Here is a 115343-nt window from a genome sequence, read left to right as displayed (position 1 = left end):
CTCGTCGAGGAACAGGGTGCCACCCTGGGCCAACTCGAAGCGGCCCCGGCGGGCGGCGATGGCGCCGGTGAAGGCGCCCTTCTCGTGGCCAAACAGCTCGCTTTCCAGCAATTCGGCCGGGATGGCACCGCAGTTGATGGGCACGAAGGGACCCCCGCTGCGGGGAGAGAGCTCGTGAATGGCGCGGGCCACCACCTCCTTGCCGGTCCCGGATTCCCCCAGGATCAGCACGTTGGCCTCTGTCTCCGCCACCTGGCTGATGAGACGGCGCACCTCCTGGATACCCCGCCCCTTGCCCACCAGCAGACGCAGCAGCGCCTGGCCCTTGTCGTGAGTCTGTTGACGGGGATGCAGGGAGACAAACGCCTGACAAAAGTGCAGATGGCGAGTGAGGGATTCGTAGGTGAAGGGAGCTTCGGCGACGCCGATGAAGTTGCTGTTGGGGAAATCCGCCTCTACCAGAGACAGGAAGGGTACCCGGGGAAAGCTGGTCAGCAGCTCATCCAGCGAGCGGCCGGTCAAGGTTCCCGCCAGCACCCCTTGCAGCGGGCCGGACGACTCGATGGCCACATCCAGCTCGTTCTCGACTATCTCCTGCCACGGGATCCCCATGAACGAGAGCACAGTGCCCAACTGTTGGCGCCGCTGCGCATCGGCATCAACAATCAATACTCCCATCGCCATCATATACATCCCTCTTATAATCGACGTAACTTATTGTTTTATTGTGCTTATGTGGTCTAGCCACGCACTTTATGCAGGAGGCACAAAGTGCCAAAATTCCGACGCATTGTCAAAAATTGTCGCATTTAACCTAAGTTTATCGACGCAACTGCGGAATAAGATAAATTTTGTCGCCTCTTTTTTTGATGAGAGGCGCAAACAAGCGCAAGAGACGGGACGAGCAGCCACCCGTTCCCGGCACCATGACGAGGCCGGGAACGGCGACAGGGGGTCAGTGACGGGCGTTCGTGTGAGGCGCGGCGTAGCGGCACTCGGGGAAGCGGCTGCAGGCCATGAACAGGCGGCCGGCATGAGGCCCTTTTTTGGCCTCCCGCTCGACCAGCGGGGCATCGCAGCGAGGGCAATGAGGCGCCTGGTGCGGGTGATCGTCCTCTTCGTCGTCCACCTCGGCAAACAGGTTGTCCACCAGTTCGCTGTCTGTGGCAGAGACCAGGGCACTCCTGACCGGGGTCGTGACGGTCGACATGGTCGAGGAACTGGAAGGCGAGCGGCCGCCATGACGGGTCTCTTCCGTGTCGACGCCATCCAGCAACAGGGGACTGAAGGTCGGCTCGCGACGCTCGCCCGGCATAAGATCGTCGGCCAGCGGCGCGGTCGTCTTGATCAACAGCGGCAGGATCAGATCCCGCAACTCTTCCACCTGATAGTGGCTGCTTGCCGGGATCTGCAGCAGCGGCAAACCGGCGCTGTCGAAGGCAGCCTTGAGGAAGCTGTCCCTGGCTCTGCGCTTCTGCTGGCGGTGGGAGCTGTCATCGAGTTCGATGGCGCAGATGAAGGAGAGATCGGCCGGGTGGCAGAGCAGGTAATCCAGGTGCTTGGCGCTGATCTTGTTGAACGCCTGCTGCCACTTGCTCTTGCCCATACCCGCCTCAGGGGTGAGCACATCGGCCACCCGCACCTTGGCAAACACCCGGGCCTTGTCACCGACCGCGAGATCCAGCACGCCGAGGAAGGAGCGCTCGGCCGGACTGAACAGGGTCTCCTGCACATCATAGGGCAACGGCTTGCCTTTCTTGCCTCGGGTCCAGAAGACCGCCAGCAGGAGCAGCACCAACAACACCAATCCCGATACGACAAGGGTATTCATGAGCGCACTATCCAGTTCACAAAACAAAAGAGGGGCATCACTCTACCACAGGGGCCCAGTGGCAGGCAGCGCTGAAACATGGCCCTTCCCCTCCCTTCTGCGCTTTTTCACCCTATTTACGCCGGGCGGGGCTTCATATGGCCTGTCACAGCAGGCACAATGCTACAGAAACCCAATTCCAAGGAGAGCAGGATGCAAAAGCAATTGGTCGTGACAGTGATAGGCACAGACAAACCCGGCATAGTCGAGAGTCTGGCGGATGTCATCACTCAGCAGCAGGGCAACTGGCTGGGCAGCTCCATGAGCGAGCTGGCGGGGCAATTTGCCGGCATCCTGCACGTGACAGTACCCGACGAGCACTACCGCAGCCTGTGCGAGGCGCTGGTGATGCTGCCCGGCCTCACCGTCAGCTTTGCCGAAGGCCAGCCCGGCCAGGAGCCGGAGCGTCAGGTGATGCTCAGCGTCACCGGCAACGACAGGGCCGGCATAGTCCACGAAGTGGCCAGCATATTGCGCCAGCTCAACATCAACGTGTCCGACCTCACCACGGGTTGCGAGCCGGCCCCCCACTCCGGCGCCCCGCTCTTCTACGCCCATGCCCTGGTGGCCCTGCCGCCCCAGCTCGAACTCGACGATCTGATCACTGCGCTGGAGTCTCTCTCCGACGATCTGGTGGTCGACATAGACCAGGCGTTCGCCGACTGAGCGGCTGGTCATCACACTGTCATATTTTCACGCCATTACTGCCGCGCAGACGCGACCCGACCACAGAGGCATCACATGAGCACCGACAAGCAGTATGAAGAGAAAGAGCTGAGCTGGCTCTCATTCAATGAACGGGTGTTGCAAGAGGCAATGGACAAGACGGTGCCCCTCATAGAGCGGGTCCGTTTCCTGGGGATCTTCTCCTCCAACCAGGATGAGTTCTTCAAGGTGCGGGTGTCGGACGTCAAGCGCCGCATCCTGATCAACGAGGTGCACGGCGGCGACGACGAGGCCAAGGTGCTGCTGCGCGCCATCCAGCAGAAGGTAATGGCGCTCGGCGAAGCGTTCGACAACACCTACAAGGAGCTGTTGATAGCGCTCGCCCGCCACAACATCTTCCTGGTCAACGAGAGCCAGATCTCCGAGTCGATCCAGCAGTGGCTGCGGGTCTTTTTCAGGGAGAAGGTGCTGCGCCACATCATCCCTATCCTGCTCAACAAGGAGGTCAACCCGGTCAAGTTCCTCAAGGACGAGTACACCTATCTGGCCATAGAGATGAAGAAAAATGGCCAGGTGATCCAGTACGCCCTGGTGGAAGTGCCGACCGACGATCTGCCCCGCTTCTTCCAGCTGCCGCCGGAGGGCACTCGCCGCAAGAAGCAGATCATCATTCTGGACAACGTCATCCGCTTCTGTCTCGACGAGATCTTCAAGGGCTTCTTCGACTATGACGAGATAGCCGCCTACGCGGTCAAGCTGACCCGGGATGCCGAATATGATCTCTCCGACCAGCTGGATCTCAGCCTGGTGGACAAGATGAGTGACGGCTTGAAGCAGCGCCTCACCGCCATGCCGGTGCGCTTCGTCTACGAGCGGGAGATGCCCGCCGCCATGATAAGCTTCCTGAAGCTCAAGCTGCAGATCAGCTCCTACGACGCCATCATGCCGGGTGGGCGCTATCACAACTTCAAGGATTTCATCGGCTTTCCCAACGTGGGCCGGGATTATCTGGAAAACCCCAAGCTGCCGGCCCTCGATTGCCGCGACTTTGACGGCTTCGTCAACGCCTTCGATGCCATCGCCAAGCAGGACATACTGCTCTACTACCCGTACCACAAGTTCCACCACTTCACCGAGCTGGTGCGCCAGGCGGCGTTCGATCCGGCGGTCAGCGCCATTCGCATCAACATCTACCGGGTCGCCAAGAAGTCGCGCATCATCCACTCCCTCATCGATGCCGCCAACAACGGCAAGAAGGTGACTGTAGTGGTGGAGTTGCGCGCCCGTTTCGACGAGGCGGCCAACATCGACTGGGCCAACATTCTCACCGACGCCGGGGTCAAGGTGGTGTTCGGGGTGCCGAGCCTCAAGATCCACTCCAAGCTCTGCCTCATCACTCGCCACGAACATGGCGAGGCGGTGCGCTACGCCCATATCGGCACCGGCAACTTCAACGAGAAGACGGCGAAGATCTACACCGACTTCTCCCTGCTGACCCGACACCCGGACATCACAGCCGAGGTGGAGGGGGTATTCGAATACATCGAGTACCCCTATAAACGTTACAAGTTCAACCACCTGCTGGTCTCCCCCATCAACAGCCGCCGTCAGCTCTATCGACTCATCGACAACGAGCTCTCCAACGCCAAGGCGGGCCAGCCCAGCGGCATCACCCTCAAGATCAACAACCTGGTGGACAGGGACCTCATCAACCGGCTCTATGCCGCCGGCCAGGCCGGGGTGCCGATCCAGATGATCATCCGCGGCATGTGTGCCCTGCGCCCCGGAGTGCCGGGTCTGAGCGACAACATCCAGGTGATCAGCATCATAGACCGCTTCCTCGAGCACCCGCGGGTCATGGTGTTCCACAACAAGGGCAACCTCCAGCTCTATATCTCCAGTGCCGACTGGATGAGCCGCAACATAGATGGCCGGATCGAGGTGGGGACCCCCATCTACGACGAGCGCCTCAAGCAGCGCATCCTGGATATCTTGCAGCTGCAGCTCAGCGACACCTGCAAGGCAAGGGTCATAGATGCAGACCAGCAAAACGCGTATGTGAAACGGGGCAACCGCCGCAAGATCCGTTCTCAGGTCGCGATTTACGACTACCTCAAACGCATAGAGTCAAACAATGGACAATAGCCTGTACGCCGCCGTGGATCTTGGCTCGAACAGTTTTCACATGGTGATCGCCCGCCTCAACGAGGGACGTCTGCAGATCGTCGATCGCATCAAGGAGCGGGTCCGGCTGGCGGAAGGAATGGATGCACAGCGCCGCATGTCGGTGGAAGCCATGGGCCGGGGGCTCGAGTGCCTCGCCCTGTTTGCCGAACGACTGACCAACATCAAGCCGGATCAGATCCGCATTGCCGGCACCTATACCCTGCGCCGCGCCAGCAACGCCCGCGAATTCGTGAGCGAGGCGACCAAGGTGCTGAACCATCCCATCGAGATCATCAGTGGTCAGGAAGAGGCGCGCCTCATCTATCAGGGGGTTGCCCATACCCAGCATATCGAAGGCCAGGTACTGGTGGTGGACATAGGCGGTGGCAGCACAGAGCTCATCATAGGTGAGGGGTTCGATCACAAGGCACTCACCAGCCGCAAGATGGGCTGTGTCAGTTTCACCCAGAGCTTCTTTGCCAACGGCAAGCTGAGCGAGAAGGCCTTCAACAATGCCGTACTGGAGGCCCAGCATCAGCTCGCCCCCATCATCAACCAGTATCGCAAGCTGGGTTGGCAGAGTTGCCTCGGCAGCTCCGGCTCGATCCGCACCGTGCGCGACGTGCTGCAAGGGGAAGGCTGGACCGATGGCGCCATCACGCTGGCGGGGCTGGAGCGGCTCAAGCGGGAGATGCTCGACCACAAGCGGGTCGATCAGTTGAAGCTTGCCGGCCTGACCGAGGAACGCCAGGAGGTGTTTGCCGCCGCAGTGGCCATACTGCTCGGGCTCTTTACCTCCCTGCCGATCGATCGGATGGAGTATTCGGACGGCGCCCTGCGCGAAGGGCTGCTGTACGAATTCGAGGAGCGCTTGCAGCACCACGACATTCGCGAGCGTACCGCACTGGCGCTGTCCACCCACTATCGCATCGACAAGCGTCAGGCCAACCGGGTCGAGCAGAGCGTGTTGACCCTGTTCGATGCGCTGAGCGGTCCCTGGGAGATGCCGGAGGAGCCCTACCGCGCCATCCTCGGCTGGGCGGCGCGACTGCACGAGATTGGTCTGGCCATCAACTACAGCGGCATCCATCGCCACTCCGCTTACATCTTGCAGAACACGGATCTGCCCGGCTTCAACCAGGACGATCAGGCCCTGCTGGCGGCTCTGGTGCGGTTTCAGCGCAAGGGGCTCAAGCTCTCCGAGCTCCCTCCCCTGCCCAACCACGACGAGCAGACTGTGCTGCGTTGCATTCGCATCCTGCGCCTCGCCGTGGCGGCGCACCACAGGCGCCAGGACAACCTGTTGCCGGAATGGAAGGTACAGGCCGCCGAAGATCAGCTGGTGGTCACCCTGCCGATCGATTGGTGCGACGAGAACCGCCTGCTGATCCAGAACCTGGAAAAAGAGCACCGTTATTGTCAGGAGCAGGGCTGGCCACTGCTGTTTCAGCTCAGCTGATCCCGCCTGTTCGGCAGGCAGACAAGCAAAAAGGCAGCCCAGGCTGCCTTTTTGCTGTTTGACTCATCCGCGTCAGGTGCGGGTTACTGCAACTCGGGCAGCAACAACTTGGCCATCTCGAAGTAGATGATGAGGCCGGTACCGTCCACCAGGGTGGCGATGAAGGGGGCAGACACCACGGCCGGGTCAATCCGGAAGCGACGCAGCACCATGGGAATAATGGATGCCACAGTGGCGCTCCACAGCACGATGGCGATGATGGTAAAGGTCACAACCATGCCGATCTCGGGACCGACGCCCAGGCTCCAGGCCCGGATCCAGGCTGCCACTGCAATCGCCGCAGAGATGAGCAGACCGGTGGAGAGCTCCTTCTTCAAGACAGTCCCCAGGTTGCGCATGCTCACTTCGCCAACCGCCATGGCGCGCACTATGGTGGTGGTGATCTGGGTACCACTGTTACCGCCGGTACCTATGAGCAACGGGATGAAGAAGGCCAGCGCGATGGCGGCTTCCAACTGCTCCTCGAACGCCCGCAGCACAGTACCCGTATAGGCTTCGGCCACGAACAGGATCAACAGCCAGCCGATCCGCTTGCGCCACAACTGCCAGGGGGTCGCCTGCAGATAGGGAGTATCGAGCGGCGAGGAACCACCCTGCATCTCGGCATCCTCGGTGGATTCGAGTTCCAGGATGTCGGCGGCATCATCCACATGGAAGATACCCACCAGCTTGCCCTGCTCCTCCACCGGCAAGGTCGAGATGTCGCGGTCGATCAGCAGGCGTGCCGCCAGCTCCTGATCCGCCCGGGCATTGATGCGTACCGCATCCCTGTCCATCAGCTCGCTGACCGGCAGCAGAGGATCCGCTATCAGCAAGGATTTGAGCGCTATGCTGCCGAGCAGGCGATTCTCGGTGTTGACCACATAGAGGTGCTGGAACAACTGGGCGTTGTCCCAGGCATCGTGGATCAGCTGCTTGGCACTGCCCACCGTCTCCTGATCGCCGATGGCCAAAAATTCATGGCGCATGTTGGCACCGACCGATTCGGTCGGCCAGTCGAGCAGGGAGTAGAAGGTGGACTGCACCGGCTCCGGGAAGCGGGAGAGCAGCATGGTGCGATCACTGCTACCGAGCCGGCGCAGTATGGCCAGCATGTCGCGACGGGGCATGGCCCCTTGCAACAGGCCGACTATGCTGGCGTGCAGCCGCATCAGCAGACGTCCGGCACAATCGGCCGACAACGAGCTGAGCAGCGCCGCACCTTCGGCAATGGGCAGGGTATCGAAGATGCAGTTGAGCTCTTCCGGACGCAGGGTCAGCAGTTGATCGGCACGCTGAACCGGATCCAGATTATTCTCCAGCCAGCCCTGCAGGGCGGCCAGATCGAGCAGTTGATGACGATTGAGTAGAGTCTGTGTTTTCTTCATCACAAATGACCTCATGTGATTTCAGGCTAAGCCTGAGCGCGATCGGATATCCGGTCGCTGTCTGAAAGAAAACAGCAATTTGATTGACGAGTAATAGGCAGGAAATGACGCCGTCCGGCGTGTCATCATCCCCACGTACCAGCTTTAGCACTGTATAACGTATCCGGCATGCCGGAAGCCACTTGGGTTTACACCTTAATCCGATGAAAACTGTCCTGAGCTTGGGCGTCTCTCGACGTCGTGAGATCAGTGGCCTTTGTTTATACAGGAGCCTCGCCTAACGAGATGCTGCAACAAAAAATCAGCACAACCCTCTGTTGTGCGGGCTGAATGATTATCGAATGCGCTGTGTGAGTCAACCCGACAGGGAGGGCTAAATGGCCCACTGCAACAGCTTGTTACAATTGGAGAAAAAGAGGATTTAAACGAGGATATATCGGGGCGGGGCAAACCAGATACGGATGGCCCCCCTGTTCATTGCGTCCCGAAATGCGCTGAACAGGGGTGGAAAATATCAGCGAATATAGTCAAACAGGGTCAGTTTGCTTATTTTGCTGAAGGAGAGCTGGGAGGCGCTCAAGGCCGCATCCTCTTTGGACAAGGCGGCAATGACTTCATACAAGTCCGCCTCGGAAACCTTGGCCCTGGCCTGCTGATTGAGGGTACTCAGCCCCTCGTTCGAGCCCAGTACCTGCTCCAGGCTGTTCATTCTGCCGCCAATCTCACCCAGCCCCTGATCGACATTCAGCCGGGCATTTTTCATGTGGGAGGTGGCATCCGCCACCTTCACCTGAAAGGTGTCCGGGGTGATGTTGGGATCCTGCAGCGCCGTAATGAAGTCGGACATGCCATCCAGAATGTTGTTGTTCTGGGGCGGGTCCAGCACAAAGTTTTGCGCGGCGCCCCCTGCGGGCAGATCCAGGGTCAACTCCAGGCCATTGAAGGGGATCTTGTTGCCTGCCACATAGTCACCGCTTTGCAGCAGGGTGCCGCCGCCATCCCGTATCTCATAGGTATCCGGTGCGCCCGCCGCCGTGGTCACCGTATATTGGTTGCTGGCCAGGGCAGGGTCATAGTTGTTGCGATAAAAGCTGTCGAAGTTGCCCTGATCAGCCACTCCGACCTGAATATTGGCGCTGCCCGCACTGCTGGTCCTGCGGGTCGGCACGATTTCAAACAGATTGAAGCCGGAGTCATTGGCCGCGATTTGCACCGTCGGAGAGACCTGGATATTGCGTTGGCCCGTATCCCCCTGGAAGAGGTAATTGCCGCTGGCATCCTTGACGAAGGGCTGGGTCTTGCTCTGGTTGCCACCAAAAATGAATTCGCCCTGGGAGTTCTTGCTGTTCATCAGATCGAACATCTGCTTTTGCAAGCCTTCCAGCTCGCTGGCGATCGCCTTGCGATCATCGGACCCCACCGCCGAGTCGTTCGCCTTCTGGATCAGGGTCTGGGCGCTGGTCATGGCGGTATTGAGTGCAGTCAGCACCGTTTCTTCATGGCCCAGGCTGTTCTCAAGCAGGCTGCCATTGACGCCATACTGCTTGAACAGGTCTATCTCCTTGGTCAGCGCCATCTTCTGGCTCATGCCGGAGGGGTCTTCTCCCGACGTCTTGAATTTATCGCCACTCTGCAGCTGTTCATAAGCCGTGCTCAGTCTTTCATTGGCGTTGTTCAGGGAAGAGATATTCCGGTTATAGACCATGTTGGTGGTGATACGCATGAACTTACCTCACTGATGACAACAGGGTGTCGAAGATGGTCTTGGCCGTGCTGACCACCTGGGCCGATGCCGCATAAGACTGCTGGTAGCGGATCAGGTTGGCCGCCTCTTCCTCGAGACTCACCCCGGAGACGCTCTCGAAAATACTGGTGCTCTGGGTCAGCTTGGCCTCGTTGGCCTTGAGCAGCGTCTTGGCCTGGCTGGTGTTGTTGCCCACCCCTGTCACCAGGCCGGAATAGGCCTCGTTGAAGGTCATCTTGTCATTGCTGGTGCCCGTATTGGTGCTCTTGCGCACCAGATCCTTGTTCTGCAGCTCGGCCAGTGCCAAGCCATTGGCGTTATCGGCGAAACCATCCTGATTGTAGCTCAGGGTGAAGCTGTCTTTGGGCTCCACGGTCCCGGTGATACTGAACTCGTAGCCGGGTGTCTGCTGCGGATTGGCGTAGACATTCGCCCCGGCCGGGAAGGGATTCACGATGGCCGACATCAGGTTCTGGCCCTTGCTCGAGGCCGGTGCCACTCCTATCAGAGTGGTGCCATTCGCCGCATAGACTTCGTAGTTGCCGCTGTTGTCGACCTTCACCACCTGGGGAGCCGTCGGATCCAGGGTATTGGTACCAAACCCCGAGCCAGTGCTGGTGTTGAAGATGCCGTTGAGCTTGATCTCGGCAGAGCCGAAGTTGTTCTTGCTCTTGTCCGCCTTGAGGGGCGATGCCAGCGCCAGATCCTCGGGGCGGGTGGCAAGCTGCCCCAAGCCGGCGGCCGCCCGCTTGGTCGGCTGCAGCAGGATGCGATCCCCTGCCGCCGGCGTGCCGGACAGGTCAATCTCGATGCCATGGCCCGGGAGCTGGAACTTGGCCGGGGGCGTGGTGCCCGTCGCCAGCGAGGTACGATTGCCATCCTTGTCCAGCGAAAACACCTCGTAACCCGTGGCGCTGCTGAACTGCACCTCGTAATCGAAGGTGGTCACTTCACTGCCCTTGCCGGGCACGAAATTGACCTTGGCGGCGCCCGTACCTGTGTTCTGGTCATAAGGCAGGCCATCGCTGACGCCGAGGGAAAAGAGATCCCCCCCCAGCTCGTTATCCAGATCCATGCCCAGCCGGTTCTGCTGGTTCATGGCATCGGCCATGGCCGCGGCCAACTGACCCAGTTCGCGCTTTGCCGGCTCCAGATCGCGGCGGGCGGAGAACAAGCCCCCCACACCGCCACCCATGGTGCTTTCGTTAATACTGGTCTTGTTGGTTCCTGCAATCAGCTGCAGCTCGGACTCGCGGGAATCAGGATTACCCGGCACGACGCTGAACTGGGCCACCCCGCCATTGAGTACCAGGGAGTGACCCGTGCTCATGTTGACCAGCATGCTGCCATTGGCCTGGGGCACAGTGCGGATCTCCATCTTCTCGGAGAGCTGGCGGATGGCTTCATCCCGCTGATCGAACAGCATCAGGTTCTCTTCCGGCGAGCCCTGGGTTCGGATGATGGCCTGATTCAGATCATTGATGCTGTTGATGAGGCCGTTCACCCGCTTGGTCTCGTCACCTATGGTGGTGTTGATGGTGTCGGTCTGCTTGTCCAGCTGGGCCGACAGGGTATGAAAGCGGTTGACCATGCCGCTGAGCTCGCTCAGGGTGGTCTTGCGGCCGGCAATGTCGGCCGGCGCTTCGTTGGCGGTGTGAAACGCCTTGAAATAGGAGGTAATGGCGGCACCGACGCTGTTGCTGGTATCCCCCAGCAGGGTATCGGTATTGGAGAGCTGCTCGTAGTGGGTGGCCGAGGCAAAATAGGCGGAGGTATCGCGCCGCACTTCGCCCTGGGCATAGGCATTGATGACCCGCTCGGTCAGCATGTCGCCCGTGCCCAGACCGACGGAATTGGTATAGATCAGGGTACGTTCACGCACATAGCCCTGGCTATTGACGTTCACTATGTTGTTACTGGTGGTCTGCAGCAGTCGCTGCTGGGCCATCACACCCGAGGTACCAATTCCAAGCAGATCGCTTGCCATGACTTACAGCTCCATTTCGGTGTACTGGGCAATGGCATCACTGCGCAATACTTGTTTCAGTTTCCTGGCGTACTGGGGATCCGTGGCGTATCCGGCCTGTTGCAGGGCTTCGAAGTAACGATCCGGGTTGTCCACCTTGGCCAGGGCGCCCTTGTAACGGGAGCCCGAGGTCAGGAAATCGACATAGTCGTTGAAGCTCTCCTCGAACGACTCGTAAGAGCGAAACGATGCCTTCTGACGCGAGGCCATCCCTTGCTCATATTCCAGGGTGCTGACCACCGCCTTGGGACCTTCCCAACGCGGATCGGCCTTGATGCCGAACAGGTTGTGAGTCACCTGCCCTTCCCCGTCCTTGATCACCCGCTTGCCCCAGCCGCTTTCCAGCGCCGCCTGGGCCACCAGCACCGCCGGGCTCAACCCCAGCTTGTCCGCCGCCTTCTTGGCAAGCGGCATCAACCGATTGACGAACTCTTCCGGGGTTTCAAACACTTGCGCCGTCTTGTCCAGCGCCTTGGTTCCCTGTGCAGCCTGCCCCCCCTGCGCGGACCCCATGGGGGGAACCGTGCGACGGGGGCGATGCGGCACGGCCAGTGGCTGGGCATCGGCACTCATCTCTTTGTCAGCAAAATCTTTGCCAACTTTTGAGGCGGAGATGAGATCGTTAGGGGCAGAGGTGGGCGGCTGGTAGGGTTTATAGACCCGTTCGGTGCGTTGCGGCATCTTGAGCACACGTCCATCATGACGGGTAAAGGTCTCGGGTGAGAGCTGCTTGGCCACCATCTCGGCCAGCCCCATGCCTCCCTTGCTGGTCATGTCGGCGACCCGCTGTTCATCCAGCATGCCCTCGTAGAACTGGGTGTAGCTGCTGTTCATGGGGTTGTCCTGGGTCAGTGCCTGGTTGGCCTGACGCATGCCCTGAAACAGGGTCTGGGTGAAGATGGACTCGAACTGGCGAGAGGCGGCCATGAGCGCATCGGCCTTGCCCTCTTTGCTCTGGCTCAGCTGGCGCAGGCGATCCAGATTCTGGATATCCTGCACCATGCCCATATTCACGCCGCTGTTGGTGTCAAACTCTGCCATTTTGCTTACCTCATTGCCGCCCGTGGCAACCCCTTGCCGCTTGTTACAATATGACCAGCTGACCTTCGATGGCGCCCGCCTGTTGCAACGCCTCCAGGATCGCCATCAGATCGCCGGGTGCCACCCCGACCTGATTCACCGCCCGCACCAAATCATCCAGGGTCGCGCCGGTATCGAGTTTGAACATGCGCCCCTGCTCCTGCTGCACGTTGATGGTGGAGTTGTTGGTGACCGCCGTCTGGCCGCCCGAGAGCGGATTGGGCTGGGACACCTGCTGATTTTCCGCGATGGTGACCGTCAGCCCGCCGTGGCTGATGGCCGCCGGCTTGAGCCGCACCTGGCTGCCGATGACTATGGTGCCGGTACGGGAGTTGACTATGATCTTGGCGGCCTCGCTGGCCGGGTCGACTTCCAGATTTTCGATGGTGGCGAGGTAGGAGACCCGCTGCCCCGGATCCCGTGGCGCATAGACCTTGACCGAGGTCGCATCAAGCGCCTGCGCCGTGTTGGGGCCCACCAGATCGTTGACCACGTCCGCCAGCCGGCGGGCCGTGGTGAAATCGGGTCGATTGAGGTTGAAGGTGATGGTATCGCCCTGGCTGAAGGAGTTCGGCACTTCCCGTTCCACGGTCGCGCCGTTGGCAATGCGGCCCACGGTCGGCGTATTCACCACCACCTTGGAACCATCGGCCCCTTCGGCGCCCAGACCGCCTACCACCAGGCTGCCCTGCGCCACCGCATAAACACGCCCGTCCAGCCCTTTCAGGAAGCTTTGCAGCAGAGTGCCGCCGCGCAGGCTCTTGGACTCGCCGATGGCCGATACCGTCACGTCTATGGTCTGGCCCGGCTTGGAGAAGGGGGGAAGATCGGCATGGATGGCCACAGGCGCCACGTCCTTGATCTTGGGCTTGATGTTGTCCGGCACCTTGATGCCGAAGTTGTTGAGCATGGTGCGAAAGGTCTGCTCGGTGAAGGCGTTGTTCTTCTCGCCGGTACCGGGCAAGCCGACGACCAGACCGTAGCCGATCAGCTGGTTGTTACGTACCCCTTCCACCGAGCTGATGTCCTTGATACGGGAGGCGTGGGCCACTCCCAAGGGCATCAGGCAGCAGAACAGGGTCACAAGACGGAGTGACTTCATAACATCTCCTAGAGCGGCCACCAGGGGCCATTGAAAAAGCTGGTAAGCCACCCCTGCTCCTGACTGTTGGCCAGATCGCCGGTACCGCCGTAATGGATGCGGGCATTGGCAACCCGCTGTGACGACACGCTGTTCTCGGACGTCACATCTTCGGGGCGGATCATGCCGGTGATCCGGATATATTCGTTGCCATTGTTGAGCATGATCCACTTCTCGCCGCGCACTATCAGGTTGCCGTTGGGCAGCACCTTGGCCACGCTGACCGAGATATTGCCCTGCAGGCTGTTGCTCTGATCCGCCTTGGCCTGCCCCTTGAAGGCACTGTTCTGGCCCAGCGACGCCGACAGATCATAAGGGCCTGCCGTGACCGGCACACCGCCCAGGGAGACCTGATCCAGGCTCAGCTTGTTGTCCTTGCCGCTCTGGGTATTGGCCTTCTTGGAGGCAGAGGTAGACTCGGCCAGCTCGATGGTGATGATGTCGCCCACCCTGTGCGCCTTGATGTCCGAATAGATGCCGTTGACCTGATCCGGTTGAAAAATGGCCCCGGTCGGTCTGACGGAGACAGGCTCAGATTCCCCGTACACAGGGGAGAATTCGGGGTCATCTGGCTTGGCCGTGTTGGGGGTGCTGCTGCAGCCCCCCAGCGCCAGCAGCCCCAGCATCCATATGGCTTTCATCATGCGCCTCCTACCGATGTGCGCGAGATCAAAAACGAGGTCATGGTGCCCATCACCCGCTTAGGTACGCTGGATCAGGAAGGACATCATGCCGTCCACCGCCGAGAGAACCTTGGAGTTCATCTCGTAGACCCGCTGGGCCTGGATCAGGTTCACCAGCTCTTCGGTCACGTTGACGTTGGACGTTTCCAGCATGCCCTGCTTGATGACGCCGAGTCCGTCCGCACCGGCAGTTCCCTGAATGGGGGCTCCACTGGACTGGGTCTCGACAAACATGTTTTCACCCATGGGTTGCAGGCCGGAGGCGTTGACGAAGTCAGAGGTGTTGATCTGGCCCACCACCTGGGATGCCCCGTCCCCCTTGAGCTGTACGGATACCTGACCATCCTCTCCCACCGTTACACTCTGGGCGTTTTCGGGGATCTGGATTTCCGGTTGCAGCGGATAGCCGTTGCCCGGGGTGACTATGGTCCCTTCATCATTGAGGGTGAACTGACCGTTGCGGGTATAGGCGGCGCTGCCATCGGGCAACTGGATTTCGAAGTAGCCGCGGCCGCTGATCATCAGATCCAGCGAGTTGTCCGTGGTCTGCACGTTGCCCTGGCTGTGGTTCTTCTGGGTGGCAACGACCTTGGCACCGGCACCCAGCATCAAGCCGGACGGGAGCTCGGTATCCGCCGACGAGCGGCCACCGGGCTGGTTGATATTTTGGTAAAGCAGATCCTCGAAGATGGCCCGTGATTTTTTGAAACCCACGGTGCTGGCGTTCGCCAGGTTGTTCGAGGTGACCGCGATGTTGGTCTGCTGTGCATCCAAGCCGGTCTTGCTGATCCAGAGTGCAGGGTTCATTTAAAACTCCTTGATTAGCTGATACGCAGCAGCTGGGTTTGGGCTTCGTCATTCTCTTCCGCGGTCTTCATTATTTTGACCTGGGTTTCGAACTGACGTTGCAACCGGATAAGGTTGGTCATCTCATCGACCACGTTGACGTTGCTGCCCTCGAGCGAGCCGGCGATGAGGCCGACATTGGCCGAGGCGGCTTCAGTCTGGCCATCCTTGCGACGAAACAAGCCGTCCTGCCCCTTCTCCACCGCATCGGCAGCAGGCTTTACCAGCTTGATACGCTGGAAATCCTCGGGCAGGTTGGCCGCGGCGCCTTCGGGACGACCGCTGATGGTGCCATCCCGATTGATCTCGATCTTTTCCATCGGCAACGGCAGCACTATGGGTTGGCCACCATCGTCCACGACATTGAGGCCGGTAGAGGTCTGCAGGTTGCCGGTCGCACTCAGCTGCAGGTTACCCATGCGGGTATAGGCTTCGCCCCCCTTGGGATCCTGCACCGCGATCCAGCCCTGACCATCAACGGCCACGTCAAGATCCCGACCCGTGGTCATCAGCATGCCATGCTGCAGATTCTGACCCGGCCGCTCCGTCATGGCGAACACCCGGGAGGGCAACCCTTCGCCGAACGCCTGCATGCTGCGCGCCTGCTCGAAGTCAGACTTGAAGCCTATGGTGTTGGCGTTGGCCAGGTTGTTGCCACGCACAGCCAGGCTGTTCATGTTCTCCTTGGCCCCGGACATGGCGATGTAAAGCAGGTGATCCATGGGATCCTCCGTCAAACTGATGACTCTGGAGAGAGAACTGCAATTTGAGTGCCAATACCGGCTCAGGAATACAAGGGGGGAGATAAAACAGGCGGGAAATGCCGAGAAAAAGGGCGCCGAGGCGCCCTTGTCATCATGTTATGACTTAACGGATCTGCAGTATGGTCTGCTGCAGCGAGCTGTTCACTTCCAGCGAACGGGAGTTGGCCTGGAAGTTGCGCTGCGCCGTGATCAGGTTCACCAGCTGGGAGGTCAAGTCCACGTTGGATTGCTCCAGCGAGGAGGACTTGATGCTGCCAAAGGTGCCCGAATTAGGGGTACCCGGCAAAGCATCGCCGGAGAGCAGGGACTGGCGCCAGGAGGTATCCCCCACCTGAGTCAACCCTTGCGAGTTGGCGAACTTGGCCATGGCGACCATGGCCACTTTCAAGGTGGTAGCGTTGCTGTAGGTGGCGGAGACGATGCCATCGGCGGTGATCTCGACCTTGGTCAGACGACCGACTGTGGAACCGTCCTGAGTCAGTTTGTTCACCTCAAACGGGGAGGAGAACTGGGTCACATTGGTGAGCTTGAGCTCCACCTGCTGGGTACCATCGGCACCATTGGTGATGATACCGGCCCCCGGTGTCCCCAGTGCTATGGTCTTGATGGTGGCCGGCGTAGTCGGCGTGATCATCTTGCCATCGGCATCGAAGGTGACGCGCGCCGCCAACGGAGGAGTCGTGGTCACGCTCGCGGCCATTGTCGTGGGTACACCACCGGCCACATCAATCGGTTTGTTACCTTCATACATGTACATGCGCCAGGCGGTCGGGCTCGCAGGCTGGGTCACGTTCGCCGGGTCCGCCTCCTTGACAAAATATTGAGTAATGACATGGGGTGAGCCCAACGAGTCATAGATGGTGACCGAGGTCGACGCAGAGTAACTCTTGTCATTGGTCGGATCGAAGATGGAGGCGTCTGCAGCCGCATTCCCGGCGGCAAGGGGCTTGGCATCTGACGGAAAGTTGAAGCTTGCTTCAATTGTACTGGTCTTGGTCGGCACACCGGCCTTGTCGGGGATCTGGATAGGCTTGGTGGCGTTGATGCTCACCGCCTTCGGCGTGCCATCCACGTTGACTTCATACCCCTGCAGGTAATGGCCCTGGTTGTTGACCATGTAACTGTTTTCGTCGAGCTTGAAGGCCCCGGCCCGGGTATAGGTGCGATCCAGATTGGTCAGACCGTCCGAGGTCACGAAGAAACCATTGCCCTGAATGGCAAGGTCCAGCGAGTTGTTAGTAAATTGCAGCGCCCCCTGATGAAACTGCTGTGCAACAGCCCCCGTGGCCACACCATTACCGACTTGCGTCTTGGCATTGACGAAGATCGAGTTCGCATACACATCGGCAAATTCGGCTCGCGACTCCTTGAAGCCGATCGAGTTGACGTTGGCAATGTTGTTGGCGGTGACGTTCAGATCTTTTTGTGCCGCGTTGACACCGCTCAAGGCATTGTTAAATGACATATCCAGCTCCTTAGATCGATGCTGTAGGCTTGGTCGTTGGTGGTGTGGTCTGGTTGGAATTGGTACCGGCAATCTCCAGGATATCCCCCAGAGAAATGGCCCCGAGTCCTTTCAATTTAACCAGGGTGGGAGAGGTGCCATTACCCAGGGTGACGCTTTCTACTCGCCCATAGGTCAAGGCCGAAATGCTCTCTGATTTGCCGGCCACTGTGCCGGTCGCTTTAATCTGGTACTTGCCCTCTTTGACGGGCTTGCCGTCCTTGTCGGTCCCATCCCAGCTGAAGGCCACGTTACCCTGATGTTCTCCATCAAGGGAGAAGGTCTTGACAACCTGCCCTTTTTCATCTTCCACCGTGATTTTCACGTTCGACATTGTCTTGTCGCCGACGGCAGCCACTCCGGAGATCTTGCCATCTTTTTCCAGATAGCCGGTGTTGGAGGGAATGAGTACGTTCTGACCCACCAGAGCGGAAGCCTGCAGCGCCTGGCTGGAGGTCATCAAGGTATTCAGATTGCCCATCTGGGTCGACAGACTCGTGATCCCTTCCGAGGTCGACATCGATGTCATCTGGGACAGCATCTGGGCGTTGTCCACCGGCTTGAACGGATCCTGATAAGAGAGCTGCATGGTCAGCAGCTTCAGAAACGACGCCTGATCCAGCTCTTTCTTGGGCGTCGTCGTACCAGTGGTCTGGGATGTGGTACGGCTGATGCCGTTCACATTATTGGTTGTATCTACCATCTGTGCTTACCCCTATCAGGACTTGCCAAGCTGAAGCGTCTGCTGCAGCATCTTCTTGGCAGAATCGGCAACCTGCACATTGGTCTGATAACTGCGTGAGGCGTTGATCATGTCTGCCATCTCCTCCACCATGTTGACGTTGGGCTTGAAAATAAAGCCATCCTTGTCAGCCATGGGGTGGCCCGGGTTGTACTCCTTGAGCAAGGGGGCCTCGCTCTCGACAATCCCCTTCACCTCGACCCCGACGGATGCCTGCTTGTCTGACATGGCCTGATCCAGCTGAGCGGCAAAGATTGGCCGCCTGGCATGGTAAGTATTTTCCACACTGGAGCTGACGCTGTCGGCGTTGGCCATATTGCTGGCCACCGTGTTGAGTCGAACAGACTGTGCACTCATGGCCGAGCCTGCAATGTCAAAGACCTTGAACAAACTCATTACTGTTCTCCTTTCAGCGCCTTCAGCAGGCCACTGATCTTGCTATTCATAAATTCGAGGGAGGTCTGGTACTCAAGGCTGTTGCGCAAGAACTCGCTGCGCTCCTGCTGCACGTCCACCGTGTTGCCATCACCGGTGTCGGGCTGCAGAGGATTGCGGTACTGCGTCAGGCCAGGGGCATCCGACTGCAAGGCAAAGTGCTTCTCACTGGTCGTCGCCAGACCGAACCCCTGCTGATGCTGGGCCTCTTCCAGTGCCTGTGAGAAGTTGATATCCCTGGCTTTGAAACCCGGGGTATCCGCGTTGGCAATGTTGCTGGACAACACCTCTGCACGCTTGGAGCGAACGCTCAGCGCGTATTGATGAATACCAAATGCCTTGTCGAATGAAATTGCCATAGCACACCTCCTGCTTGATAAATTATTAGCAAGAGGTGTGCCAAAGGGGATTTAGGCGGGGATTATTTGACTTTGTAGACGATGCCGGGATTGCAGCGGACCATTTCGAACCTGTCGGTCAGACCGGCCAGTGACTCGGAAGCCCCCAGCATCAGATAACCGCCGGGATTGAGACTGGTTGCGAACTGGTTGAGGATCTTGGACTTCACTTCCGGCGCAAAATAGATGAGTACGTTGCGGCAGAAGATGATGTCGAACTTGCCGAGCAGGCTGTAGCTCTCCAGCAGGTTCAGCGGCCGGAAGGTGGTCAATTTTCTGACACGCTCCACCACCCGCATCTTGTTGTCGCCATACGCTTCGAAGAACAGCTTCTTGCGCTCGGGCGACAGGCCGCGGGCCAGCGCCAGACTGTCGTACACCCCTTCCTTGCACTGGTTGAGCATGGTGCTGGAAATGTCCGTGCCCACGATCTGCACGCCACCGGGCAAGGTGCCTGGCTTCTTGACCTGCTGCTCCAGCGCCGTCATGGCGATGGAATAGGGTTCCTGGCCGGACGAAGACGCTGCCGACCATATCTTGATCGGGCGGCCGCTCTTGCCGAGTTCAGGAAAGATCTTGTCCGTCAGCAACTGGAATGGATAGGTATCCCGAAACCACAGGGTTTCGTTGGTGGTCATGGCATCAACCACTGCCATTTTCAGGTCGCGCTCACGCACACTCATCGCTCGCGTAACCAGATCAGACAGACTCTCAATACCAAACTGAGTCATCAAGGGCGAAAGCCGACTCTTGACCAGATACTGTTTGTTGTCACCCAGCACGATCCCGCTCTGTACTGCCAGAAAGTTGCTGAATTGTTTGTATAAGTCGTCCGAAAGTGTCTTCATGCAGTTTGTTCTTCTTGATTAGAGTGCGCCTTGTACGGCCTTGGCCAATTCATCCGGCTGGAATTTGGCAATGAAATTGTTCGCACCGACTTTCTGCACCATGGCCTGATTGAACACCCCACTGAGGGATGTGTGCAGAATAACATGTAAGTCCTTGAGATTGGGATTGTTGCGGATCTCGGCGGTAAAAGTATAACCGTCCATTTCCGGCATCTCGATGTCCGAGATCACCAGGGCAATCTGATCCTTGATGGGGCCATTCTTGGCCATCTCCAGCAACATGTTGAGCGCCTCACGCCCATCCTTGGCCAGCACGCACTGCACGCCGATAGCCTCGAGGGCCCGTTGTACCTGCTTGCGAGCCACGGAAGAGTCATCTGCCACCAGCACGGGACGTCCTCCCCCCCCCCCCCCCCCCTAGGGTCGGGTGATCCACGCTGGCTTCCACCAGCTCTTTGCTAACCTCGGTCGATACCGGCGAGATCTCGTTGAGGATGCGTTCAACGTCCAGGATCTCCACCAACTCGCCATCCACCTCGGTGACCGCCGTCATGTAGTTGATGCGACCAGCCCCCTTGGGGGGTGGCAGAATGGATTCCCAGTTCATGTTGATGATGCGCTCGACAGAATGCACCAAGAAGCCCTGGATGGAACGGTTGTACTCGGAGATGATGATGAAGCACTTGGTCAGGTCCTCGATAGGACGCTTGCCCATCGCCATGCTGAGATCGATCACCGAGATGGTCTGGCCGCGAATATGGGCAACCCCGCGAATGCAGGAGTTCAGCTTGGGCATGACGGTCAAGGGGGGACATTGCAACACTTCACGCACTTTGAATACGTTGATGCCAAATCTTTGACGTCCATTGAGACGAAACAACAATAACTCCAACCGGTTTTGTCCCACCAGCTGGGTACGTTGGTTGACCGAGTCCAGAATACTGGCCATAAACACTCCCTAAAAACGCTTGGCACTGATCATGCATGCGTGTTGGCTTGCGTCAGACTATCGATGTCACTACAAACGAATTCTGAAGCAAGCATAGTTAAATATGGTGATATGCGTGAACAACTTATCGGCCTGCGAGCGAAAATGATTAGTAGACTTTTCCTCACCTTACTGCTGTTTTGCGGCATTTCTCACGCCACGGCATCCGAGGTGACCAGCTATCTGCAAGAAATGGCACAAGAGTTTGTGCTCGGCCAGCTCGATATTCCGCTCGATGCCCAGGCACAGGTACAAGCCGCCTCCATCGAGGAACGCCTGCCCCTGACCCGCTGCGAAGAGCATCTCACCATCAGTTTCCCCGCCAGGATGGAGGTGCGTCGCAACACTACCGTCTACCTCAAATGCGAGGAGGATAAACCCTGGGATCTCTATCTGCCGGTTCGGGTCAGCATACAGAAGCCCTATGTGACCGTTTCGGCGCCGGTGGCCAAGGGCGACATCCTCAACGAAGGCATGCTGACGCTGGCCTATCAGGATCAGACGCTGATCCGTGGTGACTATCTCAGCGACCCGACCCCCCTCATAGGCGTGCGCAGCAAGCGGGAGCTCAAACCGGGTCAGCCCATACGGCTCACCCAGGTCTGCGTGGTGTGCAAAGGCGATCAGGTCACACTCAGTGCAGAAAATAGCAGCATGCAAATCAAAACCATGGCCCGAGCCTTGCAAGATGGCAGCTTCGGAGACATGATCAGACTCGTCAATATTCGTTCAGGAAAAACGGTGCAGGGAAAAGTCAGCGCAGTCGGCGCCGTGGTGGTCACCTTCTGAATGTTTTAGGTTACTTTTTTCTAAAGTTCTGACGACCGTCACCGATAAACAGGTAAGCGAACAGCAAAGCAGACGAAGGTAAACACTATGGCTATCAACAATATCAACAACCTAGCGAACAATCGGTTGCAAAACACCGGTAGCAGCCAGGGTGCCAATACCAAACCAGCGACCTCGTCCCCCGACAACCGTGCGGCGACCGTCAAGACCGACTCCGTCTCCTTGACCAATGAGGCGCAGCAATTGCAACAGATGCAGAAAAACCTCAACTCAGCCTCTACCGGTAATGAAAGCCGGGTCGAGAGCTTGAAGAAAGCCGTGGCCAATGGTGAATATCAGGTCAATAGCGAGGCTGTGGCCAAGAAGATGTTCAGCTTTGAATCCAATCTGGACAAGCTGCTGGGATGATGGATTTACCTTCGCTGCTGCATACCCAAGACGAATACCTCTCCCAGATGCAAGGTTTGCTGGAGGAGGAATTCAACCTGCTCAGGCAGCACCAGGCACTGGCGCTGCCTGAGCTGGCAGAGCGCAAGCAGAAACTGCTTGCCGATATTGAAGTGCTGGATCAGACCCTGGCCCAGTTGCCCGAGCTGCAACAACAGCTGAATGCCTTTCCCGAGCAGATGCATCTTCTGCGTGAAAAGCTCGATGCCTGCCAGGAACAAAATGATCTCAATGGTCGCCTGCTCGAGCTCAGCATCGTCTCCAACCGCCGCCTGGCAAGCTTCCTCAGCAAGCTGCGCGATCGCAACTCCTTGACCTATGACGCCAAGGGCAATACCCGCTCCGGTACCCGCTCATTCGGCATCAAGGCCTGAGCTCTCTATTCTTTCTCTTTCCGCTTCCAGTTTTTCCTCACTGTCATCCCTGATCCGCGCCTTCGTCACACCTTACAAGGTCAGACGCAGCAAGGCCTCGCTATCTGCACAGGCATGGATGCTCAATACCCTGTCTTCATAGCGGCCATAGGTTGCCGCCAGCTCTCCCCGTGGAAAACAGATGGATCCCGGATTCATCAGCACCAGCTCCCCTTCCCGCTGCAACACGGGCATATGGGTATGGCCGCTGATGAACAGACTGCCTGCCGGCAGCGCCACCGCTTCCGGGCGATAGAGATGACCATGGCTGACAAACCAGCGCCGGCCATCCACCAGCAACTGGTTGTAGGGGGCCATCATGGGAAAATCCAGCAGCATCTGATCCACTTCCGAGTCGCAATTGCCACGCACCGCCATGATCTGCGGCGCCAGCTGATTGAGCCGCTCGGCCACGGCGGCAGGGGCATAACCCGGCGGGACCGGGTTGCGCGGGCCGTGGTTGAGCACGTCGCCAAGCAACAGGTAGTGATCCGGCTGCCAGGCGGCAAGCTGGTCAAGTACCTGCTCCAGGGCACTCAGGCTGCCGTGCAGGTCCGAAATAATGGCAATCTTCATCACACGCTCCTCACGGCTGGCTGAAATAGAGATCCTTGGTGGCGATCGCCCCCTTGAGATTCTGAACGGGCAGGCCACGCAGGGTGGGATCCACCAACCGCATCTGGTTGTAGTGATAGACGGGAATGGCGGGCATCTCGTCCATCAGCAACTGCTCGGCCTGACGGTAGAGCCCGGTCCTGACGTTACCATCCAGGGTCTCCGAGGCCTGTTGCAACAGGCCGTCAAAGGCCGGATTGCAGTAGCCGCTCTCGTTCTGGGGATCCTGGCAACGGAAACTGTTGAGCATGGACGAGGGCTCCACGTAATCCCCGAACAGGAAGGAGCGGGCCAGCATGAAGTCCCCGCTGTCTTTGGCCACCTGATAGGCGTTCCACTCCATGTTGTTGAGCGCCACCTCCACCCCCAGCGGCTTCCACATGGCCGCCACCGCCAGTGCCAGCTTCTTGTGATTCTCCGAGGTGTTGTAGGTCAGTGTCAGCTTGAGGGGATGCGCGCTGTTGTACCCTGCCTGTGCCAGCAGGGCACTCGCCCTGGCCAGCCGGGTCGGCTGATCCTGCAAGGCCAGCGGCGAACTCAGCGCCTCATAGCCAGGCATGCCGGGCAGCAGTGACCAGGCGGCTTGTTCGCCCTGGCCGCTGACCTTCTCGGTCAGCAAATGTCGGTCTATGGTCATGGCCAGCGCCTGGCGCACCCGCACATCCTGCAGCTCGGGGCGACGCAGGTTGAAGGTATAGAGATAGGTGCCGAGCAGCGGCAGGCCCCAGATCCGCTCAGGGGTCGCCTCCCTGGTCTTCTGGTAATACTCCAGCGCCACCTTGTTGGTGAGCTGGATCTCCCCCGCCTCGTAACGCAGCCGCTCGGCGTGCTGGGAGGCAAGCGGCAGATAGGTGACCCGCTGGATCCGGGTGTGGGCATCGTCCCAATACTGGACGTTGCGCTCCGCCTCGATGCGCTCGTTGGGCACCCAGTTCACCAGCTTGTAGGCGCCATTGCTGACCAGCTTGCCTGGCTGGGTCCACTGCTTGCCAAACTGGTTGATGGCCTTCTCGTTGACCGGCACGAAGGGACGCTGGCTTATCAGTTGCAGGAAATAGGGCACAGGCCGCTCCAGGGTCACTTTCAGGATCTGCTCGCTCTCGGCCTCCACCCCCAGGGTATTGAGATCCAGCGCCCCTGCGTAGATGGACTGGGCATTGTTGATGCCGGTCGCCAGCAGCAGCCCGGCGGAAGGTGAGCCCTGCGCCGGATCCAGCAGTCGCCGCCAGGCATAGACAAAGTCCTGCGCGCCGAGCGGCTCGCCGTTGGACCACTTGAGCTGCGGGCGCAGGAAGAAGCGCCACACCAGCCCATCTTCACTGGTCTCCCAGCGCTGGGCCTGGGCCGGCACTATCTTGCCCTGGCCATCTTCGCTCACCAGCCCCTCGAACAAGTCCACCAGCACGACCTCGCCCGGAAAGCCGGAGCGGATCTGGGCCGGGTCGAGGGATTCCGGCTCGGCGCCGTTGCCCTTGACCAGGGTCTGGCGGTCAGACAACGCGGGCTCCTGGGACACAGTGGTGGCCTGCACTGCAGGGGCCATCAACAGACCCAGCAGCAAGGGAGAGAGCCAGCGACGGGCTGGCCGGGAAGCGGGGCACAAAACCATGACATAAACCTCGTTCAATTCACTTTATTTCAAGAAGGGGGAAGGCCGGCAGCGCGCCTGAATACGAATGCATGATGCTGCGCTTGTTATCCCCGAAGACGCCCCGTATTGTATCGGGCTTGCTCAAGAGATGGAGTCTTTCGGGCTATTTTTTTCTGTAGTTTTTTATGAAGTGCGAATGGCTGTCGCCGGTAACGGCCTGATGCGTCTTTCGATTTAGCTACATTTTCAGGAGTTGTTATGGGGTATGAGTGGCTGGCGCTGGCGGCGGCCAGTTTGTGGGCAGTGGCGGCCCTTATCTCCGTCAAACCGGCCCGTCACCTGGGGGCGTTTGCCTACAGTCGCTGGCGCATGTTTCTGGTCAGCCTGATGCTGGGCTCCGTCAGCCTCGCCACCGGCGGCTGGCAATCTCTCACCGAGAGCGCCCTACCCCTGCTGGCATTGTCGGGCCTTATCGGCATCTTCGTCGGCGATACCGCCCTGTTTGCCTGCATGAACCGACTGGGCCCCAGGCGCAGCGGCCTGTTGTTCTCCTGCCATGCCCTCTTCTCCGCCCTGCTCGGCCTCTGGTTGTTTGGCGAGCAGCTCGGTGGCTGGCGACTGGTGGGGGCCTTGCTGGTGTTTGCCGGCGTCATGCTCGCCATTTTGTTCGGCCGCCGTGGCGGCAATCAGCACAACGAGTGGGAACAGGTGCGCGGGCATCTCGCCATCGGCATAGGTCTGGGTCTGACGGCCGCCTTCTGCCAGAGTCTGGGCGCCATCATCGCCAAGCCCGTGATGATGGGCGGCAATGTGGATGCGGTGAGCGCCTCCGGCATCCGCATGGGCAGCGCCCTGTTGGCCCACTGCACCTTGCGGGCACTGCGGGTGCCGCTGTCACTGCCGCACAACCCCATCAACCGTCAGGTGTTGGGGATGATTGGCATCAACGGCTTCCTGGCGATGGCCATGGGGATGACGCTGATCCTGGTCGCCTTGCGTCAGGGGGACGTCGGCATGGTGGCGATCCTCTCCTCCACCACCCCTGTCATTCTGCTGCCCCTGCTGTGGTGGCACTCGGGCCAGCGCCCTTCGCTGGCGGCCTGGGCAGGCGCCCTGCTGGCCACCCTGGGGACAACCATGGTGCTGGGAGCCGGGTAAGACGGCCCGACGTCAACGCTGGGGTTGAACACTCTCGTCCAAATAGGCTTAGCCAATCGAGCCTGCGACCAAGTTCTGCCCGTGGGTTCGATTAACCCCATGGCGCCATAATCGACTCTTGATGGCCGGGTCGGGTGACTAGAACTGGGCGATTTCCTCGGCCGTCAGCTCGCGGTATTCGCCCGGTGCCAGCGCGTCATCCAGCACCAGTGTACCGATCTGCTCCCGATGCAGTCCCACCACCTTGTTGCCGATGGAGGCAAACATCCGCTTCACCTGATGATACTTGCCTTCATGGATGGTAAGGCGGGCCTCGCACTCACCCAGAATTTCCAGCTGGGCGGGACGGGTCTTCTCGGATTCGTTGCGCAGGAAGACACCATCGGCAAACAAGGAGATGGCATCCTGGTGCACGGGGTCGGCCAGCCAGACGTGATAGGTCTTGGCACACTCATGGCGCGGCGAGGTGATGCGGTGGGACCATTTGCCATCGTCGGTGACCAGCACCAGACCCGTGGTGTCGAGATCCAGTCGGCCAACCACGTGCAGCTTGCCCATGGCGGGCTCGTCCATCAGGAAGAAGACGGTCGGGTGATCCGGGTCTTCGTTGGAGCAGACGTACCCTTCCGGTTTGTGCAGCATGAAGTAGCGATTGCGCTGATCCAGCGTCAGCGTGACGCCGTCAAATTCGACCTGGCTCTGCTCGTTGATGTGAAAAGCGGGTTGTTTGACCACTATGCCGTCCACCGTGACCTCTCCCTGCCGGATCAGCTTGCCCGCCAGGGACCGGGTCAAATCGGAACAATCGCAAAGAAATTTATCGAGCCGCATGCACAACCTCAGAGTCCATCAATAAAGGGGCGCCATTATATAGGCCGAGGCCAACAACTCCAGCACTAAGCGGTGGCGATGCAGACCATGTCGTCATGACGAAGCCCGGCGCGGGTGTTAGACTGCCTGCAGAGGGCCTAACGTTACGCATAATAATAAAGTCAGGAAGCCGTATGAAGTCGCACACTCCTCATCCCGTCATTCCCGTCAACCAGCTGCAAGCCGGCATGTATGTGATCGCCATCATCAGCCAGACAGGCGGCATGGAGATTGCCCAGATGGGGCTGGTGACCACCCGTCAGCAGATCGATGATCTGGTCCGGCGCGGTGTGCTCACGGTGCGCGTGGATCTCGCCCGCAGCAAGCTGGCCGGCATAGAGCAGATCATCTCCCCCGACCCGGCCGCCTTGTCCGCGTCTTCCCAACGCCCGGCAGGCAGTGCCAACGGCGAGGGCCGTGAACTCAAGATCCGCCGCCTCTATCAGGAAGCCCGCGAGCTGCAAGGCAAGTTCATCCGTCAGCTCAAGGCGGGTGAGCCCATCGACATCACGCCGCTGGCGGCGGTGGCCGAAGAGATGGTAGACACCATGTTCACCCACGGCGATGCCATGCTCTGCCTGGCCCGGATCCGCGCCAAGGATGCCTACCTGATGGAGCACTCCATGAACGTGGCCATACTGCTGGCCAACTTCGGCCGCTATCTGGACCTGGATCGCAGCGTGCTCAAAGAGCTGACGCTGGGGGGCCTGCTGCACGATGTGGGCAAGATCATGACCCCGGACGAGGTGCTCAACAAACCGGGCAAGCTGACCGATGCAGAGTTCACCGTGATGCGCCAGCATGTGGTGCACAGTTACGACATCCTCAGCCATACCCCCGGCATCACGGCCACCATGCTGGAAGTCGCCGCCAATCACCACGAGCGGCTCGATGGCACGGGTTACCCCCGCCACCTCAAGGGAGATCAGCTCTCCCTCCATACCCGCATGAGCGGCATTGTCGATGTCTACGACGCCGTGACGGCGGATCGGGTCTACAAACAGGGGATGCAGCCGACCCAGGCATTCCGGATCCTGCTCAAGGGGGCCGACCACCATTTCGATCGGGGGCTGGTGACCAAGTTCATCAAGTGCATGGGGGTCTATCCGGTGGGAACTCTGGTTCAACTCTCCAACCAGCGGCTGGCCATCGTCATGCAGCGCAATCCTCATGAGCCGCTCAAGCCGGTGGTGAAGGTGATCTATCACGCCACCCAGCGCCACTACCTCGAGGTGCAGTGGCTGGATCTGGCGAAGTCGGGAGTGCAGGAGAGCATAGAAAGCACGGTCGATCCCAAGGAGTTCGGCATCAGCCTCGCCAACTTCGTCTAGTTGGTTCCCCCCTCCCGGGACCGCTCGACACAATGCTGGATGAGAAACTCCTCATCCAGCGGTGACAGGTCAAAGCGGATGCAGGCCTCTTCGATGGCCCGGATGTCGTGTTGATGGTGCTCGCTGAGCCAGCGCACGGCGCGGCGCAGATCTTCACCATGGGGCAGCAGGGTATGGTCGCTCATGAGGCACCTCCGGTTAGCCATCGACATCAGCCCGTCACACCGGGTTGTCTCTTATAGCTTAGTCCGCCCGTCGCCCCTCCTCTAGGCTCCCTCAAGCCGGCCGCTGACCTCAGGCAAAGGCCCGCTGCCAATCCTGATCAAACTTCGCCAATGCCGCATCCACCGCGGGTACCTTCAGCAACTGCTCGGCCACGTCGAGCGGCAGTGTGATGGATTGGCAACCAGCCAGCAGGCAATCGAGCGCCTGGCGCGGGGTACGGAAGGAGGCCGCCAGCACCTTGCTGTTCGGTGCATGCAGCGCCAGCAGCTGTTGCAATTCCTGCACCGTGGCTATGCCATCGCCACCCTGAGCATCCAGCCGGTTGACATAAGGGGCGACATATTCAGCGCCAGCCACAGCCGCCAGCCAACCCTGCAGCGGGGTGTAGACAGCCGTGCCCAGAGTCGGCACGCCGTTGGCGGTCAGGCTCTTGATCGCCGCCAGCCCCTCCTCACATACCGGGATCTTGATCACCAGATCCGGGTCCAGCTCACGCAGGGCGAACGCCTCGCGCACCATCTCTGTCTCGGTTTTGGCCATCACCTGGGCAAACAGTCGCGCCTTGGGGCCCAGCACGTCACGCAGGGCGGGCAGCAGCGCCTTGAGCGGCAATCCCCCGGCGGCAGTAATGGAAGGATTGGTGGTCACACCGGCCAACGGCAGGATCCGTGACCAGCGACGCACTGCCGCCACATCGGCGGTATCGAGATACAGCTCCATCTCTAACTCCTTAACGGGATGTTCAATATGTCGCCATTCTAGCGACAAAACATCTGCGAATTGCTTGATCGAAATCAAATCAACTTTCGAATGAAAGTAAATAGAATGAAAAAACAAAAGGAGGCGGTATGATTTTCGACCTGCAACGATATTCAACTCACGATGGCCCCGGCATTCGCACCCTGGTGTTTCTCAAGGGGTGCTCGCTGGCCTGTCTGTGGTGTCAAAACCCGGAAAGCCGCTCTCCCAAGCCGGACATACTACTCGACCGGCGCCAGTGCATCGAGGGATGCCGGCTCTGCAGCCAGACCTGTCCGGCAATCTTGCGTGACAGCGAGGGCATCCAGCTCACCCGTTCAGCCCTCAATGCCGAGGACATGGAACGGCTGCGCGGCCTCTGCCCGAGCGAAGCGCTGCAGGTGTGTGGCCGGGATGAAACGCTGGACACCCTGATGGACACCATACTGCGGGATCGTCCCTTCTTCGAGCGCAGCGGCGGTGGCGTCACCCTCTCCGGCGGCGAGCCTTTTATGCAGCCCGACTTTGCCGCCGCCCTGCTGGCCCGCTGCAAGGCACAAGGGCTGCACACTGCGGTCGAGAGCTGCCTGCATGTGCCCTGGCATCATATTGAGCCAAGCCTCCCCTCGCTGGATCTGCTGCTGGCGGATCTCAAGCATGTGGATGAGAAGCGCTTCTTCGACTGGACTCGCGGCAAGGTGGAGCTGCCCATCGCTAACCTCAAACGCCTCGCCGAATACGGCGTGCCCATGCAGATCCGGGTGCCGCTCATTCCCGGCTTCAATGCCGACCGCGAATCCATCGAAGCCATCACAGACACGGCCGCCAGCCTCGGCACTGTGCAGGAGATCCACTTCCTCCCCTACCACACTCTGGGGATGGGCAAATATGCCCTGCTGGATCTGCCCTATCTGGCGCCGGACGCGCCGCTCGACAACCCCGATTTACTCAGCTTTGCCCACGCATACGCCCAACGTCAGGGACTGACCCCTGTGACCAGAGGATAAGATCATGACCCAGCTCGACCTCAATAGCCTCAGCCTGCGGATCCGCGCCCACAAAGAGAGCCTGATCCACATCGTTCAGCCGCCGGTCTGCACCGAGCGTGCCCGCCACTACACGCAAGCCTATCAGGCTCACCTCGCCCGGCCGCTGCCGGTGCGCCGCGCCCTGGCGCTGGCCCATCACCTCAAGGAACGCACCATCTGGATCAAGCACGAGGAGCTTATCGTCGGCAATCAGGCCAGTCAGGTGCGGGCGGCGCCGCTCTTCCCCGAATACACTGTGGGCTGGATTGAGAAGGAGATCGACGAGCTGGCAGACAGACCCGGCGCCGGTTTTGCGGTGAGCGAAACCGACAAGGAGATCATCCACGCCCTCACCCCCTTCTGGCGCGGCCAGACGGTGCAGGATCGCTGCTTCGGCCTCTTTACCGACGAGCAGAAAGCACTGCTGGAGAGCGGCATCATCAAGGCCGAGGGCAACATGACCTCGGGGGATGCCCACCTCGCGGTCAACTACGACGAGTTGCTCACGCTGGGTCTCGATGGCTTCAAGGCCAAGGTGGCCGAGCGGCGCAGTCGGCTGGATCTGGCGGATTGGGCCGATCTGCAGCGCGAGCAGTTCCTGCATGCCGTCGCCATCACCCTGGATGCGGTCAGCGATCACATCGGGCGCTACGCCACTCTTGCCCGTGACATGGCCACGATAGAGCCGGGCCCCGAGCGCCGAAGCGAGCTTGAAACCATGGCGCTGAACTGCGCCCACATAGCCCACCAGCCCCCCGAGACTTTCTGGCAGGCGCTGCAGCTCTGCTACTTCATCCAGCTCATCCTGCAGATCGAATCCAACGGCCACTCGGTGTCGTTTGGCCGGATGGATCAATACCTCTACCCTTGGTATCGCCGCGAGGTGGAACTGTCAGGATCCCTGTCACGCCCCCGCGCCATCGAACTGCTGCAAGGGTGCTGGCTGAAGTTGCTGGAGGTGAACAAGATCCGCTCAGGCACCCACTCCAAGGCCTCCGCCGGCAGCCCCCTCTACCAGAACGTCACCATAGGCGGCCAGAACTGGCGCGATGGGAAAGCCCACGACGCAGTCAACGGTCTCTCTTACGCGATTCTGGAGTCCTGCGGCCAGCTGCGCTCTACCCAGCCCAACCTCTCGGTGCGCTACCACGCACGAATGAGCGAAGACTTCCTCGACGCCTGCATTCAGGTGATCCGCTGCGGCTTTGGCATGCCCGCCTTCAACAACGACGAGGTGGTGATCCCCGAGTTCATCAAGCTCGGGGTGAGCGTGGAGGATGCCCACCACTACGCCGCCATCGGCTGCATCGAGACCGCAGTGCCCGGCAAGTGGGGCTACCGCTGCACCGGCATGAGTTTCATCAACTTCGCCCGCATCCTGCTGGCGGCCCTCGATGGCGGCCGCGATGCCACCACAGGCCAAGTATTCCTGTCCCAATCCCAGTCGCTGCGGGAAGGGACCTTTGGCCACTTTGACGAGGTGATGGCCCGCTGGGACGAGCAGGTGCGCTACTTCACCCGCAAATCCATCGAGATCGACTGCGTGGTCGACAGCGTGCTGGAGGCGCAGGCCCACGACATCCTCTGCAGCACGCTAGTGGATGACTGCATCGAGCGCGGCAAGACCATCAAGGAGGGGGGTGCCGTCTATGACTGGGTCTCCGGCCTGCAGGTGGGGGTAGCCAACCTGGGCAACAGTCTGGCAGCCCTTAAAAAATTGGTGTTCGAGCAGGGCGTAGTGGATCAGCGCGAGCTGGCTGCCGCGCTGGAGCAGGACTTTGCAGGACTGGCAGGGGAGCAGCTGCGCCAGCGCCTCACCCATGCGGCCCCCAAATATGGCAACGATCTGGACGAGGTGGACATGCTGCTGGTGCAGGCTTACCAGAGCTACATCGACGAGCTGAAGGGATTGCACAACACCCGCTTCGGCCGTGGCCCCATCGGCGGCACCTACTATGCAGGCACCTCCTCCATCTCGGCCAACGTGCCGTTTGGTGCGGCCACCCTGGCCACCCCGGATGGCCGCCACGCCCGCACCCCGCTGGCGGAAGGGGCCAGTCCCTCCTCGGGCTCGGATCGCCTCGGGCCCACGGCGGTATTCAACTCCATCGGCAAGCTGCCCACGGCGGCCATTCTCGGTGGCGTGCTGCTCAACCAGAAGCTGAGTCCGGCCAGCCTTGAAAACGAGCGGGACAAAACCAAGCTGATGAGCCTGCTGCGCACCTTCTTCGAGGTGCACAAGGGGTGGCACGTGCAGTACAACATAGTCTCGCGGGAGACGCTGCTGGCGGCCAAGGCCCATCCCGACCAGTACCGGGATCTGGTGGTGCGGGTGGCGGGCTATTCGGCCTTCTTCACCGCCTTATCCCCGGATGCGCAAGATGATATCATCGCCCGCACCGAGCACAGTCTCTGACGGGGCCCTCCCCATGGCGCCTGTGACGTCATATGATTGGCAAGCCACCCCACGGGTGGCTTGCCGCTATCCACCACCTTGCATGCGAGCGCACCATGAATCCACGCCACCAACTGATCCTCACTCTGGTCCATCAGGCTCGCAAGATGAGCGTGGCCGAGCTGTCCCGCCACACGGGGGTGTCAGAGGTGACGGTGCGCAACGATCTCACGGCACTGGAGAAACAGGGGCTGCTCAGACGGGTGCACGGCTCGGCCATGGCGCTGGAGACCGATGATCCGGATGCCCGGATGAACATCAACTACCTGCTCAAGGAGCGCCTCGCCGAGCGGGCCGCCCAGCTGGTGGAAGACGGCGAGACTGTCTTTATCGAAGGGGGCAGTGCCAACGCCATGCTGGCCCGCCACCTGGCCCTGCACAAACGGGTCACCATCATCACCATCAGCAGCTATATCGCCCATCTGCTCAAGGACACGCCGGCCCAGGTGGTGCTGCTCGGCGGTCTGTTCCAGCATCAGAGCGAGAGCGTGGTGGGGCCGCTGACGCGCCTGTGTATCGAGCAGGTGCACTTCTCCAAGGCCTTCATCGGGGTCGATGGTTTTCACCCCGAGGTGGGCTTTACCAGCCGCGACATGATGCGGGCCGACGTGGTCAACAGCGTGCTGGCCAAGGGGATGACCAATGTGGTCATCACCGACAGCAGCAAGTTTGGCGCCATCCACCCCAGCCAGCTTGGCGCGCCGGGTCAGATCGGCGTGCTGGTCACCGACGATGCCCTGTCCGCCCCCATGCGGGCCGCCATCGCGGCTCGCGGCATAACCCTGCATTGCGTTACCGCCTGAACCTGTCATTGCGGCTTGCAGCCTAAAGCCATGCCCCGCCTGGCGGCTTGACGCCAGCCACCCTCTCAAGGGTATGCTCGTCCCCTTGCCGATCCGCCCGTGCAATGCGGATCGCCATTTCTCTGATGACAAGGAAGCTGAATGCAAACCAAGGACAAGTGTCTGGCCGCCCTGGTCATCCTCTGCTGGGGACTCAACTTCGTGGCGATCAAGTGGGGGCTGGAGGGGATACCCCCGCTGCTGCTGGGGGCACTGCGCTTCGTAGGCGTGGTCTTTCCCGCCATCTTGCTGGTGCCAAGGCCCGCCATGCCCTGGCGCTGGCTGCTGGCCTATGGCGGCGCCATCAGCCTGGGCCAGTTTGCCTTCCTGTTTTGCGCCATGAAGTTCGGCATGCCGGCGGGCATGGCCTCGCTGGTACTGCAATCCCAGGTGGTGTTCACCCTGCTGTTCGCCATGCTCTGGCTGGGGGAGCGCTGGCAGCCCCACCACTGGGTGGCGCTGCCGCTGGCGGGGGCAGGCCTCTATCTCATCGCCACTCACGGTGAAGGTAACCTGACCCTGCTCGGCTTCGTGCTGACGCTGTGCGCGGCCGCCTGCTGGGGCCTTGGCAACGTCATCAACCGCCAGATTGGGCTGCGTTATCAAACACCATTACCAAGCCTTATCGCCTGGGGTGGTCTGGTGCCCATAGCGCCCTTCTTCGCGCTCTCCTGGTTGTTCGAAGGGCCGGCGCTGATTGCCAGCAGCCTGCTCAACTTCAGCTGGCAGGGGCTCTTGTGCGTGCTCTATCTCTCCTTTGTCGCCACCTGGCTCGGCTATGGCCTGTGGGGGCGTCTGCTGATGCGCTATCCGGTGGCGCAGGTGGCGCCGCTCTCCCTGCTGGTGCCCTGTGTCGGCATGGTGGCGGCCGCCCTGCTGCTCGACGAACACCCGACCCCCTTGCAGTGGCTGGGTTCCGGCCTGGTGCTGCTCGGCTTCGTGGTCCATCTGCTGGGTGGCCGGCTACGCTGGTTCAAGCAAGAGACGGCGCCTTGATGGGCACCCGGTTATTTTCCACCCGCCATTGACCCGGCTGGGGAAAATTTCCATCATGAGCCAGTCCCCATCGGGACTGGCGTCACCAGAGCGTGACCTGCAGGAAGCAGACCATCAGGAGAGAGCATGGATATGCCATCGACAGCCTCAGCCGGGGTGAGCCCGGTCCCATCCCTTATTCGTACTGCCGCCATCACCCTGATCCTGTGCTGGAGCCCGCTTGGCTGGAGCGCCAGCCTGCCTGCGGATCTCAAGTGGGAGAGCAACAACGCGGATCCTGTCTACGCCGACCCGGCCGCCAAACGGGGCGGCACCTTCCACACCTTTATGACCAGCTTTCCCCTGACCCTGCGCAAATTCGGCCCCGACTCCAACGGCGGATTTGCCGGTTATGTCAGGGAGACCAACCTGCCGCTGCTGAGCACCCATCCAGTCACCGGCAACCCCATGCCCATGCTGGCAGACGAGTGGGCCTTCGGTGCCGACAACAAGACGCTCTACTTTCGCATCAACCCCAAGGCGCGCTGGTCGGATGGCCAGCCCGTCACCGCCGATGACTGGGTGTTTACCCTCAAGATGATGCGCAGCAAGGAGATAAGCGACCCCTGGTACAACAACTACTACAGCACCCAGATAACCGGGGTGACCCGCTTCGATGACCGCACCCTGGCCATCACCAGCGGCAGCGAGAAGAGCCGCCAGGATCTGCTGGAGTCCTTGCCGTTCAGCCCTGAGCCGAGCCACGCCATCAAGCTCACCGCCAACTGGGTCAAGGAGTACAACTGGAAGATATTGCCGGTCACGGGCCCCTATCAGCTCGGCGAGGTGAAGAAGGGCAAGTCGGTCAGCTTGGTGCGGATCCAGGATTGGTGGGGCAACGATGAACGCTACCTCCAGCACCGCTTCAATCCGGACAAGATAGAAATCAAGGTACTGCGGGATCAGAACATCGCCTGGCAGCATTTCTTGCGCGGCGAGCTGGATACCTTCCCGCTGGTCATGCCCAACTGGTGGCACGACAAGACCAAAACCGCCGAATTCGAGAAGGGTTATATCGAGCGGCGCTGGTTCTACAACCAGACTCCCCAATCCCCCATGGGACTCTATCTCAACACAGCCGACCCGCTGCTGAAGGATATCAATGTGCGGCTCGGCATCCAGCATGCCCTCAACCTCGACAAGATGCTCGCCACCCTGCTGCGGGGGGATTACCAGCGCCTCAACAGCTATGGATCTGGCCAGGGCGCCTTCACCAACACTGAGCTCAAGGCTCGCCCGTTCGATCCCCAACTTGCGCGCAACTACTTCGCCAAGGCCGGTTTCACCAACGCTGGACCGGATGGCACCCTGCAAAACGAGCGGGGGCAGCCGTTGACCCTGAGCATCACCTACACCATTGCGGAGCATGCCCAACGCCTCACCCTGCTGCGAGAAGAGGCCAAGAAGGCGGGGCTCAATCTCGAACTCAACCTGATGGATGCCTCCGCCGGCTTCAAGTCCATGCTGGAGAAGAAGCACCAGAGTGCCTGGATGGGCTGGAGCTCCGGCCGCTACCCCGCCTATTGGGAGCATTTTCACAAGGTCAATGCCAACAAGCCCCAGACCAACAACATCATGAACATAGATGACGAGGCCATCACGGCACTGGTGGAGCAGTACGACAAGGAGTTCGATTTTGCCAAAAAGGCGGCCCTCTCACGGCAGATCCAGCAGCGGCTCTATGAGCTGGCCAGCTTCGTGCCCACCTATCAGGTGCCCTATACCCGGGAAGGGGCCTGGCGCTGGATAAAACTGCCCAAGGTGCCGGCGACCCCCAAGAGCGAGCTGCTCTACTGGCCGCTCGATGGCGGAAATAGCGGCTACAGCTATGGCGGCCTGTTCTGGATTGACGAGCAGGCGAAGGCAGAAACCAGGACGGCCATCGAGAGCGGCAAGACCTTCCCCGCCGTCACCCTGACAGACACAAGCTACCAGCAGCGCTGAGGCGGCTCGCCCTGTCATGGCCTAGTCCCCAAAAGGGCACAGCCCATCGGGGCCGAAAACAAAAGACCCCGCACGTTGGCGGGGTCTTTTTATTGCAACCAGGGTTGCAAAGGAAGCTCAGGAGCGATCAGGCGCGCTTGGCCTGCTTCTCGGCAATGGCGTCGGCCACGTCGGCCGGTTCCAGCACTATGCCTTCCTGATCCGGGGTCGGGAACACGGCAACACACAGCTCGTCCTGCTCCATGCCGTCGACCCAGCGCTCCAGCCACACCTTGAGGGTGATGGACTGCGGCTTGCACTCGGCCCACTCACCCTCGGCCCACGCCTGGGCGTACTCGGGGTGTGGCCATACCGGGATGCAATCTTCATCGTCTGTGGTCAGCATCATGACGCCGTGCTCGTCGGTCAGGACGAACAGCTCTTCGTGCTCGACCAGCTTGCTGATGAAGTGCTCGTAGCGGTAGTCGGCGTTCAGTTGCAGCGCAGCATTGCGCTCGGTTTCGCTCAATTCATAGCTCATTGGCCAAGTCTCTCTTTCAATAAAGGGCGCCATGTTCACATCTTGCTGGCGGCTTGTCCAGTATGAGAGATCGGTCACCTATTTTTCGCCGATATCAACCCAGTTCAGGCGTCACCAGGGTGATCTCCACTGTCTCGCAGCAACGCTGGCGCAACCAGTAGGCAGATTCCACCTCGACGAAGCAGAGTTGATCCCGTCCCGCCTGCACGCCCTGCATGAGCTGCTCGAACCGCAACTGCTGTTGCTGCTCCCAGGCGCTGGCCAGTTTGCTGCCATGGGCCTCGTCCACCACCTCGCGGCGCAGCTCGAACAGGTTATCGGTGATCGGGCTGTTTATCTTGGCCGGGCTATGCCAGTACATCAGCAGGTTGTCCATCATCTCGGTGTCATAGTTGGCAAGGGCATCCAGCTCGGGGGTCGCCCCGACATCGCTGGCGGCAAAGTCACACCAGCCCGCCGTCAACGGCGCCAGGGTTTGCGCAGCCGCCCCCTTGTCATGCTGACGCAAGGCAGCCACATCAGCGCCCTTGATCGCAGGCAGCCAGACATCGCCCTGATGCTGGTCGAGCAGCGGCAGCAACAGGGAGGTGGGATAAACAGGGAAACGGGGGCCAAGAGAGTGGAGCAGTGATACTAGCGTGATCTTTACCATGAGGGGCGCCTTGAACTGGAAGGCCGATATACTGTGCTCGGCCAGAAAGACAAAGGAGGGCCCTATCCTATCATGTTTGAAGGCTAGCGAGCGGACTCACATTTTCACGGCTCAAATCGGAGGGCAATGCCCAAAAAAACAGCGTTCAGGCAGGGTGGCGCCAGAGAAAGCCCAATAGTTTGAACCAGCGCCCACTAAAGTGGATCCGGGAATGCTAGTTTGCATACATCTTTAGCGTAAGGAGTGCATTCATGATTGGGATCGACCAGATTTCTAACGACTTTGTAAACGACTTGAAAATACTGGCATGCTTTGATCCGGCCAACATGAGCCTGGGGATCAAGTTGCGCAGTGACATGTCCGACGAGCTGTGCCAGGCGGCAGTACGCCTGCATCAGCAAGGTCTCATCAGCGCAGAAGATGGCGGCTACCTGACTCCTTTTGGCATGACCATGGTTGAGCATCTGCAGCATCTGATAGTCGCACTCAAACCGCTTTGATCGCCTGCGGGGCCCAGAGTGAAAAGTTGAGCAACTCCCAGCGCGAGCCCTGCCGCAGCAAACAGGCAAACAGCAAAGGACCTTCGGGTCCTTTTACTTTGCCATCGACCATCCATTCGCCTTCCCGTTTCGGCAAAGGCTGCGCCTTGATCTCATCGGGCACAATTGTACTTCCCAGGCGAACTTGTACAAACTGCTGACACACGGCTTTCGCTTCCGTAGCAAAAGCATTCTGTGCCTGAGTATTGGTGGAGATGAGCAGGCTGGCGGCCAGCAGGAGTGATGGGGTCATGGTGAGATACGGCGGCGAAAGTGAAGTCGAGACAAGTCTAAAAAGCACCCATAAACAAAAAGCCGTGGAACCAGAGGTACCACGGCTTTCTTAAATTCTGTAAGAATTACAGAGCAGTTACGTTCTCAGCCTGCGGGCCTTTCTGACCTTGGGTCACGGAGAACTGTACGCGCTGACCTTCAGCCAGGGTACGGAAACCGTTACCGCTGATAGCGCTGAAGTGAACGAAAACGTCCGGGCCGTTTTCTTGCTGGATGAAGCCAAAACCTTTGGTTTCGTTGAAAAACTTAACGGTACCGGTGATCATGTTAGACATATCTATAACCTGTATTCAAAATAATTACTTATGCTTTTCAGCGGATAAAGCTCAAAAACGGGATTAACTTATGAACAACAGGAAAAGATGTAAAACATCATATTCATTGACATAACTTTCGCCCTTTCAAGCTGGTTTAGATTATACGTGGCTTTGGGGATTACGCAAACAAATTTGTGCCCTGCCGACGGCAGGGCACAAGGGTTTATAGCGCGGGTGCTTCCAGTGCCTGAACCAGTACCTTGAGGAAGCGTGCAGCCTCGCCGCCGGTGCAGGCTCTGTGGTCAAACGTCATCGACAATGGCAGTGCCCTGACCGGACGAGCCTCTCCGTGGATGAACACCACCTTCTCGAACAACTTGCCGGCGCCTATGATGGCCACCTGAGGTGGCGTCACTATCGGACTGGCATAGCGACCGGCGATGGCACCGAAGTTGGTGAGGGTGATGGTCGCCCCCTGCAGCATCTCCCGCGGCACGGCGCGCGCCTTCACATCGGCGATCATGCGATCCAGCCCCTGCCGGATGTCGGCCCCCTCCCGCTCTGCCACGTTCTCCATCACGGGCACATAGAGCCCATGCCGGGAGTCCACCGCAATGGCGACGTTGACCTCGCTGAACAGCCGCCTTGAGAGCGTATCGCCGTCAAACCAGGCGTTCATGGAGGGCTCGGCACGACAGGCGACGCCGATGGCCTTGATGAGGCGTACCGTCACATCCTCATCCGGCCGCCAGTGACGCAGATCCACCTCGTCGGTGATGCTGACCGGCACCACAGTCTGATGGGAAAGCTCCATCGCCTTGGCCATGGCCCGGCGCGAGCCCTTGAGGAATTCGTTGCCGCTGCTTTGCTGGGCCTCGAATGCCGCCTGCACATCCTGCTCTGTCACCATGCCAGCGCTGCCACTGCCCTTGATCCGGTCTATGTCCAGCCCCAATTTTTGCGCCAGCAGACGCACGGCAGGCATGGCCTGTACCAGGCTGCCACCTGGGGCTATGGCACCCACCACGAAGTGATCCTCGATATGCTGCTGATGGGCACTGACCTTGCCCACTACTGTGCCGTCATCCTCACCCCCTTCAAACTCCACCAGCGGCGCGCCTATGTGGAGTATGTCGCCCTCCTGCCCGCACAACCTGGCGATCACCCCCGCCACCGGCGAGGGCACATCCACCAGAGCCTTGGCGGTTTCTACCGACAGCAACACCTGATCGACACTCACCGTATCGCCGGCGCTCACCTTCCATTCGACTATCTCGGCCTCGGCCAAGCCTTCGCCCAGATCCGGTAATTTGAAAAATTTCATAGCCACTTCTCCATCAGCTGATGAGCCGCGTCCGCGATATCCTGCTCGGTGATGAGGTAATACTCTTCGTTGCGGTAGTAGGGCACGGCGGCATCCACCCCGGTGAGGCGCTTTGGCGGCGCTTTGAGGGAGGTCAACGCCTCCTCGGTCACCCGCGCCACTATCTCGGCGCCCACCCCGAAGCTGCCGCACGCCTCATGCACCACCAGCAGACGGCCCGTCTTGCGCACCGAGGCCAGAATGCTCTCCATGTCCAGCGGCTTGATGGTGGCAAGATCCAGCACTTCACACTGGATATCCTGCTCAGCCAGCAGGCTAGCCGCTCGCATCACCTCCTGGATGCAGGCCCCCCAGGCGACCACTGTGATGTCCCGTCCTGGCCGCAGGGTGAAGCAGACGTCCAGCGGCAGGCCGACACCGTCATCCACCACGTCCGACTTCATGGAGCGATAGATGCGATCAGGCTCGAAGAACATCACGGGATCCGGGTCGCGAATGGCCGAGAGCAGCAAGCCATAGGCCCGTCTCGGACTGGAGGGGATCACCACCCGCAGGCCCGGAATATGGGCAAACAGGGCCTCGACGCTTTCGCTGTGGTGCTCCGGCGAGTGGATACCGGCGCCATAGGGGGAGCGGTAAACGATGGGACAGGAGAGACGGCCACGGGTGCGGTTACGCATCCGCGCCGCCTGGCAGATGATCTGCTCCATGCCGGGGAAGATGAAGCCCTGAAACTGGAACTCGGCCACCGGCTTGAGCCCCTGGGTCGCCATGCCGACCGCTACCCCGGCGATCAGTCCCTCGGCCAGCGGCGTGTCGATCACCCGCTTGAAACCAAACTTGTCGCGCAGACCGACGGTGGCGCGAAACACCCCGCCGTTGACCCCCACGTCCTCACCGAGCACCACCACATCGGGGTCGTGCTCCATCTCATGATGCAGCGCCAGATTGATCGCCTCGAGCAGTGTCATTTCACTCATGCAGCCTCCCCGACGCGGCGTCATCAATCACCCCATTCCCATTGCATGTCATGTCATCCCGCCACGCTGGCTTGACGGCATCCTGCAGTATCATCACATCGATCATGAGCGTTCCTCCCCGGCGTGACGCTGCATGCCCTTGGCGATGATGCGCTGGCGCTGGCCGCGATAATCCTTGGGCAACTCGGCAAACTGATAGTCGAGCAGGGTTTCCGGTGCCTGCGGGGCCGTGCCTTCATAGGCAGCCACGGCGCGATCGACCTCCCGGCTCGCCTCGGCCAGCAGCGCCTGCTCCTGATGTTCGTCCCACCAGCCCTGTCCGGCCATGAACTGGCGCAGCCGCTTGACCGGCTCCCTGGCCCAGGCGGCTTCCACTTCGGCGGCATCGCGATAGCGGGTCGCATCGTCGGCCGTGGTGTGATCCCCCAGTCGATAGCTGATCGCCTCTATGAGGGTCGGGCCCTTGCCGGTGCGCGCCCGCTCCACGGCGATGCGGGTGGCATCATAGACGGCCACCACATCGTTGCCGTCGACCTGAATGCTGCGTACCCCGGCCCCTATCCCTTTCTGGGCCAGGGTGGGCGCACTCGACTGCAACTTGCGCGGCACCGAGATGGCCCACTGGTTGTTGTTGATGATCATCACCATGGGCAGATGCCAGACTCCGGCACAGTTGAGCCCCTCCAGAAAGTCGCCCTTGGAGGTGCCGCCGTCGCCTATGGTGACCACGGCGACGCGAGGCTGGTTGCGCAACTTGAAGGCCGCCGCTATGCCGGCGGCATGGGTGATCTGGGTGGCGATGGGCACGCAGATGGGCAGGTCCTCCGACAGCTCGCCATCGGCCTTGTAAAAGACACAGCCCCGTTCATCCCCGCCCCAATATTGCAGGTTTTTCTCCATGGGCACGCCCCGCACGTAGAGGGTGGGCATGTCCCGGTAGTAGGGCACATAGACATCCTGCGCCTGCATGGCGAGACCGACGCCTATCCCGACCGCCTCTGCTCCCAGATGGGAGGGAAAGGTGCCGAGTTTGCCGGTTCGCTGCAGCGCGATTGCTTTCTTGTCATAGCTGCGCACCATCACCATGTTGCGGTAGAAAGTGTGCAGTATCGCCTTGTCCAGCCAGGTCGGCAGTGTCGCGACCGGGCGCCCTTCCTCATCGAGGTAACGAAGGAAAGGGATGTCGACATGGGTCATAACTGGCTCCTTGCCGTTGTCAACGTCACCACCATGAGGTGACCCTTAGAATGTAAATAAGATGTTAACTAAAGAGCAATGTGATTTAACCAGGTAAGACCAGTAGAAACTTCTTTAATTTCAGAAAGACATTGAACTTTTCGGCTGAGCAGAGACGAAAAAGGGAGCCGCTTCGGGCTCCCTGTTCGGGCGGTTGCGGGATCAATCCCACGAGGATGAAGGGGCGCCACCAGCCGCACGGCGCGCTGGTGGAGGGCCCAAAAAGGGCTCAGCTCACTCCCACAAGCGGGTCGGCACCACCAGCAGCACGGTGCGCTGACCTATGGCCACATTGGCGTTGGGGAAGACCACAGCCTCCCGCGTCTTTTCTACCGTGTAGCGCAGCTCCCCATCCTCGGCCAGCACGAATCCCTGGGGAAACTCGGTGAAGTTGTCCACATCGCTGGCAAACAGGAAGCGAAACTGCTCCGAACGCTTGTTGATCACCCGGTCGATGGCAAAAATGGTGAAGTCATCCGCCTGCCAGGGCTCTAGCACCACCTCATCCTGGGTCACCAGCTCCTGCAACGCCTGACGGGTCTCGATGAAGCGGGTCATGTCGTTTTCACCAAACGGACGCACCTTGCCCAGCTCCACCGTGAAGGCATGGGCACCGTGGCTGTGCGAGCTGTAATAGCTGAAGGTGGTAGTGGGGCCGCTGGAGAGCAAAATGGTGCGTACCCCGCAGGCACCGAGGAACTGCACCTGCTCCTTGCAGTGCGGCAGCTCATGGGGGAAGGGGTAGACAGCAAACTTCTCGTGGCGCGAACCGCGAATGGCGGTGTGCAAGTCGTAGTGATAACGGGGTCGGGCCGGATCGGCAAAGAAGCGGCTCACATACTGCTCCAGGCGCATGGCGCGAATGCGCTCCTGATTGCACAGCCCCTCCCCCTTGCTGTGGGCACCGGAGAAGAGCCGGTTCATGTTCTCCTCCACCTCCCGCAACCCCAGGTTCATGGCGGCCGGGTTGCCAAACAGAAACAGCACCCGATGACGGGCGCTGAGCTCACCGCTGAGCAGCCGGGTCAGCAGCTGGTTGCAGATCTCGATGGGGGCGGTTTCATTACCGTGAATGCCGCAGGAGAGCACTATGTCCTTGCGCCCCCCCGGCCTATCATCGGCCCCTTTCGCGGGTTCCAGGCAGAGCACGCCTGTATCCCACACGCTCACCCGTGAGCCACCGGGCAGGTCAAATGTGAAGGGCTCAAGCTGCCACTCATGGCGACGAGTCAGGGCCAAAAAGTCATGCTGGGGAATCATCCATCTCACCCTTTTGTCAGGAACGCTATGGGCGGATTATACGCAACGCGAGAGGGCTTAAAATCAGTTTTTAAACAAATTCAAACAGTAAGGATACAAATGTGGCGACAGTTAATGACAAGTCGGCGGGCATGGGGTGAACGAGGGAGCGGCGAGAAGGGGAAATGAAGCGACAGGGACGAGAAAGTATCGGGCAATCATTCAAGCGCCGACGTCAGGCCGGTTGACACAGCAAGATCGGGATCAGCAGAAAAACGAGGCATCCATGCCCGGCTGATCAACCACGCCAGAACGGCTTGGTGGTCTCTTGATAGCGATCAGATTCGTTCAGGCCGATGTCCTTGAGCAGGTACTCGGGCAGCTCGGAGAGCTGGCGACGGCTGCGGCTGCGTTCCAGCCAGGTCAGCACTGTCATTTTGACGCGAGCAACCAGATTCGATTGGCTGGAATGCTGGTAACCGGTCTCGGTATAAGTCATGTTGGCCATGATGTGGCTCCTCTTGATGATGTCTGCGCGGGGTGCGAATTTGTTGCGCAAAGCTTAGTCAGGAGGGACGACCGACTCAATTGACGAATTTTGATACAAGACATTAGTAAAACTAATGGTGAATATCGTCAATCTGTAAAACCTAACAGATTGATTTTAAACTATTAAATAATCATTTTATTCCGTCTGAAAGACCGGCAGCATATTCTCCTGCATGGCGCACCTCTAACTATGCAGTTTCTTGTCTTGGCTATGCAGTCACGGGATCTCAAGGCGAGGCTGGCAACCTGGGGTTTACATCCAGTTGTTAATCAAGAGATCTTTTATTGATCCTTATTTAACAGATAGATACAAAATAAACACACTCAAATGGCTATCGCTTTTGACCCTCGCCAGGCGCACTGCGAAGGAGATGCTTGGCGCGCTTTCGGCATACTGGTATGGTTATTTATACAGTAGTTTAGCCACGTCTCTGCCAGCCCCTGTGGAGGGGGTGACAGGGGCGACCACAGGACACGCCGATGGACACATTTACCCCGACTGCCGCCCTGCGTCAACAGATGGACGCGCTCGAAGAGGCGTTGGCCCGCCTGGCCCGACAACTGGCGCAGCTCCCCTTGCTGGAGGCCCACGTTTATCCCCTCCCCGCCGTGCCCCAGGGGCAGGAGCACGAGCCCATCGAACAGATAGAGGTGGGTTATCTGGGCGGTGAGGAGGCGCTGGCGGCCACCCTGGCGGCCTACCGGGATCACAGTGCTCGCCCCGGCTGCTCCACCAAGGCCACCCACCGCCTGCCGGGCTGGCTGCGCTTTTCTGCCGCCAGTGCCAGCCAGCTGCGCCCGCTGATCGAAGAGATCAACACCCGCAAGCTCGCCTTCAAGGAACTGGTGCAACAGGCCGGTGGGCGGGATGAGAAGTTCGAGCTGGTGCACAGGGCCCTGCCCGGGGTGATCACCCTGCAGGTCTACCGCAAGCTGACCCTGCTGGAAGGAGAGCTGCATTCCCTCGGCTTTACCTGGGCCGACAAGCAGAGCATCAACCGCCTCAGCCGGGAGCAGGTGCTGGAGATGCTGGAGCGCAGCCGCCGCTACATTCCGGCGCTCTCCAACAACGAGGAGTGGAGCAAGATGGTGGATCAGGAGGTCTATGACCTTCGCCGCCTGCCTGCCGATGCCGAGCTCAGGATCCGGCGACCGGTCAAGACCCATCCCATGATCAACCTGCTCTGGCAGGACAGGGAACCCCGCAAGCAGCAGCTCAAGGCGAGCCTGCCCCTGCTGCTCTGCTCGGACACCCAGCCCGCCGTCACCCACCTTGGCCACTACCCGCCCAAGCTGCGGCAGGCGCGGCGGGATCGCAAGATTGGCGGTGAGCCCATCATAGAGCGGCTGCACCTCTACCTCTATCAGGGGTAGCTGCAAGCCGGCAGACTCCCCTTGCCCAGCCTCTGCAGATGGCGCGGCAAGATGCCAGCGGGCCTGGCTGAGCGGTCCGCCTCTTCGACAGGAGCTCCTGCACAGCCACAAACATAAACAAAGGGGGGATCGCCTGCCGGCGATCCCCCCTTGTGCACAACCTCCGCCTGATCAGCCCATCAGCAGGGCGCGCAGGCTCTCCACATCCAGCCCGCGCACTTCGGACTGGCCGCTCAGCAGGCCATCGGCCAGCGCGCGCTTCTCGTCATGCAGGGCGACTATCTTCTCCTCCACCGTCTGCTCGCACACCAGCCGATAAACCGTCACCGGCTGGGTCTGCCCCATGCGGTGGGCCCGATCGCTCGCCTGATCCTCCACCGCCGGGTTCCACCAGGGATCCAGGTGCAGCACTGTATCGGCCTGGGTCAGGTTGAGGCCCGTGCCCCCCGCCTTGAGGCTGATGAGGAACAGCGGCACCGGCTCGTGCCGGAAGCGCAGTATGGAGTCCTGGCGGGACTTCGCGGAGCAGCCGCCATCCAGATAGCAGTAATCCCACTTCTTCTGTTCAATGCGCGCACGCAGCAGGCTCAGCAGATCGACGAACTGGCTGAACACCAGTACCCGATGACCGTTGCCGATCGCCTCGTCCAGCAGGGCCATCGCCTCGTCCAGCTTGCTGCTGGTCTGGGACCACTCGGGCATCACCAGCTCGGGGGAGCAGCAGAGCCGACGCAGCCGGGTCAGGCCGCTCAGCACGTGCATCAGGGCGCGGCCATCGGCACTTTGCACCTGCTGCACCACCTCGCGCCGGGTTGCCTCATAGAGCTGGCGCTCCTCGGGGGAGAGGCTGATGTGATGAATGATCTCTGTCTTGTCCGGCAGCTCGGTCAGCACCTGCTGCTTGAGGCGGCGCAGTATGAAGGGGCTGATCACAGCCCGCAGCAGCGCCATGTGCTGGGGATCCTTCACCGCCTTGCCGAAGCGGCGCTTGAACTCGCCCAGGCTGCCGAGCAGACCCGGGTTGATAAAGGTAAACAGGCTCCACAGCTCCCCCAGGTGGTTCTCGATGGGGGTGCCGGAGAGCGCAAGGCGAAAATCCCCCTCAAGCTGGAACAGCAGCTTGGCACGCTGGGTGCCGGCATTCTTGATCTGCTGCGCCTCGTCCAGCACCATGCTCGACCAGCGGCGAGACTTGAGCGCCTCCGCCAGGCTGCCGAGCATGCCGTAGTTGATCAGGATCACCTGGCCGGCCCTGGCATCGCGGATCACCCCTTCCCGCTCGGAGGGGCTCTCGAACACCACCACCTCGAGTTCGGGGGCGAAGCGCGCCACCTCTTCCTGCCAGTTGGTGACCACTGACTTTGGCACCACCACCAGCGCCGGGCCCAGGTGCTGGCGCATGCGCAGCACTATGAGCGCCTGCAGGGTCTTGCCCAGACCCATGTCATCGGCCAGACAGGCGCCGAAGCCATGATGGGCCAGGGTCGCCAGCCAGCGTACCCCGTCCTTCTGATAATCCCGCAGCGGGGTCAACAGCTCGGCCGGACACTCCACCTCCTGCTGCCACTCCTGTTGCAGGGAGTGCCAGGCGTCATCCCCCTCAGTGGTGATGACGGAAAGCAGGCGGGTGAGCGGATAGGCCAGCTTGTTGTTGATGCGTTGCTCTTCATCCAGCATGGCGCCCAGCATGGTGAGCCGCTCCACCAGCTTGTCGCTCAGCATCAGGCTGGTTTTTTCATCGAGCTGGACGGTGCGCTGACCCGGCGTCATCTGGCGCAGGATCAGGCGCAGGTCGAGGATCTGGTGCTCATCGAGGGCCAGTGCCCCCTCCACCTGGAACCAGTCTTGGCGCCGCTCGATGCGCAGGCTCAGGGCCGCTTCATCCAGACTCTTGAGGCGGGCGCTGTCCTGGTGCCAGTGAATGACTACGCCGGCATCCACCAGCTCGGGCAGGGCGTTGACCAGTGCCAGCGCCTGCTCCCCCTGAAGTAGCCACTCACTGCCGGGCAGGCCGATGGGCAGCGAATTGCGCAGCTGCTGGGCCTGTACCTTCTCGGCGGCCAGGTCCCGCTGCCAGTAGTGATAATCCTTGATCCCCTGCCGCACTATGGCCTCCCCCTTGCCAAGGGGCAGTGGCGGCAACTCGCCCTGACGGGTCACCAGCCTGACCGCCAGCTGGCCATCCTGCCAATCCAGCTGGACCGAGGGAACGCCAGGCCAGGGTGCCAGTTCGGCATTGCCTGTCAGGCCGGCTACCTGGCTGTGCCAGGGCAGGCCCGGGATGGCATCCAGGGTACGCTGCAATTCGCTTAAGCCCTCGGCCGACAAGGGGGGAATGGATTCCAGCGCGGGCAGGCGATCGAGCAGCGCCTGGGGGGTGAGGATGAGCTGCCACAAGTCCTGCGCCAGCGGCAGTATGTGGGCCCCGCGCGCGGCGGCGGCCGGGCTCAGTACCGCGCCCATGCCCTGCTCCAGGGTGACGATCTGCAACAGGGGCGCACTGATCGCCAGTTGCAGCTTTTGTCCCTTGGCATTGAACAGGCGCGGATGGTTGGCCAGCGGTGCCCAGGCCTCTCGCGGCAAGTGGCCCATGACCCGGGGCAGGGTACGCACCAGCGCCCAGTCCTCTTCGTCGAGCAGGGCGGCATACTGGGTGGAGAGCAGCGCGGGATCGACCCGGCGACCGGCGGTCCACTCCCCCTTGGTGCTCTGCTTCTGGATCTTGCACTCCAGCTCGGGCCCTTCGGCATGCAGCAGCCACACCAGCCGCTCCTGTGCCTTGCGCACGCCGCTGGAGCGCCCCAGCCCCTGCAGCCAGTTGAGCCAGCTGGCCGAGGCGGGCGTCTTGTCCTCCCCGTCCTGTTCGTCAGTCTCTTCCTCCCCGTTGGCGGCGCGCAGCTGTTGCAGCGGTGCACGCTGCGCCCCCTGCCCCAGCAGGAGCCGCAGCAGATCCTGACAGAAGGCCATCAGCCTGTGATGGGGGTCGGCCTCCAGCACGTGGGAGAGATCCCACTTGTGCAGTATGGCAACCTGGGGGCTCTGCTCACCATGCCGGGCAAGGGCGCAGAGATCGAGCCAGAGATAACCCCAGTGCAACTCCTCCAGCGGCAGTTGCAGGGTATCGAACAGACCGACCGCCTGGCCGTGGCGATCGCCGGCCCACTGCCCCAGCAGATCCGCCAGCAGCGGAAACTGGTTGCCCAGGCTGCGCTGCCACTTCTTGCGCTGCTCGCTGGCGATCACGGGGTCGGCTTGTTGCAGCCAGCCGAGCCAGAGCAGGCCGCCGAACATCAGCGGCCACTGACCCTGACCACCTTGCGCCTGCCACTGCCCGAGGGCACCGAGCAACCGCTCGGCAAGAGGTTGTTCCGCCCCCTGCTCCGCCAACTGCTGCAAGGCGGGCCAGTGAGTGGTTACCTCGCCTGCCAGGTCGCCACAGAGCCATTGCCACTCGGATGCGAACCCCTCGCTCAGGCGGGTCAGCTCGGGGGCACAGGCGCTGGCGACCGATGCCAGCGGCCACTGCTCACCCGGTTCGGCATCGAGCAGGGTTTGCAGGGCGAAGTGCATCAGCATCAGTTGCTGCCATTGCGGGCTGGATCCCGGCAGCAGGCGATGGGCCTCGGGCACGTCGAGCAGGCTCAGCAGATCGGCCGCGAGGTAGTAAGTCGGCACCTGACCCTCCTCCCCAAGGCAGAGCTCGCGCACCAGGGCCTGGGCCATCTCCTGGCCGGTCACCGAGGGCACCCGTGCCCAGTTCGGCATGGGGCAGGCTCCCGAGCGCACCGCCAGGATCAGCGCCAGGGTTCCCTCTGCCGTCAGACTCCACTGCTGCTCCCCGCGCAGCCGCACCAGCCCCTGCAACTGCAACTGGCTCAGCTTGTCGATCAAGGCCCGCCCGAGCGGCTGCTGTGCTTGCAGTTGTTCTTGCAAATAGCGGGTACTGGCGGTGCGCTGCAACTGCAGCTCACTGAGCAGGGCATAACAATCGGAAGAGAGGGTGAACGCAGACATCAAGACTCACGGGCAGGTGCAAAAGCGGAATTTTAACGGGAAAGCGGCGGCGGCTCGACCCTTAACCGTGAAATAACTCAAAAAAAGCCGACTGGCTCATAGAACGCGGCGAGCAGGGGTGAGCGCCGAGGGATGGCAAGAGGCGGCAACCTCGGCGAAATGGCAATAAAAAAGGCGCCGCAGCGCCTCTTTGGGGGTAAACGTGCCGACGTGTCAGCCTTCCAGCTGCGCCAGACGGGCTTCCAGAGCCTGCAACTGTGACTTGAGGGTTTCGACCTCTTCCTCCAGCGCGCTCAACCTGTCCGCCGCCGGGGACGCATAGCTGCTGGCTGGGGATGCCTCGGCCAGCGCCTGCAGATCCACCTCGCCGCTGAACAGATGGGCATAGCGGGATTCACGCTTGCCCGGTTCACGGGGCAACTTGACCACATAGGGCCCCTGCTCAATCAGGGCGGCCAGCGCCGCATCCACCTGAGTGACATCATCGAAGCTGCACAGGCGGTTGGTACGAGAGCGCAGTTCGCCCGGTGTCTGCGGGCCGCGCAACAGCAACTCGCAGACGATGCCGAGCTCCTGCTCGCTGAACTTGAGAGTGCCGAACTCGGTATTGCAGAAACGGTGCTGGTAACGGGGCACCCGGGCGTTGAAACCGGCGGTGTTGACCACCAGACGCTTGCGGATCAGCTCATCGACCACGGCGCGGATATCCAGCTCACAGAGCTCCAGTACCGGCTCGCGGTTGCTCTTCTGGTTGCAGGCATTGACCAGGGCATTGAGGGAGAGGGGGTATTGATCCGGCGTGCAGATCTCTTTCTCGATCAGAGCGCCGATCACTCGGGCCTCCAATGGGCCTAGCACTAACTCCATTTCATACTCCCTTTCTAAAACAAGACGTTGAGGCCACTATCTTAGCCATGGCGCCTCTGCCGTCCAGCAGAGGCAACCATTTTTGCGAAGCCGTGAGGCGGTTGATGAAACATCGCACAACCTGGCCGCTCCACGACAGCCAATATCAGGAGGAGGGCTTGCGCTCAAGCGCCGTGGCCACTGAGCTGGCGGCCGAGCCGGTCAGCAAGGGATCACCCGGATAGAGCATCAGGGCCTGCGCTCGCAGCGCCCTTGCCTCCTCCTGCCGCCCCAGCGCGCCGAGCGCGAGCACCATGTTCGCGTAGATATTGGATCTGGGGGTGTGGCGCACAAAGGCCTGACCCCAGTCGAGATAAGCTTCAAGCTCCGCCTTGTTGTCGGCCTGCAAGCCCACCATGAGTCGCACCGAGTTCACGTCAAACTCCACCCGGGTCAACCAGGCCATGGGATTGACGATGTCGAGCAACAGGGTCGGCTCCTTGTAGCCGCCACGCTCATACTTGGTCACCACCCAGGCGGTATGAATGGCGGTAAGCATGAAGGGCACGACCAGCAGAGGAATCGTGATGGCCACGAAGCGCAGCAACAGCCAGGGGCGATAGACATATTCGCGCCAGCTGGCACGGCCCGAGGCCTGCAGCTCCTCCTCCACCTCCGCATCCAGTACATGGATCAGCAGCAGCAGGGCCCACCAGAGGGCGATGGCATGATAGAGCGGATACTCGGTCTGGGTGTGCAGCAGTATGGGGGTCACCAGCGCCAGCAGCGCCGCCCCCTTGACCCAACCGGCCTTGGTCAAGCGCCACAACAAAGCACCGCCCATCAGCGCCATGCCGATCATGGGGGCCAACCCCCCTTCCACCGCCCAGTAGAGAAACTCGTTGTGGGGGTGATCGAGGTTGTATTCAATCTGTACCATGGCCGGGTTCAGCGCCTTGTCGGCCATATAGTGGTGCAGAAAGGTGGTTTCAAAGCTGCCATAGCCCCAGCCAGCCCAGGGAGACTGGGCAATCAGCTTGGCGGCGTAGGGCCAGTAGATGGAACGCATGCCGCCGGACTGATAGGCCTCGAGCCCGCGTTTGACGCCGCTGATCCCGTATTGGGAGGCGATCCCCAGCCCGACACCGAGAGCAACCAGACCCAGTACCTGCGCCAGCCGTTGCTGACGATGCAATGCGGGCACGAGCAGGAGCAGCGCCAGCAGCCCTCCCAACTGCCCCACCCGGGATTGCAACCCCACCAACAACAGGCTGGCCGCCAGGATCACCCCATAACGCAGCCCTCGTAGCCAGGCATTGGCATTGCCGCGCAGCTCCAGCCAGGTGGCCAGCGCAAGCCCGGTCGCCATGAAGGTCGCCATCACATTGGGTTGCTGAAAGATGCCGTAGGGGCGATTGACCCGGGTGTCATAACCGAGCCAGTTGCCGGGGGTCAGCAGGTAGTACTGCACCAAGCCAAGCAGCGCCTCTATGGCTACAGCCCCCAACAGCAAATAGAGCAGCTTGTCACGGGCCTGACGAGCCAGCTGCCATTGGTACAGACAAAATAGAAACAGCAGACCGGCAAACAGCCCCAACAGCCGGGGAATGGCATAGTCTTTGAATTCGAAACCGGGATAGGCCATGGGCAGCAACAGCAAGCATCCACCGAGCCATAGCCAGGCCTGCAATGGCGAGAACACCAGTCGCTGTTGCAGCGTCACCTGCCACAACCCCAGGCCTATGACGAGGCTGGCAAAGATCCAGCCCCAGGCATTGAACGGCAGATAGAGCCCGGCCCCGCCGGGGTTGTGCATGAAGAAATGCATGGCCAATAACAGATAGAAAAAGCAAACGCCCCAGAAGCTGAATGAGACTTTTGTCATGTCGTATGCTCCTGATATGTAAGGTTGCAGTAAGTACCATCCAAAACCCAAGATAAAAATAAAGGAGGGCTATGCCTCCTTTATTTCAAATCCCTTGCCGGCGATACTTGAATGAATGTCTGATCAATACCAACCCGGCCCCAAAAATACCACCTAACAGAGTAGATAGGATGATGATGAGAGGCCTGCGTGGTTTATCTCTTGAAATAGGTTCATCTGGAGATGAAAGATATGAAAATGATTGAAACAATACATTTTTAATATCAAGGGATTTCAAGCTATTAATCTGCAACCGTAATGAGCTTAACTCTGGATTCATGACTTCTGGATCCTTCATTGAACGTAGCACTTCCAGTTTTTCCGCTAACGCCTTGGAGCCTAGCTCAATATAAAATACGTCACGGTTATTCAAGTTCTCAACCGGCTTATCTAATCCAGCGGCCTTACTGATCTTCAGGCTATATCCGGTTCTGATAATTTCATCTTTTTGTCTCTGTAAAGTATCAGCAACCACACTCTTATATTGAGCATCCAGTGTCTTTATTCTATTTTGCCAGATGCTATACAGCTCATTATTCTTGGCCTCCACTTGCTTGGCTTGAATGAATGCAATATATTTTTCAAGCCAGAGCTTGGCTTCGCCTGAGGTTGCACCTGAGAACGAGAGTGTGACTTCATCACTTAGCTTATCCAAAGCTCTGGCATCAATATTTTTCGTCAGTTTTTTCAACTGTACTTTCTGATTTTGAGCTGAATCATTTTGTTGTAGGTTTTGAGACGTATCAACAATACCTTCACTAATTAAGAAGTTTACTTTGTTATCAGCGCTATTAAAACTCTTGATAAAATCTTTAAAGATGACTTCTTTTTCAAAAGAGGAAAGGCTTTTAGGTTCAATATTATTATTTACAAGCTTATTGACTACAAGTCGTAGGTGATTAATCTCTTTTGAGGCTGGCTGATCAATCAAGGCTTGACTAGTCCATACTTGTACAGCTGTATATGCATATATAACCCCTAATATACATGACACCAATGTGATTAGAAATATAGTTATTTTGTTTTTCCATAAAACCAAGATTATCGCATTCAAGTCCAGCGAGACAGAAGCATTCAAAGTCTCTCGCTCTGGATGTGAGACTGAAGTCATAAGTCATTCTCTCATATAATATACTTTAAAGAATCCATCTCATGTGAAATTATATTTATACACATGAATGTGTCATCAGCTGATAATTATCGAGCACCAAAACCGGTCAAAATAGTTCGTATGGTTTTAAACACAATAAGTACATCCAACCATAATGAAAAGTGCTTGATATAATAAAAGTCATGTTCAATTTTAATTCTTGTATCATCCGCATCAGCAGCATACCCATGTACTACCTGAGCCCATCCACTGATGCCTGGCCGCACTATGTGCCGATACATATAAAATGGGATCTCCCGATCGAATTGATCAACGAACGTCCTCTGCTCTGGTCTGGGACCTATTAGACTCATATCACCTTTTAATACATTGAAAAACTGTGGTAGTTCATCAATCCTTAATTTTCTAATTATTTTTCCTACACGTGTAACGCGCATGTCATCACTCTGTGCAAACTGGGCACCATTTTTCTCAGAATCACGACACATGCTTCTAAATTTATAAATGCAAAAGTCTTTATTACCCATTCCAACACGATTCTGCAAAAACAAGATCGATCCAGGACTTTCCAATTTTATTAGAATTGCCGTGATCAGCATTACTGGAGAGAGAGCCGGGATTGCTATAAGTGCAATAATAATATCAAAACAACGTTTTATTGGGGTATACATGGGCGAAGGCAACAGAGAACCCAGCTGATTCTCATGCATATGATCTATCTTCACTCTACCAGTCAAACTCTCACTAATTTGCTTGATATGGTAAACTGGAATGTGCGCCAGTGCACAACGCGCCAGAAAACGCTCCCAATCACCAGCCAAACTATTATCATGGAGATCAGCCACTACCGCATCATACCGGATCGCCCCCAAGTCCGGATGCTCTAGGATCCGCCATTCGGCTGCATTGTTTTTTAGCAATGAATGATAATCACCAAATGGTAGCAATGCATACTTTGGTATTCTATATCTACGGCCAATAAAATAGACAGCCCAGCAACACAATAGCGCTAATATATATGATTCAAATAAAACTTGCCGACTATATTCCAAGCGAATAAAAAACAACATGCCAACGAGAACGCCATATACACCCGTAACTGTTGGAATCATATATGAGACAGGGCTGGCACCAGGATAACGAAGTATTCGGTGCAAAATAATCCCTGTCAAGATGAAGGCAAGAAATGCACCAGCAAGTGTATTTATTCGTACAGAATCAAGATGTTCCCAAAATCCCCATCCCCAACGCTCAAGACCGGGAATCAATACAGAGAAGAAAGCTCCCATCAAAAAGAGGGCAGGAGAGCTGAAAAAAAACCTTTCATACCAACGGGAATGGCGTCTTTGATAGCTTATAATAGTCACATTAGTCCCCAGATCTCTAAAATTTAACTATTTTCTTAAAAAAACACGATATATTTTTTTTCTAAACTCGCCAGGTAGTAATCTGATTGGAAGCCTAATCACTAAATTTCTTATAAACTCAAAACATGATATGAAGCCTATGTCATAAAAACGTTTCTGAACAGATATTTCTGAAAGTGCATACTTCACCCCACCTCTACGTACCTCCATCCCATTTCCTGTCCTGGCATAAACAAGAACCTCGGGGATGTTCAACACAATAAAACCTTTAGTTATCATTCTGACCCATAGGGCATAATCTTCATATAAGTAATCATCTTGGTAGCCACCTGCCGCCATAACAGCCGATCTTCTAAAAGCAACTGACATATGATTCATTGGATTACGGTACTTTGCATAACTCCTGATCTCATCATAAAGACAAGGTACAGTCTTTATTGCATGGCATTGTTCAATGCGTTCATCAAACTCGGCAACATAGGCCCCCAATAATTTTATATCTGGGCTTTTTTTAAAATGTGAAATTTGAATTTCAAACCTATTAGGAGTGCAGATATCATCTGTGTCCATTCTAAATACGATATCATTACTACATATATCAAGGCCTTTATTTAGAGCTTGACCAAGACCAATATTTTTCTCTAATGGCAAAGTAATAATTGGTAATTTATTACTCCATTTGGCAACAACAAGATTTAACTCATTAGTTATGGGGCCATCATAAACAAGTATAATTTCATTTGCCTGGACTGTTTGATTGAATAAGCTATCTAAACATTGATCCAAAAAATATGGGTTTTCTTTAAAGTATAGAGACATCAAAACGCTAAAAGACATGATAGACCCGAATAGTAAAATAATTAATGTTTAGCATTATCTTTGCTGATATTTTATCATACACCTACTTGAAAAAATCTCGAATACCATTTATAAAGAATTGTCTTCGCTTCTTGCTCTCTTGATAAAAAAATGAAAAGATCAAGAATCTAAGCGGGAACAAACAGCATTGGGATATTTTCCATCGAAGTGGTACATAACTCAACGTTAGCATTTTTAATAAGTTTCTAGTCTGAAAGTAGTGTCTTATCGGCGATGGTATTCCCAGCTTGAATAGCTTGAAATCTAATACCCCCTCCCCCAGATGATGAGAAAATTCAACTGAAGAGTCAATGACGATGGAATAACCCATTCCACGAGCACGCCAGCCCCATTCATAATCAACATAGTCGATAAATAGATCAGCATCAAAGACACCCACATCAGTGAATGTTTTTACAGCTGTAACTGAGCACGAGCTCATAAGATTTTCTGCAAAGAAAAATCTCTCTTGACCAGGAATATTTTTCTTTGAATCTAATCCACCAGTTTGATCAGGCATTGCACATAATGCAGATATCTTGTGCCCAAAACTATCTAAATATTTATAACTGGCTAGCAATTCCTTTATTTTAAAAAAGGAAATAGTACTATCGTCATCTATAAATATGACATATTCATATTCATTACTTTCAGCGAATTTGATACCTATATTCTGGGCGGCAGCTATTCCTATATTACCACCATTATGCCAGTAAAAAATATTGGCAATTTTTATCTCATCTAATGAGAGTTTTTCTGCACTATTATCAGAAATAAATACATCCATGTTTTCTGATATCTTAATGACATTATCAAACACTAGATGCCAATCTGGCTCATAGGTGACGACAATAGACAGAATTTGCTTCCTTGAATGAGTCATATGTTATCCTGCTTGATCTTTCCCATATAAGGACACAAAATAAATTTTATGCATTTTTCAAACTGAAGAGCAAACAATGGAAATAGCATGAATAAAATGAATCCTAATAAGAATCTTCCGTATAGCAAATCTGTAATATTGTTAGCCAGAGGTAATGTTTGAGTCATTACAAAAATCGCTGGATAAAAAATCGCTTTGTTCACCCTCATTAACCAAGTGCTAATAATACAGAGCAATATTGTATTAACTGCCACCGTTAAAATAACAACTCCCATAGAATAATCACCAAATATCGCTTTAGCTTCACCAATCAAGAACGATGTTGCATTAACCCATGAGGCATTTGCATCAGGAAATACATGCCTTATGATGTCACTCAATGGATCTACTTGTTTGATATCTAGTAGGCTTGCAAACGGTAACCCCCAATATAAATAAGTATCACTTGGCTTTGAAAAATTATATACCCAGAACATACCATCAGCTTGAGCGACAAAAAGACGATTCAATATCGCATCAAAAAAATATGATGAGTCACCACCGAAATCAAAAGAAATATAAAATAGAAAACTAATTATAAGAAGAGTGAACAGACCGCCAACAATAATACTCTTTATTTTTCCATAGCGAGCCCAGTATAACCAGAACGAGCCTATTACCATCATAACAAGAGGACCTTTCTGCAGATCATACAATATACATAATGAGGTAATGAAAAAAGAAATAAATACTAATTTTTTAGTACAAGTTTTGTTCAAGAATGCAATCAAACAGCTATAGTAAGCATACAACGGAAAATACTTAATAAAGAAGTTTATGATTGGAAGTGATATCCCATCTTCACCACGCAATATGCTAGCCTTCTGGATTTCTGCATCAACGACATTACCACTGATAGCAGTGAAAAGCGGTATATTTTTTGTAAAAACAATCTTTGCAATTAGAATTAGGAATACCAAGATAATGCTAGAAACTAAATACAGTCCACGGTCATTTGAAACCGGTGTAAACTCATAGCGACAACCACCGATCAGAAAGGAAATAGATATTGAAATAAATAGTGCAATAATAACTATAAAATAGTCTATAAGCACCTTGCTTTTTACACTCTCGGATACAAGGCTACACGTTATAGACCCAAGGCAATCCGAACCATAGCTTATGATAAGTACGCCGGGGAGAGTCAGTATTAAAATTTGAAATGCTATGACAAATCCGATCGGATGGGCTGAATATCCAAAAATAGGCCATGTTTTATAATGGCTTAAAGATGCAAATACTAATGCTATGAAAAAAACCATGAATTCCATTATGATTGCTCTATTCAGTCTACGCTAACAATTAACGTGAGATATTATTTTTTCATAATTTTTCTAACAAGAAAAACGAGCACGCTCTTTATAAAAACCAACGGATGTGTTTTAATCATAATGGTAATTAGCTTAGAATCCTTTACAGCCAGAGATAACATTTCACTGGGGAATATATCTAAATCCTGTTTCTCTAAGAAGTGCTCATTCCCACTCCACCCTTCATATGACTCGAGAAGATTGCTAGAACATGCCATATGGCGGATCACATTCAGAAAACGCTCCCTTACATTGTAAAAGGAATGAACAGCTTCTATTCTCTCCATTGTCATCTTTAGATTATTAATGCTAACCCCAGAGTGTCCGACTTTACGCTTATTTTCCTCCAAGGGAGTATAACCTTGGAGCGGGCTTTCAATGCCAGTGCAATAAACGCCATTTAAACACTGCTCAACAAATGCAGTCCCACCAGGCATCGGGTGACTATCAATATATAAGTCACAATCCTTCGTCAAAGATAAATATTCAGAATATGGTAAGGATTTTATTATTTTCAAACGTTTTAGGTTTTTAATTTTCACTGGCCACCACCAATAATCAGTGTAGAAATTAACACCGATTATATAGATAATAGCATGTGGATAATCCACCAATAACGCTGATATTGTAGGGAATATAGAAACACCTTTTATTGGTTTGAACTTTGCACCTGAAGCCGCAGAAACTATTTTCTTTATCTCATTTTTTGACTGTGGATATCTTATATTCTCACTATTAAATTTTGTATTTTTATCTAACGGGATGCCTAAGAATGAAGTAGGGCAGGTAATTCCTCTAAGCTTATCTATTTTCCGCCCAAAATTGCTGATTTCAAACCATATATCAGCAACAGTTACACCTACATTGAAAACATGGTCTGCATGATTTATAAAGAAACACTTAAGATCCGGATTTTTCTTCTTGGCTAATCCACATGACAATACAGATATTATATCATCTGGATGAATATTTAAGATCAACTTATTATACTTTGCATATATATCTGAGATATGATCTATCTTGTTCAAGGCTGATAATGAACTGGGTATTGTAATTACGCTGGAAAAGAAAGATGACATTCTATTTTTTTCTCGATCACCTGAACGCCGAGTGATCAATAAATCCACTTCTTCATCCAACATTTCGGAGAGGCGCTCCATCAACCTGGTATGTCCGCCAGCAAGATATGGTTCACTAATAACAAACAATATATCATTACTTTTATTGTGAACACATCCTGATGAACCGATGGAATCTATTACCTTAAATCGAAGGTATGTTTCTATATCGGGAAAACTATAAACCCCAACATTATTTGACCACAGCAACTTGGCCAACACTTCTGCCAAGGAAATTGCATATTCAAGATCATCAGTAGAAGTAATCTTATTTTTAAACTCTAAAATTATTTTACTGCATGAAGAATTCATTCAACTGCCTTATTTAGCTATTTTATTAAAATTTATGACAAAAAATAAAAAATATAATGCATAATTTAAGGCATATGCGATGTTGACGCCGTTAACTCCAACGCTAACAATAAATAACCAAGATAGAAGCACAAATGACAGCGAAAATATTATTTCTGTACTAACAAACCATTTCACTGCACCACGAGATAACATAGGATATGCAACAAGCCAGCTTGCAATCTTTATTACATCACCAACGAGTTGAATAGAAAAAAGTTCACGTGCAGGTGAAAAACTTGATGTAAATAAAAGAGATATTGCTATATCTCTAAAGAGATAAACCCCCCCCGCACTAATAGCAACCAGTGGCATAATAATTCTAGCTGTACCAATAATTTCAGCCTTGATGGCTGCCACGTTATTTAGTGACGACAATCTAGGTAAATAGTAAGTACCAAGAGCCATAGTAATTACAGCTAAATATGCTTCCGATATTTTCCACACAGCCTGCCAATAACCAGCAACCTCCCAACCAACATTAGCCACCAGAATGTTTCTAATTAAAATCAACGCTACAGGGGCTGTCAGAGCAGACGTCACGGCCATCAGCACATAACCGCCTATCGCCTTGCGGTGTGCATGCTCAGTTTTACCCCACCAGTAACGTGCTTTAAACCAAGGTTGCCGCAGGGATATAATTAGCATAACCAGGCCTGAAATGCTGCTATTTATAGCAGCAGCGATTAATGCGCCATGTAGATTGGACTGCAGTATCAATCCGATCATGACTACAGTCGCCACACATACTGAAATCATGCCCGCCATGACGTAACGCCGATACTGCTGCTGACCATTAATAACTGAAGCTATTAATGTATTCGCTGCGGAAAAGGGAAGTACACAACAAGATATAACGACTAACCAAATATAATCAGGATTACCGAAAAGCCATATAGACAGGGGCTTAGCCAGTAAAAAACCTAATGGAATGACTACACATAATAATATACCAATCCACTGAATGGCAGCCTTCCACCAAGGTGCACATGCCTCATAACCATTAGCTTGATGTTCTGCGGTAAACCGCACAACGCCATTTCCTGCGGGAGCAGTAACCAGACCATTTAACATGCCCACCATGCTTTGAACTTGTCCCAGCATAGCCATACCGGTGGGGCCGGTATACACGGCCACCACCTTGGCAATAATAAACCCAGCAACCATTCTCAGCAGGGTTAACAATGCTGTAAATGCTGTTACTGTTAACAAACGTCTCATTCAGTAAATCCATTCACCGCAGCAATGACTCGAGTCACAGCCTCTTCAGACATTGTGGGATCCATCGGCAGAGATAAAACTTGCCTATGTAACAGCTCTGTCACCGGTAACGTCATATGGTTAAATGTGTTATATGCTTTTTGCTTGTGAGGTGGTATGGGATAATGAATAAGGGTTTGGATATCACAGGACTGTAAATGTGATTGTAGTGCCTCACGAGTAGCACTTTGGACGACAAAAAGATGCCATACATGACTTTCTGGATTATCAAAAATAGGTAATTGAACTGCTGGATGAGTAATTTCAGTACAGTAACGTGCAGCGATTTCTTGGCGCCGTTTGGTATCGCTCTCCAGATAACCAAGCTTTACCCTTAGCATGGCTGCCTGAATTTCATCCAAACGGCTATTTACCCCTTGATATAGATTTTCATATTTTTTATGGGAACCATAGTTACGCAATGCACATACAACCTCAGCTAAAGAGTCATCATTGGTAGCAATGGCACCAGCATCCCCCAAGGCGCCCAAGTTTTTACCCGGGTAGAAGCTGAATGCGGCTGCATCACCCCAGTTACCGGCCTTACGCCCATCAATCATGGCTCCATGGGCTTGGGCGCAATCTTCGAGCACCAGCAGATTATGCTCTTTCGCAATATTCATAATCTCACGCATTGGAGAAAGCTGGCCATAAAGATGGACTGGCAAAATGGCTTTAGTTTTTTTCGTAATAGCCGCACGGACTATTTCTGGACATAAATTGTAAGTGTTTGGATTAGGTTCAACTAATACTGGAATCAAGTCATTCTGAGTGATGGCGAGAACAGATGCAATATAGGTATTTGCCTGAACAATAACTTCATCACCGGCCTTCAACTTACCCTGCTCTTTCCAAGCATCCAGAACGAGAATAAGTGCATCCAAGCCATTTGCGACGCCCAGAACATGTTTTACGCCACAGTAGTCTGAAAACTCGGTTTCAAACTGAGAGAGTTCATTACCCATAATATACCAACCAGAATCGATGACACGAGCACATGCCTCTTTCAATTCTTGCTGATAACGAGAGTTCACATTTTTAAGATCGAGGAAGTTAATCATTTTTCTCACTCTGGAATATAAATTTCTGCAACACCAGTAATTACTTTTGATTTTCCTACTTTGCAATAGGTATCAAAAAAAACTCTGCGCTTATCTATATCAATGGACGTGACTTCTACTGTGGCGGTAACAGTATCGCCAATATATACAGGCTTTCTAAATTTCAAGCTTTGCGCAACGTACACACACCCCTGACCGGGCAATTTAGTACCAAATAGTGCAGAAAAAAAGCTAGAACTTAACATTCCATGCGCAATTCGCTTGCCAAATCTAGATTCTTTTGCGTATTCGTCATCCATATGTACTGGGTTTTTATCCCCAGATATCCCTGAAAAATCTTTTACATCGGCATCGGTAATCGTTTGAGAGTATGACTCACTCATACCTATTTTAATTTCTTCTAATTTATACATCTTGTGAAAACTCCTTCACCCACTGTTGAACCACATCCTCAGGATAACCACGAGTAAAATGAGTTCTCCATGGATAAGCCGGTTTTCTGGAGCCATCCTTTAACTTTAATTTAGATGTAGCACCAACTGCTTTTGCCGGAGTTCCTGCGTAAATAGTATCAACTTCAGTTATCCCAGAAAGAGATGAATGAGCACCGATCAAACAACCTTCCGCAATATAAGCACCTGGCAAGATAACTGACATTGTTGCAATAACTGCATAGTCACTCACTGTCACGCCTTGCATTACATTGCTTGGCGGATGGGGATCATTAGTGAGCACAACATATGGAAATATCCATACAAAATTACCAATTTTACTATGCTGACCTATATGTACATTACTGTGTGTTCTAACATAGTCACCGATATGACAATGACCTTGAATATCAGAAAGAGTACCTATTTGCAGGTTTTTTCCAGCAATGGTTTTCTCGCGAACAGTCACTCGATGACCAGTCACTAATGCTGGTCCAAAAACAGACCCTTCATAGAATATACTATGAGAACGAATATGCGATTTTTTGCCTATATGTAGTCGCTCACCACCAGATAGACTATTACTAACCCCGATCTCACAAAATGCCTCAATGATAGTGTCATCTTCGATCAAAACATTATCATAAATAATTGTGTATGCGCCGATTGTAACATTGTTACCAAGCACGGCCTTATCAGAAATAATAGATGTTGGGTGAATCATTTCTTTGATGCCTCTATAAACACCTGATAATCTCGTACATAATCATTTTCATCATATAGCTGGTCTGCCAGGACCATCAGTACACAGTCATCAGAAAAATCATACATTTCGCGCCACATAAATGACTCAATAAGAAGTCCCTGAGCCGGATTATCCAGTAAGATCTCAACTCGCTCACGACCATCATCAAGCAAAAAGCGACAAGACCCACGGACTGCTATTGCAACCTGTTTCAACGTCCGATGGGCGTGAAAGCCACGTCTCACCCCTTGGTTTGTCTTGAACATGTAATAAACACGTTTGATCTCAAAGGGAATATTTTTTCCCTCTTCCAGTGCTACTAATGAACCACGTTCATCGCCATGTGTTTGCAGCGGGATTAATTTCACTTGCATAGATTCATTGCCTCAACATAGCTTGATAGTGGCAGTGCTACCTGATCTTTTTTCGATAACTTTATATTTGATACTGGCCATGAAATATTTAAATCAGTGTCATTCCAACTAATAGCACCCTCGCTTTCAGGATGATAATAATCTGTTGTTTTATACAAAAACTCTGCTGTTTCGCTTAAAGTTACAAAGCCATGAGCAAACCCTGCCGGTATCCATAACTGTCTTTTATTTTCGGCTGATAGGTGCACACCAACCCACTGCCCAAAACTTGAGGAACCAAGACGGATATCTACCGCGACATCAAATACTTCACCGGAAATACAACGTACCAGTTTACCTTGAGCATGGGGAGCAGCCTGATAATGCAACCCACGCAAAACGCCTTGACTCGATTTGGAGTGATTATCTTGTACAAATGTGACTGGATACCCTACAGCCTTCTCAAACTGTAGATGGTTGAAACTTTCAAAGAAAAAGCCACGCTCATCGCCAAACACCTTAGGTTCAAAGAGCAAAACCTCAGGAATTTCAGTTTGAATACCCTTCATGGACATTATTTCCCTTTGATCATCTTGAGCAAGTACTGACCGTATGCATTTTTGGCAAGCGGCGCAGCCAAATTCCTGATCTGTTCCGCGTCAATAAACCCTTTTCGATAGGCAATTTCTTCCGGGCAAGAAACCTTTAATCCCTGCCTGGTTTCAATGGTCTGAATAAAGTTGCTCGCCTCAATCAGGCTCTCATGAGTACCGGTGTCGAGCCAGGCATAACCACGACCCATCATGGCTACCGACAGATTACCTTGTTCAAGATAGATGCGGTTAACGTCTGTGATTTCCAGTTCACCACGTGGAGATGGTTTCAGACTCTTGGCTATCTTCACCACGCTGTTGTCATAGAAATAGAGGCCAGTCACAGCATAGTTACTCTTCGGCTCTTGCGGTTTTTCTTCCAGAGAAATGGCAAGCCCATCATCATCAAATTCCACTACACCATAACGCTCTGGATCATGAACGTGATAGGCAAACACGGTGGCGCCACTGGATTTGGCCGCCGCGCCTTCCAGCTGTTTCTGCAAATCGTGACCGTAGAAGATGTTGTCACCCAGCACCAACGCACAGTCGTCGTTACCGATAAACTCTTCACCCAGAATAAAGGCTTGGGCCAATCCATCCGGGCTTGGTTGCACCTTGTATTGCAGGTTCAAACCCCATTGGCTGCCATCACCCAGCAGTTGTTCAAAACGGGGAGTATCTTGCGGTGTACTGATGATCAAGATATCGCGGATCCCTGCCAGCATCAGGGTGCTGAGCGGGTAATAGATCATCGGCTTGTCATAGATGGGCAGCAGTTGCTTGCTGACAGCCATGGTGACGGGGTAGAGACGAGTGCCTGACCCACCGGCCAGAATAATACCTTTACGTTTTATCATCATGCTTCATTTCTTATAATTGAATGATGTCACCATCAAAAAGAGTGTGTCCAAACGCCACTCAGTTTGCATTTTATCCCTGTCGGCCGGCGATGTATTGATTAACACCGCTGGCCATCATATTTATTTGCCGAGGATCTCGGTTAGCATTCGCTCGACGCCCACTGTCCAGTCCGGCAGTACCAGATCAAAGGTACGCTGAAACTTGCTGGTATTGAGGCGCGAGTTATGGGGCCGTCTGGCTGGGGTCGGGAAGGCACTGGTCGGCACCGCATTGAGTTGCGTGACCGCCAGTTCAATCCCTGCCTCTCGGGCTTTGGCAAACACCCGCTGGGCATAATCAAACCAGGTGGTGGTGCCAGAGGCGATCAGATGGTAGAGCCCAGCGACTTCCGGCTTGCGTTGCGCAACCCGAATGGCATGGGCCGTACAATCAGCCAGTAACTCGGCGCCGGTCGGCGCACCAAACTGGTCATTGATGACCGACATCTCGCTGCGCTCCTTGCCAACGCGTAGCATGGTCTTGGCGAAGTTAGCGCCGCGGGCGGCGTAGACCCAGCTGGTCCGGAAGATAAGATGGCGAGTACAAAGCGCTGCCGCCTGTTCCCCCGCCAGCTTGGTCTCACCATAGACGTTGAGCGGTGCAGTCTGATCACTCTCGAGCCAGGGACGCTCACCACTGCCATCGAATACGTAGTCGGTAGAGTAGTGCACCAGCCAGGCACCCAAGGCCTCGGCTTCTTTGGCGATGGCGGCCACACTGGTAGCATTAAGCAGTTCGGCAAACTCCCGCTCACTCTCCGCCTTGTCGACTGCCGTATGGGCAGCCGCATTGACAATCACATCCGGCTTGACCAGCCGTACCGTTTCAGCCACGCCCGCCGGATTGCTGAAATCGCCACAATAATCCGCAGAATCAAAATCGACGGCGGTAATATGCCCCAGCGGAGCCAGTGCACGCTGCAGCTCCCAACCTACCTGGCCATTTTTACCAAACAGCAGGATATGCATCAGGCACGTTCCCCGTAGTTCTGTTCAATCCAGGATTGGTAAGCACCACTCTTGACGTTGTTCACCCACTGCTGGTTATCCAGATACCACTGTACCGTCTTGCGGATACCGGATTCGAAGGTCTCTTGCGGCTGCCAATCAAGCTCGGCACTCATCTTGCTGGCATCGATGGCATAGCGGCGATCGTGACCGGGACGATCCGCCACATAGGTGATTTGATCGCGATAAGACCCGGCCTTGGGCACCATATCATCGAGCAGATCACACACGGTATGCACCACGTCCAGGTTCTGCTTCTCGTTGTGACCGCCAATGTTATAGGTCTCCCCCACCACACCGGTGGTCACCACCTTGTAGAGTGCGCGCGCGTGATCTTCCACATAGAGCCAGTCACGGATCTGGTCGCCCTTGCCATAGACAGGCAGCGGCTTGCCATCTAGGGCGTTGAGGATCACCAGCGGGATCAACTTCTCGGGGAAGTGATAAGGGCCGTAGTTGTTGGAGCAGTTGGTGACTATGGTCGGCAGACCGTAAGTACGGCGCCAGGCGCGCACCAGGTGGTCGCTGGATGCCTTGGAGGCAGAATAGGGACTGCTGGGGGCATAGGGGGTGGTTTCGGTAAAGAGCGGCAGCGCCTCACCGGCACTCACCTCATCCGGGTGGGGTAGATCGCCATACACCTCATCGGTGGAGATATGATGGAAGCGGAAAGCCGCTTTGCGCGTCTCGTCCAGATCGTTCCAATAGGCGCGGGCGGCTTCCAGCAACACATAGGTGCCGACGATATTGGTCTCGATGAAATCAGCGGGCCCTGTGATGGAGCGATCGACATGGCTCTCGGCCGCCAGGTGCATCACGGCATCCGGTTGATGCAGAGCAAACACCCGATCCAGTTCGCCACGGTTGCAGATATCCACCTGTTCAAAGGCATAGCGAGCACTCGCTGCCACATCAGCCAGCGATTCCAGGTTACCTGCATAAGTGAGTTTATCGAGGTTGATGACTGAATCCTGGGTATGCCCAATGATATGACGAACAACCGCCGAGCCGATAAAGCCAGCGCCACCAGTGACAAGGATTTTCATAGGTATGCTCTTGAAAATTAATAGAAAAAATTGTTTTTTTCAGCTAGCGAAAAAAAGGATGAAGGCAAAACTGAGTCTGTCCGACAGGCAGATATCTCACGTTAATCAGGAAAATCACATTGGCTACCGCCCCTGAGTTACAGCCCCCAGTTTGCTGCTTTTAACCAGATTGTGTCTGCTGTTGGCCATGATGCCCTCCAGCGTGGGATAAGTCTGCCACCGTCCCTGATGACAAGATCTCGATTTGTTTTACAAATTCAGTCTGGCGGTCTTGCCAGAAGCAGCCGTGCAATATCACAGTACCACTAGGGCAAAGTCTGGATTCTAGCGCCTTTCCCGGCAGCTTGAACAGTCAAAACAGCACTCCTAAAAGTGTCGGATCTGCCATCTGTTCGTTAATCAACCAGGGTGAACCCTGGTAGGAAATGTCCTGCTTCAGCCTACAGATCGGATTCATAAGTTACCCACCTTAGCCTTGGTCCCATCAATACTGAAGTAAAACTAATGGCAAACGGAACGTTAGCACTAATTCAGGTCATGATGTCGATCCGTACCTCGGGGTTTATGGCAAGTGTGCCATCGTTTTTACAGTAACGACTACAGATCCATTTACCTTGCTTGCCGGCGTTCCTGCCCACTCGGCACTTGGCAGCGGCAACACCCGCACGACGTATTATGTCATCAAGGTTTCATATGTGTATGTTTTTGCTGAAAACAAACAGGGCGAACCGGATGGTTCGCCCTGTGGCTATACGATAACGCAAGCTAGGAGGTGATGGCTACTGCTGCTGAACACTCGCCGTCGTGCTTGCGTCAGGGGCTTGCCAACCACCACCCACGGCCTTGTAAAGCGCCACCTGGTTGGTCAGCTGGGCCAGACGGGTGCTAATCAGTCCCTGCTTGGCACTGAACAACGAACGCTGGGCATCGAGCCTGGTCAGGTAGCTGTCCACTCCTTGCTCATAGCGGAACTCCGCCAGCTTGAAGTAGGTCTGGTTAGCCTCGACCAGTGCCTGCTGCGCCTGCAACTGCTGCTGGTAGTCAGCCTGGGTGCCGAGCGTATCCGCAACCTCCTTGAAGGCGGTCTGGATGCTCTTCTCGTAGCTGGCCACCGCCTGCCTGGTGCTCACCTCGGCCACGTCGAGATCGGCCATGCGCTTGCCGCCATCGAAGATGGGCAGGTTGATCTGGGGGATAAACGACCAGGTCCCGGTCCCGCCATCAAACAGGCCACTCAGCTGATTGCTGGCAGTGCCCGCCGTCGCGGTGAGCGAGATGGAGGGGAAGAAGGCCGCGCGCGCCGCACCTATATTGGCATTGGCCGCCTTCAGACTGTGCTCGGCGGCCAGAATATCCGGGCGCTGCTGCAGCAGGCTGGAAGGTGCGCCGACCGGGATTGCCGCCAGTTGCACCTCGGCCAGGCTCGCCGGCTGACCGTCCAGTGCCGGTACCTGGCTGCCAAGCAGCAGGGCCAGGCCATTTCTGTCCTGCTTCACCTGGCGCTGGTACTGGGCCAGGCTGACCCGGGCACTCTCCAGCGCGGTACGCCCCTGCGCCAGCTCCATCTCGGAGGCCGAGCCCAGGCGATACTTGTGCTCGGTCAGGCCATAGCTCTCCTGCTCGGTCGACAGAGTTGCCTCGCTCAGCGCCAGCAACTCCTGATCCGCCAGCAGAGTGAGATAGGCGTTGGCCACCGAGGCGACCAGCGCAATCTGGGTGCTGCGCTGGGTCTCGATCTGACCAAGATAGGTCTCCAGCGCCTGATCCTTCAGGCTCTGGATCCGGCCGAACAGGTCCAGCTCATAGGCTGTGATGCCGATGTTGGCATCGTACTGGCTGCTGATAGTCCCCTGCCCCGTGCTGCTGAGATCATCGGATCCCTGCTGGCGGGTGCCTGAGCCATTCGCCGCCAGGGTCGGCAACTGGGCCGCCCGCTGGATGTGGTATCTGGCCTCATAGGCCTCGACGTTGAGGGCCGCGATACGCAGATCCCGGTTGTTCTCCAGCGCCGTGGCGATCAGTTTCTGCAGGGCCGGATCGAGGAACTGCTGCTGCCAGGGGGAGGCAACCGCCTCCCCTTCCACCTGATTGCTCTGCCAGGAGGCGCCTTGCGGCAGCGCGGGTCTTTGATAGTCGGGGGCCATGGAACAGGCCCCCAGCAGCAGTGTCACGCTCAAGGCGACGATCGTCTTAGTCATGATGAGTCTCCTTGGCAAGGGCAGCTCGCTCTTCCCGTGTACTGTGTTTGGTGAAGTAGCGCGTCACCAGCACGAAGAACAGCGGCACGAAGAAGATGGCCAGCACGGTCGCGCTGATCATGCCCCCCATCACGCCTGTACCTATGGCGTTGCGGCTGCTGGCACCCGCGCCCGAGCTGATGGCCAGCGGCAGCACGCCGAGGATGAAGGCGAGCGAGGTCATCAGGATCGGACGCAACCGCAACCGGGCTGCCTCCACCACGGCTTCGCTGACGCCCATCCCCTTGTCATACAGCTCCTTGGCAAATTCGACGATCAGGATCGCGTTCTTGGCCGACAGCCCTATGGTGGTGAGCAAGCCCACCTGGAAGTAGACGTCGTTCTCCAGCCCGCGCATGGTCGCCGCCAGAATGGCACCCAACACCCCGAGCGGCACTACCAGCATCACCGAGAAGGGAATGCTCCAGCTCTCGTACAGGGCCGCCAGACAGAGGAATACCACCAGCAGGGAGATGGCGTACAAGGCCGGCGCCTGGGAGCCCGCCTGGCGCTCCTGCAGGGAGAGACCTGTCCACTCGATACCGATGCCTTCCGGCAGCTGTTTCACCATCTGCTCTATGGCCGCCATGGCATCACCGGTACTCTTGCCGGGCGCAGCTTCACCCACTATCTCCATGGCGGAGACACCGTTGTAGCGTTCCAGACGGGGCGAGCCAAAGCTCCACTCCGTGCTGGCAAAGGCGGAGAAGGGCACCATCTGGCCCGCGCTGTTGCGCACATACCAGAGCTTGAGATCTTCCGGGTTCATCCGGAACGGCGCATCCGCCTGCAGGTAGACCTTCTTGACCCGACCGCGATCGACGAAGTCGTTCACGTAGGAAGAGCCCCAGGCCGCCGCCAGCGTGTTGTTGATGTCGCTGATGGAGAGCCCCTGCGCCAGCGCCTTCTCGTAGTCGATCTTGACGTCGAGCTGCGGTGTATCTTCCATCCCGTTCGGGCGCACCCGCACCAGGTTGGGATCCTGCGCCGCCATGCCGAGCAGCTGGTTGCGCGCCGCCATCAGCTTCTCGTGCCCCAGCCCGCCGCGATCCTGCAGGTAGAAGTCAAAACCGGTGGCCGTTCCGAGCTCAGGAATGGGAGGCAGGTTGAAGGCAAACACCTGGGCTTCCTTGATGCTGAACAGGTAGCCCATGGCGCGGCCTATGATGGCATTGGCACTGCGCTCCGGCGTGTCGCGCTCTTTCCAGTCTTTCAGCTTGATAAACGCCATGCCGCTGTTCTGACCACTACCGGCGAAGCTGAAGCCCGCCACCGTCAGCACGGCCTCGACGTTATCCTTCTCGTTCTTCAGGAAGTAGTCGCGCATGTCCGCCAGCACCACCTCGGTACGCTGCTTGGTAGCACCGACCGGCAGTTGCACCATGGACATGATGACCCCCTGATCCTCTTCCGGCAGGAAGGAGGTGGGCATGCGCATGAACAGGATGGCCAGCACCGCCAGCATGGCGGCATAGATGATGCCGTAACGCACCCCCTGCTTGACCACCTTGCGCACGCCATTCTGGTAACGGTTGGCGCCAGCATCGAAGGCCCGGTTGAACCAGCCGAAGAAGCCGCGCTGGGCACCGAACTCGCCGTGCTTGATCGGCTTGAGCAGGGTGGCGCAGAGCGCCGGGGTCAGGATCAGGGCCACCAGCACCGACAGCACCATGGCCGAGACTATGGTGAGCGAGAACTGGCGATAGATGGCACCGGTCGAGCCGCCGAAGAAGGCCATGGGCACGAACACGGCGGACAGCACCAGGGCTATCCCCACCAGGGCACCCGTGATCTGGGTCATGGACTTGCGGGTCGCTTCCAGCGGGGAGAGATCCTCCTCGCTCATCAGCCGCTCCACGTTCTCCACCACCACGATGGCGTCATCCACCAGCAGGCCTATGGCCAGCACCAGACCGAACATGGTCAGGGTGTTGATGGAGAAGCCAAACGCCGACATGACGCCGAAGGTCCCCAGCAGCACCACGGGCACGGCTATGGTCGGGATCAGGGTGGCGCGGAAGTTCTGCAGGAACAGATACATGACGCAGAACACCAGGAAGATCGCCTCGATCAGGGTCTGCGCCACCTCCTCGATGGAGATCTTCACGAACGGCGTGGTGTCGTACGGATAGACGATTTCCATGTTGGCCGGGAAGTAGGCGGAGAGCTCATCCAGCTTGCCGCGGATCTTCTCGGCGGTATCCAGCGCGTTGGCACCGGTCGCCAGCTTGATGGCGACAGCCGCGGTGGACTGGCCGTTATAGAGCGCATCGGCGTCGTAGTTTTCGCCCGCCAGCTCAACCCGGGCCACATCCTGCAGCCGTACCTTGGAGCCGTCCTGATTCACCCGCAGCAAGATATTGTTGAACTCGGCCACGCTGGAGAGACGGGTCTGCCCCATGATGGTGGCGGTGAACTGCTGATCGGTCACGGAAGGCGTACCGCCCAGCTTGCCGAACGCCACCTGGGCATTCTGCGCCTTGATGGCGGTCTGCACATCAATCGGGGTCATCTGTACCCGGTTGAGCTTGTTCGGATCGAGCCAGACCCGCATGGAGTACTGGCTGCCGAACAAGGTGATGTCCCCGACCCCGTCCAGACGGCTCAGCGGCTCCTTGATGTTGGCCACCACGTAGTCGGCCAGGTCATCGTTGTTCATGGAGCCATCGCTGGAGATGAAGGCCGCCACCATCAGGAAGCTGCTGGAGGTCTTCTGAACCCGGATCCCCTGCTGTTGTACTTCCTGCGGCAGCAACGACATCGCCTGCTGCAGCTTGTTCTGCACCTGTACCTGGGCGATATCGGGATCGGTACCGGCCTGGAAGGTGAGGGTCACCGACACATTGCCGGACGAATCAGACTGGGAAGACATGTAGAGCAGGTGATCCAGCCCCGTCATGTTCTGCTCGATGATCTGGGTCACCGAGTCTTCCACCGTCTTGGCGGAGGCGCCCGGATAGCTGGCGGAGATGCCGACGGCGGGTGGCGCTATGCTGGGATACTGGGCGATCGGCAGGCCTATGATGGCCAGGCTCCCCGCCAGCATGATCACCAGGGCGATCACCCAGGCGAAAATGGGTCTGTCTATGAAAAATCGTGCCATGAGGCGACTACTCCATCCTACTTGTTGGCCGGGGTCTGGGCAGACAGCTCGGTGGCAGTCTGTTCAGTGGGCGCCACGACAACCCCGGGTTTTACCTTTTGCAGACCGGCGACGATCACCCGCTCGCCCGTCTTGAGACCGGATTCCACCACCCAGTCGCTGCCGACGATGCGGCTCAGCTGCACTTCCCGCAGCTCGACCTTGTTGTCCGCGGTCACCACCATGACGGTGGCACCACCTTTCGGGGTGCGGGTCACGGCAGTTTGCGGCACCAGCAGCCCCTCGGCCCGCTCACCCTCTTGCAGGGTGGCGCGCATGAACATGCCGGGCAGCAACAGCTGGTGAGGGTTGGGGACTATCACCCGCAGGGTCACCATGCCGGTGGTCTCATCCACGGTCACGTCGGAGAACTGCAACGAGCCCTCTTCGCTGTAGCTGCTGCCATCTTCCAGCTGGAAGCGCACCTTGGCGCCATCCTGCTGGCCCTGGGTCAGCTTGCCGGCGGCGACCTGACGCTTGAGACGCAGCAGATCGGCGGTGGACTGACGCACATCCACATACATGGGGTCGAGCTGCTGGATGGAGGTGAGGCTGTCGGCCTGCTGGGCCGTCACCAGGGCACCCTCGGTCACCGCAGACTTGCCGATGCGACCGCTGATGGGGGCCGTGATGCGGGTATAGGCCAGATTGATGTTGGCGCTCTGCACTGCGGCCTTGGCGGCACCTATCTCGGCCAGCTGCTGCTTCCAGGCGGCATCGGCGTCGTCGTACTCCTGGCTGCTGATGGCCTTCACCTTCACCAGCTCGGCATAACGCTTGGCCTTGAGGCGGGCGCTCTGCTCGTTGGCCTGCGCCTTGGCCAGATTGGCCTTGGCACTGGCCACATTGGCCTGATAGACGGCGGGGTCTATCTGGTACAGCAGTTGGCCGGCCTTGACGTCGCTGCCTTCGGTAAAGAGGCGCTTGAGAATGATACCGCTCACCTGGGGACGCACCTCGGCGACCCGCAGCGGGGCGCTGCGGCCGGTCAGCTCCGAGGTGAGCTGCAACGGCATTGTGTGCAGGGTGACGACATCCACGGCGGCGGGTGGCATCTCACCCGGCCCTTGCTGGGCACTGCCCTGTTCGCCACAAGCTGTCAGCAGACCGCTTGCCAGCAGGGCAAGGCCGACCGAACGTGCGAGAATATGTTTATGCATGAAGAACCTGAGCCTCTGTCAATCAATGAATAACCACAGGTTTTATATGACCCTGTTGGTAAAATCGGAAAGATGAGGCAATATACATACATTCATAAATGTATGTAAGTGACTTTTTTTACTTTTACAAGGCGCAGATGTCGATGGCCAGAAGAACCAAAGAAGAGGCGCAGCAGACCCGCTGCCACATCATGAGTACGGCCCTGAATCTGTTCTGTTCGCAAGGATTGGCCAAGACCAGCCTGACCGATATTGCCAGGGCCGCCGATCTGACCCGTGGCGCCATCTATTGGCACTTCAAGAACAAGGAGGAGCTGTTCGTCTCCCTGTGGGAGGAGCTGTGCCAACCGCTCTCCCATCAGCTCGACGCCTGTGTCGCCGAACAGGAGCCGGACCCCCTCGGCAAGCTGCGCAGCTTCCTCAAGGAGGTGCTGGTGAAGATCAGCACCAATCCTGCCCACCAGCAGATGTTCACCATCATGTTCAATCTCGAGTCGCTGGAAGGGGAAGCCATCTCGCTGCGCGAGCACATGCGCAGCCAGTCCGCCAACTTCTTCCGGGATCTGGAGACCACCCTGGCCAATGCGGTGCGCCTCGGCCAGCTGCCCCGGGGACTGGATCTGCAGCGGGCCGCCACCCTGCTGCACTGCACCCTGGATGGCTACATCATCAACTGGCTGCACTTCCCGGAGCGCATCGACCTGACCCGGGAGGCCGACTTCCTGCTCGACAGCCTGTTTGCCCTGATAGCCCTGCCAACCGGCCCGGCCGTCCGCCGCACCTGATAGCCCAGGGCCAGCCCGCCGCTGGCCCCGCACCTTGCTTCCTGCACGCCACCACAGAACCGCTCCCCAGCCTGGCAGTACAGGTTCACGGCACGACGCTTTGGTAGCCCATCGCCAAATTTGCTAGAGTAGCGCCCCCGAAAGAAGGTGCCTGCCATGTCCATATCTCCACTGCCCGACCACGATGCCTCCCCCAGTCAGCCATCTGCATCGCCACTGCCCAATCATGATGCCTCCCCCGGTCAGCCATCTGCATCGCCACTGCCCAGTCATGATGCCTCCTGCAGTCTGCCTTCTGTGGCGGATCCAGGCACCCTGTCAGCCCGTCAGCGCTTTCTGAAACAGCTGGCGGCAGGCGCCCATCTGCTGGAAGCGGGCTGCGGAGCGGGCGAGGATCTGCTCTTTTTCCGGCAGCAAGGTCTCATGGTCACCGCCTTTGATGCCAGCTTGGTCCAGGCGAAGCTGGCCTCGCGCCGCAGCGGCCAGCCTGTCCGGGTCTGCCGCCTCGAGCAGATGCACAGCGCCTTGCCCTTTGACGCCATCTGGGCCAGCGGCTCGCTGCCCTGCCTGGCCGAGGAAGAGCTTGCCCCCGCTCTGATGCATCTCGCCGGCCTGCTCAAACCCCGGGCGCCGCTCTACTGCTCCTTCCCTTATGACGAGGGTGAGCACAGCTGCGCCGTGGCCTCCTCACAAGACGAATACCCGCTGCAGACCCGGCTCGATGAGGCCCGCCTGCAACAACTGATCGCCACCCTGCCATTTGACCTGCATCAGAGCTGGTGCAGCGAGGATGCCGTGCACGGTCGCTGGCTGCATGCCCTGTTGATCCGCCTCCCCGAGCTCGCCCCCACCAGGCATCAATATCGCCGTCGCCGCTTCAAGGGGCCCATCCCCCGCAATTCATCATCCAGCTAACAATATTTAACTCTGAGTTAACCAGGTGATGGCAGACAAGATGCGGACTTTGTGTTAAAAAGCGGCATTAAAATCAAAATTAAATAACAAATCAGACACTAACACCTGGATTTACTTATGAAACTTGTCCTCAAACTGGTTGCCGGCATCCTGGCCGGTCTCTTGCTCGGTCTCTACGCCCCCGAATGGGTCGCACGCGTGCTGTTTACGGCCAAGACAGTCATAGGTCAGCTGATCACTTTCACCATTCCGCTCATCATCCTGTTCTTCATCATGAGCGGCATCGCCAGCCTGCCGAAGAACTCCGGCAAGCTGCTGGGCAAGACGGTTGCCCTCTCTTACTGCTCCACCATACTGGCGGGCCTGTTCGCCTTTGCCGTGGCCAGCAACCTGATCCCGCGCCTGACCACCGCCGCCGAGCCCACGGCTGCTGCCGCCATCAAGCTCAGCTCCTACGTCAACCTGGAGATACCACCGCTGTTCGGGGTCATGTCGGCCCTGGCCGCCGCCTTCGTGTTCGGCATCGGCATCAGCGCCACCCAGGCCACCGATCTGCGCCGCGTCGCCGATCAGGGCCGCGACATCATAGACCGCCTGCTGGCCCGCGTGATCATCCCGCTGCTGCCCTTCTACATCGCCGGCGTCTTCGTCGAGATGACGGTCGAGGGCACCGTCTTCGCCACCCTGAAGACCTTCGGCGTGGTGCTGGTAATGGCCATCGTCATGCACTGGCTCTGGCTCTCGGTGCTGTTCATCGGCACGGGTCTGGCGCTGGGTCGCTCACCCGCCATGCTCATCAAGAACATGCTGCCCGCCTACTTCACCGCTCTCGGCACCATGTCCAGCGCCGCCACCATCCCGGTTGCCCTGCAGGCCAGCAAGAACAACGGGGTGAGCGACGACATCGCCAACTTCACCGTGCCCCTGTGCGCCACCATCCACCTGTGTGGCTCCACCATCACGCTGGTGACCTGCGCAACCGCGGTGATGTTCCTCTCCGAGCACCTGGCCATTCCAGGCATAGACACCATGCTGCCCTTCATCATGATGCTGGGCGTCATCATGATAGCCGCGCCGGGTGCCCCGGGTGGCGGTGTCATGTCCGCCCTGGGCCTGCTCACCTCCATGCTCGGCTTCGGTGAGGCCTCCATCGCCCTGATGATCGCCCTCTACCTGGCGCAGGACAGCTTTGGCACCGCCTGCAACGTCACCGGTGACGGCGTCATTGCCCTGTGGGCCGACCGCTTCGCCCAGCGCGGCGAGACAGCCCTCGGCGCCGAGCAGGACGCAGCCTGATACGGCGAGCAAACACATAAAAAACGGGAGCCATCGGCTCCCGTTTTTTATGGCTGGCATCTGAGGTCAACCGCGCCGGCGGATCACCCCCTCCTGCGCCGTGCTCGCCACCAGCACCCCATCGCGGGTGAAGAACTGGCCGCGCACCAGACCGCGACCTGCGCTGGCGCTCGGGCTGTCCACCACGTAGAGCAGCCAGTCATCCAGCCGGAAGTCCCGGTGGAACCACATGGAGTGATCTATGGTGGCCACCTGCATGTCTGGCTCCCAGTACGAGACGCCATGGGGCTGCAGGGCGGTAAACAGGAAGTGGAAATCGGAGGCGTAGGCCAGCAGGTATTTATGGACCCGCTGATCGTCCGGCATCTGGCCGTTGGCCCTGAACCAGACGTGGCGCAGCGGCTCGTGCACATCGGGGCGGATCGGGTCGACCAGGGTCACGGGGCGAATTTCGATGGGCTTCTCGCACATGATCTTGTCGCGCAGGGCGGACGGGATCTGCTGCTCGTAGGGGCGCACCAGCTCCAGCTCGCTCTTGAGCTGCTCGGGCGGGGTGATCCCCGCCGGCATGGCGATCTGATGCTCGAACCCCTCGGCCTCGACCTGGAAGGAGGCGTTGAGATAGAAGATGGGCTTGCCGCCCTGAATGGCCTTGACCCGGCGGGTGGAGACGGTCTGGCCGTCACGGATATTCTCCACGTCGTAGATGATGGGACGATTGGCATCACCGGGGCGCAGGAAGTAGGAGTGGAAACTGTGCACCTGACGATCGGCGGCCACCGTCTGTTTGGCGGCTGACAAGGCCTGCCCCATTACCTGTCCGCCAAACACGGCCCGCAGACCGAGATCCTGGCTCTGGCCCCGAAACAGGCCCTCCTCGATTTTCTCGAGCGCCAGCAGTGCCAGCAGCTCATCAAGTACCTTGCTCATTATTATCTCCTGTATCAGTGCCGCAAAGGCTAACAAGCCCGCTCTGGCAGAGCAACCTTGCCCCTCCCCCGCAGTGGATCCGCCGGGTGGTTTAATTCAGCAAGGAAGGAATTGGAATAATAAACGGCAGACGGCAGCAACAAAAAGGCCCGCCTGAGAGGCGGGCCTTTCCATGCGCGAACCCATGAGGCTCAGCGCAACGCTTACTTGCTGCCGGTACCCGAGTTGCGGGTAGAGGAGGTCGGCTTGCGGCGGGCCGTGGTGCTGCGGGCGCGCGGCTCCATGCCCTGCATGTCCTTGTGACGCTTGACGGCGCGACGGATCTGGGCGGCCTGCTTGTGACGGGTGCTCTTGCCATCCTGCTGCAGATCGACCTTGGATTCGGTCTCCGGCGGCATGTTGACCAGACCGCGCAGGTAGTTCACTTCCGGCAGTTTCAGCTCCTGCCAGCCACCGCGGGGGATGCCACGATCCAGGGTGACGTCGCCGTAGCGCACCCGCATCAGACGGCTCACCTGCACTTCCTGGGATTCCCACAGGCGGCGCACTTCACGGTTGCGGCCCTCGGTCAGGGTGACGTTGAACCACTGGTTCAGGCCTTCACCGCCGGCCGGTTTGATCTTGTTGAACTTGGCCATGCCATCTTCCAGCTGCACCCCCTTGCGCAGGCGCTGCAGCATGGCTTCGGTGATCTCGCCGAACACACGCACCGCGTATTCACGCTCCACTTCGTGGCTCGGGTGCATCAGGCGGTTGGCCAGCTCACCGTCAGTGGTGAACAGCAGCAAGCCGGAGGTGTTGACGTCGAGACGGCCTACCGCGATCCAGCGGGCGCTCTCCAGCTTGGGCAGACGATCGAACACGGTGGGACGACCTTCCGGATCGTGACGGGTACACATCTCCCCTTCGGGCTTGTGATACGCCAGCACGCGGCAGATCATCTCTTCCTCGGCACGGGTCTTGACCGTATGGCCATCGACACGGATCACGGCGTTCACTTCGACGCGATCTCCCAGTGTGGCCACCTTGCCATCCACACTGACCCGACCTGCGGTGATCAGGGCCTCCATCTCACGACGGGAGCCGTGACCCGCGCGGGCCAACACTTTTTGCAGTTTTTCACTCATCGGGGTTACCTGATTGTTGATCGCTGCCCGCCAGCATAACGGGCAACGGTTATTACTGTGTCGAACCCAGTACGGGCAATCCGACACGCTTCAATACTCAAAGATCGGGTCAGCCGGCACATGCCAGCACAGTGGACCCGATCTCGCGGCCCTCGCCCGGCATGCCGGGCAAGGGGATGGCAGTGCAGGATCCCGCATGGGTCATCCGACACGCCCTGATGTTCAAGAGGCCAGGTCAGCCGGCACAGGCCAGCGACCGGAACCGGGCCTAGCTGCCCTCGACCGGCAAACCGGGCAAGGGATGTTGCAATTCAGGATCCAGCTCGGGGAGCTGATCCAGGCTCTGCAGATTAAAATAATCCAGAAATTCCCGGGTGGTGGCGAGCAGCTCGGGGCGACCCACCACCTCCTTGTGACCGACGCTGCGCACCCAGCCACGCTCTTTCAGGGTATTCACTATCTGGCTCGACACCGCCACCCCGCGGATGGCTTCGATCTCGGCCCGGGTGATGGGCTGCCGATACGCAATCAGCGTCAGCGTCTCCATCACGGCGCGGGAATAGCGGGGTGCCCGCTCGCTCCAGAGCCTGGAGAGCTCCTCGGCATACTCCTGGCGCGCCTGAAAGCGCCAGCCGGAGGCAACCTCTTTGAGCTCCACCCCCCGCTCGCTGTAATCCTGCCGCAGTTCTGCCAGCAAGAGTTGAATATAGCGGCCGGTGACGGGGTAATCCGCCAGCACGCCGCTTTTCAGCTCGCTCACGGTTAATGGCCGTCCGGCCACGAAGATCGCGGCCTCGACCAGCGTCTTGAGCCGTTCAGCGGGCAGCGCCACGGTTGCCCTCCCCGCTCATGGCGTCAGGCTGGCCGGCCAACGGGAGAGGCACACAGACCCCGGCAGGCGGGCAACAGGCTCGGGACAAAGAAAACAACTCAGTGTGCATGTTCACGCTCCCCGCTTTCATCTTGGCTCGCCAGGGCAAAGTGGATCGGCCCCAGCGGCTCGGCCTGCAGGATCCAGATCAGGGACTCCTTGCACAGCTCCAGCAGGGCCAGAAACGTCACCAGCACCCCCATGCGCCCCTCTTCGGCTCTGAGCACCTGTTCCAGCCGCAAGGTCCGGCCCAGCGAGAGCATGGCGAGGATCTCCGCCATGCGCACCCGGGTCGGGATCTGCTCGCGGCGGATCTGATGATGTTCGAAATGAGTCGCGCGTTTTACCACACTTTGCATGTAAAGGGCGAGCTCAACCAGCGAAACATCGGGAGTCAATGGCTTGAGAGAGCCAAAATCCGGCGGCAGGGCGGCGGCGATAAAGATCTCCCGCTCCACCCGTGGCAAGGCATTGAGACGCTCGCCCCCCACCTTGAAGCGCTCATACTCCTGCAACCGGCGAATGAGGGTGACGCGGGGATCCTCCCCCTCCTCTTCGTCCTCCAGCTCGGGGGCCTTGGGCAGCAGCAGGCGAGATTTTATCTCCGCCAGCCAGGCCGCCATCAGCAGATATTCCGCAGCCAGCTCCAGATTGAGCCCCTGCATCAGCTCCACGTACTCCATGTACTGGGCGGTGATCTGCAGGATCGGCAGGTTCAGGATATCCAGCTGCTGGCGCCGGATGAGATAGAGCAGCAGATCGAGCGGCCCCTCGAAGGTATCGAGGAAGACTTCCAGCGCATCGGGCGGAATGAACAAGTCCTGGGGCAGCTCATGATAGGGCTGCCCCAGCACCCGCGCTATGGGGGATGGGATGGCCTGGGGGAGGACGCCCTCCCCGGTTGCGCCCAACGCAGGCGGGGCCATCACGGGCACAGAGTCATCACTCAAACGGGGTCGGGTCTCCGGCGCCACGACGACGCAGAACGGGCTCGTCATCGGAGAAATCCACCACAGTGGTGGGCTGCTCGCCCAGATAGCCACCGTTGACCACCAGATCCAGCTGCTTGCCCAGCTTGTCGAAGATCTCTTCCGGGTCAAACTCCGCCATCTCCGAACCCGGCAGGATCAGGGTGGTGGAGAGCAGCGGCTCACCGAGGGCTTCCAGCAGGGCCAGCGCTATGTTGTTGGCGGGTACCCGGATGCCGATGGTCTTCTTCTTCTCGTTCATCAGGCGGCGCGGCACTTCCTTGGTCGCCTTGAAGATGAAGGTGTAAGGCCCGGGCGTGTTGCCCTTGACCAGGCGAAACGCCGTGTTGTCCACCTTGGCATAGGTGGAGATCTCGGAGAGATCCCGGCACACCAGGGTGAAGTCGTGGGTGGGATCGATGCGACGGATGCGGCAGATGCGCTCCAGCGCGCCCTTGTCACCCATCTGGCAACCGAGCGCATAGCCGGAATCGGTCGGGTAGGCGATGACGCCACCGTTCTGGATGATCTGCACCGCCTGACCGATCAGACGGGCCTGGGGATTTTCCGGATGTACGTAAAAATGCTGACTCATATGCTCTTCTCGCGATAGGGGCACGCGCGGTGCCCGCTTCATGGTCACGGGTTCCAGACCCATGACGCTACCTTAACCTGTTTGACGCCGGTTTGCCCTCCCATGCAGCAGAGGGCCGGCGGCCGACCCCGTGCTAGCGACTGGCCAGCAGGGCGGCATGCTGCTCGGTGGTGAGCCCGAAGTGGCCGGGATAGGCCAGCCAGACCGGCATGCCTTCCTTGGGCAGCCAGAGGTGGCGGCCCAGCTCGGTCCAGTTGGACGGAAAGTGAAAATCCGATCCCACCGAGATATAGAGGTCGTGATCCTTCGCCCACTGGCCCAGGTTGGCTCGCTCCTGCGGGCTCTGCTGGGGCAGTGACACCTCCATGGCATCGCCACCGGCCGCCTTGAAGGCCACCAGCAACCGCTTGATCCACTTGGCGGTGAGATCATAACGGCTGGGATGGGCCAGTACCGCCAGCCCACCGGCGGCGTGAATGGCAATAATGGCCTCGCTCATCTCGGGCCACTCGGCCGGGGCATAACCCTTGTTGCCTCGGCTCAGGTACTTTTTGAATACCTTCCGCATGTTGTCCGCCACCCCGCGCGCCACCAGCACACGGGCAAAGTGGGCCCGGGTCACGGCGGCATCACCGGCCAGCGCCTTGGCCTCTTCATAGGTGCCGGGGATCAGGCACTTCTCCAGACGGCGCCCTATTTCCAGCGCGCGCGCCTCGCGGCGAGCACGTTGCCCCGCCAAAAACGCCACCAGCTGCGGATTTTTTTCATCCACCCCCAGCGCCACTATGTGGATCTCGTGATGCTCCCAGCCGGTGGAGATCTCGACCCCGCTCACCAGCCGCAGCGGCAGCTGCTCGGATGCTATGGTGCGGCGCACCTCATCAAGCCCGTCAAGGGTGTCGTGGTCAGTGACTGCTAACACCTCGACCTGTTTTTCGGCGGCGCGGCGCACCAGTTCGGCCGGGCTCAACACACCGTCGGAGGCAGTGGTATGACAGTGAAGATCGAATCTCATCAGGTTATTCCGCTCTCATGATCAGGTCACCATCGGTGAAAGAAGGCTAAAAAGCGACTTGACTTGGCCGCGGCTTTATCGTTTTCTGTAGGCACTTCATTGCAAACAAAATTTTACAGGACTCTATCATGCAAACGACTTCCATCCTGACCATCTGGTGGTGGCACACTCCCTGACATGCGGGCGTGTGGTCGTTGCTGTATCTGTAATCTGACAGCAAATTAAGAACCCAAAGAAAAAGCCCGCTGACCCCAGCGGGCTTTTTTATTATCCGGCAAATGGACCTGTGATGAAACCGAGAATTCAGACAAGAACACTGACCTGGCGATGGCGACCCTACTGAAACCGCCTAAACCAATTTAATTTCCAAGGAATTCAATGTCATGAACATCGGTAAAAAGCATCACACGCAAGGGAACGCACTATGACCGTCAATACGACTCGCTTGCCCCTGGGTGAATTCGATACCCTCAAGCTCAACGCCCCCTATGTGGCCGACCCGCTGGCGCTCTACACCCGACTCTGCCAGGGTCGCCCCAACAACCTGCTGCTGGAATCAGTGGAGATCGACTCCAAGGCGGGCAAGCAGAGCCTGCTGCTGGTCGATGCCTGCCTGCGCATCGAATGCCGGGGCCGCACAGTACGAGTGCGCACCCTCAACGACAACGGCGCCCAGTTGCAGAGCCTGCTGGCCAAACGCTTGCCCGCCGTTATCAGCCAGACCCTGGTGGATGGCGAGCTGCAGCTCGACTTCCCGGCCTCCGATCGGGAGCAGGATGAAGACTCTCGCCTCAAGGGGAGCAGCGTGCTGGACGTGCTGCGCACCCTGCAACAGGAGCTGCAGTGCCAGTTGGGCAAAGAAGCATTGTTTATGGCGGGCAGCTTCGCCTACGACCTGATCGCCTCCTTTGAAGATTTGCCGCAGGTGCCGGAGGGGAGCAACAACTGCCCCGACTACTGCTTCTATGTGGCCGAGACCCTGATCACCATCGATCATATCGAGCGCACCACTCAACTGCTGGCCTGCATCTTTGGTGGCGACAGCGACGAGAGCCAGGTGGAAGACAGATATAGCCGCCTGAGCGATCGGCTCACCGACTTCAAACAGATTTGCCAACAAACCCTGAGCGCCGAGCTGGCCACCCAGCCCCTCACCGGCGGCATGAGCGTGGACAAGGGCGACAAGCAGTTCTGCGCCGAGGTGGAGAAGCTCAAAGGCTTCATCCGCCGTGGCGACATCTTCCAGGTGGTGCCGTCCCGCTGCTTCTCCCTGCCCTGCCCGAACCCGCTGGCCGCCTATCGCCGCCTCAAGCAGACCAACCCCAGCCCCTACATGTTCTACGTGCAGGATGAGGGCTTCACCCTGTTTGGCGCCTCGCCGGAGAGCGCGGTCAAGTTCTGTGCCGCCAGCCGCGACGTCGAGATGTATCCCATCGCCGGCACCCGTCGCCGTGGCTTGAACCCGGATGGCAGCATCAACCGGGATCTGGATGGCCGCATCGAACTGGAGCTGCGCCAGGATGAAAAAGAGGTGGCCGAGCACCTGATGCTGGTGGATTTGGGCCGCAACGACATAGCCCGCATCTCCGAGCCCGGCACCCGCTACGTCAAGGAGCTGCTGAAAGTTGATCGCTACAGCCACGTGATGCACCTGGTCTCCAAGGTGGTGGGCACATTGCGTTCAGACCTTGACGCCTTGCACGCCTATCAGGCCTGCATGAACATGGGCACCCTCACCGGAGCCCCCAAGATCCGCGCCAGCGAGCTGATCCGCATGGTGGAAGGCAAGCGCCGCGGCAGCTACGGCGGCGCCGTCGGCTACATCAACGGCGCAGGCGAGATGGACACCTGCATCGTCATTCGCTCCGCCTTTGTCAAAGATGGGATGGCCCATGTGCAGGCCGGCGCCGGTGTGGTGTATGACTCCAAACCCCAGGCCGAAGCGGACGAGACCCGCGCCAAGGCGGCCGCCGTGCTGGCCGCCATCGCCGCCAGCCATGGCACCTCACTGCAAGCCCTGAGCGCCCAGCAGGAGCAACATAAGGACGTGAGCCATGACTAACATCTTCCTGCTCGATAACTTCGACTCGTTTACCTACAGCACCCAAGCCGACCAGTTCCGCACTTCGAAGGAGCAGCATCATGACTAATATCTTCCTGCTCGATAACTTCGATTCATTTACTTACAACCTGGTGGATCAGTTCCGCTCCCTCGGTTATCCGGTGCGGATCTACCGCAACAGCCTGCCAGCGAGCCGCATCATGAGCGAGATCGCCGCCTGCGAAGGGGATGCCGTGCTGGTGCTCTCGCCGGGGCCGGGCGCGCCTCACGAGGCGGGTTGCCTGATTGATCTGATCAAGCTGGCTCGTGGTCAGGTGCCCATCCTCGGCATCTGCCTCGGCCATCAGGCCCTGTGCGAAGCCTACGGCGGCACAGTCGGCGCGGCGGGTGAAATCGTCCACGGCAAGCGTTCCCTGATTGAGCACAACGGCCACGGCGCCTTCGCCGGTCTGCCGAGCCCGCTGCCGGTGGCGCGCTACCACTCGCTGGTGGCCACCTATGTACCGGAAGAGCTGACTGTGATTGCCCACTATCAGGGCATGCCCATGGCCATAGAGCAGCAGGACGACAGGGTGCTGGGCTTCCAGTTCCATCCCGAATCCATCATGACCTCGGAAGGGGCCCGCCTGCTGACTCAGGCGCTCGCCCATATCACCCGTCCTGTAAGCAGTGTGCGGTAAGGAAGACCCTATGCATCATCATCTCAACACCCTCTATCAGGGTCAGTCTCTGAGCCGTGAAAGTACCCGCGACGCCTTCGGCCAGGTGGTACGTGGCGAAGTGGATCCCATAGTGCTGGCGAGCCTTCTGACCGCCCTCAAGATCAAGGGGGAGACACCGGAGGAGATCGCCGGCGCCGCCGAAGCCCTGCTGGCGGAGGCGCGCGACTTCCCGCGTCCGGACTACGAGTTTTGCGACATAGTCGGTACCGGTGGCGATGGCCTCAACACCATCAACGTCTCCACCACCTCGGCGCTGGTGGCCGCCGCCTGCGGCCTGAAAGTGGCCAAGCACGGCAACCGCTCGGTATCGAGCAAGTCGGGTTCGAGCGACTTGCTCGACAAGATGGGCATCAAGCTCGACATGAGCCCGGCGCAGGCGCGCCATTGTCTGGACGAGCTCGGCATCTGCTTCCTGTTCGCCCCCCAGTACCACGCAGGAGTGCGCCACGCCATGCCGGTGCGCCAGGCCCTCAAGACCCGCACCCTGTTCAACGTGCTGGGGCCGCTCATCAATCCGGCCCGCCCCACTTATCAGCTGATGGGGGTCTATGCCCCCGAGCTGGTGCGCCCCATCGCCGAAACCCTGCTGGCACTGGGTCTGAAAACCGGTATGGTGGTTCACGGTGCCGGGCTCGACGAGATTGCCATCCACGGCCCGACCCAGGTGGCCCAGATCCGTGACGGCGAGATCCGCGAATTCATGATCACCCCGGCTGACTTTGGCCTGGAGACCTATCCGGTCAGCGCCATTCAAGGGGGCGAGCCTGAAGAGAACCGCGCCATCACGGCCGCCATTCTGGCAGGGAAAGGCACCCCGGCCCACAACGCCGCCATCGCCGCCAACGTGGCCCCCCTGCTGCTGATGGCGGGCAAGGCGCAGGATCTCAAGAGCGCGGCGGCCCAGGTGCTGGCGGTGCTGGCGAGCGGCAAGGCAGCCGAGCTCGCCGCCCGGCTCGCCACCCTGAGCCATCAGGAGGCATGATGTCAGCCACTAACCAGCACGGCACTCACTCAGGCACTAGCTCAGATCGCCCGCAGGGCAGTACCCAGTTTCGCAAGGATAACGAGATGTCAGACCTTATTGCCCCCCATGCCTTCCTGAACATGGCCTCCATCAACCAGACCATTCTCGGCAAGATAGTGGCGGCCAAGCAGGAATGGGTCGCCGCCCGCAAGCTGGCCCAGCCGCTGGAGAGCTTCCAGAGTGAACTGGTAGCAAGCGATCGGGATTTTGTCGGTGCGCTCAAGGCCGGTTCCACCCGCTTTATTCTGGAGTGCAAGAAGGCCTCCCCCTCCAAGGGCCTGATCCGCGACGATTTCAGCCCGGAGGCCATCGCCGACATCTACGGCAAATACGCCACCGCCATCTCGGTACTGACCGACGAGAAGTTCTTTCAGGGGGATTTCGCCTTCCTGCCGCGAGTGCGGGCCAGGGTCAGCCAGCCGGTGCTGTGCAAGGATTTCATGATTGACCCCTATCAGCTCTATCTGGCCCGCCACTATCAGGCGGACGCCATACTGCTGATGCTCTCTGTGCTCACCGACGAGGGCTATCGCGTCCTGTTTGCGGTGGCCAGGGAGCTCGGCCTGGGCGTGCTGACCGAGGTGAGCAATGAAGAGGAGCTGACCCGCGCCATCGCGCTTGGCGCCCCCGTGATTGGCATCAACAACCGGGATCTGCGGGACTTGAGCGTGGATCTCAACCGCACCAAGCAGCTGGCCGCCCGCATCCCGGCCGATCGAGTCGTGATCAGCGAATCCGGCATCAAGGATCGCACCCAGGTGGCCGAGCTTCGCCACCATGCCAAGGGCTTCCTGGTAGGCTCCTCCCTGATGGAGGAAGCGGATCTGGAGGCCGCGGTACGCAAGCTGGTGCTCGGTCAGAACAAGGTGTGCGGCCTGACCCGTGCCGACGATGCCGCCGCCGCCCATCAGGCTGGCGCCGTGTTCGGCGGCCTCATCTTTGTGGCGAAAAGCCCGCGCTACGTGGATATTCCCGCCGCCCGCACCGTGATGGCTGGCGCGCCGCTCTCTTACGTCGGGGTATTTCGCAATGCCCAGCAAGAGACCATTGCCAAGACGGTGGAGGCGCTGGGACTGGCCGCGGTGCAACTGCATGGGGATGAAGATGCCACCTATATCGAGGCGCTGCGCCCGCTGCTACCTGCAAGTTGCCAGATCTGGAAAGCCATAGGAGTCACGAGTGGCGAGCCGCTGCCCGCCCTCGACTATCCGGTGGATCGCCTGTTGCTGGATACAAAAGTCGGCAGCCAGAGCGGCGGTACCGGTCAGGCGTTCGACTGGGCCATGCTGGCCAATCTCGATAAAGCCAGGCTGATGCTGGCAGGCGGGCTCAATCCCGACAACGCCTTGCAGGCGGCTCAGGTCGGCTGCCTCGGCCTTGATTTCAACTCCGGGGTAGAGAGTGCCCCGGGCCAGAAGGACGCACACAAGCTGGCGGCCGCCTTTGCCGCCCTGCGCAACCTGTAACGCAACCCTTTTTGATGTTTCGATTTAGCTAATACAAGGAAGAAGCCATGACCCTGCTTAACCCGTTTTTTGGTGAATTTGGCGGCATGTATGTGCCCCAAATCCTCATCCCCGCGCTGCTCCAGCTGGAGAAGGCCTTTGTCGATGCCAAGGAGGATCCGGCCTTTATCGCCGAATTTCAGGAGCTGCTGACCGAGTATGCCGGTCGCCCGACCCCGCTTACCCTGACCCGCAACCTGACCAAAGGCACCAAGACCCGCCTCTACCTGAAGCGTGAAGACCTGCTGCACGGCGGCGCCCACAAGACCAATCAGGTGCTGGGTCAGGCGCTGCTGGCCAAGCGCATGGGCAAAACCGAGATCATCGCCGAGACCGGCGCCGGTCAGCATGGCGTTGCTACCGCGCTGGCCTGCGCCCTGCTCGGCCTCAAGTGCCGGGTCTACATGGGTGCCAAGGATTGCGAGCGCCAGAAGCCCAACGTGTTTCGCATGAAGTTGATGGGCGCCACCGTCATTCCGGTGCACTCCGGCTCCAGCACCCTCAAAGATGCCTGCAACGAGGCGCTGCGTGACTGGGCTGCCAACTACGACAATGCCCACTATCTGCTGGGCACGGCCGCCGGCCCGCACCCCTTCCCCACCATAGTGCGGGAATTCCAGAAGATGATCGGCGAAGAGGCCAAGGCCCAGTGCTTCAAGAAAGAGGAGCGGCTGCCCGATGCGGTGATCGCCTGCGTCGGCGGCGGCTCCAACGCCATCGGCATGTTTGCCGACTTCATCGACAACCCTGAGGTGCGCCTGATCGGGGTCGAGCCCGGTGGTCACGGCATCGAGAGCGGCGAGCACGGTGCGCCGCTGGGTCACGGCAGCAAGGGGGTCTTCTTTGGCATGCACTCCTACCTGATGCAGGACAAGCAGGGGCAAATTCAGGAGTCCTACTCCGTCTCGGCGGGGCTCGACTTCCCCTCCGTCGGCCCGCAGCACGCCCATCTGGCCTCCATCGGCCGCGCCGAGTATGTCTCCATCACCGACAAGGAGGCGCTGGACGCCTTCCAGGAGCTGGCCAAATCCGAAGGCATCATCCCGGCGCTGGAGTCCTCTCACGCGCTGGCTCATGCCCTCAAGATGGCCCGCAGTGAACCGGAGAAAGAGCAGGTGCTGATCGTCAACCTCTCCGGCCGTGGCGACAAGGATATCTTCACCGTCGCCGACATTTTCGAGAAAGAAGGAACCTTGTCATGAATCGCTACGCACAACTCTTCTCCCGTCTGGACGCCGTCAATCAGGGCGCCTTCGTGCCGTTCGTGATGCTGGGTGACCCCACCCCCGAACTCTCGCTGGCCATCGTCGATGCGCTGGTCGAAGGGGGCGCCGATGCCCTGGAGCTCGGCATTCCCTTCTCCGATCCGGTCGCGGACGGCCCCACCATTCAGGGCGCCGCCCTGCGCGCCTTTGCCAGCCACACCACCCCGGACGACTGCTTCGAGCTGCTCGGCCGCATCCGCGCCAAGTATCCGCAGCTGCCCATTGGCCTGCTGGTCTACGCCAACCTGGTCTATGTGCGCCAGATCGACGGTTTTTACGAGAAGTGCCAGCAGGCGGGCGTGGATTCGGTGCTGGTCGCCGACGTACCGGTGCAGATGTGTGCCCCCTACAAGGCGGCCGCCGACAAGTTCGGTATCGACAGCATCTTTATCGCCCCGCCCAATGGCGATGCCGAGACCCTGAAACAGGTGGCGGAGCTGGGCAGTGGTTACACCTATTTGGTGAGCCGCGCAGGCGTCACCGGTGCCGAGACCAAGGCTGGCATGCCGGTGGAGGGGCTGATCAATACCCTGCGCGAGTACAAGGCTCCCCCCGCCCTGCTCGGCTTTGGCATCAGCGAACCGGCTCAGGTGCGTGAGGCCATTGCCGCTGGCGCCGCCGGTGCCATCTCAGGCTCAGCCGTGGTGAAGATCATCGAGACCCACCACAAGAACCCGGAGCATATGCTCACTCGTCTGAAAGAGTTTGTGGAAGGGATGAAGGCCGCGACCCTGCGCTAAGCGTTCAGTCAAACGCCCACCCCCATGACAAGCAAGGGAGCCCAAGCGGGCTCCCTTTTGTTATCCACCATCCCTAGTTGGTGCCACCCTTGTAGGTCTGATTAGCGAAGCGTAATCAGACGTTCGCGGAATTGATGCTGATGCTATGGCGCGGCTTCGCCACGCAGGACACGAGGGCTCCGCCCTCGACGGGGTTTCGCCCGCCGCTTCGCGGCTGGGGCGAGTGACTTTGGAAAGACCCAAAGTCACCAAAGGTCTTCTCCCCCGTTTATTCGCCCGACTGCGTCGGGTACCTTCGGCTCACCCTCTTGTCCAACGGCACACGCCGATGGGCCGTCCATGGCCCAACGCCGCTCGCTCGGCGTCCTGCCTCGCGGCCTGGACAAGAGGACCGCCTCAGCGAATAAGAGGGGGATCAAAACCGTGCCCGCCTGAGGCTACCGTACAACAGTGAACAAGCCCCCTCTCCCCTTGGGAGAGGGCTGGGGTGAGGGGATGGTGCATTTCCAGCCAAGCAAGATGCTCACTCAGCCCACGCCTTAATGACTAATTTATTGATCCAACACAGATTCCCACCAAAACACGCTTCTCAACGCACCACCCGCCCCCTTAAGATACCCGAATGACAATCAACCTCTCGGAAGAACGCCATGACAGCGATTGTTGCTATCTCGCAGGTTAAAAGCAGAGAACTGGGAGCTGTCACTCAGGGGCGGTAGCGTGGTTTTTTGTAGGTTGGCGCAGCGTGTAGCGAAGCCCAACAGGGGAGCATTATTACGCCAACCAGTTCGGGGTAAACAAGGATGTGGCAGACCCGTAAAACAGATCTACAGATATATTCGCGGTAAACGTTGGGCTTCACTTCGTTCAGCACCAACCTACGATTTTTAGCCCAACATACGAGATGTGCAATGGTTTAGATGCCTGGTAGCGTTGCTCACACCTTAACAGGACATTAGCTGTAATCATGCTTCTATAGTTGAGACGCACCTGTCAAAGATTTTTTCCATAGCGCTATAGTCACAGTGATAGCCAAGAATATTTGCATCCGTCCACTCTTTTACAGAAATTCCAGATAGATTTAAGTTGTAGCCAGAGTTTATACAGATGTGTTCAAAAAGAATCCTTTGGGCTCTTCCGTTTCCTTCTCTAAAAGGATGTAGAACATTGATATCACAGTAATATTCAGCGAGTTTTTTGATAAAGAGAGCTCTTTCAAGACCTTCTAGAAAACTATCTTTAGCAAGGCTACTGAATAATTTATTAGATTCTCGCTCGATAAATTCGCAGCTGCAAAATCGGCTAGTTCCTTTTGATATATCGATAGTTCTTATTACCCCAGCCCATTCAAAAAGGTCTGAAAAGAGAGTTCTATGAATGTCACATAGTGTTTCAAAAGTATAAGGTGGCTCTTTAAAGTTAATAGATAAAGCTGCCAGCTCGGTAAACTCCTTCTCAGCTTCCTCTAGAATCATAGGGTCTTGTATATCAAACTTATTTATTAGTACATCAGAGCTCTTGTAGGTGTACGGATCGTCACCCGTTCCATATTTATCAACCATGATTATTGCTCATATTTTATAGCTTGAGTATTTTGCGATAAGAGAGCGTTTTTTTGTAGAGCTATATTTCTTTAGATTCTTCGTTGATATAGAAAAATGAATCGCGATTCCTTCAAGCCGTGAGCTTTCTTTATAGTTAATCATTTTTACTGATTCATAAAAGGCAGCTTTGCTAAACTTGAGAGCAGATTTTTTTAGAGGTCTAGCTACTAATTCCTTTTCTAATACTTTTCCTGACTCAAATACGCCCCAGCTTGTTATGGAGTAACGAATATTTCGCCCATCCTTCGTTTTCTTTATTGCAATCTTCAAGTCAGATTGAAGTGCTTTCATGACATTCTGAACCTTGCGCTCAGATATCCCTGTCGCCGCAACTATATCTTGTGTTGTGGGCTCAGATAACTGAGTTAGAGCTGCTAGAACATCGAGTTCATAGTTCATAGTAACCTCCGCATATATATGCGCATAATAGATGGGATTTGCATCTAATTCAAGTTAAATGCAGCTAACAAGCGCATGTTGCCGGACTACTTTTCCGCTGCGCTCCAAATACAGCCGCAAATGCTGGCGTTAACTGGCAAAAGGGAATGCCGAAAGCACCCTAACAAACAAAAAATCAGGGCTCCCATCTTTCTGAGCACGACGTTGCATAGCCAGAACACAAGAGAGATGTCTCCACTTTTTGATTTTTTTGCTCAGCCAGCATATATCAAACAAACCTTTCCAACCCCACAACTACCGCCCCCTGCTCCACACCCGCCATCCCATCAACACCAGCATCAATACAATTCCCGGCAGCCAGACCCAGTAGAGCTCGGAGAGGATCACCGCCTCGCCCCGGGCGGTGAGATAGGCCTCCAGCTTGAAGGGGGCGACCCGGATCACCTGCCAGGGGGCGAAGAAACGCTCGTCACGCCACGGCCAGAGCCAGCCAACCCCCTTGCCGCCAGTGGTGAGCGAATCGAGCAGGCTGTGGGAGAGCAGAGAGACCAGCAGAAACGACCAGATGGTGGTGGCGCTGGCCCTTAACTGGCGATGAAACAACATGGCCAGAGTGGGCAGGACAAAGGCGAACAGCAATGAGTGGGTAAAGCCACGGTGGCCAAAGACATGGCCGTAGGCGACCCCCAGCTTGAAGGCGAGCACATCGGCATCGGGCAGCATGGCGATGGCAACCCCAGCCAGCAGCAGGCGCGGCGGGATGATCCGGCTACCAAACCCGAGCCCAAGGCAGAGGGGCACGGCGGCGTGGGTGACTATGGTAGGCATATCGAAAAGCTCCAACTGAAAACTGTTGCCTACCCTATCCCCGCTCAGTGAAGTGGACGTGAAGTGCAAGGCTGCTCTGCAAGCAACACCCTCCCGGCCCCTCAGTCATCCCCCAGACCATCCCTAACCACCTCTTCTGTTCTAAAAAGTGAACCTCTCTACACTTTTCTCTCGCAAACAGCACCTAGACCGTAAAAAGTGCACCATCGTACACTTTTTGTTGCTGTTTGCTCTTACCATGGGTTAAGGTGTAATAACCTACACTTTTTCCGTGATCATGATGGCAGACACATCGTTGCAAACCGGCCCGAAAGAACTGGATCCCGCCTCGCTGGGGCTGGCGATACGCGATAGGCGCAAGGCCGCCAGGATGACGCAGGAGGTGACGGCTTCACTGTGCGGCATATCCAAAAAGACCCTGATCAAAATTGAGAAGGGTGGGGATGTCTACCTCTCTACCCTATTGCAGGTGATGAAGGCGCTGGGGCTGTGCTTGCAACTGGTGCAGGAAGTGGGTTCACAGGTAACGAGCGGCAACAGCCAACCAGAGGTCGGTGATGATGAGTGGTTCTGAGCACCATCGGCTTGAACTTCGGCTGGGTAACCAACTGATCGGCCATCTCGAATATGACTCCAGCCGGGATGCGTTTCAGCTCGGCTATCTGCCAGAGTGGCAAGCACATGGATTCCCGCTTTCACCACCGCTGGCGCTGGATGGCTCGGCCAGCAGCGCCCAGATCCGGGCATATCTCGGCAACTTGCTGCCAGAAAATCGCGGGCTGGAGCACCTGATTGAGGCGCTATCCGTTTCGCGCAGCAATCTCTTTGCCCTGATCCACGGCATTGGCCGCGATGTATCCGGAGCTGTCACCTTTACCCTGTCCGCAGAGTCCGACATTCCCACCCACTTTCGCCCCATCACCCCAGAGGAGTTGATGCTGCGACTCGATCAGCCCGAGATCTGGCCACTGGAAGTCTGGGATGGTCGCCCCCGACTCTCGGTTGCGGGTGTGCAGGCCAAGCTCAACGTGCTGCGACTCGAGGGGGCGCTGGGATTTGGCGAGGGCGAACTCTGTTCCACCCACCTCCTCAAGTTCGAGCATCATCCTCATCTTGTGATCAATGAATTTGTGACCATGCGGCTGGCCGCGTTGCTGGGCATGCCGGTCGCACAGGTTGAACTGCACACATTTGGTCAAGATGAGAAGTCCCACCGAGGCTTGCTGGTGGAACGGTTTGATCGGCGTCTTGATGAAGATGGCTTGAGGGTTCGCCGTCGCCACATGATCGACGCCTGTCAGGGGCTAGGGTTCCCCGTCACGCGAAAATATGAACGCAACTTCGGTGACGGGCGGGATGTGGCCCATATTAGGGAAGGGGTGAGCCTGCCACGACTGTTCAGCCTCAGCGCCCTTTGTGTCAATCCGGCGCAAGCCAGATTGAACATGCTGCAATGGCTGCTCTTCAACCTCTGCGTCAACAACCATGATGCCCACGGCAAGAACTACAGCTTCTTCGTCTCGCGGGCAGGGCTGACGCCCACCCCCTGGTACGATCTGGTCAATGTGGGGCTTTACCCCGAGTTCAACCAGCATCTGGCCATGGCCATAGGCGACGAGTTTACCCCCGAGGCGGTCAACGCATGGCAGTTGCTGGAGATGGCCGAGGCATGTGACCTGCCCAAACGCCTGTTGCAGCAGACCCTGCACAAGATGGCCAACGACATCCTCCTTCATCTGGATGCCGCCATCGCCATGGTTGAGACAGACAATCCCGCCGAGCTGGCTTATCTGGCACGCTACCGACATGACGTTGAGCGCCGCTGTCGCCATTTTCAGGAACAGGCTGCGCTGTTGCCCGATCTGCAGATGTAACCTCCCACGAAAAAACCCCCTCTTGCCCAGCGGCAAGAGGGGGTTTTTCGTTTGAGCCGCCGACTAACCGGCTATTGCATCAAGCTATCAGGCCAGCGAGACAAAGATCCCGGCTAGGGTGGCGCTCATCAGGTTGGCCAGGGTCGCCGCCAGCACAGCCTTGAAGCCCATATTGGCCACATCGTGACGGCGCTCCGGCGCCATGGTGCCGATGGAGCCAAGCTGCACCGCAATGGAGCCCAGATTGGCAAAACCACAGAGGGCGAAGGTGATGATGATCTGGGTGTGGGCGCTCAAGCCCTCCTTGATGTTGGCAAAGTCCAGATAGGCGACGAACTCGTTCATGATCACCTTCTGACCAATCAAGGATCCTGCCGCCATCATCTCGCTGGCGGGCACACCGATAAGCCAGGCGACAGGGGCAAACAGATAGCCCAGCAGCTGCTGCAGGGAGAGATGGGCCCAGCCGAACCACTCGCCTACAGTGGTGAGACCGGCGTTGATCATGGTGATCACGCTGACAAAGGCCAGCAGGATGGTGCCGATGGCCACGGCGATCTTCATGCCGCTCATGGCGCCACCCGCCAGCGCATCAATGGCGTTGCTGTAGTCGCTCTTGTCCAGGGTGATCTCGGCCTGATCGCTCACCTGCTGCTGCTCCGGCACCAGCAGTTTGGCCATCAAGAGGCCACCCGGCGCGGCCATAAAGGAGGCGGCGATCAGGTATTTAAGATCCACCCCCAGACCGGCGTAGCCACCCAGCACGGAGCCTGCTACCGAAGCCATGCCGCAGGTCATCACAGCGAACAGCTCGGAGCGGGTCATGCCAGCGAGGAAGGGGCGAATCAGCAGCGGCGACTCCCCCTGCGAGAGGAAGATATTGCCGGTGGCCACCAGGGATTCGGCGCGGCTGGTGCCGAGCAGGCGGTGCACGGCGCCACCCAGCACCCGGATCACCCACTGCATGATGCCGAAGTGGTAGAGCACGGCGATCAGCGCACTGATAAAGATCACCAGCGGCAGCACCCGCACGGCGAAGATGAAACCGTTGCTGGCGAGATCGCCAAACACGAAGCGGATGCCGCTGTCGGCAAAGCCGAGCAGGGCGGAGACGCCGTTGCTCATGGCACCGAGCATGATTTGACCAGGGGGGAAATAGAGCACCAGGGCGGCAAAGCCGGTTTGCAGGGCGAGCGCACCCAGCACGGTTCGCCAGCGGATGGCTCGGCGGTTTTCACTGGCCAGCCAGGCGATAAACATCAGGGCCAGCATACCGACCAGACTCAATAACAGTGTCATCTTGCACCTATGAAGAGAGGAGTTTCATATGGCAAGTCTGCAGACAGGCGTCGCGGGAGATCCGGCGGGAGAGGTGCCGACCCACGCGACACGCAGACCACAAACCTACAGGTTAGTGGCGGGTCCCATCCTGGGGTCATTCACGTTCCGGGTGACAGCATGTATCGGGTGACGCCAGCGCCGTCGCAGGGGGAGATGCGGCCGGGTGGCAGGTCGGGCGGCGATGCTACAGTGATCGCCGTCACAGAAAAAGCGGTAAAACGATTGGCTTAGGCAACTTTTTCACCCCGGACAGGGGCTCGCCCGAAAACGCGGCAGGATTGACCCGCAAGTGAGCACAAGCCCAATGAGCGCCAGCCAGCAGGGCCCAGCAGCTCGGCAGACGGCACAGGAGCGAGGCACAGACCCCATCCCCGGATAACCGAATCGGTTCACGTTTTTTTCATCTGAAAAGGAGTAGAGTAGGCAATCACCAAGTTTATGTTTTTATTGGAAAAGCCCCTACGGGTCATGCAATGGCATAACGCCCTTAACCCCAAGTGGAACGCCATGATGAAGAAAACCGCGATTGCCCTGACCCTGGCCAGCCTGTTGGCGCTGCCAGTGTTTGTCTCCACCAATGCCTGGGCTGCTCCGGTGCGCTCCCTGCAAAAGGAGCAAAACTACGACCAGTACATCAGCAAGCGCCAGGTGGTGGATCAGCTGCTGGCGGATGCCTGGCAGATCTTCAAGTCGCCGGCCCGCATCTCCACCGCCGGCTTCACCGCCAAGATGCCGAGCAACATGGAGCAGGTCACAGAGCTGCTGCTGCAGGCCTATCAGCTCGAACCCTACCGCACCGACCTGCTGATCTCGGCAGCCAACGCCCAGATCTACAACGGCAACGTGGACAAGGCCATAGGCCTGTTCGAGCAGGCGCTCAGCACGGCGCCGGACGACATAGATCTGCTCACCTACCTGGCCACCTGGCAGACCTTCAAGCAAAACCCCGGCGCCGCCCAGGCATACCAGAGCAAGCTGGCGACCCTCAATCCCGGCCGCGCCGCCGATCTGCAGCGCATCCTGGATACGGTGTCCCGCGTCAACGCCACCCCGCTGAAAGAGCAGGGGGAGCGTTCACCCAAGCCGGGCAACCGGGCCATCGTCACCCTGGGCTATGCCCTCAACCCCGATGGCAGCATGCACGACATCTTGCTGGGCCGACTGGAGACTACCCGCTCCCTGGCCCAGGCCAACCCGGCGGCGCTCATCATACTGACCGGCGGCGTGCCCCAGAACCGCCAGACCGAGGGCAAGCTGATGGCGGACTGGCTGGTGAAGAAGGGCATAGATCGCTCGCGCATCATAGAGGAGAACTACGCCACCAGTACGGTGGAGAACGCCCTCTACAGCGGCTACGCCCTCGCCCGCCACCAGATCCAGTACGCCACCCTGGTGAGCTCGGCCAGCCATGTGCGCCGGGGCCAGACATTGCTGGAGATCGCCTGCTGGCAGAGCGGCCCGGCCGGGATCCAGATAGACAGTGTCAGCTACCCGGACAAGTCGCTCTCGACCCTGGCCAAGGTGAGCGACAGCGAGTTGCTCGGCATCTACCGCGATGCGCTGCGCACCTATGGGCTGTGGAGCTATCGCTCGGCCCCGCTGATCGAGCGCTGATTAGCGTACCAGAGCCTTCACCGAACATCAGACCCGCCAATATGGCGGGTTTTTATTATTGCCAGCAATATGACTCCTTCAATATTCATAAACCGGGCAAGCATAGCCATAAACCTGTATTGGATGCTGACAATATCAGCCTGCCATTGCCAAGCAGCGAATATCAATTTCTCATATTGAGATATATAAACAACCGCATTGCGTTACCGTTCTTTTTCTAAGAACCATAACTCATCACCCATATATTTTTATTCTTTCATTGTCGCCCGAATAAATGGAAATACTGCGGCTCCATTACCCCGATACGGAGCAGTACCATGACAGGAAAAGGATATTCCCTCTGGCTGGCGGCCCTCGCCATCATCAGTTTGCAGGCCAACGCCGTCGAGGTGACGGTGGCCTATCAGACCTCCGCCGAGCCGGCCAAGGTGGCCCAGGCCGACAACACCTTTGCCCGCGACAGCGGCGCCGAGGTGAAGTGGCTCAAGTTTGACAGTGGCGCCAGCGTGGTGCGGGCGCTCGCCTCCGGCGACGTGCAGATAGGCAACATAGGCTCCAGCCCGCTGGCGGTGACCGCCAGCCAGCAGGTGCCCATAGAGGTGTTCCTGCTCGCCTCCAGGCTCGGCAACTCGGAGGCGCTGGTGGTGAAACCGGATCTCTCCTCCCCCCAGGCACTGGCCGGCAAACGCATCGCCGTGCCCTTTACCTCCACCACCCACTACAGCCTGCTGGCCGCCCTCAGACACTGGGGCCTGGATCCGGCCAGCCTGCAGATAGTGAATCTGCAGCCACCGGCCATCATAGCCGCCTGGCAACGGGGTGACATAGATGGCGCCTACGTCTGGGCACCGGCCCTCAATGAACTGACCAGGGAGGGCAAGGTACTGACCGACTCGGCTCAGGTGGGTGAATGGGGCGCCCCCACGCTCGATGTATGGGTAGTGCGCAAGGAGTTCGCCAAGGCTCACCCCGAGGTGGTGCAGGCCTTCGTCAACAGTACCCTGGCGGCCCAGCGCGGCTATCTGGAAAACCCGGCAGGCTGGCTGGCACAGCCGGACAACCTCGCCAAGCTGGCAAAGCTGAGCGGCATCCCCGCAGCAGAGGTACCCGGGCTGGTCAAAGGCAACACCTACCTGACTGCCCGCCAGCAGAGCGACGAGCTCGCCGCGCTGGTGAACCGGACCATAGTGGACACGGCCCGCTTCCTCAAGGAGCAGGGCAAGGTGCAGACCGCCGGCAGCGATTACAGCCAGTACGTGACCGACCGCTTCGTCAAGGCCCAGGCCCGCTGAACGACCCCAAATGACCAGGAGGCCGCCATGCTGCAACTCACTCACCTTTGCGCCGACTACGACGGCAGACGGGTGCTCGACAACATCAACCTGACGCTGGAAGCGGGGGAGCTGATGGTGGTACTCGGCCCTTCCGGCTGTGGCAAGACCACCCTGCTCAACCTGATCGCGGGCTTTCTCACCCATCATCAGGGCCAGATCAGCCTGCTGGGCAGGCCGGTGACCGGCCCCGGCGCCGAGCGGGGTGTGGTGTTCCAGCACGAGGGGCTGCTGCCCTGGCGCAACGTGCTGGACAACGTGGCCTTCGGGCTGCAGCTGGCCGGCCTGCCCCGCCCCGAGCGCGAGGCCAGGGCGCGGGCCATGCTGCGCAAGGTCGGGCTGGAGGAGACCCACGCCAAGCCCATCTGGCAGCTCTCCGGCGGCCAGCGCCAGCGGGTCGGCATAGCCCGCGCCCTTGCCACCCAGCCGCAACTGCTGCTGCTCGACGAACCCTTCGGCGCCCTCGATGCCTTCACTCGCGAGCAGATGCAGACCCTGCTGCTGCGCCTGTGGCACGAGCAGCGTCGCCAGGTGCTGCTCATCACCCACGACATAGAGGAAGCGGTATTCATGGCCACCGAGCTGGTACTGCTCTCCCCCGCCCCGGGCCGGATCACAGAGCGGCTGACCCTGGATTTTGGCCGCCGCTTCGCCGCCGGTGAGTCGTGCCGCAGCATCAAGTCGGATCCGGCCTTCATCGAGCGGCGCGAATACGTGCTCGACCGGGTCTTCGCCGAGCGGGAGGTGTTTGCATGACGGCCGCCCTCTCCTCCTCGGCGGTCCCCGCCAAGGTGCGCCTGCGCTGGCCCCTGCCACGCAGGCTTGGCTTGAGCCTGCTTAGCCTGACCGCCCTGCTGGCCCTCTGGTGGCTGGTGGCCCGGCTCGGGCTGATAAGCCCGCTGTTTTTGCCGCCCCCCGAGCAGGTGCTGCACCAGTTCATCACCATAGCCGGGCCGCAGGGCTTCATGGATGCCACCCTCTGGCAACACCTCGCGGCCAGCCTGCAGCGCATCCTGATCGCGCTGACGGCGGCAGCCCTGTGCGGGGTGACTGTGGGGATTGCCATGGGGCTGAGCCCCACGGTGCGCGGCATGCTGGATCCGCTGATCGAACTCTACCGACCGGTACCGCCGCTCGCCTATCTGCCGCTCATGGTGATCTGGTTTGGCATAGGCGAGACCTCCAAGGTACTGCTCATCTATCTCGCCATCTTCGCGCCGGTCGCCATGGCAACCCTGGCGGGGGTACAGAGCGCCCAGCAGGTGCGGCTGCGGGCCGCCCGGGCGCTCGGCGCCACCCGCTGGCAGGTGCTGTGGCACGTCATCCTGCCCGGCGCCCTGCCGGAAATCTTGACCGGGCTGCGCATCGGGCTCGGGTCGGCTGGTCCACCCTGGTGGCGGCCGAGCTCATCGCCGCCACCCGCGGCGTGGGCTTCATGGTGCAAGCCGCCGGCGAGTTTCTCGCCACCGACGTGGTGCTGGCGGGCATTCTGGTGATCGCCCTGATCGCCTTCATTCTGGAACTTGGTTTACGTGCGCTGCAGCGTCGCCTGACGCCGTGGCATGGAGAAGGACTATGAGCAATACCCTGCACATCACCCCCCTTGGCCCCCATATCGGCGCCGAAGTCAGCGGCATCCGTCTGGCCGGAACCTTGAGCGAGATCCACTTCGAACAGCTCCATCAGGCCCTGTTGATCCATCAGGTGCTGTTCTTTCGGGATCAGCCCATCACCCCCCTGGCTCAGCGGGCGCTGGCCAACCGCTTCGGCGATCTGCACATCCACCCCGTCTATCCCCATGCGCCGGAGGCCGAAGAGATCATAGTGCTCGACACCCACCACGAGAATCCGCCGGACAATGACAACTGGCATACCGATGTGACCTTCATAGAGACGCCACCGGCGCTGGCCATCCTGGCCGCCAAGCAGTTGCCGCCGGTCGGCGGGGACACCCTGTGGGCCAGCGGCATCGCCGCCTTCGAGGGGCTCTCCCCCAGGCTGCAACAGCTGCTGGCGGGACTGGAAGCCGAGCACGACTTCAGCAAGTCGTTCCCGGCCCATCGCCACAACGGCAGCCCGGCGGAATATGGACGCTGGCAGGAGGCGGCGGCCCGCCACCCACCCCTGCGCCACCCTGTGATCCGCACCCATCCGGTGAGCGGCCGGCAGGCGCTGTTCGTCAACGAAGGCTTCACCACCCGCCTGCCCGATCTGCCTGCGCGGGAGAGCGAGGCGCTGCTGGCCTTCCTGTTCGCCCACATCACCAAACCCGAGTATCAGGTGCGCTGGCGCTGGCAGGAGAACGACATCGCCATCTGGGACAACCGGGTCACCCAGCACTATGCCAACGCCGACTATCTGCCGGCCCGGCGGGTGATGCACAGGGCCACCATACTGGGAGACAAACCCTTCTGGCGGGCCTGGTGAGCACGCGGGTATAACCGGCACTCCCTTCATGCCACATGGCCTGTTTAGCGACATTTATTGATCCCGATAAAAATAACGGGGCGCTATGCGGGCCATTATTTTCAAACAACCCAGTTAATGACGCCAAATTATTTTCACCGACATACATTGAAATATTTCCATACAATTACCCACTGCTATTTTTTTGAGTCCATCACGTAACATGCCCGGGTTCAGGCAATATGATGGAAACAAAAAAATGAAATACACGCTGATGATATCTTTGCTGGCGCCGGCTCTTCTGGCGGGCTGCGATCTGGAAAAGAAAGAGGAAGCTCCCTTCAAGGCGCGGCATATCACCGCCGCTTATGACACGGGCAACATCTGCCGCCAATTGCAGCAGGGGTGGCAGGAGGATGGCGTCGCCGTACCCGCCAGCCAGGTCAGTTGCCACTACCTGACGGTGCCGCTCGATTACGACAAGGAGTGGGTCCAGATCAAGGAGACCAAATGGGAGAAACGCCCTGCCCCCGCCCCGGCTGCCACTTTCCTCTCTGGCAACACAAGCCGCTTCTCGACCCCCTCCTGGTCAGGCAACCCCATCCGGGGCGAGATCAAGCAGGAGACCCGCACGGTCAAGGGAGACACCATAGACCTCTTCTATGTGCACTATCGCGCCACCGGCGACTATCGCGGCACCCTCTTCTACAACCCGGGCGGCCCCACCTCGGCCACCCCGGATCTGGGTATCCTGCTCGACATGCTGCGCAGTGCCAACCCCGCCATCCTGGCGCACTACGACATAGTCACCCTGGATCCTCGCGGGGCCGGTTACAGCGCGCTCGGGCATGAACTGCGCAGCTGCCTGCTGACGGACAAGAGCGGCATCCGGCCGGACATGACCCCGGCGCAGCTCGCCCAGATCTTTGCCAGCCGGGACAAGGGCGCCCTGCCGGCGCTCGAGAGCGGTGACGATCAGGGCAAGGCCTTCGGCACTGCGCTGCGGGAGCGTTGCGACGAGCCGTTGAAGCTGCATGCGCCGTACCTGGGCTCGCGGGCCGTGGTCGAGGACATGGAGCGACTGCGCCAGCATCTGGGGCGCGACCGCATCACCCCCATCACCTTCTCCTACGGCACCCGCCTCGCCGCCCTCTATGCAGCTCGCTACCCGAGCCACGTGGCCAACCTGGTGGTCGACTCGCCGATGTCCCCTGCCGAGAGCCGCTACCCGGCCATCTTCCGCGGCGATGCCGAGAATGCCAATCGCATCCTTGCCTGGCGCTTCGGGGCCGAGGCACTGCAGCGCAGCATGGCGGTGACTCGCCAGGTGCGCGACAACGGCCGCTATGTGGACAACATGGGCAACGTGCTCGACCGCGCACACTGGGAAGCTGTGATGAGCGATGCCATCAGCGGCAGCCAGCACTATGATCAGCTCGCCTTCTGGCAGCAGGATGATGCCGGCCCCCTGCTGGCTCGCCTCGCCAAGGAGCAGGCCGACGAGACCCCCTACCAGGATCTGCTGGAAATGCCCTTCTTCAGCGCCATCCATTGCACCGACAACAGCGAGCCCTATGGCTGGCAGGCGCTGGATCCGGAAGATGCCGCCTTCCAGGGGGCCGGCGCCCTGCTGCTGGCCAAGAGCTTCAACACCTGCGCCGACTGGCCTTATCCTCGCCAGCCCATCACGACTGCTGGCGCCGGCGAGATCAAGCTCCCGGATGATGCCAGGGCCCTGGTGCTCGGCGCCGAGTACGATCCCAATACGCCCTTTGCCGGTGCCCGCCAGATGCAGGCCGCCTTTGGCAGCGCCGCCCGCCTGGTGCGGGTGGAGCAGAGCAACCGGCACGGCCAGCTGCACTCCTCACAGTGCGCCAGAGAGGCCCTCAGCACCCTGCTGCTGGGGGATGCCGCGAGCCTGCCCGCCGAGCAGCCCTGCTTGGCCGACTGAACCCAACCCAACTGAGCACAGTCCAACAAAAAGCCCGCCGAATTGGCGGGCTTTTACATGCTGGCAGACGCCGTCAGACGGCGACCAGCCGCTCCAGATCGCTGCGCGTGAGGCGCTTGCTGTCCACCTTCACATAGAGCGAATGCTCGGCTGGCGCCAGCAGCACATCGCTCACCCCGTCACAGGCGCGGATCTTCTGCTCCAGCGCCGGACTCGCTTCGACCCCTGCCGGCAGCACTATGCGCAGGCTGCTCACATAGGGGGGCTCCTGCATGGTGAGGCTGACCCCCAGCCAGGCCAGGGCCAGCAGGGCGCAACTGCCAAACACCAGCACGCCGCCACCCAGGCTGTAGAGCAAACCACCCAGGCTGCCGCCTATGGCCACCCCGATGAACTGGCTGGTGGAGTAGACCCCCATGGCGGTGCCCTTGTAACCCGGTGGCGACTCCTTGCTGATGAGCGACGGCAGCAGCGCCTCCATCACGTTGAAACCGATGAAGAAGAGCTGCAGCCCGGCGAGCAGGCCCCACAGCTGCAACCCGGCCTGCCACAGCACCACTTCGGCGATGAGCATCACCAGCACGCAAGCCTGGAATACCCGCTTCATCTGGCGGCGTTTTTCGGCATAGATGATGAAGGGCACCACGCTGACAAAGGCGACCAGCATGGTGACCAAATAGGCCTGCCACTGGCTGTCACGGGGCAAACCGGCCTGCTCCAGCAGCGGCGGCAGCGCCACGAAGCTCGACATCAGCAAGGTGTGCACGCAGAGGATGCCGAGGTTGAGTTTGAGCAGGCGCGGGTTGGTGAGCACGGTGCGCATCCCGCCCCTGACCATGCTGGACTCGCGATTGAGCAGGTGACCGGTCGGGGTCGGCACCAGCCAGAGGGTGATGGCTATGCCCCCCAGCGCCAGCAGGGCGATGAGCCAGAACAGGCCGGACAGCCCCAGCACACGGGTGATGAGGGGGCCAGTCACCATGGCGATGGCGAAGGTGATGCCAAAGCTCACCCCGATGAAGGCCATCGCCTTGGTGCGGTTCTGCTCGCGGGTGAGATCCGAGAGCAGCGCCATGACGGCCGCCGAGATGGCGCCGCTGCCCTGCAGGGCACGGCCGAGGATGACGCCCCAGATGGAGTGGGTCAGCGCCGCGATCACGCTGCCCAGCGCAAACATCAGCAGGCCGCCGACGATCAAGGGCTTTCTGCCGATGCGATCGGAGAGCAGGCCGAACGGGATCTGGAACAGCGCCTGGGTCATGCCATAGATACCGATGGCAAGGCCGATCAGGGCTTCGGAGGCGCCCGCCAGAGACATGCCATAGGTGGTCAGCACCGGCAGCACCATAAACATGCCGAGCATGCGCAGGGAGAAGACGGAGCCGAGCGCCCAGGTCGCGCGGCGCTCGCCCCTCGTCATGGTGAAATCATTCATGATGGCCTCGATAGGTCAAAGAGAAGGGAGACGCAAGGGGTGGATGACGCAAGGCGCGTCACACCCGAACAACGGGAAAAGTGCCCCGCAGGGCGGCCCCATAATAACAGAGCCGGGAAGGTTCCCGGCTCTGGATTTCATGCATTTAGGGGTGCAGTTCACACTATCAGGGCAGCATGCTCACCAGCACGGGAGTTGCATCCGGCTGGAAGTCCACCGACATCATCACGCTCAGACAGGTGAAAGTGATGACGACGAGGGAGAACATGCCGCGTCAGGGTCACGGCAGCATGCTCACCAGCACAGGAGTTGCGTCCGGCTGGAAATCCACCGACATCATCACGCTCAGGCAGGTAATGGTGACGATGGAGAACATAAACAGCTTGCGGGCCCAGAGGGAGTCATCGACCGCCTGCTTGTAACCCGACAGCGCCATGCCCAGCCACCAGACGCTGACCGCCGTCGCCACGATCAGATACTTGTAACCGGCGTAACCGCCGAGGAACAGCATCAGGGTCGGCACCATGAAGGCCAATATGTAGAGGGTGATGTGGTGCTTGGCCACGACAATTCCCTTCACCACCGGCAGCACGGGTATGTTGGCGGCCTGATAATCCTTGAAGCGGAAGATGGCAATCGCATAGGAGTGCGGCATCTGCCACAGGCTGAAGATCGCCAGCAGGATCAAGGCGCCCGAGTCGAACTGACCGCTCACGGCGCAGTAGCCGATGACGGGTGGCGCGGCGCCGGAGAGGCTGCCGACCAGGGTGCCATAGACGGAGTGACGCTTCATGTAGAGGCTGTAGACCCCCACATAGACCAGGAAGCCCAGCACTGCCAGCAAGGCGGCCAACGGATTGGCCGCAAAGTAGAGCAGTGCAATGCCCGCAACGCCCAGCGCACTCGCATACCAGAGCGACACACCAGGGGCGATCAGCCCCTTCACCAGGGCGCGGTTCTTGGTGCGCTCCATGATGCAGTCGATGTCCCGGTCGATGTAGTTGTTGAACACACAACCGGAGGCCACCACCAGGGAGACACCCACCATGGTCAGGATGAACAGGGGCACGTCCAGGCTCCCCTTGGAGGCCAGCAGGAATCCCCCGATAACCGAGATGAGGTTACCGAAGATGATGCCTGGCTTGGTCACTTGCAGGTATTGCTTCATCATCACATCAAGCCGCTCAGTGAACCATCATGTTGATGTTGAGGTTGTACATGATCCACAGGGAACCCACGACTACGATGGCGATGATGAGCACGGTAAACACCAGTGCCACCAGGTTCCAGCGCTCCTCTGACGAGGTGTTCATGTGCAGGAAGTAGATCAGATGCACGAAGATCTGCACCACCGCCATGGCCACCACTGTACCCAGCACCACGGCGTGGGAGGCGGAGCCATCCATCACCATCCAGAACGGGATCGCGGTCAGGATGAGTGACAGCACGAACCCTGTCATGTAGGACTTGACGCTGCCGTGGCTGGCGCCGTGATTGTCAACGGTATGATTGCTCATTTTTACATTGCCCCCATCAGATAGACCACGGTGAAGACGCAGATCCACACCACGTCCAGGAAGTGCCAGAACAAGCTCAGGCACATCAGGCGAGTACGGTTGCGCTCGGTCAGCCCCTTCTTGCTCACCAGCACCATCATCACGATGATCCAGACCAGGCCACTGGTCACGTGGATCCCGTGGGTGCCGACCAGGGTGAAGAAGGCGGAGAGGAAACCGCTGCGCTGCGGGCCGAAGCCTTCGGCGATCAGGTGATGGAACTCGTAGATCTCCATGGCGATGAAGCCGGCGCCAAGCAGGAAAGTCACCAGCAGCCAGGTATTGACCGCGGAAACCTTGTTCTTGTTCATGGCCAGCATGCCGAACCCGAAGGTGATGGAGCTCAGCAGCAGCAGCATGGTTTCAGCGAACACGAACGGCAGTTCGAAGATGTCCTTGCCGCTCGGGCCGCCGGCGGTGCCGTTGACCAGGACTGCATAGGTTGCGAACAGGGTCGCAAACAGGATGCAGTCGCTCATCAGGTAGATCCAGAAACCGAACACCTTGGTGGCACCGGCATCATGGTGCCCATGATCGTCATGGGCGCCGTGAGTGTGATGTAGAACGTCAGTCGCCATGGAATTAAGCCACCTTGTTGAGATTTTCAAAATGCTGACGCTCGATCCGCTCGATCTCGTCAACCTGCACGTAGTAATCCACGTCCTCATTGAAGCTGTGGATGATCCAGGTGGCTATCATGCCGACGAAGCCGGCGATGGCCATCCACCAGATGTGCCAGATCATGGCGAAACCGAACACCACGCTGAAGGCAGCGATGATGACACCGGCACCGGAGTTTTTCGGCATGTGGATCGGGTCATAGTGTTTGGGTTGCTGATAAGCAGAACCATCCTGCTTGGCTTCCCAGAAGGCATCCAGACCGGTGATCTTTGGCTCGATAGCGAAGTTGTAGAAGGGCGGCGGGGAAGAGGTCGACCACTCCAGGGTACGGCCACCCCAGGGATCGCCAGTCAGATCGCGGTTCTTCTCGCGGTCACGAATACTCACCACCACCTGGATAACCTGGCACAGGACGCCGATGGCGATCAGGCCGGCACCGCAGGCAGCCACTACCAGCCAGCCGTGGAACTCGGGATCTATGTTCTGGCTGACCCGACGGGTCATGCCCATGAAGCCCAGCACGTAGAGCGGCATGAAGGCCACGAAGAAGCCGGTGATCCAGAACCAGAAGGCACGCTTGCCCCAGACCTCATCCAGCTTGAAGCCGAACGCCTTCGGGAACCAGTAGGTGATACCGGCGAAGCAGCCGAACACCACGCCGCCGATGATGACGTTGTGGAAGTGGGCGATCAGGAACAGGCTGTTGTGCAGCACGAAGTTGGCGGCCGGCACGGAGAGCAGTACCCCCGTCATGCCACCCACGGTGAAGGTGATGATGAAGCCGACGGTCCACAACATGGGCGAGGTGAACTCGATGCGACCGCGGTACATGGTGAACAGCCAGTTGAAGATCTTCACCCCGGTCGGGATCGAGATGATCATGGTGGTGATGCCGAAGAAGGCATTCACGTTGGCACCCGATCCCATGGTGAAGAAGTGGTGCAGCCAGACCACGAAGGAGAGCACGGTAATGGCAATGGTCGCCCACACCAGAGAGGTGTAGCCGAACAGCTTCTTCTTGCAGAAGGTCGCCACCACTTCGGAGAAGATCCCGAACACCGGCAGCACCAGGATATACACCTCGGGGTGACCCCAGGCCCAGATCAGGTTGATGTACATCATCATGTTGCCACCCATGTCATTGGTAAAGAAATGGGTACCCAGGTAACGGTCTGCGGTGAGCAGGGCTATGGTGACGGTCAGGATCGGGAAGGAGGCGATGATCAGTATGTTGGCGCACAGCGCGGTCCAGGTGAACACCGGCAGCCGCATCATGGTCATGCCGGGGGCACGCATCCGGATGATGGTGGCAAAGAAGTTCACGCCGGTCAGCAAGGTGCCCAATCCTGAGATCTGCAGACTCCAGATCCAGTAATCGACCCCGACCCCGGGACTGAACTCCTTGCCCGACAAGGGCGGATAGGCCAGCCAGCCGGTCTGGGCAAATTCACCGACCCCGAGGGAGACGTTGATCAGCACCACGGCGGCGGCGGTAAACCAGAAGCTCAGGTTGTTGAGGAAGGGGAAAGCCACGTCACGGGCACCGATCTGCAGCGGTACCACTATGTTCATCAGGCCGATCACCAGTGGCATGGCCACGAAGAAGATCATGATGACGCCGTGGGCGGTGAAGATCTGGTCGTAGTGGTGGGGCGGCAATATGCCTTCGCCACCGGCCGAGGCCATCACCTGCTGGGTACGCATCATGACCGCATCGGCAAAGCCGCGCAGCAGCATGACCATGCCCAGGATGAGATACATGATACCGAGACGCTTGTGATCCACAGAGGTGAACCACTCTTGCCACAGATACTGCCACTTGCCGAAATAGGTGATCAGCCCGGCGATGGCCAGCCCGCCCAATAAGATTGCGGCTATCGTGACCATGATAATGGGTTCATGGTACGGGACAGCGTCGAGCGTTAATTTTCCAAACATCAATTATTCCTCGGATCCTGCTTTCACACTCTTGTCATCCATCGGCATGGCCATATGCCCGGCATGATCCATTTGTGCATCATGGGTCATCTCGTCATGGTCCATTGCTTGATGATCCAGGGTGTCGCCATGCTGCATGGCACCTTCGTGGGCCATGCCCTGGTGCTCACCCGGTTTCATGTCACCCATGAACTTGTTGATCACGTTGACGAACAGGGCCGGGTCGGCACTGGCGAAATACTCCACCGGATTGTTCTGGCTCTGCTTGGCCAGGGCCTCGAACTCGGACATGGTGGCGAGCATCTTGGGTGACTGTTTTACCTTGGCGACCCAGGCATCGAAGTCGGCCTGATCCCGCGTGGCGATGGCCTGGAACTTCATGCCGGAGAAACCGGCGCCGCTGTAACTGCCGGAGATCCCCTTGTACTGGCCCGCCTCGTTGGCGATGAGATGCAACTTGGTCTGCATGCCCGCCATGGCGTAGATCTGACCGCCCAGCTGGGGAATGAAGAAGGAGTTCATCACGGTATCCGAGGTCACCCGGAAGTTGATGGGGGTATTGACCGGGAAGGCCAGTTCATTGACCGAGGCGATACCCAGTTCCGGATAGACGAACAACCACTTCCAGTCGAGGGAAATAACATCGACCCGGATCGGTTTGACGTCCGATTCCAGCGGTTTATAAGGATCCAGCGAGTGGGATGTTTTCCAGGTAATGACCGCCAGGATGGCGACAATAATGACGGGTACGGTCCAGACGACCGCTTCAATCTTGTTGGAGTGAGACCAATCCGGGGTGTATTTGGCATTGGTATTGGATGCTCTGTATTTACGAGAGAATACCACTGCCATAATAATCACAGGGATCACTACAATTAACATCAGCCCGATGGCCGTTAATATCAGTGATTTCTGTTCCAGACCAATCTGCCCTTTGGGGCTCATTAGAGCCATGTCGCAACCACTGAGCAAGCCGGTTGTCGCGAGCAACAGCAAGGCGCCCAAGCCCCTTTTTACATCAGGTCTCATGCCGTTTCCTCATCTTCGCAAGGCGTAAAGTTGTAATAAAAACGCATCATTCTATTGCATCGGGGGGGATGTGAACAACATGAAAAATTAATCCCGAACTTGTGTGCGGTTTGGGATTTCCCTGTGAAGCATGTTAATGGCTTGACGGCAAGGCATTTATCAAACCCCACAAATCACAAATTCATCATTAACAGGCTTTATTTCATCCAATTGTTGTTGATTGAATAGACAGATAGCTGCTTCACCCTATATTTGGCAGGGTTAAATCGCCCCGTTCGTTGCTATTTGTATAAAATATCGACGCTATTTTCGGCGCCGCCGCCGAACAGACAGATCATTGAGTGGAACTCAATCCGGACCATAATTAATCAAATTAAACTCTAATTAATTCCATGAATTTGATGGGGCCATAGTCCGCAAAGATGCCTATTGCATGCATTTCCAGGGGCCGAATCCATCACAGGACTCATCATTTTGTTTAATAAGTTATTATCAAAGCCATGGACTCCATCCGGATATGGCGTTAGGTTGCGCCCCTTCGTTACCAAGCCAGTCACGAATTCAACCTTATCCCATTTCCCATTTGACTCTTCATACAACAGGGATTGCCATGAGTATCACACGCAGAGACTTTCTCAACGGCGTAGCCATAGCGATTGCGGCCGGTGTCGCCCCCATCAATCTGCTGCAAGCGGCGCAAGGCGGCAACGCGCTGGCCGACAAGACGCTGGCCTATCCGCCCGCCCTCACCGGCCTGCGCGGCAACCATCCGGGCTCCTTCGAGCCAGCCCACAGCATAGCCCGCGACGGCAAGCAGTATGACTTCGCCAATGTCCCCCTCGAGGGGGAGTACGATCTGGTGATCGTCGGCGCCGGCATCAGCGGCCTGGCGGCCGCCTGCTTCTATCAGCAGTTGCTCGGCGCGGACAAAAAGATCCTGCTGCTCGACAACCACGACGATTTTGGCGGCCACGCCAAGCGCAACGAGTTCACCACCCCCGATGGGCTGCGGCTGGGCTACGGCGGCAGCGAATCCCTGCAATCGCCGCGCTCCGTCTACAGCCCCATTGCGCTCGGGCTGCTCAAGGCGCTCGAGGTCAACATCGACGAGCTGGCCAAGGGCTTCCAGCAGACCTTCTACCCGGATCTGGGGCTCAGCCGCGGCGTCTATTTCGACGAGCAACACTTTGGCGTCAACAAGGTAGTGAGCGGCGATCCGGGCCACAACGTGGCCGACGACATCCCCCGCGATCGCTTGAACGGCCGCCCGCTGGCACAGTTCATCGGTGACTTCCCGCTCGATGAGAGCGACCGTGCAGCCCTGCTGGCCCTGCACGAAGAGAAGATCGACTACCTGAGCGGCATGAGCCGGGAGGAGAAAGACCTCTGGATGACCCGCAACAGCTACACCAGCTTCCTGCGCGACAAGGTGGGGCTCAGCGAGCGGGCGATCACTTACTTCCAGCAGCGCACCAACGACTTCCAGGCGGTCGGCATAGACGCCACCGCCTGCGCCGATGCGCGTCTCTGTGCCCTGCCGGGCTTCGACGGGCTGGATCTCACTCCCCTCGATGCCGAGGAGCAGGCGGAGCTGGACGATCCTTACATCTTCCACTTTCCGGACGGCAACGCCGGGCTGACCCGCTTGATGGTGCGCAAGCTCATTCCGCAGGTGGCCCCCGGCCACACCATGCAGGACGTGGTGCTGGCCAAGTTTGACTACGGCAAGCTCGACGTGGCGGAGCACAAGGTGCGGCTGCGCCTTGGCAGCACGGCGCTGCAGGCGAAGAACCTGTCCCTCGCCGATGGCAAATCGGCGGTGGATGTCACCTACATCAAGGAGGGGAAACTGCATCGGGTGCGGGCCAAGCAGTCCGTCATGGCCGGTTACAACATGATGATCCCCTACATGGTGCCCGAGCTGCCGGAGCCCCAGAAGGAGGCGCTGCGCCAGAATGCCAAGGCGCCGCTGGTCTACACCAAGGTGGTTATCAAGAACTGGCACGCCTTCGTCAAACTCGGTGTGCACGAGGTCTATTCACCGGCGGCCCCCTACAGCCGGGTCAAGCTGGACTATCCGGTCAACCTCGGCGGCTACGAGCATCCCAAGAGCCCGGATCAGCCCATGTGCCTGCACATGGTCTATGTGCCGACCCTGCCGGGCAGCGGCCTCTCGTCCCGCGAGCAGTCCCGCAAGGGGCGCGCCATGATCCTCGGCATGCCGTTCGAGCAGCACGAGCAGATGATCCGCGAGCAGCTGCAGGGGATGCTGGGCAGCGCCGGTTTCAACCACCAGCAGGATATCCTCGCCATCACGGTCAACCGCTGGTCCCACGGCTACTCCTACATCACCAACACCCTGTTCGATGACGAGGCGCAGTGCGAAAAATGGATTGAGCTGGGTCGTCAGCCCATCGGCAACATCACCATAGCCAACTCCGACTCGGACTGGAGCCCCTACGCCCACTCCGCCATCGATCAGGCCTGGCGTGCGGTCAACGAGCTGGTCGCCATGCAGAAGGGAGGTGCCCAATGAACCGCGCCCTGTCACTGACCGCCAGCGCCCTGCTGCTGGCCCTGCCCGCCCTGGCTGCACAGGCAACGCCTGCCATGTCGGCGGGGGAATACGTGGCCAAGCTGGGGGATTGCGCCGCCTGTCACACCAGCGAAACCAGCCAGCCGCTGGCTGGCGGCAAGGGCTTCCCGACCCCGATCGGCACAGTCTTTTCCACCAACATCACCCCGGACAAGAGCCACGGCATCGGCAACTACAGCCTGCCGGAGTTCATCAAGGTGATGCGCGAAGGGGTGGCCCGGGATGGTCATCGGCTCTATCCGGCCATGCCCTACACCGCCTACGCCAAGATGAGCGACACAGATCTCGGGGATCTCTACCAGCATCTGATGAAGGAGGTGCAGCCGCTGGCGGTGGTCAACAAGGAGAGCGACATCCCCTGGCCGCTCAACATGCGCTGGCCGCTGATGGGCTGGAACTGGGTCTATCACGATGACAGCCGCTTCACCCCGGTAGCGGGCAAGAGCGAGCAGTGGAATCGCGGTGCCTATCTGGTGCAGGGTGCCGGTCACTGCGGCAGTTGCCATACCCCGCGCGGACTCGGCATGCAGGAAAAAGCCCTGACCGAGGCAGACCCCCTCTATCTGAGCGGCGCCACCCTGGATGGCTGGTATGCCCCCGACATCCGCGGCACCCGCTACGACAAGCAGGCGCTGATCGATCTGCTGAAAACCGGTCGCAGCCAGCATCAGGCCGTCTCCGGCCCCATGGCGGAAGTGATCACTCACAGCAGCCAGTACTTCAGCGACGCGGATCTGGCCGGCATAGCCACCTATCTTATCGAGATCGGAGACCATACGCCGCCAGCCCAGGGCAACCGGGCCTACGCCAACGCGGGCGGCAAGGCGGACTATGCCATGTACTGCTCCACCTGCCACGGCGTCAACGGTCAGGGCAATGATGGAGTGATTCCATCGCTGGTGGGCAACCAGACAGTGCTGGCCGAGGATCCGAGCAGCCTGCTCAATGTGCTGCTGTACGGCGCCGAGACCCCCATTACCCAGGGTCATATCGGCTACCGCATGCCGGGTTATGGCTGGACCCTCAACGACGAACAGGTGGCCGGGCTGGTCAACACATTGCGCGCCTCCTGGGGCAATGAAGGGGTGGCCATCAAGCCGGCCACCGTCAAGGCCCAGCGCGCGCTGCACGAATAAGCCTTCGCCGCACCATCTCTGCCATAAAAAAAACGGGCCTCCAGTGGAGGCCCGTTTGCCGTGTGCGAGCGCGGCGTCAACCCTTGCGCGGTTTTGAGCCCGGCAGGGGCGCCGCCGGCTGGCGGTAATCGGCATAGGGGAAGACATTGCGAAAACGCTGGGCCACCGGCTCGGGGATGGAGCGGGAGAAGACCAGCTTGACGCCGTCTTCGTCACGCTGACCCAGAATGCGGCCCCGCACCGTCTCGTGGCGCAGTATCTGCTTGGCATGCTCAATGAACGCGGGAGACACCTTGCCCCGCTTGACCACCAGCTTGCCCGGCGCAAGCCGGATCTCGAACAGGGCGCCCCGTCCCAGCTTCATCAACCACCAGATCAGGGCAATCGCCACCAACAAGGATAACCAGGCCATCTATTTCCCTCCTAACGACTCGATATCCGCGCGCAGATCAGGCCATCTCGTGCCCTCCCGGTCGCGCCATGGCTGCCAGTATAAGCCGCCATTGCCCCCGATTGTTTGGCGGGGATCACAGCCGCAGCGTCATTTGAGCGCCACTCAGCAATCCTTGCCCCAGGCCACCAGCGTCTCGCGATAGAGCGCCAGCAGCGCCTGATCCCGCACCGCCACCCCGACCTGCTGGGCACGATAGTCGGCCCAGCCGTCGTGGGGATGGGACTTGCCATCGAATTTTTGCAGGGTATGGCCGATGGCCGGGCCCTCGTTGATGACCCGCACCGGCCCTTCCCGCAGGGTGAACAGGGTCGGATCTATCACGTAGGCGATGGCGGACGGGTCGTGCACGTGGCAGCCGTCGAGCCCGATCCGCTCCGAGTAGAAGCGCAGATAGAAGCGGCTCACATCCCACAGGAAGCGGCCCGGCTCCCCCGCGTCATCGCGCAGCGCATCCAGATAGGCGCTGCTGAAGAAGCTCTGCTGGGTCACGTCCAGCCCTATGATCACCACGGGCCAGTCGGCGGTAAACACCCGGTCGGCGGCATCGGGATCGTCGTGAATGTTGGCCTCGGCATAGGGGGTCACGTTGCCGCGATGGCCGTTGACGCCAAAGGCGCCCCCCATCACCACCACCTGCTTCACCAGGCTGGTGATCTCCGGCGCCTCCTGCAGTGCCAGCGCCAGGTTGGTGAGCGGGCCTATGGTGACCAGGGTGATCTCGCCAGGCGCAGCCTTCACCGCCTCGACGATATATTGCCAGGCGGGTCTGGGATCCGCCGTGATGGTCACCTCCCCCGCCTCCACGTCCCCCAGTCCACTCGGGCCGTGCACGACCGTGGTCGGCCCCACCGGCTCGCGGCGCAGCGGGGCCACGGCTCCCTTGGCCACATCCGCCTTCATGCCATATTTCTGCTTGAGCCAGAGCGCGTTGCGGGTGCCGTTGTCTATGGTGGCATTGCCAAACACTGTGGTGATGGCGAGCAGCTCGATGGCGGGGTGCGCCTCGGCAAACAGTATTGCCATGGCGTCGTCGATACCGGGATCCGTATCCAGAATGATTTTGTGGGCCATGGGGCCTCCAGACAGCAAGAGAGTTGCCAGTGTAGCGACCTCCCGCCCGTTTAACAGCGCAGGGATCACAGCCTGAGGGTTTCGCCCGACCCGGCCCCGTCGAGTGGCGGCATTTTGAGCAGGCCGGGTGGCAGACGGGCCAATGCGCCTAAATAGTGGCCAACCGGACGAACGCGAAGCGCCGCCGCCTTGTGAGCCGGCCTGGGGGATGGTATCACTTGGCCTCATTGCCCCTTCTCTCACTCCACTGCCGAGGCGCCATAGTGATCACCCTGATTAAAGAGTCTGACCAGCTGAAGATGCCCTGGAAGAACAAGCAGGGCACCACAGCCCAGATCCTCATCGCCCCCAAGGGCGCCACCCTGGACAAGCTCGACTTTGACTACCGGCTGAGCTCGGCCCCCATCAAGGCCGCCGGCCCCTTCTCCAAATTTCCCGGCTATCAACGCATCCTGCTGCCCATCAGCGGCACCGGCTTCGTGCTCAACGGCCACCCCTATGCCACCTTAGAGGCGGCCCACTTCAGCGGAGACGATGAAACCCACTGCGAGCTGCTGAAAAAAGAGGTGACGGATCTGGGGCTCATCTACGATCCCGCGCGCATCGGCGCCAACGTGCGGGTGCTCAATCTGCCCTTCCCGCTTAGCCTCAGTCTGGATACAGACAAGACCTACCTCTGCCACCTGCTGAGCGGCCAGCTCGAAGTCGGGGGCCAAACCGTCGCGGTCAACGAGACGCTGGTGGTCACGGGGGAAGAGAGCATACGACTGGAGTGCCAGAAGAAGACGGCCATCGCCTTCTTTACCCTGCAAGCCCGATAAGGAAGAGGCCCGCGCAGGCCCTGGTGTCGGGCTCAACGTTTGGGGGCGCGGCCCCCGCTGTCGAGACAGGCCTGCATGCTGTCGTAGGGAACATAATGCTTGGTGCGGCTGTAGTAGGTGCCACCCTGGGGGTGGCAGATGCCGTTCCTGCTCTTCTTGACCGGGGGCTCTGCCGCCAGCGCCAGGGCGCACACCAGCAGCAGGCAACAGCTGACCACCCATTTGACTGCTCTCATCACCCACATCCATTCTGAGTCTGGGGAGGAAGGCCCCGATTGCGGCCCATTCTATCCCGTCCAGGACGCGGCCACTCCTCGCCAGATCACGAAATGCACCATTCATTCAATTGCTTGGCTCCTCTGCACCGCGCGATCGACACCAGGTATCCGCACCATAAAAAAAGCCGGGGCAGCCCGGCTTTTTTCTTCATGACCACTCGACAAGCGGCTTAACCGATCTTGAAGGTGCCCTTCATCATGGCGAAGTGGCCGGGGAAGGAGCAGAAGAAGGTGAGGTCTTTGCCGGCC

The 115343-nt window shown here is 58.4% G+C and carries 105 protein-coding genes, 1 pseudogene and 1 riboswitch (2 of these 107 cut by a window edge); of the genes and pseudogenes, 35 read left to right on the top strand and 71 right to left on the bottom strand.

The annotated features are described in order from the left end of the window. A protein-coding gene (locus CK910_RS12795) for a sigma-54 dependent transcriptional regulator (protein ID WP_043137501.1) crosses the window boundary here: on the bottom strand, positions 1-687 show its beginning. 735 nt of this gene lie to the left of the window's left edge; the window shows 687 of its 1422 coding nt (coding positions 1-687); its start codon is at positions 685-687; its stop codon lies beyond the left edge, outside the window. Between the two features lie 268 nt (positions 688-955). Further along, positions 956-1831 (bottom strand): DUF2726 domain-containing protein, encoded by an 876-nt coding sequence (locus tag CK910_RS12790; protein WP_043556654.1) that lies wholly within the window; start codon positions 1829-1831, stop codon positions 956-958. A gap of 192 nt (positions 1832-2023) precedes the next feature. Here CK910_RS12790 and CK910_RS12785 point away from each other — a divergent pair, with 192 nt between their 5' ends. The 3 genes from CK910_RS12785 (at position 2024) to ppx (ending at position 6161) form a co-directional block, all read left to right on the top strand. Further along, entirely contained in the window at positions 2024-2536 is a 513-nt protein-coding gene (locus tag CK910_RS12785; RefSeq protein ID WP_043137512.1) for a glycine cleavage system protein R, read from the top strand. 75 nt (positions 2537-2611) lie between these two features. Further along, positions 2612-4681, top strand: a complete 2070-nt coding sequence (gene ppk1 / locus CK910_RS12780) for a polyphosphate kinase 1 (protein ID WP_098983505.1) — start codon at positions 2612-2614, stop codon at positions 4679-4681. After that, complete coding sequence (gene ppx, locus CK910_RS12775; RefSeq protein WP_098983502.1) at positions 4671-6161, top strand: exopolyphosphatase; 1491 nt, start codon at positions 4671-4673, stop codon at positions 6159-6161. Before ppk1 ends, ppx begins: the two co-directional genes overlap by 11 nt. Positions 6162-6244: 83 nt before the next feature. On the opposite strand, the gene mgtE is transcribed toward ppx, so the two are convergent. The 14 genes and pseudogenes from mgtE to CK910_RS12705 form a co-directional block, all read right to left on the bottom strand. Then, positions 6245-7588, bottom strand: coding sequence for a magnesium transporter (gene mgtE, locus CK910_RS12770; RefSeq protein WP_043137519.1), 1344 nt, complete (start codon positions 7586-7588; stop codon positions 6245-6247). 122 nt (positions 7589-7710) lie between these two features. Then, a riboswitch (M-box (ykoK) riboswitch) is annotated at positions 7711-7880 on the bottom strand. Between the two features lie 222 nt (positions 7881-8102). Continuing rightward, a complete protein-coding gene (flgL, locus tag CK910_RS12765) occupies positions 8103-9311 on the bottom strand; it encodes a flagellar hook-associated protein FlgL (protein WP_098983499.1) in 1209 nt (402 codons plus the stop codon). A gap of 4 nt (positions 9312-9315) precedes the next feature. Further along, positions 9316-11319, bottom strand: coding sequence for a FlgK family flagellar hook-associated protein (locus tag CK910_RS12760; RefSeq protein ID WP_098983497.1), 2004 nt, complete (start codon positions 11317-11319; stop codon positions 9316-9318). A gap of 3 nt (positions 11320-11322) precedes the next feature. Beyond that, complete coding sequence (gene flgJ, locus CK910_RS12755) at positions 11323-12399, bottom strand: flagellar assembly peptidoglycan hydrolase FlgJ (protein ID WP_098983494.1); 1077 nt, start codon at positions 12397-12399, stop codon at positions 11323-11325. 43 nt (positions 12400-12442) lie between these two features. Beyond that, positions 12443-13540, bottom strand: a complete 1098-nt coding sequence (locus tag CK910_RS12750) for a flagellar basal body P-ring protein FlgI (protein ID WP_098983492.1) — start codon at positions 13538-13540, stop codon at positions 12443-12445. Positions 13541-13548: 8 nt separating this feature from the next. After that, entirely contained in the window at positions 13549-14220 is a 672-nt protein-coding gene (gene flgH, locus CK910_RS12745) for a flagellar basal body L-ring protein FlgH (protein WP_065401642.1), read from the bottom strand. A 60-nt stretch (positions 14221-14280) separates the two neighbouring features. Then, the gene (flgG, locus tag CK910_RS12740; RefSeq protein WP_043137532.1) at positions 14281-15069 is read right to left on the bottom strand and encodes a flagellar basal-body rod protein FlgG; all 789 of its coding nucleotides are present in this window, start codon (positions 15067-15069) and stop codon (positions 14281-14283) included. 14 nt (positions 15070-15083) lie between these two features. After that, on the bottom strand, positions 15084-15830 hold the full coding sequence (flgF, locus tag CK910_RS12735) for a flagellar basal-body rod protein FlgF (protein WP_042870552.1): 747 nt from the start codon (positions 15828-15830) through the stop codon (positions 15084-15086). A gap of 145 nt (positions 15831-15975) precedes the next feature. Further along, positions 15976-17337 carry a flagellar hook protein FlgE gene (gene flgE, locus CK910_RS12730; protein WP_098983489.1) on the bottom strand — a complete coding sequence of 454 codons (1362 nt, stop codon included), beginning with the start codon at positions 17335-17337 and terminating at the stop codon, positions 15976-15978. Positions 17338-17347: 10 nt separating this feature from the next. Next, positions 17348-18079 (bottom strand): flagellar hook assembly protein FlgD, encoded by a 732-nt coding sequence (locus CK910_RS12725; protein WP_098983486.1) that lies wholly within the window; start codon positions 18077-18079, stop codon positions 17348-17350. A 15-nt stretch (positions 18080-18094) separates the two neighbouring features. Next, positions 18095-18514: a flagellar basal body rod protein FlgC gene (gene flgC / locus CK910_RS12720; protein ID WP_042870559.1), complete on the bottom strand. Its 420-nt coding sequence runs from the start codon at positions 18512-18514 to the stop codon at positions 18095-18097. After that, complete coding sequence (gene flgB / locus CK910_RS12715) at positions 18514-18912, bottom strand: flagellar basal body rod protein FlgB (protein WP_042870562.1); 399 nt, start codon at positions 18910-18912, stop codon at positions 18514-18516. The genes flgC and flgB overlap by 1 nt, the downstream gene beginning before the upstream one ends. Positions 18913-18974: 62 nt before the next feature. Beyond that, the gene (locus CK910_RS12710; RefSeq protein WP_098983483.1) at positions 18975-19799 is read right to left on the bottom strand and encodes a CheR family methyltransferase; all 825 of its coding nucleotides are present in this window, start codon (positions 19797-19799) and stop codon (positions 18975-18977) included. 18 nt (positions 19800-19817) lie between these two features. Beyond that, a pseudogene (locus CK910_RS12705) lies at positions 19818-20748 on the bottom strand (chemotaxis protein CheV). A gap of 222 nt (positions 20749-20970) precedes the next feature. Here CK910_RS12705 and flgA point away from each other — a divergent pair. The 3 genes from flgA to CK910_RS12690 all read left to right on the top strand — a co-directional run bounded on the left by flgA (position 20971) and on the right by CK910_RS12690 (position 22397). Continuing rightward, entirely contained in the window at positions 20971-21576 is a 606-nt protein-coding gene (gene flgA / locus CK910_RS12700) for a flagellar basal body P-ring formation chaperone FlgA (protein WP_253852877.1), read from the top strand. 87 nt (positions 21577-21663) lie between these two features. Next, on the top strand, positions 21664-21984 hold the full coding sequence (gene flgM / locus CK910_RS12695) for a flagellar biosynthesis anti-sigma factor FlgM (RefSeq protein ID WP_042870570.1): 321 nt from the start codon (positions 21664-21666) through the stop codon (positions 21982-21984). Beyond that, positions 21981-22397: a flagella synthesis protein FlgN gene (locus tag CK910_RS12690; RefSeq protein WP_043137544.1), complete on the top strand. Its 417-nt coding sequence runs from the start codon at positions 21981-21983 to the stop codon at positions 22395-22397. The genes flgM and CK910_RS12690 overlap by 4 nt, the downstream gene beginning before the upstream one ends. A gap of 72 nt (positions 22398-22469) precedes the next feature. Here the strand turns inward: CK910_RS12690 and yfcE are convergent, their stop codons facing one another. Both yfcE and CK910_RS12680 read right to left on the bottom strand, forming a co-directional pair. Then, complete coding sequence (yfcE, locus tag CK910_RS12685; RefSeq protein ID WP_098983481.1) at positions 22470-23012, bottom strand: phosphodiesterase; 543 nt, start codon at positions 23010-23012, stop codon at positions 22470-22472. Between the two features lie 10 nt (positions 23013-23022). Continuing rightward, entirely contained in the window at positions 23023-24660 is a 1638-nt protein-coding gene (locus CK910_RS12680; RefSeq protein WP_098985075.1) for a peptide ABC transporter substrate-binding protein, read from the bottom strand. A 240-nt stretch (positions 24661-24900) separates the two neighbouring features. Here CK910_RS12680 and CK910_RS12675 point away from each other — a divergent pair, with 240 nt between their 5' ends. Then, complete coding sequence (locus CK910_RS12675; protein ID WP_098983479.1) at positions 24901-25800, top strand: DMT family transporter; 900 nt, start codon at positions 24901-24903, stop codon at positions 25798-25800. A gap of 138 nt (positions 25801-25938) precedes the next feature. Here the strand turns inward: CK910_RS12675 and rsuA are convergent, their stop codons facing one another. Beyond that, positions 25939-26631 (bottom strand): 16S rRNA pseudouridine(516) synthase RsuA, encoded by a 693-nt coding sequence (gene rsuA, locus CK910_RS12670; RefSeq protein WP_043137550.1) that lies wholly within the window; start codon positions 26629-26631, stop codon positions 25939-25941. A 173-nt stretch (positions 26632-26804) separates the two neighbouring features. Between rsuA and CK910_RS12665 the strand changes: the two genes are divergently transcribed. Beyond that, complete coding sequence (locus CK910_RS12665) at positions 26805-28001, top strand: HD-GYP domain-containing protein (RefSeq protein WP_098983477.1); 1197 nt, start codon at positions 26805-26807, stop codon at positions 27999-28001. On the opposite strand, the gene CK910_RS12660 is transcribed toward CK910_RS12665, so the two are convergent. Together CK910_RS12660 and fsa are read right to left on the bottom strand one after the other, a co-directional pair. After that, on the bottom strand, positions 27998-28186 hold the full coding sequence (locus CK910_RS12660) for a hypothetical protein (protein ID WP_043137557.1): 189 nt from the start codon (positions 28184-28186) through the stop codon (positions 27998-28000). The genes CK910_RS12665 and CK910_RS12660 overlap by 4 nt on opposite strands. Positions 28187-28295: 109 nt before the next feature. Continuing rightward, positions 28296-28946: a fructose-6-phosphate aldolase gene (gene fsa, locus CK910_RS12655; RefSeq protein ID WP_043137560.1), complete on the bottom strand. Its 651-nt coding sequence runs from the start codon at positions 28944-28946 to the stop codon at positions 28296-28298. Positions 28947-29074: 128 nt separating this feature from the next. On the opposite strand from fsa, the gene CK910_RS12650 reads away from it, so the two are divergent. The 5 genes from CK910_RS12650 to CK910_RS12630 all read left to right on the top strand — a co-directional run bounded on the left by CK910_RS12650 (position 29075) and on the right by CK910_RS12630 (position 36268). After that, a complete protein-coding gene (locus tag CK910_RS12650) occupies positions 29075-29971 on the top strand; it encodes a glycyl-radical enzyme activating protein (RefSeq protein WP_098983475.1) in 897 nt (298 codons plus the stop codon). 4 nt (positions 29972-29975) lie between these two features. After that, the gene (locus CK910_RS12645; RefSeq protein ID WP_098983473.1) at positions 29976-32408 is read left to right on the top strand and encodes a formate C-acetyltransferase/glycerol dehydratase family glycyl radical enzyme; all 2433 of its coding nucleotides are present in this window, start codon (positions 29976-29978) and stop codon (positions 32406-32408) included. Positions 32409-32503: 95 nt separating this feature from the next. Then, complete coding sequence (locus tag CK910_RS12640; RefSeq protein WP_098983471.1) at positions 32504-33250, top strand: DeoR/GlpR family DNA-binding transcription regulator; 747 nt, start codon at positions 32504-32506, stop codon at positions 33248-33250. A gap of 141 nt (positions 33251-33391) precedes the next feature. Beyond that, on the top strand, positions 33392-34285 hold the full coding sequence (locus CK910_RS12635; RefSeq protein ID WP_098983469.1) for an EamA family transporter: 894 nt from the start codon (positions 33392-33394) through the stop codon (positions 34283-34285). A 132-nt stretch (positions 34286-34417) separates the two neighbouring features. Continuing rightward, positions 34418-36268: an extracellular solute-binding protein gene (locus tag CK910_RS12630; RefSeq protein WP_098985074.1), complete on the top strand. Its 1851-nt coding sequence runs from the start codon at positions 34418-34420 to the stop codon at positions 36266-36268. A gap of 127 nt (positions 36269-36395) precedes the next feature. Here the strand turns inward: CK910_RS12630 and CK910_RS12625 are convergent, their stop codons facing one another. Continuing rightward, complete coding sequence (locus CK910_RS12625; RefSeq protein WP_042036410.1) at positions 36396-36788, bottom strand: DUF2750 domain-containing protein; 393 nt, start codon at positions 36786-36788, stop codon at positions 36396-36398. A gap of 94 nt (positions 36789-36882) precedes the next feature. After that, positions 36883-37440 carry a hypothetical protein gene (locus tag CK910_RS12620; RefSeq protein WP_098983466.1) on the bottom strand — a complete coding sequence of 186 codons (558 nt, stop codon included), beginning with the start codon at positions 37438-37440 and terminating at the stop codon, positions 36883-36885. A gap of 251 nt (positions 37441-37691) precedes the next feature. On the opposite strand from CK910_RS12620, the gene CK910_RS12615 reads away from it, so the two are divergent. Beyond that, a complete protein-coding gene (locus CK910_RS12615) occupies positions 37692-37940 on the top strand; it encodes a TIGR02647 family protein (RefSeq protein WP_005320240.1) in 249 nt (82 codons plus the stop codon). Here the strand turns inward: CK910_RS12615 and CK910_RS12610 are convergent. The 7 genes from CK910_RS12610 to CK910_RS12580 all read right to left on the bottom strand — a co-directional run bounded on the left by CK910_RS12610 (position 37927) and on the right by CK910_RS12580 (position 43817). Beyond that, the gene (locus CK910_RS12610; RefSeq protein ID WP_098983464.1) at positions 37927-38232 is read right to left on the bottom strand and encodes a hypothetical protein; all 306 of its coding nucleotides are present in this window, start codon (positions 38230-38232) and stop codon (positions 37927-37929) included. The genes CK910_RS12615 and CK910_RS12610 overlap by 14 nt on opposite strands. Positions 38233-38338: 106 nt before the next feature. Then, complete coding sequence (locus tag CK910_RS12605) at positions 38339-38548, bottom strand: cold-shock protein (RefSeq protein ID WP_005331438.1); 210 nt, start codon at positions 38546-38548, stop codon at positions 38339-38341. A gap of 205 nt (positions 38549-38753) precedes the next feature. Further along, the gene (locus CK910_RS12600) at positions 38754-39854 is read right to left on the bottom strand and encodes a dihydrolipoamide acetyltransferase family protein (protein ID WP_098983462.1); all 1101 of its coding nucleotides are present in this window, start codon (positions 39852-39854) and stop codon (positions 38754-38756) included. Beyond that, the gene (locus CK910_RS12595; protein WP_043137578.1) at positions 39851-40834 is read right to left on the bottom strand and encodes an alpha-ketoacid dehydrogenase subunit beta; all 984 of its coding nucleotides are present in this window, start codon (positions 40832-40834) and stop codon (positions 39851-39853) included. The genes CK910_RS12600 and CK910_RS12595 overlap by 4 nt, the downstream gene beginning before the upstream one ends. A gap of 102 nt (positions 40835-40936) precedes the next feature. Then, positions 40937-42031, bottom strand: a complete 1095-nt coding sequence (gene pdhA, locus CK910_RS12590; protein ID WP_098983459.1) for a pyruvate dehydrogenase (acetyl-transferring) E1 component subunit alpha — start codon at positions 42029-42031, stop codon at positions 40937-40939. Positions 42032-42304: 273 nt separating this feature from the next. Then, positions 42305-43330 (bottom strand): succinylglutamate desuccinylase, encoded by a 1026-nt coding sequence (gene astE / locus CK910_RS12585; protein WP_098983456.1) that lies wholly within the window; start codon positions 43328-43330, stop codon positions 42305-42307. 277 nt (positions 43331-43607) lie between these two features. Continuing rightward, positions 43608-43817, bottom strand: coding sequence for a DUF1127 domain-containing protein (locus CK910_RS12580; RefSeq protein ID WP_043137637.1), 210 nt, complete (start codon positions 43815-43817; stop codon positions 43608-43610). A 521-nt stretch (positions 43818-44338) separates the two neighbouring features. Here CK910_RS12580 and CK910_RS12575 point away from each other — a divergent pair. After that, positions 44339-45232 carry a DNA replication terminus site-binding protein gene (locus tag CK910_RS12575; RefSeq protein ID WP_098983454.1) on the top strand — a complete coding sequence of 298 codons (894 nt, stop codon included), beginning with the start codon at positions 44339-44341 and terminating at the stop codon, positions 45230-45232. Positions 45233-45403: 171 nt separating this feature from the next. Here the strand turns inward: CK910_RS12575 and CK910_RS12570 are convergent, their stop codons facing one another. The 21 genes from CK910_RS12570 to CK910_RS12470 all read right to left on the bottom strand — a co-directional run bounded on the left by CK910_RS12570 (position 45404) and on the right by CK910_RS12470 (position 72991). Next, positions 45404-49246, bottom strand: coding sequence for a DEAD/DEAH box helicase (locus tag CK910_RS12570; protein ID WP_098983451.1), 3843 nt, complete (start codon positions 49244-49246; stop codon positions 45404-45406). A gap of 213 nt (positions 49247-49459) precedes the next feature. Beyond that, positions 49460-50113, bottom strand: coding sequence for a YceH family protein (locus tag CK910_RS12565; protein WP_098983449.1), 654 nt, complete (start codon positions 50111-50113; stop codon positions 49460-49462). Between the two features lie 145 nt (positions 50114-50258). Next, positions 50259-51977 carry a PglL family O-oligosaccharyltransferase gene (locus CK910_RS12560; RefSeq protein WP_098983447.1) on the bottom strand — a complete coding sequence of 573 codons (1719 nt, stop codon included), beginning with the start codon at positions 51975-51977 and terminating at the stop codon, positions 50259-50261. Between the two features lie 85 nt (positions 51978-52062). Next, entirely contained in the window at positions 52063-53127 is a 1065-nt protein-coding gene (locus CK910_RS12555; protein WP_098983444.1) for an LPS O-antigen chain length determinant protein WzzB, read from the bottom strand. A gap of 86 nt (positions 53128-53213) precedes the next feature. Then, positions 53214-54494: a sugar transferase gene (locus tag CK910_RS12550; RefSeq protein ID WP_253852684.1), complete on the bottom strand. Its 1281-nt coding sequence runs from the start codon at positions 54492-54494 to the stop codon at positions 53214-53216. A 27-nt stretch (positions 54495-54521) separates the two neighbouring features. After that, entirely contained in the window at positions 54522-55331 is an 810-nt protein-coding gene (locus CK910_RS12545) for a glycosyltransferase (protein ID WP_098983442.1), read from the bottom strand. 64 nt (positions 55332-55395) lie between these two features. Continuing rightward, the gene (locus CK910_RS12540) at positions 55396-56235 is read right to left on the bottom strand and encodes a glycosyltransferase (protein WP_098983439.1); all 840 of its coding nucleotides are present in this window, start codon (positions 56233-56235) and stop codon (positions 55396-55398) included. Then, positions 56232-57545 carry a hypothetical protein gene (locus CK910_RS12535; protein WP_253852683.1) on the bottom strand — a complete coding sequence of 438 codons (1314 nt, stop codon included), beginning with the start codon at positions 57543-57545 and terminating at the stop codon, positions 56232-56234. The genes CK910_RS12540 and CK910_RS12535 overlap by 4 nt, the downstream gene beginning before the upstream one ends. A 44-nt stretch (positions 57546-57589) precedes the next feature. Further along, positions 57590-59014 carry a hypothetical protein gene (locus CK910_RS23740; protein ID WP_157774616.1) on the bottom strand — a complete coding sequence of 475 codons (1425 nt, stop codon included), beginning with the start codon at positions 59012-59014 and terminating at the stop codon, positions 57590-57592. 9 nt (positions 59015-59023) lie between these two features. Further along, entirely contained in the window at positions 59024-60274 is a 1251-nt protein-coding gene (locus CK910_RS12525) for an O-antigen translocase (protein ID WP_098983433.1), read from the bottom strand. Continuing rightward, positions 60271-61374 carry a DegT/DnrJ/EryC1/StrS family aminotransferase gene (locus tag CK910_RS12520; RefSeq protein WP_098983430.1) on the bottom strand — a complete coding sequence of 368 codons (1104 nt, stop codon included), beginning with the start codon at positions 61372-61374 and terminating at the stop codon, positions 60271-60273. The genes CK910_RS12525 and CK910_RS12520 overlap by 4 nt, the downstream gene beginning before the upstream one ends. 5 nt (positions 61375-61379) lie before the next feature. Beyond that, positions 61380-61787, bottom strand: a complete 408-nt coding sequence (locus CK910_RS12515; RefSeq protein WP_098983427.1) for a MaoC family dehydratase — start codon at positions 61785-61787, stop codon at positions 61380-61382. After that, entirely contained in the window at positions 61780-62529 is a 750-nt protein-coding gene (locus CK910_RS12510; RefSeq protein WP_098983424.1) for an N-acetyltransferase, read from the bottom strand. Before CK910_RS12510 ends, CK910_RS12515 begins: the two co-directional genes overlap by 8 nt. Beyond that, positions 62526-62924 (bottom strand): sugar 3,4-ketoisomerase, encoded by a 399-nt coding sequence (locus tag CK910_RS12505; protein ID WP_098983421.1) that lies wholly within the window; start codon positions 62922-62924, stop codon positions 62526-62528. The genes CK910_RS12510 and CK910_RS12505 overlap by 4 nt, the downstream gene beginning before the upstream one ends. Next, positions 62915-63472, bottom strand: coding sequence for a dTDP-4-dehydrorhamnose 3,5-epimerase (rfbC, locus tag CK910_RS12500; protein WP_098985072.1), 558 nt, complete (start codon positions 63470-63472; stop codon positions 62915-62917). The genes CK910_RS12505 and rfbC overlap by 10 nt, the downstream gene beginning before the upstream one ends. A 5-nt stretch (positions 63473-63477) precedes the next feature. Then, positions 63478-64356: a glucose-1-phosphate thymidylyltransferase RfbA gene (gene rfbA / locus CK910_RS12495; RefSeq protein ID WP_098983418.1), complete on the bottom strand. Its 879-nt coding sequence runs from the start codon at positions 64354-64356 to the stop codon at positions 63478-63480. A gap of 123 nt (positions 64357-64479) precedes the next feature. After that, entirely contained in the window at positions 64480-65367 is an 888-nt protein-coding gene (gene rfbD / locus CK910_RS12490; RefSeq protein ID WP_098983415.1) for a dTDP-4-dehydrorhamnose reductase, read from the bottom strand. Further along, on the bottom strand, positions 65367-66452 hold the full coding sequence (gene rfbB / locus CK910_RS12485) for a dTDP-glucose 4,6-dehydratase (RefSeq protein ID WP_098983412.1): 1086 nt from the start codon (positions 66450-66452) through the stop codon (positions 65367-65369). Before rfbB ends, rfbD begins: the two co-directional genes overlap by 1 nt. Positions 66453-67231: 779 nt before the next feature. Continuing rightward, positions 67232-68650: an efflux transporter outer membrane subunit gene (locus tag CK910_RS12480; RefSeq protein ID WP_098983409.1), complete on the bottom strand. Its 1419-nt coding sequence runs from the start codon at positions 68648-68650 to the stop codon at positions 67232-67234. Further along, on the bottom strand, positions 68643-71792 hold the full coding sequence (locus tag CK910_RS12475) for an efflux RND transporter permease subunit (protein WP_042870633.1): 3150 nt from the start codon (positions 71790-71792) through the stop codon (positions 68643-68645). Before CK910_RS12475 ends, CK910_RS12480 begins: the two co-directional genes overlap by 8 nt. Before the next feature lie 17 nt (positions 71793-71809). After that, a complete protein-coding gene (locus CK910_RS12470) occupies positions 71810-72991 on the bottom strand; it encodes an efflux RND transporter periplasmic adaptor subunit (RefSeq protein WP_098983406.1) in 1182 nt (393 codons plus the stop codon). Positions 72992-73134: 143 nt separating this feature from the next. Here CK910_RS12470 and CK910_RS12465 point away from each other — a divergent pair, with 143 nt between their 5' ends. From CK910_RS12465 to CK910_RS12455, 3 genes are all read left to right on the top strand, one after another. Next, positions 73135-73776: a TetR family transcriptional regulator gene (locus CK910_RS12465; protein WP_043556833.1), complete on the top strand. Its 642-nt coding sequence runs from the start codon at positions 73135-73137 to the stop codon at positions 73774-73776. 315 nt (positions 73777-74091) lie between these two features. Continuing rightward, positions 74092-74691 carry a class I SAM-dependent methyltransferase gene (locus tag CK910_RS12460; protein WP_441296867.1) on the top strand — a complete coding sequence of 200 codons (600 nt, stop codon included), beginning with the start codon at positions 74092-74094 and terminating at the stop codon, positions 74689-74691. 117 nt (positions 74692-74808) lie between these two features. Next, positions 74809-75987 carry a dicarboxylate/amino acid:cation symporter gene (locus CK910_RS12455; RefSeq protein WP_098983400.1) on the top strand — a complete coding sequence of 393 codons (1179 nt, stop codon included), beginning with the start codon at positions 74809-74811 and terminating at the stop codon, positions 75985-75987. Between the two features lie 66 nt (positions 75988-76053). Here the strand turns inward: CK910_RS12455 and tesB are convergent, their stop codons facing one another. The 6 genes from tesB to rnm all read right to left on the bottom strand — a co-directional run bounded on the left by tesB (position 76054) and on the right by rnm (position 81493). Then, complete coding sequence (tesB, locus tag CK910_RS12450) at positions 76054-76917, bottom strand: acyl-CoA thioesterase II (protein WP_043556714.1); 864 nt, start codon at positions 76915-76917, stop codon at positions 76054-76056. 203 nt (positions 76918-77120) lie between these two features. Further along, complete coding sequence (gene rluB, locus CK910_RS12445; RefSeq protein WP_043134216.1) at positions 77121-78044, bottom strand: 23S rRNA pseudouridine(2605) synthase RluB; 924 nt, start codon at positions 78042-78044, stop codon at positions 77121-77123. Between the two features lie 268 nt (positions 78045-78312). Then, the gene (gene scpB / locus CK910_RS12440; protein ID WP_098983395.1) at positions 78313-78876 is read right to left on the bottom strand and encodes an SMC-Scp complex subunit ScpB; all 564 of its coding nucleotides are present in this window, start codon (positions 78874-78876) and stop codon (positions 78313-78315) included. A gap of 98 nt (positions 78877-78974) precedes the next feature. Beyond that, entirely contained in the window at positions 78975-79841 is an 867-nt protein-coding gene (locus tag CK910_RS12435; protein ID WP_172955431.1) for a segregation and condensation protein A, read from the bottom strand. Positions 79842-79857: 16 nt separating this feature from the next. Beyond that, positions 79858-80478 (bottom strand): L-threonylcarbamoyladenylate synthase, encoded by a 621-nt coding sequence (locus tag CK910_RS12430; protein WP_043134223.1) that lies wholly within the window; start codon positions 80476-80478, stop codon positions 79858-79860. Positions 80479-80611: 133 nt separating this feature from the next. Further along, positions 80612-81493, bottom strand: a complete 882-nt coding sequence (gene rnm / locus CK910_RS12425) for an RNase RNM (protein ID WP_098983389.1) — start codon at positions 81491-81493, stop codon at positions 80612-80614. A 424-nt stretch (positions 81494-81917) separates the two neighbouring features. Between rnm and CK910_RS12420 the strand changes: the two genes are divergently transcribed. From CK910_RS12420 to trpA, 6 genes are all read left to right on the top strand, one after another. Further along, positions 81918-83555, top strand: a complete 1638-nt coding sequence (locus CK910_RS12420; protein ID WP_098983385.1) for an anthranilate synthase component 1 — start codon at positions 81918-81920, stop codon at positions 83553-83555. An 80-nt stretch (positions 83556-83635) separates the two neighbouring features. After that, positions 83636-84235, top strand: a complete 600-nt coding sequence (locus CK910_RS12415) for an aminodeoxychorismate/anthranilate synthase component II (protein WP_005319135.1) — start codon at positions 83636-83638, stop codon at positions 84233-84235. A gap of 10 nt (positions 84236-84245) precedes the next feature. Beyond that, on the top strand, positions 84246-85259 hold the full coding sequence (gene trpD / locus CK910_RS12410) for an anthranilate phosphoribosyltransferase (protein ID WP_098983382.1): 1014 nt from the start codon (positions 84246-84248) through the stop codon (positions 85257-85259). Next, complete coding sequence (gene trpCF / locus CK910_RS12405; RefSeq protein WP_098983379.1) at positions 85259-86767, top strand: bifunctional indole-3-glycerol-phosphate synthase TrpC/phosphoribosylanthranilate isomerase TrpF; 1509 nt, start codon at positions 85259-85261, stop codon at positions 86765-86767. The genes trpD and trpCF overlap by 1 nt, the downstream gene beginning before the upstream one ends. A gap of 47 nt (positions 86768-86814) precedes the next feature. Next, complete coding sequence (gene trpB, locus CK910_RS12400) at positions 86815-88008, top strand: tryptophan synthase subunit beta (protein ID WP_098983376.1); 1194 nt, start codon at positions 86815-86817, stop codon at positions 88006-88008. Next, positions 88005-88811 (top strand): tryptophan synthase subunit alpha, encoded by an 807-nt coding sequence (gene trpA / locus CK910_RS12395; RefSeq protein WP_098983374.1) that lies wholly within the window; start codon positions 88005-88007, stop codon positions 88809-88811. The genes trpB and trpA overlap by 4 nt, the downstream gene beginning before the upstream one ends. Before the next feature lie 965 nt (positions 88812-89776). Here the strand turns inward: trpA and CK910_RS12390 are convergent. The 3 genes from CK910_RS12390 to CK910_RS12385 form a co-directional block, all read right to left on the bottom strand. Next, positions 89777-90373: a putative adenosine monophosphate-protein transferase Fic gene (locus CK910_RS12390; protein ID WP_098983372.1), complete on the bottom strand. Its 597-nt coding sequence runs from the start codon at positions 90371-90373 to the stop codon at positions 89777-89779. Between the two features lie 9 nt (positions 90374-90382). Next, the gene (locus CK910_RS23735; RefSeq protein WP_157774615.1) at positions 90383-90814 is read right to left on the bottom strand and encodes a YhfG family protein; all 432 of its coding nucleotides are present in this window, start codon (positions 90812-90814) and stop codon (positions 90383-90385) included. Positions 90815-91108: 294 nt separating this feature from the next. Further along, positions 91109-91642: a metal-dependent hydrolase gene (locus tag CK910_RS12385; protein ID WP_098983370.1), complete on the bottom strand. Its 534-nt coding sequence runs from the start codon at positions 91640-91642 to the stop codon at positions 91109-91111. 280 nt (positions 91643-91922) lie between these two features. Here CK910_RS12385 and CK910_RS12380 point away from each other — a divergent pair, with 280 nt between their 5' ends. After that, entirely contained in the window at positions 91923-92216 is a 294-nt protein-coding gene (locus CK910_RS12380; protein WP_253852682.1) for a helix-turn-helix domain-containing protein, read from the top strand. Further along, positions 92200-93516: a HipA domain-containing protein gene (locus tag CK910_RS12375; protein WP_098983366.1), complete on the top strand. Its 1317-nt coding sequence runs from the start codon at positions 92200-92202 to the stop codon at positions 93514-93516. The genes CK910_RS12380 and CK910_RS12375 overlap by 17 nt, the downstream gene beginning before the upstream one ends. 87 nt (positions 93517-93603) lie before the next feature. On the opposite strand, the gene CK910_RS12370 is transcribed toward CK910_RS12375, so the two are convergent. After that, entirely contained in the window at positions 93604-94815 is a 1212-nt protein-coding gene (locus tag CK910_RS12370; protein WP_098983364.1) for a NupC/NupG family nucleoside CNT transporter, read from the bottom strand. A 552-nt stretch (positions 94816-95367) separates the two neighbouring features. Here CK910_RS12370 and CK910_RS12365 point away from each other — a divergent pair. From CK910_RS12365 to CK910_RS12340, 6 genes are all read left to right on the top strand, one after another. Further along, positions 95368-96471: an ElyC/SanA/YdcF family protein gene (locus CK910_RS12365; protein WP_098983362.1), complete on the top strand. Its 1104-nt coding sequence runs from the start codon at positions 95368-95370 to the stop codon at positions 96469-96471. 317 nt (positions 96472-96788) lie between these two features. Then, complete coding sequence (tauA, locus tag CK910_RS12360; protein ID WP_098983360.1) at positions 96789-97763, top strand: taurine ABC transporter substrate-binding protein; 975 nt, start codon at positions 96789-96791, stop codon at positions 97761-97763. Positions 97764-97790: 27 nt separating this feature from the next. Continuing rightward, positions 97791-98558 carry a taurine ABC transporter ATP-binding subunit gene (tauB, locus tag CK910_RS12355; RefSeq protein WP_098983358.1) on the top strand — a complete coding sequence of 256 codons (768 nt, stop codon included), beginning with the start codon at positions 97791-97793 and terminating at the stop codon, positions 98556-98558. Beyond that, positions 98555-99298 carry a taurine ABC transporter permease TauC gene (gene tauC / locus CK910_RS12350; protein WP_367581996.1) on the top strand — a complete coding sequence of 248 codons (744 nt, stop codon included), beginning with the start codon at positions 98555-98557 and terminating at the stop codon, positions 99296-99298. Before tauB ends, tauC begins: the two co-directional genes overlap by 4 nt. 79 nt (positions 99299-99377) lie before the next feature. Then, positions 99378-100229, top strand: a complete 852-nt coding sequence (gene tauD, locus CK910_RS12345; protein ID WP_098983356.1) for a taurine dioxygenase — start codon at positions 99378-99380, stop codon at positions 100227-100229. A 238-nt stretch (positions 100230-100467) separates the two neighbouring features. Beyond that, positions 100468-102159 (top strand): alpha/beta hydrolase, encoded by a 1692-nt coding sequence (locus CK910_RS12340; RefSeq protein ID WP_172955301.1) that lies wholly within the window; start codon positions 100468-100470, stop codon positions 102157-102159. Between the two features lie 73 nt (positions 102160-102232). On the opposite strand, the gene CK910_RS12335 is transcribed toward CK910_RS12340, so the two are convergent. From CK910_RS12335 to cyoA, 6 genes are all read right to left on the bottom strand, one after another. Then, positions 102233-103594: an MFS transporter gene (locus tag CK910_RS12335; RefSeq protein WP_098983354.1), complete on the bottom strand. Its 1362-nt coding sequence runs from the start codon at positions 103592-103594 to the stop codon at positions 102233-102235. Positions 103595-103874: 280 nt separating this feature from the next. After that, positions 103875-104768 (bottom strand): heme o synthase, encoded by an 894-nt coding sequence (gene cyoE, locus CK910_RS12330; protein WP_043134248.1) that lies wholly within the window; start codon positions 104766-104768, stop codon positions 103875-103877. A gap of 10 nt (positions 104769-104778) precedes the next feature. Beyond that, positions 104779-105111: a cytochrome o ubiquinol oxidase subunit IV gene (locus tag CK910_RS12325; RefSeq protein WP_042871243.1), complete on the bottom strand. Its 333-nt coding sequence runs from the start codon at positions 105109-105111 to the stop codon at positions 104779-104781. Between the two features lie 2 nt (positions 105112-105113). Continuing rightward, positions 105114-105728 carry a cytochrome o ubiquinol oxidase subunit III gene (locus CK910_RS12320; protein WP_098983352.1) on the bottom strand — a complete coding sequence of 205 codons (615 nt, stop codon included), beginning with the start codon at positions 105726-105728 and terminating at the stop codon, positions 105114-105116. Between the two features lie 4 nt (positions 105729-105732). Next, the gene (gene cyoB, locus CK910_RS12315) at positions 105733-107709 is read right to left on the bottom strand and encodes a cytochrome o ubiquinol oxidase subunit I (protein WP_098983351.1); all 1977 of its coding nucleotides are present in this window, start codon (positions 107707-107709) and stop codon (positions 105733-105735) included. Positions 107710-107712: 3 nt separating this feature from the next. Further along, positions 107713-108738 (bottom strand): cytochrome o ubiquinol oxidase subunit II, encoded by a 1026-nt coding sequence (cyoA, locus tag CK910_RS12310; RefSeq protein WP_098983349.1) that lies wholly within the window; start codon positions 108736-108738, stop codon positions 107713-107715. 610 nt (positions 108739-109348) lie between these two features. Between cyoA and CK910_RS12305 the strand changes: the two genes are divergently transcribed. Then, positions 109349-111274, top strand: a complete 1926-nt coding sequence (locus CK910_RS12305) for an NAD(P)-binding protein (protein WP_098983347.1) — start codon at positions 109349-109351, stop codon at positions 111272-111274. Continuing rightward, positions 111271-112470 (top strand): c-type cytochrome, encoded by a 1200-nt coding sequence (locus CK910_RS12300; RefSeq protein WP_098983344.1) that lies wholly within the window; start codon positions 111271-111273, stop codon positions 112468-112470. The genes CK910_RS12305 and CK910_RS12300 overlap by 4 nt, the downstream gene beginning before the upstream one ends. Positions 112471-112546: 76 nt before the next feature. On the opposite strand, the gene CK910_RS12295 is transcribed toward CK910_RS12300, so the two are convergent. Both CK910_RS12295 and CK910_RS12290 read right to left on the bottom strand, forming a co-directional pair. Continuing rightward, positions 112547-112882, bottom strand: a complete 336-nt coding sequence (locus CK910_RS12295; protein ID WP_172955300.1) for a DUF3634 family protein — start codon at positions 112880-112882, stop codon at positions 112547-112549. Between the two features lie 144 nt (positions 112883-113026). Next, positions 113027-113995 carry a nucleoside hydrolase gene (locus tag CK910_RS12290; protein WP_043556739.1) on the bottom strand — a complete coding sequence of 323 codons (969 nt, stop codon included), beginning with the start codon at positions 113993-113995 and terminating at the stop codon, positions 113027-113029. Between the two features lie 263 nt (positions 113996-114258). Between CK910_RS12290 and CK910_RS12285 the strand changes: the two genes are divergently transcribed. After that, positions 114259-114816: a HutD family protein gene (locus CK910_RS12285; protein ID WP_098983341.1), complete on the top strand. Its 558-nt coding sequence runs from the start codon at positions 114259-114261 to the stop codon at positions 114814-114816. Positions 114817-114848: 32 nt separating this feature from the next. On the opposite strand, the gene CK910_RS12280 is transcribed toward CK910_RS12285, so the two are convergent. Then, on the bottom strand, positions 114849-115052 hold the full coding sequence (locus CK910_RS12280; RefSeq protein ID WP_043134265.1) for a hypothetical protein: 204 nt from the start codon (positions 115050-115052) through the stop codon (positions 114849-114851). 212 nt (positions 115053-115264) lie between these two features. Then, positions 115265-115343 carry the 3' end of an azurin gene (azu, locus tag CK910_RS12275; RefSeq protein ID WP_042871224.1) on the bottom strand. Its footprint extends 362 nt past the window's final position, so the window shows 79 of its 441 coding nt (coding positions 363-441); its start codon lies off the right edge, out of view; it ends in the stop codon at positions 115265-115267.

The sequence above is a fragment of the Aeromonas sp. CA23 genome (genome assembly GCF_002587065.1).
GTDB lineage: Bacteria > Pseudomonadota > Gammaproteobacteria > Enterobacterales > Aeromonadaceae > Aeromonas > Aeromonas bestiarum.
The sequence above is the reverse complement of the archived record's forward strand: the minus strand, read 5'-3'. Positions and strand labels throughout refer to the sequence as shown.

Bases quoted from the DNA above. Each gene is read 5' to 3' on its own strand.
- CK910_RS12790 (WP_043556654.1), bottom strand. From the start codon at position 1,831: ATGAATACCCTTGTCGTATCGGGATTGGTGTTGTTGGTGCTGCTCCTG.
- CK910_RS12785 (WP_043137512.1), top strand. From the start codon at position 2,024: ATGCAAAAGCAATTGGTCGTGACAGTGATAGGCACAGACAAACCCGGC.
- ppk1 (WP_098983505.1), top strand. From the start codon at position 2,612: ATGAGCACCGACAAGCAGTATGAAGAGAAAGAGCTGAGCTGGCTCTCA.
- ppx (WP_098983502.1), top strand. From the start codon at position 4,671: ATGGACAATAGCCTGTACGCCGCCGTGGATCTTGGCTCGAACAGTTTT.
- mgtE (WP_043137519.1), bottom strand. From the start codon at position 7,588: ATGAAGAAAACACAGACTCTACTCAATCGTCATCAACTGCTCGATCTG.
- flgL (WP_098983499.1), bottom strand. From the start codon at position 9,311: ATGCGTATCACCACCAACATGGTCTATAACCGGAATATCTCTTCCCTG.
- CK910_RS12760 (WP_098983497.1), bottom strand. From the start codon at position 11,319: ATGGCAAGCGATCTGCTTGGAATTGGTACCTCGGGTGTGATGGCCCAG.
- flgJ (WP_098983494.1), bottom strand. From the start codon at position 12,399: ATGGCAGAGTTTGACACCAACAGCGGCGTGAATATGGGCATGGTGCAG.
- CK910_RS12750 (WP_098983492.1), bottom strand. From the start codon at position 13,540: ATGAAGTCACTCCGTCTTGTGACCCTGTTCTGCTGCCTGATGCCCTTG.
- flgH (WP_065401642.1), bottom strand. From the start codon at position 14,220: ATGAAAGCCATATGGATGCTGGGGCTGCTGGCGCTGGGGGGCTGCAGC.
- flgG (WP_043137532.1), bottom strand. From the start codon at position 15,069: ATGAACCCTGCACTCTGGATCAGCAAGACCGGCTTGGATGCACAGCAG.
- flgF (WP_042870552.1), bottom strand. From the start codon at position 15,830: ATGGATCACCTGCTTTACATCGCCATGTCCGGGGCCAAGGAGAACATG.
- flgE (WP_098983489.1), bottom strand. From the start codon at position 17,337: ATGTCATTTAACAATGCCTTGAGCGGTGTCAACGCGGCACAAAAAGAT.
- CK910_RS12725 (WP_098983486.1), bottom strand. From the start codon at position 18,079: ATGGTAGATACAACCAATAATGTGAACGGCATCAGCCGTACCACATCC.
- flgC (WP_042870559.1), bottom strand. From the start codon at position 18,514: ATGAGTTTGTTCAAGGTCTTTGACATTGCAGGCTCGGCCATGAGTGCA.
- flgB (WP_042870562.1), bottom strand. From the start codon at position 18,912: ATGGCAATTTCATTCGACAAGGCATTTGGTATTCATCAATACGCGCTG.
- CK910_RS12710 (WP_098983483.1), bottom strand. From the start codon at position 19,799: ATGAAGACACTTTCGGACGACTTATACAAACAATTCAGCAACTTTCTG.
- flgM (WP_042870570.1), top strand. From the start codon at position 21,664: ATGGCTATCAACAATATCAACAACCTAGCGAACAATCGGTTGCAAAAC.
- CK910_RS12690 (WP_043137544.1), top strand. From the start codon at position 21,981: ATGATGGATTTACCTTCGCTGCTGCATACCCAAGACGAATACCTCTCC.
- yfcE (WP_098983481.1), bottom strand. From the start codon at position 23,012: ATGAAGATTGCCATTATTTCGGACCTGCACGGCAGCCTGAGTGCCCTG.
- CK910_RS12680 (WP_098985075.1), bottom strand. From the start codon at position 24,660: ATGGTTTTGTGCCCCGCTTCCCGGCCAGCCCGTCGCTGGCTCTCTCCC.
- CK910_RS12675 (WP_098983479.1), top strand. From the start codon at position 24,901: ATGGGGTATGAGTGGCTGGCGCTGGCGGCGGCCAGTTTGTGGGCAGTG.
- rsuA (WP_043137550.1), bottom strand. From the start codon at position 26,631: ATGCGGCTCGATAAATTTCTTTGCGATTGTTCCGATTTGACCCGGTCC.
- CK910_RS12665 (WP_098983477.1), top strand. From the start codon at position 26,805: ATGAAGTCGCACACTCCTCATCCCGTCATTCCCGTCAACCAGCTGCAA.
- CK910_RS12660 (WP_043137557.1), bottom strand. From the start codon at position 28,186: ATGAGCGACCATACCCTGCTGCCCCATGGTGAAGATCTGCGCCGCGCC.
- fsa (WP_043137560.1), bottom strand. From the start codon at position 28,946: ATGGAGCTGTATCTCGATACCGCCGATGTGGCGGCAGTGCGTCGCTGG.
- CK910_RS12650 (WP_098983475.1), top strand. From the start codon at position 29,075: ATGATTTTCGACCTGCAACGATATTCAACTCACGATGGCCCCGGCATT.
- CK910_RS12645 (WP_098983473.1), top strand. From the start codon at position 29,976: ATGACCCAGCTCGACCTCAATAGCCTCAGCCTGCGGATCCGCGCCCAC.
- CK910_RS12640 (WP_098983471.1), top strand. From the start codon at position 32,504: ATGAATCCACGCCACCAACTGATCCTCACTCTGGTCCATCAGGCTCGC.
- CK910_RS12635 (WP_098983469.1), top strand. From the start codon at position 33,392: ATGCAAACCAAGGACAAGTGTCTGGCCGCCCTGGTCATCCTCTGCTGG.
- CK910_RS12630 (WP_098985074.1), top strand. From the start codon at position 34,418: ATGCCATCGACAGCCTCAGCCGGGGTGAGCCCGGTCCCATCCCTTATT.
- CK910_RS12625 (WP_042036410.1), bottom strand. From the start codon at position 36,788: ATGAGCTATGAATTGAGCGAAACCGAGCGCAATGCTGCGCTGCAACTG.
- CK910_RS12620 (WP_098983466.1), bottom strand. From the start codon at position 37,440: ATGGTAAAGATCACGCTAGTATCACTGCTCCACTCTCTTGGCCCCCGT.
- CK910_RS12615 (WP_005320240.1), top strand. From the start codon at position 37,692: ATGATTGGGATCGACCAGATTTCTAACGACTTTGTAAACGACTTGAAA.
- CK910_RS12610 (WP_098983464.1), bottom strand. From the start codon at position 38,232: ATGACCCCATCACTCCTGCTGGCCGCCAGCCTGCTCATCTCCACCAAT.
- CK910_RS12605 (WP_005331438.1), bottom strand. From the start codon at position 38,548: ATGTCTAACATGATCACCGGTACCGTTAAGTTTTTCAACGAAACCAAA.
- CK910_RS12600 (WP_098983462.1), bottom strand. From the start codon at position 39,854: ATGAAATTTTTCAAATTACCGGATCTGGGCGAAGGCTTGGCCGAGGCC.
- CK910_RS12595 (WP_043137578.1), bottom strand. From the start codon at position 40,834: ATGAGTGAAATGACACTGCTCGAGGCGATCAATCTGGCGCTGCATCAT.
- pdhA (WP_098983459.1), bottom strand. From the start codon at position 42,031: ATGACCCATGTCGACATCCCTTTCCTTCGTTACCTCGATGAGGAAGGG.
- astE (WP_098983456.1), bottom strand. From the start codon at position 43,330: ATGATTCCCCAGCATGACTTTTTGGCCCTGACTCGTCGCCATGAGTGG.
- CK910_RS12580 (WP_043137637.1), bottom strand. From the start codon at position 43,817: ATGGCCAACATGACTTATACCGAGACCGGTTACCAGCATTCCAGCCAA.
- CK910_RS12575 (WP_098983454.1), top strand. From the start codon at position 44,339: ATGGACACATTTACCCCGACTGCCGCCCTGCGTCAACAGATGGACGCG.
- CK910_RS12570 (WP_098983451.1), bottom strand. From the start codon at position 49,246: ATGTCTGCGTTCACCCTCTCTTCCGATTGTTATGCCCTGCTCAGTGAG.
- CK910_RS12565 (WP_098983449.1), bottom strand. From the start codon at position 50,113: ATGGAGTTAGTGCTAGGCCCATTGGAGGCCCGAGTGATCGGCGCTCTG.
- CK910_RS12560 (WP_098983447.1), bottom strand. From the start codon at position 51,977: ATGACAAAAGTCTCATTCAGCTTCTGGGGCGTTTGCTTTTTCTATCTG.
- CK910_RS12555 (WP_098983444.1), bottom strand. From the start codon at position 53,127: ATGACTTCAGTCTCACATCCAGAGCGAGAGACTTTGAATGCTTCTGTC.
- CK910_RS12545 (WP_098983442.1), bottom strand. From the start codon at position 55,331: ATGTCTTTTAGCGTTTTGATGTCTCTATACTTTAAAGAAAACCCATAT.
- CK910_RS12540 (WP_098983439.1), bottom strand. From the start codon at position 56,235: ATGACTCATTCAAGGAAGCAAATTCTGTCTATTGTCGTCACCTATGAG.
- CK910_RS12535 (WP_253852683.1), bottom strand. From the start codon at position 57,545: ATGGAATTCATGGTTTTTTTCATAGCATTAGTATTTGCATCTTTAAGC.
- CK910_RS23740 (WP_157774616.1), bottom strand. From the start codon at position 59,014: ATGAATTCTTCATGCAGTAAAATAATTTTAGAGTTTAAAAATAAGATT.
- CK910_RS12525 (WP_098983433.1), bottom strand. From the start codon at position 60,274: ATGAGACGTTTGTTAACAGTAACAGCATTTACAGCATTGTTAACCCTG.
- CK910_RS12520 (WP_098983430.1), bottom strand. From the start codon at position 61,374: ATGATTAACTTCCTCGATCTTAAAAATGTGAACTCTCGTTATCAGCAA.
- CK910_RS12515 (WP_098983427.1), bottom strand. From the start codon at position 61,787: ATGTATAAATTAGAAGAAATTAAAATAGGTATGAGTGAGTCATACTCT.
- CK910_RS12510 (WP_098983424.1), bottom strand. From the start codon at position 62,529: ATGATTCACCCAACATCTATTATTTCTGATAAGGCCGTGCTTGGTAAC.
- CK910_RS12505 (WP_098983421.1), bottom strand. From the start codon at position 62,924: ATGCAAGTGAAATTAATCCCGCTGCAAACACATGGCGATGAACGTGGT.
- rfbC (WP_098985072.1), bottom strand. From the start codon at position 63,472: ATGAAGGGTATTCAAACTGAAATTCCTGAGGTTTTGCTCTTTGAACCT.
- rfbA (WP_098983418.1), bottom strand. From the start codon at position 64,356: ATGATAAAACGTAAAGGTATTATTCTGGCCGGTGGGTCAGGCACTCGT.
- rfbD (WP_098983415.1), bottom strand. From the start codon at position 65,367: ATGCATATCCTGCTGTTTGGTAAAAATGGCCAGGTAGGTTGGGAGCTG.
- rfbB (WP_098983412.1), bottom strand. From the start codon at position 66,452: ATGAAAATCCTTGTCACTGGTGGCGCTGGCTTTATCGGCTCGGCGGTT.
- CK910_RS12480 (WP_098983409.1), bottom strand. From the start codon at position 68,650: ATGACTAAGACGATCGTCGCCTTGAGCGTGACACTGCTGCTGGGGGCC.
- CK910_RS12475 (WP_042870633.1), bottom strand. From the start codon at position 71,792: ATGGCACGATTTTTCATAGACAGACCCATTTTCGCCTGGGTGATCGCC.
- CK910_RS12470 (WP_098983406.1), bottom strand. From the start codon at position 72,991: ATGCATAAACATATTCTCGCACGTTCGGTCGGCCTTGCCCTGCTGGCA.
- CK910_RS12465 (WP_043556833.1), top strand. From the start codon at position 73,135: ATGGCCAGAAGAACCAAAGAAGAGGCGCAGCAGACCCGCTGCCACATC.
- CK910_RS12455 (WP_098983400.1), top strand. From the start codon at position 74,809: ATGAAACTTGTCCTCAAACTGGTTGCCGGCATCCTGGCCGGTCTCTTG.
- tesB (WP_043556714.1), bottom strand. From the start codon at position 76,917: ATGAGCAAGGTACTTGATGAGCTGCTGGCACTGCTGGCGCTCGAGAAA.
- rluB (WP_043134216.1), bottom strand. From the start codon at position 78,044: ATGAGTGAAAAACTGCAAAAAGTGTTGGCCCGCGCGGGTCACGGCTCC.
- CK910_RS12435 (WP_172955431.1), bottom strand. From the start codon at position 79,841: ATGGCCCCGCCTGCGTTGGGCGCAACCGGGGAGGGCGTCCTCCCCCAG.
- CK910_RS12430 (WP_043134223.1), bottom strand. From the start codon at position 80,478: ATGAGTCAGCATTTTTACGTACATCCGGAAAATCCCCAGGCCCGTCTG.
- rnm (WP_098983389.1), bottom strand. From the start codon at position 81,493: ATGAGATTCGATCTTCACTGTCATACCACTGCCTCCGACGGTGTGTTG.
- CK910_RS12420 (WP_098983385.1), top strand. From the start codon at position 81,918: ATGACCGTCAATACGACTCGCTTGCCCCTGGGTGAATTCGATACCCTC.
- CK910_RS12415 (WP_005319135.1), top strand. From the start codon at position 83,636: ATGACTAATATCTTCCTGCTCGATAACTTCGATTCATTTACTTACAAC.
- trpD (WP_098983382.1), top strand. From the start codon at position 84,246: ATGCATCATCATCTCAACACCCTCTATCAGGGTCAGTCTCTGAGCCGT.
- trpCF (WP_098983379.1), top strand. From the start codon at position 85,259: ATGTCAGCCACTAACCAGCACGGCACTCACTCAGGCACTAGCTCAGAT.
- trpB (WP_098983376.1), top strand. From the start codon at position 86,815: ATGACCCTGCTTAACCCGTTTTTTGGTGAATTTGGCGGCATGTATGTG.
- trpA (WP_098983374.1), top strand. From the start codon at position 88,005: ATGAATCGCTACGCACAACTCTTCTCCCGTCTGGACGCCGTCAATCAG.
- CK910_RS12390 (WP_098983372.1), bottom strand. From the start codon at position 90,373: ATGGTTGATAAATATGGAACGGGTGACGATCCGTACACCTACAAGAGC.
- CK910_RS23735 (WP_157774615.1), bottom strand. From the start codon at position 90,814: ATGAACTATGAACTCGATGTTCTAGCAGCTCTAACTCAGTTATCTGAG.
- CK910_RS12385 (WP_098983370.1), bottom strand. From the start codon at position 91,642: ATGCCTACCATAGTCACCCACGCCGCCGTGCCCCTCTGCCTTGGGCTC.
- CK910_RS12380 (WP_253852682.1), top strand. From the start codon at position 91,923: ATGGCAGACACATCGTTGCAAACCGGCCCGAAAGAACTGGATCCCGCC.
- CK910_RS12375 (WP_098983366.1), top strand. From the start codon at position 92,200: ATGATGAGTGGTTCTGAGCACCATCGGCTTGAACTTCGGCTGGGTAAC.
- CK910_RS12370 (WP_098983364.1), bottom strand. From the start codon at position 94,815: ATGACACTGTTATTGAGTCTGGTCGGTATGCTGGCCCTGATGTTTATC.
- CK910_RS12365 (WP_098983362.1), top strand. From the start codon at position 95,368: ATGAAGAAAACCGCGATTGCCCTGACCCTGGCCAGCCTGTTGGCGCTG.
- tauA (WP_098983360.1), top strand. From the start codon at position 96,789: ATGACAGGAAAAGGATATTCCCTCTGGCTGGCGGCCCTCGCCATCATC.
- tauB (WP_098983358.1), top strand. From the start codon at position 97,791: ATGCTGCAACTCACTCACCTTTGCGCCGACTACGACGGCAGACGGGTG.
- tauC (WP_367581996.1), top strand. From the start codon at position 98,555: ATGACGGCCGCCCTCTCCTCCTCGGCGGTCCCCGCCAAGGTGCGCCTG.
- tauD (WP_098983356.1), top strand. From the start codon at position 99,378: ATGAGCAATACCCTGCACATCACCCCCCTTGGCCCCCATATCGGCGCC.
- CK910_RS12340 (WP_172955301.1), top strand. From the start codon at position 100,468: ATGAAATACACGCTGATGATATCTTTGCTGGCGCCGGCTCTTCTGGCG.
- CK910_RS12335 (WP_098983354.1), bottom strand. From the start codon at position 103,594: ATGAATGATTTCACCATGACGAGGGGCGAGCGCCGCGCGACCTGGGCG.
- CK910_RS12325 (WP_042871243.1), bottom strand. From the start codon at position 105,111: ATGAGCAATCATACCGTTGACAATCACGGCGCCAGCCACGGCAGCGTC.
- CK910_RS12320 (WP_098983352.1), bottom strand. From the start codon at position 105,728: ATGGCGACTGACGTTCTACATCACACTCACGGCGCCCATGACGATCAT.
- cyoB (WP_098983351.1), bottom strand. From the start codon at position 107,709: ATGTTTGGAAAATTAACGCTCGACGCTGTCCCGTACCATGAACCCATT.
- cyoA (WP_098983349.1), bottom strand. From the start codon at position 108,738: ATGAGACCTGATGTAAAAAGGGGCTTGGGCGCCTTGCTGTTGCTCGCG.
- CK910_RS12305 (WP_098983347.1), top strand. From the start codon at position 109,349: ATGAGTATCACACGCAGAGACTTTCTCAACGGCGTAGCCATAGCGATT.
- CK910_RS12300 (WP_098983344.1), top strand. From the start codon at position 111,271: ATGAACCGCGCCCTGTCACTGACCGCCAGCGCCCTGCTGCTGGCCCTG.
- CK910_RS12295 (WP_172955300.1), bottom strand. From the start codon at position 112,882: ATGGCCTGGTTATCCTTGTTGGTGGCGATTGCCCTGATCTGGTGGTTG.
- CK910_RS12290 (WP_043556739.1), bottom strand. From the start codon at position 113,995: ATGGCCCACAAAATCATTCTGGATACGGATCCCGGTATCGACGACGCC.
- CK910_RS12280 (WP_043134265.1), bottom strand. From the start codon at position 115,052: ATGAGAGCAGTCAAATGGGTGGTCAGCTGTTGCCTGCTGCTGGTGTGC.